At 72.6% G+C, this 112,379-nt stretch carries 99 protein-coding genes (1 of these 99 only partly in view); 40 read left to right on the forward strand and 59 right to left on the reverse strand.

The features are described from left to right. The first annotated feature begins 140 nt into the window (after positions 1-140). Positions 141-971, forward strand: a complete 831-nt coding sequence (locus H7827_RS02050) for an arylamine N-acetyltransferase family protein (RefSeq protein ID WP_432742167.1) — start codon at positions 141-143, stop codon at positions 969-971. Here H7827_RS02050 and H7827_RS02055 read toward each other — a convergent pair. Further along, on the reverse strand, positions 934-2,193 hold the full coding sequence (locus tag H7827_RS02055) for a DUF4032 domain-containing protein (RefSeq protein ID WP_432742169.1): 1,260 nt from the start codon (positions 2,191-2,193) through the stop codon (positions 934-936). The two genes, H7827_RS02050 and H7827_RS02055, sit on opposite strands and share 38 nt — an antisense overlap. A gap of 131 nt (positions 2,194-2,324) precedes the next feature. Here H7827_RS02055 and gndA point away from each other — a divergent pair, with 131 nt between their 5' ends. Beyond that, complete coding sequence (gene gndA / locus H7827_RS02060) at positions 2,325-3,761, forward strand: NADP-dependent phosphogluconate dehydrogenase (RefSeq protein ID WP_432742171.1); 1,437 nt, start codon at positions 2,325-2,327, stop codon at positions 3,759-3,761. 48 nt (positions 3,762-3,809) lie between these two features. Here the strand turns inward: gndA and H7827_RS02065 are convergent, their stop codons facing one another. After that, entirely contained in the window at positions 3,810-4,085 is a 276-nt protein-coding gene (locus tag H7827_RS02065; protein WP_432742172.1) for a DUF2087 domain-containing protein, read from the reverse strand. Between the two features lie 76 nt (positions 4,086-4,161). Here H7827_RS02065 and ligD (H7827_RS02070) point away from each other — a divergent pair, with 76 nt between their 5' ends. Continuing rightward, complete coding sequence (ligD, locus tag H7827_RS02070; protein WP_432742174.1) at positions 4,162-5,157, forward strand: non-homologous end-joining DNA ligase; 996 nt, start codon at positions 4,162-4,164, stop codon at positions 5,155-5,157. On the opposite strand, the gene H7827_RS02075 is transcribed toward ligD (H7827_RS02070), so the two are convergent. The 4 genes from H7827_RS02075 to H7827_RS02090 all read right to left on the reverse strand — a co-directional run bounded on the left by H7827_RS02075 (position 5,147) and on the right by H7827_RS02090 (position 9,528). Next, a complete protein-coding gene (locus H7827_RS02075) occupies positions 5,147-6,091 on the reverse strand; it encodes a carbohydrate ABC transporter permease (protein ID WP_386538700.1) in 945 nt (314 codons plus the stop codon). The two genes, ligD (H7827_RS02070) and H7827_RS02075, sit on opposite strands and share 11 nt — an antisense overlap. Continuing rightward, positions 6,088-7,137 (reverse strand): carbohydrate ABC transporter permease, encoded by a 1,050-nt coding sequence (locus tag H7827_RS02080; protein ID WP_386538698.1) that lies wholly within the window; start codon positions 7,135-7,137, stop codon positions 6,088-6,090. Before H7827_RS02080 ends, H7827_RS02075 begins: the two co-directional genes overlap by 4 nt. Then, positions 7,137-8,384: a sugar ABC transporter substrate-binding protein gene (locus tag H7827_RS02085; protein ID WP_432742176.1), complete on the reverse strand. Its 1,248-nt coding sequence runs from the start codon at positions 8,382-8,384 to the stop codon at positions 7,137-7,139. The genes H7827_RS02080 and H7827_RS02085 overlap by 1 nt, the downstream gene beginning before the upstream one ends. An 88-nt stretch (positions 8,385-8,472) precedes the next feature. Further along, positions 8,473-9,528: a LacI family DNA-binding transcriptional regulator gene (locus H7827_RS02090; RefSeq protein ID WP_432742177.1), complete on the reverse strand. Its 1,056-nt coding sequence runs from the start codon at positions 9,526-9,528 to the stop codon at positions 8,473-8,475. A 121-nt stretch (positions 9,529-9,649) separates the two neighbouring features. On the opposite strand from H7827_RS02090, the gene H7827_RS02095 reads away from it, so the two are divergent. Next, positions 9,650-11,752, forward strand: coding sequence for an amylo-alpha-1,6-glucosidase (locus tag H7827_RS02095; protein WP_432742178.1), 2,103 nt, complete (start codon positions 9,650-9,652; stop codon positions 11,750-11,752). An 82-nt stretch (positions 11,753-11,834) separates the two neighbouring features. Here the strand turns inward: H7827_RS02095 and H7827_RS02100 are convergent, their stop codons facing one another. From H7827_RS02100 to H7827_RS02110, 3 genes are all read right to left on the reverse strand, one after another. Then, a complete protein-coding gene (locus H7827_RS02100) occupies positions 11,835-13,739 on the reverse strand; it encodes a Dyp-type peroxidase (RefSeq protein ID WP_432742180.1) in 1,905 nt (634 codons plus the stop codon). Between the two features lie 130 nt (positions 13,740-13,869). Continuing rightward, positions 13,870-14,628, reverse strand: coding sequence for an SGNH/GDSL hydrolase family protein (locus H7827_RS02105; RefSeq protein WP_432742181.1), 759 nt, complete (start codon positions 14,626-14,628; stop codon positions 13,870-13,872). A 491-nt stretch (positions 14,629-15,119) separates the two neighbouring features. Then, positions 15,120-15,524, reverse strand: a complete 405-nt coding sequence (locus tag H7827_RS02110) for a hypothetical protein (protein WP_432742183.1) — start codon at positions 15,522-15,524, stop codon at positions 15,120-15,122. 191 nt (positions 15,525-15,715) lie between these two features. Between H7827_RS02110 and tatA the strand changes: the two genes are divergently transcribed. The 3 genes from tatA to H7827_RS02125 all read left to right on the forward strand — a co-directional run bounded on the left by tatA (position 15,716) and on the right by H7827_RS02125 (position 17,773). Beyond that, positions 15,716-15,976 (forward strand): Sec-independent protein translocase subunit TatA, encoded by a 261-nt coding sequence (tatA, locus tag H7827_RS02115; protein WP_432742184.1) that lies wholly within the window; start codon positions 15,716-15,718, stop codon positions 15,974-15,976. Between the two features lie 228 nt (positions 15,977-16,204). Then, the gene (locus H7827_RS02120; protein ID WP_386538702.1) at positions 16,205-16,279 is read left to right on the forward strand and encodes a putative leader peptide; all 75 of its coding nucleotides are present in this window, start codon (positions 16,205-16,207) and stop codon (positions 16,277-16,279) included. A gap of 315 nt (positions 16,280-16,594) precedes the next feature. Next, positions 16,595-17,773 (forward strand): LLM class flavin-dependent oxidoreductase, encoded by a 1,179-nt coding sequence (locus H7827_RS02125; protein ID WP_432742186.1) that lies wholly within the window; start codon positions 16,595-16,597, stop codon positions 17,771-17,773. 214 nt (positions 17,774-17,987) lie between these two features. Here the strand turns inward: H7827_RS02125 and ssuE are convergent, their stop codons facing one another. From ssuE to H7827_RS02145, 4 genes are all read right to left on the reverse strand, one after another. Then, a complete protein-coding gene (gene ssuE, locus H7827_RS02130) occupies positions 17,988-18,539 on the reverse strand; it encodes an NADPH-dependent FMN reductase (RefSeq protein ID WP_386538680.1) in 552 nt (183 codons plus the stop codon). A gap of 15 nt (positions 18,540-18,554) precedes the next feature. Next, the gene (locus H7827_RS02135; RefSeq protein WP_432742188.1) at positions 18,555-19,709 is read right to left on the reverse strand and encodes an LLM class flavin-dependent oxidoreductase; all 1,155 of its coding nucleotides are present in this window, start codon (positions 19,707-19,709) and stop codon (positions 18,555-18,557) included. A gap of 67 nt (positions 19,710-19,776) precedes the next feature. Beyond that, positions 19,777-20,010: a hypothetical protein gene (locus tag H7827_RS02140; RefSeq protein ID WP_432742190.1), complete on the reverse strand. Its 234-nt coding sequence runs from the start codon at positions 20,008-20,010 to the stop codon at positions 19,777-19,779. A 306-nt stretch (positions 20,011-20,316) separates the two neighbouring features. Next, positions 20,317-21,102 carry a class I SAM-dependent methyltransferase gene (locus H7827_RS02145; RefSeq protein WP_432742191.1) on the reverse strand — a complete coding sequence of 262 codons (786 nt, stop codon included), beginning with the start codon at positions 21,100-21,102 and terminating at the stop codon, positions 20,317-20,319. 180 nt (positions 21,103-21,282) lie between these two features. Here H7827_RS02145 and H7827_RS02150 point away from each other — a divergent pair, with 180 nt between their 5' ends. From H7827_RS02150 to H7827_RS02160, 3 genes are all read left to right on the forward strand, one after another. Further along, positions 21,283-22,716 carry an MFS transporter gene (locus H7827_RS02150; protein ID WP_432742193.1) on the forward strand — a complete coding sequence of 478 codons (1,434 nt, stop codon included), beginning with the start codon at positions 21,283-21,285 and terminating at the stop codon, positions 22,714-22,716. Between the two features lie 40 nt (positions 22,717-22,756). Next, positions 22,757-23,881, forward strand: a complete 1,125-nt coding sequence (locus H7827_RS02155) for an ATP-grasp domain-containing protein (RefSeq protein WP_432742195.1) — start codon at positions 22,757-22,759, stop codon at positions 23,879-23,881. Between the two features lie 123 nt (positions 23,882-24,004). Then, on the forward strand, positions 24,005-24,574 hold the full coding sequence (locus H7827_RS02160) for a snapalysin family zinc-dependent metalloprotease (RefSeq protein WP_030731711.1): 570 nt from the start codon (positions 24,005-24,007) through the stop codon (positions 24,572-24,574). Here H7827_RS02160 and H7827_RS02165 read toward each other — a convergent pair. The 6 genes from H7827_RS02165 to H7827_RS02190 form a co-directional block, all read right to left on the reverse strand. Continuing rightward, positions 24,556-25,416: a LacI family DNA-binding transcriptional regulator gene (locus H7827_RS02165; RefSeq protein ID WP_386538669.1), complete on the reverse strand. Its 861-nt coding sequence runs from the start codon at positions 25,414-25,416 to the stop codon at positions 24,556-24,558. The genes H7827_RS02160 and H7827_RS02165 overlap by 19 nt on opposite strands. Then, positions 25,417-27,906, reverse strand: coding sequence for a glycoside hydrolase family 2 protein (locus tag H7827_RS02170; protein ID WP_432742197.1), 2,490 nt, complete (start codon positions 27,904-27,906; stop codon positions 25,417-25,419). A 143-nt stretch (positions 27,907-28,049) separates the two neighbouring features. After that, positions 28,050-28,925 (reverse strand): ABC transporter ATP-binding protein, encoded by an 876-nt coding sequence (locus H7827_RS02175; RefSeq protein ID WP_386538665.1) that lies wholly within the window; start codon positions 28,923-28,925, stop codon positions 28,050-28,052. After that, positions 28,922-30,733 carry a dipeptide/oligopeptide/nickel ABC transporter permease/ATP-binding protein gene (locus tag H7827_RS02180; RefSeq protein WP_432742200.1) on the reverse strand — a complete coding sequence of 604 codons (1,812 nt, stop codon included), beginning with the start codon at positions 30,731-30,733 and terminating at the stop codon, positions 28,922-28,924. Before H7827_RS02180 ends, H7827_RS02175 begins: the two co-directional genes overlap by 4 nt. Before the next feature lie 16 nt (positions 30,734-30,749). Next, complete coding sequence (locus H7827_RS02185) at positions 30,750-31,739, reverse strand: ABC transporter permease (protein ID WP_386538661.1); 990 nt, start codon at positions 31,737-31,739, stop codon at positions 30,750-30,752. Between the two features lie 31 nt (positions 31,740-31,770). Continuing rightward, positions 31,771-33,474, reverse strand: a complete 1,704-nt coding sequence (locus tag H7827_RS02190; RefSeq protein WP_432742202.1) for an ABC transporter substrate-binding protein — start codon at positions 33,472-33,474, stop codon at positions 31,771-31,773. Positions 33,475-33,647: 173 nt separating this feature from the next. On the opposite strand from H7827_RS02190, the gene H7827_RS02195 reads away from it, so the two are divergent. The 3 genes from H7827_RS02195 to H7827_RS02205 all read left to right on the forward strand — a co-directional run bounded on the left by H7827_RS02195 (position 33,648) and on the right by H7827_RS02205 (position 37,599). Continuing rightward, a complete protein-coding gene (locus H7827_RS02195) occupies positions 33,648-34,928 on the forward strand; it encodes an ROK family transcriptional regulator (RefSeq protein WP_432742204.1) in 1,281 nt (426 codons plus the stop codon). 252 nt (positions 34,929-35,180) lie between these two features. Beyond that, a complete protein-coding gene (locus H7827_RS02200) occupies positions 35,181-36,386 on the forward strand; it encodes a cytochrome P450 (protein ID WP_432052045.1) in 1,206 nt (401 codons plus the stop codon). Between the two features lie 82 nt (positions 36,387-36,468). Further along, positions 36,469-37,599, forward strand: a complete 1,131-nt coding sequence (locus H7827_RS02205) for a type III polyketide synthase (protein ID WP_030731675.1) — start codon at positions 36,469-36,471, stop codon at positions 37,597-37,599. A gap of 72 nt (positions 37,600-37,671) precedes the next feature. Here H7827_RS02205 and H7827_RS02210 read toward each other — a convergent pair whose 3' ends face one another. The 4 genes from H7827_RS02210 to H7827_RS02225 form a co-directional block, all read right to left on the reverse strand. Continuing rightward, a complete protein-coding gene (locus tag H7827_RS02210) occupies positions 37,672-38,199 on the reverse strand; it encodes an NUDIX domain-containing protein (protein ID WP_200362796.1) in 528 nt (175 codons plus the stop codon). 125 nt (positions 38,200-38,324) lie between these two features. Next, on the reverse strand, positions 38,325-39,539 hold the full coding sequence (locus H7827_RS02215) for a DUF418 domain-containing protein (protein WP_432742208.1): 1,215 nt from the start codon (positions 39,537-39,539) through the stop codon (positions 38,325-38,327). A gap of 151 nt (positions 39,540-39,690) precedes the next feature. After that, positions 39,691-40,848: a S1 family peptidase gene (locus H7827_RS02220; protein WP_432742210.1), complete on the reverse strand. Its 1,158-nt coding sequence runs from the start codon at positions 40,846-40,848 to the stop codon at positions 39,691-39,693. Between the two features lie 126 nt (positions 40,849-40,974). Continuing rightward, entirely contained in the window at positions 40,975-42,045 is a 1,071-nt protein-coding gene (locus H7827_RS02225; protein WP_432742212.1) for an NAD(P)-binding domain-containing protein, read from the reverse strand. Positions 42,046-42,101: 56 nt separating this feature from the next. Between H7827_RS02225 and H7827_RS02230 the strand changes: the two genes are divergently transcribed. Then, a complete protein-coding gene (locus H7827_RS02230) occupies positions 42,102-42,527 on the forward strand; it encodes an HIT family protein (RefSeq protein ID WP_200362804.1) in 426 nt (141 codons plus the stop codon). Here H7827_RS02230 and H7827_RS02235 read toward each other — a convergent pair. Continuing rightward, positions 42,505-43,578 carry an ATP-dependent DNA ligase gene (locus H7827_RS02235; protein WP_432742214.1) on the reverse strand — a complete coding sequence of 358 codons (1,074 nt, stop codon included), beginning with the start codon at positions 43,576-43,578 and terminating at the stop codon, positions 42,505-42,507. The genes H7827_RS02230 and H7827_RS02235 overlap by 23 nt on opposite strands. A 76-nt stretch (positions 43,579-43,654) precedes the next feature. On the opposite strand from H7827_RS02235, the gene ligD (H7827_RS02240) reads away from it, so the two are divergent. Further along, on the forward strand, positions 43,655-44,671 hold the full coding sequence (gene ligD / locus H7827_RS02240) for a non-homologous end-joining DNA ligase (RefSeq protein WP_432742216.1): 1,017 nt from the start codon (positions 43,655-43,657) through the stop codon (positions 44,669-44,671). A gap of 73 nt (positions 44,672-44,744) precedes the next feature. On the opposite strand, the gene H7827_RS02245 is transcribed toward ligD (H7827_RS02240), so the two are convergent. Further along, the gene (locus H7827_RS02245) at positions 44,745-45,962 is read right to left on the reverse strand and encodes an 8-amino-7-oxononanoate synthase (RefSeq protein ID WP_432747919.1); all 1,218 of its coding nucleotides are present in this window, start codon (positions 45,960-45,962) and stop codon (positions 44,745-44,747) included. A gap of 160 nt (positions 45,963-46,122) precedes the next feature. Between H7827_RS02245 and bioB the strand changes: the two genes are divergently transcribed. The 11 genes from bioB to H7827_RS02300 all read left to right on the forward strand — a co-directional run bounded on the left by bioB (position 46,123) and on the right by H7827_RS02300 (position 58,624). Further along, positions 46,123-47,235, forward strand: a complete 1,113-nt coding sequence (gene bioB / locus H7827_RS02250) for a biotin synthase BioB (protein WP_432742218.1) — start codon at positions 46,123-46,125, stop codon at positions 47,233-47,235. Continuing rightward, a complete protein-coding gene (locus tag H7827_RS02255) occupies positions 47,228-48,565 on the forward strand; it encodes an adenosylmethionine--8-amino-7-oxononanoate transaminase (protein WP_432742220.1) in 1,338 nt (445 codons plus the stop codon). The genes bioB and H7827_RS02255 overlap by 8 nt, the downstream gene beginning before the upstream one ends. Positions 48,566-48,598: 33 nt before the next feature. Further along, positions 48,599-49,276 (forward strand): dethiobiotin synthase, encoded by a 678-nt coding sequence (bioD, locus tag H7827_RS02260; RefSeq protein ID WP_432742222.1) that lies wholly within the window; start codon positions 48,599-48,601, stop codon positions 49,274-49,276. A gap of 218 nt (positions 49,277-49,494) precedes the next feature. Continuing rightward, a complete protein-coding gene (locus tag H7827_RS02265) occupies positions 49,495-50,526 on the forward strand; it encodes a LacI family DNA-binding transcriptional regulator (protein WP_432742224.1) in 1,032 nt (343 codons plus the stop codon). Positions 50,527-50,593: 67 nt separating this feature from the next. Continuing rightward, a complete protein-coding gene (locus tag H7827_RS02270; protein ID WP_432742226.1) occupies positions 50,594-51,829 on the forward strand; it encodes a sugar ABC transporter substrate-binding protein in 1,236 nt (411 codons plus the stop codon). Between the two features lie 7 nt (positions 51,830-51,836). Then, positions 51,837-52,799: a carbohydrate ABC transporter permease gene (locus tag H7827_RS02275; protein WP_432742228.1), complete on the forward strand. Its 963-nt coding sequence runs from the start codon at positions 51,837-51,839 to the stop codon at positions 52,797-52,799. Between the two features lie 6 nt (positions 52,800-52,805). Further along, a complete protein-coding gene (locus H7827_RS02280) occupies positions 52,806-53,630 on the forward strand; it encodes a carbohydrate ABC transporter permease (protein ID WP_375878071.1) in 825 nt (274 codons plus the stop codon). 61 nt (positions 53,631-53,691) lie between these two features. Further along, positions 53,692-55,092 carry a GH1 family beta-glucosidase gene (locus H7827_RS02285; protein WP_432742231.1) on the forward strand — a complete coding sequence of 467 codons (1,401 nt, stop codon included), beginning with the start codon at positions 53,692-53,694 and terminating at the stop codon, positions 55,090-55,092. A gap of 57 nt (positions 55,093-55,149) precedes the next feature. Continuing rightward, positions 55,150-57,465: an alpha-xylosidase gene (gene yicI, locus H7827_RS02290; protein ID WP_432742233.1), complete on the forward strand. Its 2,316-nt coding sequence runs from the start codon at positions 55,150-55,152 to the stop codon at positions 57,463-57,465. A gap of 125 nt (positions 57,466-57,590) precedes the next feature. Continuing rightward, a complete protein-coding gene (locus H7827_RS02295; RefSeq protein ID WP_386540076.1) occupies positions 57,591-58,232 on the forward strand; it encodes an endonuclease in 642 nt (213 codons plus the stop codon). Positions 58,233-58,318: 86 nt separating this feature from the next. Then, complete coding sequence (locus H7827_RS02300; protein ID WP_432742235.1) at positions 58,319-58,624, forward strand: DUF3140 domain-containing protein; 306 nt, start codon at positions 58,319-58,321, stop codon at positions 58,622-58,624. A 41-nt stretch (positions 58,625-58,665) separates the two neighbouring features. Here H7827_RS02300 and H7827_RS02305 read toward each other — a convergent pair whose 3' ends face one another. The 4 genes from H7827_RS02305 to H7827_RS02320 all read right to left on the reverse strand — a co-directional run bounded on the left by H7827_RS02305 (position 58,666) and on the right by H7827_RS02320 (position 62,698). Next, entirely contained in the window at positions 58,666-59,517 is an 852-nt protein-coding gene (locus H7827_RS02305) for an amidohydrolase family protein (RefSeq protein ID WP_432742237.1), read from the reverse strand. Then, a complete protein-coding gene (locus H7827_RS02310) occupies positions 59,514-60,527 on the reverse strand; it encodes an aldo/keto reductase (protein WP_432742239.1) in 1,014 nt (337 codons plus the stop codon). The genes H7827_RS02305 and H7827_RS02310 overlap by 4 nt, the downstream gene beginning before the upstream one ends. Continuing rightward, the gene (locus H7827_RS02315) at positions 60,524-61,309 is read right to left on the reverse strand and encodes an SDR family NAD(P)-dependent oxidoreductase (RefSeq protein ID WP_432742241.1); all 786 of its coding nucleotides are present in this window, start codon (positions 61,307-61,309) and stop codon (positions 60,524-60,526) included. The genes H7827_RS02310 and H7827_RS02315 overlap by 4 nt, the downstream gene beginning before the upstream one ends. 177 nt (positions 61,310-61,486) lie before the next feature. Beyond that, entirely contained in the window at positions 61,487-62,698 is a 1,212-nt protein-coding gene (locus tag H7827_RS02320; protein WP_386540069.1) for an MBL fold metallo-hydrolase, read from the reverse strand. Positions 62,699-62,836: 138 nt separating this feature from the next. Between H7827_RS02320 and H7827_RS02325 the strand changes: the two genes are divergently transcribed. Together H7827_RS02325 and H7827_RS02330 are read left to right on the forward strand one after the other, a co-directional pair. Then, positions 62,837-63,604 (forward strand): DUF7134 domain-containing protein, encoded by a 768-nt coding sequence (locus H7827_RS02325; RefSeq protein ID WP_386540068.1) that lies wholly within the window; start codon positions 62,837-62,839, stop codon positions 63,602-63,604. A 104-nt stretch (positions 63,605-63,708) separates the two neighbouring features. Next, complete coding sequence (locus tag H7827_RS02330) at positions 63,709-64,632, forward strand: DUF3626 domain-containing protein (RefSeq protein ID WP_432742244.1); 924 nt, start codon at positions 63,709-63,711, stop codon at positions 64,630-64,632. Positions 64,633-64,645: 13 nt separating this feature from the next. Here the strand turns inward: H7827_RS02330 and H7827_RS02335 are convergent, their stop codons facing one another. The 4 genes from H7827_RS02335 to H7827_RS02350 form a co-directional block, all read right to left on the reverse strand. Then, positions 64,646-64,912 (reverse strand): hypothetical protein, encoded by a 267-nt coding sequence (locus H7827_RS02335; RefSeq protein WP_364241845.1) that lies wholly within the window; start codon positions 64,910-64,912, stop codon positions 64,646-64,648. Positions 64,913-65,162: 250 nt separating this feature from the next. Beyond that, entirely contained in the window at positions 65,163-66,839 is a 1,677-nt protein-coding gene (locus H7827_RS02340) for an acyltransferase (RefSeq protein WP_432742246.1), read from the reverse strand. A 125-nt stretch (positions 66,840-66,964) separates the two neighbouring features. Further along, entirely contained in the window at positions 66,965-67,969 is a 1,005-nt protein-coding gene (locus H7827_RS02345) for a sugar phosphate isomerase/epimerase family protein (RefSeq protein ID WP_200362847.1), read from the reverse strand. Positions 67,970-68,099: 130 nt separating this feature from the next. Then, on the reverse strand, positions 68,100-69,293 hold the full coding sequence (locus H7827_RS02350; RefSeq protein WP_030731594.1) for an ROK family transcriptional regulator: 1,194 nt from the start codon (positions 69,291-69,293) through the stop codon (positions 68,100-68,102). A gap of 300 nt (positions 69,294-69,593) precedes the next feature. Between H7827_RS02350 and H7827_RS02355 the strand changes: the two genes are divergently transcribed. Continuing rightward, positions 69,594-70,508 (forward strand): phosphatase PAP2 family protein, encoded by a 915-nt coding sequence (locus tag H7827_RS02355; protein ID WP_432742248.1) that lies wholly within the window; start codon positions 69,594-69,596, stop codon positions 70,506-70,508. Between the two features lie 40 nt (positions 70,509-70,548). Here H7827_RS02355 and H7827_RS02360 read toward each other — a convergent pair whose 3' ends face one another. Continuing rightward, positions 70,549-71,742: an RtcB family protein gene (locus tag H7827_RS02360; RefSeq protein WP_432742250.1), complete on the reverse strand. Its 1,194-nt coding sequence runs from the start codon at positions 71,740-71,742 to the stop codon at positions 70,549-70,551. Between the two features lie 214 nt (positions 71,743-71,956). On the opposite strand from H7827_RS02360, the gene H7827_RS02365 reads away from it, so the two are divergent. The 3 genes from H7827_RS02365 (at position 71,957) to H7827_RS02375 (ending at position 76,313) form a co-directional block, all read left to right on the forward strand. Then, positions 71,957-73,159 carry a transglycosylase family protein gene (locus H7827_RS02365; protein WP_432742252.1) on the forward strand — a complete coding sequence of 401 codons (1,203 nt, stop codon included), beginning with the start codon at positions 71,957-71,959 and terminating at the stop codon, positions 73,157-73,159. Positions 73,160-73,344: 185 nt separating this feature from the next. Further along, the gene (locus tag H7827_RS02370) at positions 73,345-74,157 is read left to right on the forward strand and encodes an SAM-dependent methyltransferase (protein ID WP_432742254.1); all 813 of its coding nucleotides are present in this window, start codon (positions 73,345-73,347) and stop codon (positions 74,155-74,157) included. After that, positions 74,154-76,313: a putative bifunctional diguanylate cyclase/phosphodiesterase gene (locus H7827_RS02375; protein ID WP_432742256.1), complete on the forward strand. Its 2,160-nt coding sequence runs from the start codon at positions 74,154-74,156 to the stop codon at positions 76,311-76,313. Before H7827_RS02370 ends, H7827_RS02375 begins: the two co-directional genes overlap by 4 nt. A gap of 37 nt (positions 76,314-76,350) precedes the next feature. On the opposite strand, the gene H7827_RS02380 is transcribed toward H7827_RS02375, so the two are convergent. Then, positions 76,351-77,562 (reverse strand): anhydro-N-acetylmuramic acid kinase, encoded by a 1,212-nt coding sequence (locus H7827_RS02380; protein WP_432742258.1) that lies wholly within the window; start codon positions 77,560-77,562, stop codon positions 76,351-76,353. A 119-nt stretch (positions 77,563-77,681) separates the two neighbouring features. Here H7827_RS02380 and metG point away from each other — a divergent pair, with 119 nt between their 5' ends. Then, positions 77,682-79,418, forward strand: a complete 1,737-nt coding sequence (gene metG, locus H7827_RS02385) for a methionine--tRNA ligase (protein WP_432742260.1) — start codon at positions 77,682-77,684, stop codon at positions 79,416-79,418. A 130-nt stretch (positions 79,419-79,548) separates the two neighbouring features. On the opposite strand, the gene H7827_RS02390 is transcribed toward metG, so the two are convergent. The 16 genes from H7827_RS02390 to H7827_RS02465 all read right to left on the reverse strand — a co-directional run bounded on the left by H7827_RS02390 (position 79,549) and on the right by H7827_RS02465 (position 95,088). Then, complete coding sequence (locus H7827_RS02390) at positions 79,549-80,166, reverse strand: GTP-binding protein (protein ID WP_386540054.1); 618 nt, start codon at positions 80,164-80,166, stop codon at positions 79,549-79,551. Beyond that, positions 80,144-80,518, reverse strand: coding sequence for a DUF742 domain-containing protein (locus H7827_RS02395; RefSeq protein ID WP_432742262.1), 375 nt, complete (start codon positions 80,516-80,518; stop codon positions 80,144-80,146). The genes H7827_RS02390 and H7827_RS02395 overlap by 23 nt, the downstream gene beginning before the upstream one ends. Before the next feature lie 4 nt (positions 80,519-80,522). After that, complete coding sequence (locus H7827_RS02400) at positions 80,523-80,942, reverse strand: roadblock/LC7 domain-containing protein (RefSeq protein ID WP_432747921.1); 420 nt, start codon at positions 80,940-80,942, stop codon at positions 80,523-80,525. Between the two features lie 23 nt (positions 80,943-80,965). Next, a complete protein-coding gene (locus H7827_RS02405; RefSeq protein WP_432742264.1) occupies positions 80,966-82,480 on the reverse strand; it encodes a sensor histidine kinase in 1,515 nt (504 codons plus the stop codon). A gap of 325 nt (positions 82,481-82,805) precedes the next feature. After that, positions 82,806-83,456 (reverse strand): alpha-ketoglutarate-dependent dioxygenase AlkB family protein, encoded by a 651-nt coding sequence (locus H7827_RS02410; protein WP_432742266.1) that lies wholly within the window; start codon positions 83,454-83,456, stop codon positions 82,806-82,808. A gap of 14 nt (positions 83,457-83,470) precedes the next feature. Next, complete coding sequence (locus tag H7827_RS02415) at positions 83,471-84,514, reverse strand: polyprenyl synthetase family protein (protein ID WP_432742268.1); 1,044 nt, start codon at positions 84,512-84,514, stop codon at positions 83,471-83,473. A gap of 208 nt (positions 84,515-84,722) precedes the next feature. After that, entirely contained in the window at positions 84,723-86,066 is a 1,344-nt protein-coding gene (gene hpnE, locus H7827_RS02420) for a hydroxysqualene dehydroxylase HpnE (RefSeq protein ID WP_432742270.1), read from the reverse strand. Continuing rightward, positions 86,063-87,001, reverse strand: coding sequence for a presqualene diphosphate synthase HpnD (gene hpnD, locus H7827_RS02425; RefSeq protein WP_432742272.1), 939 nt, complete (start codon positions 86,999-87,001; stop codon positions 86,063-86,065). Before hpnD ends, hpnE begins: the two co-directional genes overlap by 4 nt. A gap of 23 nt (positions 87,002-87,024) precedes the next feature. Then, on the reverse strand, positions 87,025-87,936 hold the full coding sequence (hpnC, locus tag H7827_RS02430) for a squalene synthase HpnC (protein ID WP_432742274.1): 912 nt from the start codon (positions 87,934-87,936) through the stop codon (positions 87,025-87,027). Positions 87,937-88,006: 70 nt separating this feature from the next. After that, positions 88,007-88,801 (reverse strand): ABC transporter ATP-binding protein, encoded by a 795-nt coding sequence (locus H7827_RS02435; protein ID WP_046725176.1) that lies wholly within the window; start codon positions 88,799-88,801, stop codon positions 88,007-88,009. Beyond that, entirely contained in the window at positions 88,794-89,708 is a 915-nt protein-coding gene (locus H7827_RS02440) for an ABC transporter permease (RefSeq protein WP_432742277.1), read from the reverse strand. Before H7827_RS02440 ends, H7827_RS02435 begins: the two co-directional genes overlap by 8 nt. An 84-nt stretch (positions 89,709-89,792) precedes the next feature. Next, entirely contained in the window at positions 89,793-90,638 is an 846-nt protein-coding gene (locus tag H7827_RS02445) for a glycosyltransferase family 2 protein (RefSeq protein WP_432747922.1), read from the reverse strand. A gap of 47 nt (positions 90,639-90,685) precedes the next feature. Continuing rightward, complete coding sequence (locus H7827_RS02450) at positions 90,686-91,471, reverse strand: CDP-alcohol phosphatidyltransferase family protein (RefSeq protein WP_200362877.1); 786 nt, start codon at positions 91,469-91,471, stop codon at positions 90,686-90,688. Beyond that, complete coding sequence (locus H7827_RS02455; RefSeq protein ID WP_200362878.1) at positions 91,449-92,510, reverse strand: iron-containing alcohol dehydrogenase family protein; 1,062 nt, start codon at positions 92,508-92,510, stop codon at positions 91,449-91,451. The genes H7827_RS02450 and H7827_RS02455 overlap by 23 nt, the downstream gene beginning before the upstream one ends. Next, on the reverse strand, positions 92,498-93,250 hold the full coding sequence (locus tag H7827_RS02460; RefSeq protein WP_030731531.1) for a sugar phosphate nucleotidyltransferase: 753 nt from the start codon (positions 93,248-93,250) through the stop codon (positions 92,498-92,500). The genes H7827_RS02455 and H7827_RS02460 overlap by 13 nt, the downstream gene beginning before the upstream one ends. Then, positions 93,247-95,088, reverse strand: a complete 1,842-nt coding sequence (locus tag H7827_RS02465; RefSeq protein WP_432747923.1) for a DUF5941 domain-containing protein — start codon at positions 95,086-95,088, stop codon at positions 93,247-93,249. The genes H7827_RS02460 and H7827_RS02465 overlap by 4 nt, the downstream gene beginning before the upstream one ends. Before the next feature lie 210 nt (positions 95,089-95,298). Here H7827_RS02465 and galE point away from each other — a divergent pair, with 210 nt between their 5' ends. The 3 genes from galE (at position 95,299) to idi (ending at position 97,995) form a co-directional block, all read left to right on the forward strand. Continuing rightward, complete coding sequence (galE, locus tag H7827_RS02470; protein WP_432742280.1) at positions 95,299-96,270, forward strand: UDP-glucose 4-epimerase GalE; 972 nt, start codon at positions 95,299-95,301, stop codon at positions 96,268-96,270. A 146-nt stretch (positions 96,271-96,416) separates the two neighbouring features. Beyond that, complete coding sequence (locus H7827_RS02475; protein WP_375878062.1) at positions 96,417-97,358, forward strand: cation diffusion facilitator family transporter; 942 nt, start codon at positions 96,417-96,419, stop codon at positions 97,356-97,358. Between the two features lie 67 nt (positions 97,359-97,425). Then, the gene (gene idi, locus H7827_RS02480) at positions 97,426-97,995 is read left to right on the forward strand and encodes an isopentenyl-diphosphate Delta-isomerase (protein ID WP_030731519.1); all 570 of its coding nucleotides are present in this window, start codon (positions 97,426-97,428) and stop codon (positions 97,993-97,995) included. A 9-nt stretch (positions 97,996-98,004) separates the two neighbouring features. On the opposite strand, the gene H7827_RS02485 is transcribed toward idi, so the two are convergent. Further along, positions 98,005-98,472 carry an ATP-binding protein gene (locus H7827_RS02485; protein ID WP_030731516.1) on the reverse strand — a complete coding sequence of 156 codons (468 nt, stop codon included), beginning with the start codon at positions 98,470-98,472 and terminating at the stop codon, positions 98,005-98,007. 288 nt (positions 98,473-98,760) lie between these two features. Between H7827_RS02485 and H7827_RS02490 the strand changes: the two genes are divergently transcribed. Further along, positions 98,761-100,527, forward strand: coding sequence for an ABC transporter ATP-binding protein (locus H7827_RS02490; protein ID WP_386541559.1), 1,767 nt, complete (start codon positions 98,761-98,763; stop codon positions 100,525-100,527). A 92-nt stretch (positions 100,528-100,619) separates the two neighbouring features. Here the strand turns inward: H7827_RS02490 and H7827_RS02495 are convergent, their stop codons facing one another. The 5 genes from H7827_RS02495 to H7827_RS02515 all read right to left on the reverse strand — a co-directional run bounded on the left by H7827_RS02495 (position 100,620) and on the right by H7827_RS02515 (position 109,302). Beyond that, on the reverse strand, positions 100,620-102,230 hold the full coding sequence (locus H7827_RS02495) for an ABC-F family ATP-binding cassette domain-containing protein (RefSeq protein WP_432742283.1): 1,611 nt from the start codon (positions 102,228-102,230) through the stop codon (positions 100,620-100,622). Positions 102,231-102,528: 298 nt separating this feature from the next. Next, positions 102,529-103,500 carry an acyl-ACP desaturase gene (locus H7827_RS02500; RefSeq protein ID WP_200362889.1) on the reverse strand — a complete coding sequence of 324 codons (972 nt, stop codon included), beginning with the start codon at positions 103,498-103,500 and terminating at the stop codon, positions 102,529-102,531. A gap of 217 nt (positions 103,501-103,717) precedes the next feature. Then, positions 103,718-106,177, reverse strand: a complete 2,460-nt coding sequence (locus tag H7827_RS02505) for a Tex family protein (protein ID WP_432742285.1) — start codon at positions 106,175-106,177, stop codon at positions 103,718-103,720. Between the two features lie 103 nt (positions 106,178-106,280). Beyond that, the gene (locus H7827_RS02510; protein WP_432742287.1) at positions 106,281-108,542 is read right to left on the reverse strand and encodes an MMPL family transporter; all 2,262 of its coding nucleotides are present in this window, start codon (positions 108,540-108,542) and stop codon (positions 106,281-106,283) included. A gap of 127 nt (positions 108,543-108,669) precedes the next feature. Then, positions 108,670-109,302 (reverse strand): TetR/AcrR family transcriptional regulator, encoded by a 633-nt coding sequence (locus H7827_RS02515; protein WP_432742289.1) that lies wholly within the window; start codon positions 109,300-109,302, stop codon positions 108,670-108,672. 122 nt (positions 109,303-109,424) lie between these two features. On the opposite strand from H7827_RS02515, the gene H7827_RS02520 reads away from it, so the two are divergent. After that, complete coding sequence (locus H7827_RS02520) at positions 109,425-110,048, forward strand: TetR family transcriptional regulator (protein ID WP_432742291.1); 624 nt, start codon at positions 109,425-109,427, stop codon at positions 110,046-110,048. 24 nt (positions 110,049-110,072) lie between these two features. Here H7827_RS02520 and H7827_RS02525 read toward each other — a convergent pair whose 3' ends face one another. Continuing rightward, entirely contained in the window at positions 110,073-110,456 is a 384-nt protein-coding gene (locus H7827_RS02525; protein WP_432742293.1) for a winged helix-turn-helix transcriptional regulator, read from the reverse strand. Positions 110,457-110,564: 108 nt separating this feature from the next. Here H7827_RS02525 and H7827_RS02530 point away from each other — a divergent pair, with 108 nt between their 5' ends. Then, on the forward strand, positions 110,565-111,419 hold the full coding sequence (locus H7827_RS02530; RefSeq protein ID WP_432742295.1) for an SDR family oxidoreductase: 855 nt from the start codon (positions 110,565-110,567) through the stop codon (positions 111,417-111,419). A gap of 229 nt (positions 111,420-111,648) precedes the next feature. Beyond that, a complete protein-coding gene (locus H7827_RS02535) occupies positions 111,649-112,062 on the forward strand; it encodes an ATP-binding protein (RefSeq protein WP_030731496.1) in 414 nt (137 codons plus the stop codon). A gap of 216 nt (positions 112,063-112,278) precedes the next feature. Here H7827_RS02535 and H7827_RS02540 read toward each other — a convergent pair whose 3' ends face one another. After that, positions 112,279-112,379: the final stretch of a DUF1707 SHOCT-like domain-containing protein gene (locus tag H7827_RS02540; RefSeq protein ID WP_386538112.1), read on the reverse strand. It continues 544 nt past the right edge of the window; only the last 101 of its 645 coding nucleotides appear in the window; its start codon lies off the right edge, out of view; the stop codon is at positions 112,279-112,281.

Below are 112,379 nucleotides of genomic sequence, written 5' to 3' on the forward strand. Positions count from 1 at the left end.
TGCGCCACCGCGCGGACGGCGGGGGCGGGTCCCGGTCCCACCGGCCCGGTGACCCGGCCACCGGATGTAGGGCCTCGTCCCCGGGATATGGGGCCCCGGACCGATGACGGGCCGGTGGACCGGATGACATAACGGTGATCATGAACACCGACTTCCTGGACGCGCCCCGCGTCGCCGCCTACCTCGAACGCATCGGTCTGTCCGGTGGCGGCCCGCCCGACGAGGAGCGGCTGAACCTCCTGCACCGCGAGCACCAGCGGACCGTGCCCTTCGAAAATCTGAGCATCCACCTCGGCGAGGACATCCGGCTGGACCCCGAGGCGCTGGTGGCCAAGGTGGTGGACCGGCGCCGGGGCGGCTTCTGCTACGAGTTGAACGGCGCCTTCGCCGCGCTGCTCACCGCACTCGGATACCGGGTGACGCTGCTGGCCGCGCGGATCCACGGAAAGGCGGGGTTCGGGCCGCCACTGGACCATCTCGCCCTGCGCGTGGACACGGACCGGCCGCTGCTGGTGGATGTCGGCGCCGCCCGGTTCGCCGACTTCCCGCTGAGTCTGGAGGACCGCTCCGAACAGCACGACCCGGGCGGCGTCTTCCAGCTCCGGGAGGCCCAGGACGGCGATCTGGACCTCTACCGGGACGGTGAACCCCACTACCGGCTGGAGCCGAGGCCACGGACGCTGACCGATTTCGAGATGGCCTGCTGGTGGCAGCGCACCTCCCCCGACTCCGACTTCACCCGCGCGCCGATGTGCTCCCTGCGCACGGCGGACGGCCGCGTCACCCTCAGCGGCGACCGGCTGACCCTCACCGACCACCTCGGCCGGCGGACGGAGGAACTGCCCGACGAGGCGGCCGTGCTGGCCGCCTACCGCACGTACTTCGGCGTGGAGCTGACCCACGTCCCGCCGCCCGGCCGCCGGGAACCCGAGGTCAGTGCGCCGGCGCCGCTTCCTCCGGTCCGGCGGTGACCTCCGCGGACGGGTCGGGGCGGGTGGGCAGCACCTGGGTGACGTAGTCGGCGGCCGTGGCGTCCATCCCCACGTCACTGTGGGCCCGCTCGGACAGCAGCAGCCGGTGCTCCAGCAGTTCGTGGTAGAGCTGCGCGGTGTCGATGCCGCCGCGCAGCTCCAGGGGAACGGCGCGCACGGCGGGCCGGAAGACATCGCGGACCCAGCGGTGCGCCAGCACCTCGGGCCGGGCACCGAGCGGGTCGCCCGGCGCGTAGTCCTCCTGACCCGCCATCCAGGTCTCCAGGTCGTTCAGCAGACTGCGCGCCTGGTTCTCCTCGGCGTCCAGACCGGTCAGCCGCAGCAACTGCCGCTGGTGGTGCCCGGCGTCCACGACCTTGGGCAGGAACGCCACCTTGTCCCCGTCCGGCGAGCGCTGGATCTGCATCTCGGCGACGTCGAACCCCAGGTCGTTCAGCCGGCGGATGCGCCGGTCGATGTAGTGCCGCTTGTCGCGCGGGTAGACCGAGGTACGGGTCAGCTCGTGCCACAGCTCGCCGTACCGTTCCACGATGGCCAGGCCGAACGCGACCGGGTCGACCGCCGGGTGCAGGCTGCCGCCCGCCTCCAGGTCCATCAGTTCCCCGGCGATGTTCACCTGCGCGACCTCGATGTCGTAACCGCGCTGGCCGTCGGTCAGCCGGGGCTGGATCTGCCCGGTCTCGGCGTCCACCAGATAGGCGGCGTAGGCGCCGGCGTCGCGGCGGAAGAGGGTGTTGGACAGCGAGCAGTCGCCCCAGGCGAAGCCGCTCAGATGCAGCCGCACCAGCAGGACGGCCAGCGCGTCCAGCAGCCGCTTGATGGTGTCGGGGCGCATGGTCGTCTCGAACATGGAGCGGTAGGGCAGGGACCCCTTCAGCTGCCGGGTGATGAGCACCGGCTCCAGCGGTTCCCCCTGGGCACCGGTACGGCCGGTGACCACGGCGAGCGGGTCGACGGCCGGCACGGCGAGCCGGTCCAGGTCACGCAGCAGCGCGTACTCGCGCACCGCAGCCCACTCCCCCACCTCCTTGACCGCGACCACCTCGTCGCCCGCCCGGGCGAAGCGCACCACGTGCCGGGAGATGCCGCGCGGCAGCGCCACCAGGTGCTTGTCGGGCCACCGCTCCAGCGGGACGTCCCACGGCAGGTCGAGCAGCGTGGCCGGGTGCGAGGGGTCGGTGGCGGTGATCTGCAGGTCCATGGCCCCAGTGTGCGGCAGCGGACCGCACTCGCGGCACGGGGGCGTCGGATCGTGGACACACGCGTGCGAAGGTGCGGCGGCCTGGTTGCATGGGTCAGGACCACGACCCCCTACCGGCGGGAGATGACGCGATGACGGGGCAGGCTCAGATCGGTGTGACGGGACTTGCGGTGATGGGGCGCAATCTGGCGCGCAACCTCGCCCGGCACGGCCATGTGGTGGCCGTCCACAACCGGACCGCCGCCAGGACCCGGCAACTGGTGGAGGAGTTCGGCCACGAGGGTGAGTTCGTGCCGGCCGAGTCGGCGGCCGACTTCGTCGCGGCGCTGCGGCGGCCGCGCAAGCTGGTGATCATGGTGAAGGCGGGTGAGGCCACGGACGCGGTGATCGACGAGTTCGCACCGCTGCTGGAGCCGGGCGATGTGATCGTGGACGGCGGCAACGCGCACTTCGCGGACACCCGGCGGCGCGAGGCGGCGCTGCGCGAGCGCGGGCTGCACTTCGTGGGCTGCGGGATCTCCGGCGGCGAGGAGGGCGCGCTGCACGGCCCGTCCATCATGCCGGGCGGCTCCGCCGCCTCCTACGCGTCGCTCGGCCCGCTGCTGGAGTCGATCGCCGCGCAGGTGGACGGCGAGCCGTGCTGCACGCACATCGGCCCGGACGGCGCAGGACACTTCGTCAAGATGGTGCACAACGGCATCGAGTACGCCGACATGCAGCTGATCGCCGAGGCGTACGACCTGCTGCGCCGGGTCGCGGGGTACGAGCCGGGGCAGATCGCCGAGGTGTTCCGCACCTGGAACGAGGGCCGGCTGGACTCGTACCTGATCGAGATCACCGCCGAGGTGCTGGCGCACACCGACGCGGCCACCGGCCGGCCGTTCGTGGACGTGGTGGCCGACCAGGCGGAGCAGAAGGGCACGGGCCGCTGGACCGTGCAGATCGCCCTGGATCTGGGGGTGCCGGTGTCCGGCATCGCGGAGGCGGTGTTCGCCCGCTCGCTGTCCGGGCACGGCGCGCTGCGCGAGGCCGCGCAGCTGCTGCCCGGCCCCAAGCGGCCCGAGCTGCACCCCGACGACGCGGCGCAGTTCGCCGACCATGTGGAGGCGGCGCTGTACGCGTCGAAGATCGTGGCGTACGCGCAGGGCTGGCACCAGATCCAGGCGGGCAGCCAGGAGTACGGCTGGGACATCGACCCCGGCGCGGTGGCGGCGATCTGGCGCGGCGGCTGCATCATCCGGGCGCGGTTCCTGGACGAGATCCGCGCGGCGTACGCGGGCGGCGAGCCGCCGGTGACGCTGCTGGCGGACGGCACCTTCCGGGACGCGCTGGAGCGGGCCCAGAACGCCTGGCGGCACGTGGTCGCCACGGCGGCCCAGCTGGGCGTGCCGGCGCCGGGCTTCTCGGCGGCGCTGGCGTACTACGACGCGCTGCGCGCGCAGCGGCTCCCGGCGGCGCTGGTGCAGGGCCAGCGGGACTATTTCGGGGCCCACACCTACCGGCGCACCGACCGGGAGGGTGCCTTCCACACGCTGTGGGGCGGGGACCGCTCCGAGGTCGGGGCCTGAGCGGCACGCGGCGGGGGCGGGCGGCACCGCCCGCCCGCGCCGCGGGCGTCAGCGGGCGCGGCGGTAGGTCGCGCCGTCGCGGGTACGGGTGAGCAGGCCGGCTTCCACCAGGTAGCGGCGCAGGGCCGGAGCATCGTGGTGGACGGTGTGCAGGGCCTCGTTGATCTCCCGCTCGTGGTAAGCGCGCTCCCGCTCGAAGAGGGTGTCCGCGAGATGGCGGAGCAGTTGCTCGCGGCGGGCGGCGCGGCGCGGGATGGCGATCAGCCGGCCCCGGGCGAACAGGGCCGAAATGTCGTGGGCGGTGCCGGTGGGGTCCTCGGTCATGGCCGGAAGGGTGGCAGCGGGCCGCCGCGTGGGCAACCTGTTTTGTGCCCGCCCGCGCCACCGGTGTACTGGGGGCATGCCCGAGGAGGACGTACCGCTGTGGGTGCCGCCGATGCTGGCGGTGGAGGGTGAGCCGCCCACCGGGGCCTGGGGGTACGAGTACAAGTGGGACGGCTACCGGTGCTGTCTGCGGATCGGCGTCGACGGGTCGGTGCGCGCCACCAGCCGGGCGGGCAACGACTTCACCGGGCGCTACCCGGAGCTGGCGGAGATCGAGGCCGGGCCGGTCGTGCTGGACGGGGAGATCGTGGCGCTGGACGCGGCGGGCCGGCCCGACTTCGGGCTGCTGCAGCGGCGTGCGCAGCCGCCGTACACGCCGGTGATGTTCTTCGCCTTCGACGTGCTGTGGCACGAGGGGCGCGGGCTGCTGGAGGAGCCGTACGAGCGGCGGCGGGCCGTCCTCGCCTCGCTGGCTCCGCCGCCGGAGTCACGGCTGGCGGTGCCGCCGTTCTACGCCGGGCCCGGGGCGCGGCCCGACGAGCTGCTGGAGGTGGCGCGGGCGAACGGCCTGGAAGGGCTGGTCGCCAAGCGGCTCGACTCCCGCTACCGGCCCGGGCGGCGGTCGCCGCTGTGGGTGAAGAAGCCGCTGGTGCGGACCCAGGAGGTGGTGATCGGCGGCTGGCAGCCGGGGGCGGGGCAGCGCGGCGGGTCGATCGGTTCGCTGCTGGTGGGCGCGTACGACGAGGGGGGCGGGCTGCGCTATCTGGGCCGGGTGGGTTCGGGGTTCACCCGGGGGATGCTGGCCGAACTGCTCGCGCTGCTGGAGCCGCTGGCCCGGGCTGATCCGCCGTTCGCCGACCCGGTGCCGCGCGAGCACGGGCGCCGGGCCCACTGGGTGGACCCGGCACTGGTGGGTGAGGCCGCCTACCGGGCCTGGACCCGCGACGGCCGGCTGCGGCAGCCGTCCTGGCGCGGGCTGCGTCCGGACAAGGCCCCCGGGGAGGTGGTCCGGCCCCGGGGGCCGCCTGACGGATCCCGCCCAGCGGCCCCCCGGGGAGCGCTCACTCCTTGACCGAACCGGCGTTGGCGCCCCGGATGAAGTAGCGCTGGAAGCAGAAGAACAGGATGGCCACCGGAATGGTGGACAGCGCCGCCGCCGCCAGCTTCAGCGGGAACTGCCCGCCGCTGCCCAGGCCGCCGGAGACCAGCCGGGCCAGGCCCGTGGTGAGCGTCTCGTACTCGGCCGACTGGGTGGAGACCAGGAAGTGGGTGAACTCGTTCCACGATCCCTGGAAGGACAGGATGGTGAGGGTGATCAGCGCGGGCCTGGCCATGGGCAGCACCACCGACCAGTAGATGCGGAACACCCCCGCACCGTCGATCCGCGCGGCCTCCTCGACCTCCCTGGGCACCGACTCGAAGAACTGCTTCATGATGAAGATCCCGGCCGCGTCCACCAGCAGCGGGATCACCATGCCCGCGTAGGTGTCGAACATCCCGAAGGTCGACAGGACCAGGAACTTGGGGATCAGCAGCACGATGCCGGGCACCGCCATCACGGCGAGCAGGAAGAGGAACAGCAGCCGGCGGCCGGGGAACTTCAGCCGGGCCAGGGCGTAGCCGGCCATCGAGTCGAACAGCACCCGTCCCGCGGTCACCAGGACGGTGACGAAGGCGGAGTTGCCCAGCCAGCGCAGGAAGGGCACGGTCTCGTGGGACTCGCTCAGCCCGAACAGCCGCTGGTAGGCGGCGGTGGTCGGGGTGGCGGGCCACAGCGACAGCGGGTTGGCCGCGGCGTCCGGGTTGGTCTTGAAGCTCGTGGCCAGCTGGATGACGAACGGCATGACGTACAGCGAGGCCAGGCCGATGACGAGGGCGTAGCCCAGCACCCGCCAGATGACGGGCGAGCGGCCGAGCACCGGCTGCTCGGTGGTGCGGACCCGGCGGGCGCGGCGGGGACGCCGCGGGGCCGGGGCGGGCGGTCCCGCCGTGGTGGTCGTGGTCATCGCTGCCTCCCTTGGCGTGGGCCGCGTTCGCGCAGCAGCCAGCGCTGGGCGCCGGTGAGCACGAGGATGATCGCGAAGAGGATGAAGGCGATGGCCGCGCCCTGGCCGTAGTCGGCGTTCTTGAACGCCGACTGGTAGGACATGAACGCCGGGGTGAGGGTGGTGTTGCCCGGGGCGCCCTGCCCCATCACGTACACCATGTCGAAGACCTGCCAGCTGCCGATCAGGGCGAGGGTGAGCACCAGGAACAGCACCGGGCGCAGCGCGGGCAGGGTGACGTGGCGCAGCAGTTGGCGGCGGTTGACGCCGTCCAGGGCGGCCGCTTCCTCCAGTTCGCGGGGGATGTCCTGCAGCGCGGCCAGGAAGATCAGCATGAAGGTGCCCGAGGTGGTCCAGGTGGCGAGCAGGATCATCGTGGACATCGCCACCGAGGGTCCCGAAAGCCACTCGAACCAGGACAGGCCCATGAAGCTGTGGTCGGCGAGCAGCCCGGAGGGGTGCTCGGGGTCGACCAGGCCGAGGTTGCCCAGGGTCACCCACACCACGCCGCGCGGGTCGGCGAACCAGTTGGGGCCCTTGATCCCGATCCAGGAGAGCAGGCTGTTGACGGCGCCGCTGCCCTGGAAGAGGAAGAGGAAGATCGTGGAGACCGCGATGGTGCTGGTCACCGAGGGGAAGTAGAAGGTGGTGCGCAGCAGGGAACGGCCGCGCAGCATCCGCTGGTTGACGATCATGGCCAGGGTGAGGCCCAGGCCCGTCGACAGCGGGACGAACAGCAGGACGTAGTAGGCGTTGTTGCGCAGCGATGTGGCGAACAGCGTGCGGTCCAGGCCGTCCTGGGTGAGCAGATCGCGGTAGTTGTCCAGGCCGACGAAGGTGGCCTGCCCCCCGGTGAAGGGGTTGGACTGGCCGTTCCAGTCCAGCAGGCTGACCCACAGCGCCATCACGATGGGCAGCGCGAGGAACAGGCCGAGGACGAGGACCGCGGGGCTGACGAACAGCCAGCCCCACGGCCCCTGCCGACCGCGCAGTGCGGGCTTGTGCATCAGTTGCCCGCTCCCAGGGCCGCCTCACCGTAGCTCTGCAGATCCGCGAGGATCTTGGCCGGGTCGGCGGTCCGCAGGGATTCCAGGTCGGTGTTGAACTGGGACAGGACGCGGTCGAAGCCGCCCACGGTCACGGGGCCCTGGACGTGGTCCCCGGTGGCGCCCCAGGCGTCGATGCCGGGGTGGGCGTCCAGGTAGTCGGCGGCGGCGGACTCGCGGGAGGGTACGGCGCCGAAGGCGTCACCCATGGCGATCTGCTGCTCGGGCTGGGTGAGGAACTCGACCAGCTCGACGGCGGCGTCCCGGTGGGCGCTCTTCTCGGCGACGCCCCAGCAGTTGGTGAAGGCGAGGGTGCCCGCGCCGGCCGGGCCCTCGGGCAGCGGCAGGACCGTGTACTCGATGTCGGGGAAGTCGTTCTCCATCGCGCCGGCCAGCCAGCTGCCCTCGATGGTCATGGCGGCGTCGCCCTTGCCGAATGCCTCGCCGGCCCAGCCCGCGTCGACGTCCTGGTGGAACTTCCAGGTGCCGTCCTTGAGCATGTCCTGGACGAAGGTGAGGGCCTGGAGGTTCTCGGGGCTGTCGGCGGTCATCCCGCCCTGGGCGGGGTCGGTGATCCAGCCGCCGGCCTGCTTCATGAAGGCGCCGAGCCGCTGGTACTCGTTGCTGGTGACCAGGCCGGTGACGGATCCGGTGGTCAGCTCGCCGGCGACGCGCTCCAGGTCTTCCCAGTTCTGCGGGTAGTCGTCCTCGGTGAGGCCGGCGGCGGCCCACAGCTCGTCGTTGACGATCAGGCCGAGCGAGGAGGTGTCCTTGGGGACGCACACCAGCTGGTCCTCGTAGGTGAAGGACTGGCGCAGGGAGGCGGAGAAGTCCTCGACGTCACTGATCCGGTCGCCGTAGGCGTACAGCGAGCCGCCGGAGGCGTAGTTGGCGAACTGGTGCGTCTCGACGTAGAAGACGTCGGGCGGGTTGTTCCCGGCGAAGGCCTGACCGAGCTGCTGGTTGAGGTCCTGGGCGACCTGGACGTCCACCGTGTTCCCGGAGGCCGCCTCGTAGGCGGTGGCGGCGGCCTTGACGGCGGCCGTCTCGGCGTCGCCCGAGGTGCCGATGAGGACGGTCAGCTCCTGCTTGCCACCGGTCTTCTGCTCGGTCTCGCCGTCCCCGCCGAAGCTGGAGGAGCAGCCCGCGGTGGCGAGCAGGGCTATGCCCGAGGTGAGGGCGAGCCAGGTGGTGCGTCGTGTGGCCATGGGTCTCTCCATTGAGGGTGCGGCTCGATCGCATGAAACGTCAGATGAGTCGGATTTGGTCAGAATGCGGAGGAAAGTATCGGATATGTCACATGGGTGACCGGGGTGGGGCGGTGGACTCGCGGATCACCAGCTCGGGTTCGAGCAGGATGTGCTCGGGCTCCCGGTCGGGGTCGGCGATCCGGGCCAGCAGCAGACGGACGCACTCGGCGCCGACCACGTCCATCGGCTGGGTCAGGGAGGTCAGCCCGGGGGCCACGTGGGCGGCGGCCGGGGAGTCGTCGAAGCCGGTCACCGAGACCTCGTCGCCGGGGGTCAGGCCGCGGTCGCGCAGCGCCCGGTAGCAGCCCAGGGCCAGGGTGTCGGAGACGGCGACGATGGCGCTCACACCCGTGTCCAGCAGCCGCAGGGCGACGGTCCTGGCGGCGTCCACCTCGTCGATGCTCTCGGCGCGCAGCCCGCGCACCGGCAGCCGGTGCCGGCTCATCGCGGTCTTCCAGCCCGCGGCGCGGTCATCGCCGGCGCCCGAGCCGCGCGGCCAGCCCAGGAAGGCGATCTTGCGGTGGCCCAGCTCCGCCAGGTGGTCCACGGCCCGCTCGACGCCGGTGGTGCCGTCGACGTCCACCCAGTCGCCGATCTGCCGGTCCGACCACATCCGCCCGAACGCGGCGAAGGGGATGTCGTGCTTCTCCAGCCAGGCCTGACGGCGGTCGCCCCGGGTGGTGTCACTGAGCACGAAGCCGTCGACGCTGTAGTCGTCCACCAGCTCCTGGTACGGGGTCAGCAGCCGGGAGCCGGCCGGTACCGCGAACAGCAGGATCCGGTGGCCTGCCGCCTCGGCGGTCTGGGTCAGCGCGTGCAGGAAGCGGTCCATGACCGGGGTGGAACGGTCCACCTCCACCGACTGCACGCCGTAACCGATCAGCCGGCTGGAGCGGGTGCGCAGTGTCTGGGCCGCGCGGTGCGGGCGGTAGCCCATGACGTCGATGGCCTGCCGTACCCGCTCCAGTGTCTCGGGCCGCAGCAGTTCGGGGGCGTTGATCGCGTTGGAAACGGTCTGCGGGGAAACCCCGGCCCGGCGGGCGACCATGGCGAGCGTCACACCTCCCGCCTTGCCTGCCGTCCGGCTGGGCGTACGCGCCATCGCTGCCTCCTGATCACCGAGCCTGTGGGATTGGAGCGATCCAGATGGATTGCCGCAGCGGTGAACTGCATCTACATTTCTTGGAACGCTCCAATGACTCAGAAGATTGGTATCCGCGCTGATGAGTGTCAAGTCCTCGGCGATAACGAACGAGCCGCAGGCCGATCCAGCGGCGGCGGCGGGCATGCAGCCCTTCCTGCACGACGCCTGCGTCACGCTGTACGCGCCGAGCTTCGCCGTCTCCCGCCCCGACGGACAACTGCGGCGCGGGGTGGACGGCTTCTACCACAGCGACCGCCGCGCGCTGGCCCGCCTGGAGGTCGCCGTCCAGGGGGTGCCGCTGGCCCCGGTCGGCGGTGGCCCCGAGGGCGCGGACGCCGCGCGGTTCCGGTCGGTGCTGCGCGGCGTGGCCCAGTCCACGGCCGACCCGGCGGTCACCCTGGAACGGCTGCGCTCCCTGGCCCCCGGTGAGCTCACCGAGGCCTTCGAGATCGCCAACCACGGCTCCCGGCCCGCCCTGGTGCGGGTGCTGATCACCACGGGCACCGACCTGGCCCCGATGGACCGGGTCAAGTCCGGCGACGTGACCACCCCCGTACCGCCCCGCGTCGAGGGCCGGTCCCTGGTGTGGGAGGAGGACACGCTGACCGTGACCCTCACCGCCTCGCCCGCGCCGGACGCGATCTCCGCGGAGGGCGTGCTGCGCTACGAGGTGGCGCTGGCCCCCGGCGAACGCTGGGACGCCGAGCTGGTGTGCCGGGCCTCGGACACCACCCCGCAGCCGTTCACGGCACCGGCCCCGGGCACCGCGCCGTGGGCGGCCCCCGAGGTGCGCAGCGCGGACCGGGCACTGGACGCGTGGGTGACGCAGTCGCACGCGGATCTCCAGCGGCTGCTGCTGAGCGATCCGCAGGCACCGCAGGATGTGTTCCTGGCCGCGGGCGCGCCCTGGTTCGCCACCCTCTTCGGGCGGGACTCGCTGCTGTCGGCGCGGATGCTGCTGCCGCTGGGCACCGAGCTGGCCGCCGGTACGCTGCGGACGCTGGCCCGCCGGCAGGGCACCGCCACCGTCGCCTCCTCGCAGGAGCAGCCGGGCAAGATCCTGCACGAGGTGCGGCGCGAGGCGCTCACCATCCCCCACGAGGGCGTGGTGCTGCCGCCGCTCTACTACGGCACGGTGGACGCCACCCCGCTGTGGGTGACGGTGCTGCACGACGCCTGGCGCTGGGGCCTGGCCGAGGAGGAGGTGGCGGCGCTGCTGCCGCACGCCGAGTCGGCGCTGGCCTGGATGAGCGACCACGGAGACGCGGACGGCGACGGCTTCCTGGAGTACATCGACGAGACCGGGCAGGGCCTGGCCAACCAGGGCTGGAAGGACTCCGGGGACTCCATCCGCTTCCGCGACGGGCGGCAGGCGAAGGCGCCGATCGCGCTCAGCGAGGTGCAGGCGTACGCGTACGAGGCGGCCATCGGCGGCGCGGCACTGCTGCGCGCCTTCGGCCGGCCGGGAGCGGACCGCTGGGAGGAGTGGGCGGAGCGGCTGAAGACACGCTTCCGGGAGCGGTTCTGGGTGCAGGACGCGCGGGGCGCCTACCCGGCGATCGCCCTGGACGGGGAGAAGCGCCCGGTGGACTCGGTGACCTCGCAGTTCGGGCATCTGCTGGGCACCGGCCTGCTGGACCGGGAGGAGAGCGCGCTGCTGGCGGCCCGGCTGGGCGGCGCCGATCTGGACTCCGGGTTCGGGCTGCGGACCTACAGCTCGCGGATGGGCGGCTTCAACCCGCTGGGCTACCACGTGGGTTCGGTGTGGCCGCACGACACGGCGATCGCCGTGCACGGGCTGACCCGGGCGGGCTTCCCCGAGCAGGCCGGGGCGCTGGCGGCCGGCCTGGTGCGGGCGGCGGACGCCTTCGACAGTCGGCTGCCGGAGCTGTTCGCGGGCTGGGGCAGCGAGGTGAGCGCGCGTCCGCTCCCCTACCCCGCGTCCTGCCGGCCGCAGGCGTGGGCGGCGGCCTCCTCCGTCCAGGTGCTGTCCTCGGTGCTCGGCCTGACGGCGGACGTACCGGGCGGCACGCTGACGGTGGCGCCGCGGGTCGGTGAGCGGTTCCGGCCGCTGCGGGCGGCCGGGCTGCGGATCGCGGGCGAACCGCTGGAGATCTCGGTGGCCGCCGACGGCACGAGCGAGGTCCGGGCGCCGGACGGCATCCGGGTACGGCGCGGCTGAGCCGGCCGGGTACGGGCCGGGCCCGTGCCGTGGGTGCGCTCACGGCACGGGCCCGGGGTCTCCCGGGCTTGCGGGCTCCGGCTCAGTGCGCGGTGTCGCTGTGCCAGACGGTCTCGCCCTGCGCCGTCCTGATGGAGACGTCGCCGTCCACACCGACGACCAGCGTGGCGCCGGGATGGCCGCCGGTGCCCAGGCTCCACACGACATCGCCCCGGGGACCGTTGAGCACCAGGTCACCGTCCTCGGTGAAGGTGCCGCCGGCCACCGCCGGGTTGGTGTTGTCCGAGGCCCACAGCCGGTTCTCGTTCTCGTCGCGGATGACGTAGTTGTTGCCCTCCAGCCGGAAGCGGGCCTTGTAGGCGCTGATCACCTCCAGGCGGCGCAGTGCGGTGCCCCCGGGCACCACCTGGTCGCTGGGCGGGTCGCCGCCGACCGGGACCCGGCCCTCCGCCAGTTCGCGCAGCGCGGTGAGCGAGGGGGTGAAGGCGTACACGGCGCCCTCGGTACGCACGAACCGCTCGAAGCGCAACGGGCAGGTCGTCGTGGTGTCCGAACTCGCCGGGAAGGAGACGTCGGTGCCCCGGCCGATGAGCGGGTCGCGGCCCACCGGGTCACGGCGCTCGGGGAAGTTGTCGGCGTTCACCCAGGTCGACTGGACGAACTCGAACTGAGCCGCGATGTCCGACTGGTAACAGATGAAGACCAGGCCGCGCGGGGCGTCCGCGCGCTGGCCGGGGGTGCCCTGCGGGTCGTAGGGACGACCGTAGGGGATGCTGCGGCGCATCAGCCGGCGCCCGTCCAGCATGCCGTCCTCCTCCACGACGGTCGGCGAGTCGCGGCGCGGCAGCAGTCCGTCGCGCGGGTTGGTCTTGCGCAGGTGGGAGAAGAGCGGGGTGGTGCGCCCGTCCAGGTCGTCCGCGAAGCTGATGTCGTTGTCGCTGTCCGCGCACGGCGGGGCGGCGACATCCGCGTCGGGGCACTTGGCGACGGGCGCCCCCGAGGGCCAGCGGCCCACCATGCGGGCGGCGACCCACTCCCTGGTGGCCTCCTTCGGGGCCGCGCCCGCTTCCTGGAGGACTTTCAGGTTCTGCTCGATCTGCCCCCACCAGCCGGGCACGTCCTGGGCGAGGCGGCGCACCACCTGGAAGGATCCGTTGCGCATCCAGCGGGGCAGCGCCGCCGGGTAGCGGTGATCCGGGCTCATCCCGACGATGAACTCGCCGGGGGTGATCAGGCGGGTGCCGGGCTTGGCGCGGTGGTAGTCGGGGCGTCCGGGGTCCTCCTCGTCGAAGTCCCGTACGCCGGGCTGGCTGATGCCGTCCTTGAAGCCGAAGTGCTCGTGGCCGCGCAGCCCTTCCTTGAGGGTGTTGCCCTCCTGCTCGAAGACGACGGCCACGTGCTGGGCCGCCATCCAGGCCCGCTCCTCCTCCAGGGCGGCCTCGAGGTCGGCGTGCCGGTCGGCGGCGAGGGTGAGCACGAGGTGGATGGCGTGCTGCTCCTCGCCACCGAACAGCCACTGCGCCGGGTCGCTGTCCTCGATGTCGCCGATGATCTCCTTGCGCCGGGCCGGACCCTGGGCGAACGCCTCCTGGGCGCTGCCCTTCGGGATGTCGGTCAGCGGGGCGCCGTCGAGCAGTTCGGTGAGCCCCTGGTAGGTGAAGGCCACGCCGCGCCACACTGCGGCGAGGTCCACCGGGTCCTCTCCGGCCGCGTACCGCCGGGCCCGGCTGAAGGAGGTGTTGAACGCGGCGACGTCCTTGGTGGTGGCGATGCGCCCGCTGAGTCTGCGCAGCCAGGTCCTGGCGCGTCGCCGGTCCTTGAACTTGGCGAAGATCAGCTGGACATGGTCCTTCTTGAAGCCGGCGATCACATCGCCCTGGATCTCGGTGGACTGCCGCAGCGGTAGCTGGGGCTGCTCGGGGGTGCTCTGTTCGGGGATGTCCGCCGTGCCGGGGCGGCCGGCGGGGCGGGTGGACGAGTGGACCATCGGCTCTCCGGTGGTGGACGGGTGCGACGCGTCGGAGGGGGTTCCGGGGGTGCGCCAGCGAACCTATCCATCGAGCGCCACTTATGAGTGGTTTTGCGCGTTGTGTCCACTCGTCCGTGGGAATGACGCGTCAGACGGCCCCGGTGAGGGCGGCCACCACGGCCGGGTACCAGCGGTCGGTGATCTTGCGGGTGCCGGAGTCGTTGGGGTGAACACCGTCGGTGGTGTCGGTGGCGGTGGAGAAGCCGGTCCACTGGTCGACCACGGTGATGGGGGAGGCTGCGGTGGACAGCCCGGCGGCCCAGCCGGGGATGGCGTCGTTCAGCTCGGTGACCCGGGAGCCGCAGTCCGCGCAGTTGGCCGGGGCCATCGGCAGGATCTGGGCGACCAGGACGCGCATGCCGGGGTTGGACTCGCGCATCTGACGGACCAGCCTGGTGTAGGCGTCGAGGATGACGGGGGTCGGGCGGGCGCTCCACACGTCGTTGGTCCCCAGGTGCATCAGGACGATGTCGGGGGTGGTGGCGGCGAGCCAGCCGGGCAGCAGGTTCTGGTCGGCGATGCCGGTGGCGAGATAGCCGCCGTGCCCCTCGTGTTCGCCGTCGTGCGGGAAGCCGCAGCCCTGCGGGGCCTGCGTGCCGACGAAGTCGATGTCACCGTGACCGCCGTCCACCAGGTCACGCCACAGCAGGGCGCGCCAGCAGCCGGGGGAACCGGTGATGGAGTCGCCCAGCGGCATGATCCGGGTGGCGGCGGCCGTGGGGGCGGCGCCCTGGCCCGTGGCGGCCCGGGCGGTGCCGGTCTGGGCCAGGGTGAGGCCCAGCAGGGCGAGGGCGACGGCGAGGATCAGGGCGTACCGGGGTGCGGTACGTGCGCTCAGGGGGTTCATGGGTGCGGCTCCCGGTGTGTCGGGTCGGCCGGGCAGGCGGCGGTGCCGCCGCGTGGCCCGGTGCAGCCCCCACCGGACGAACTCTCACATGGTGCCCCAGGGCGGCGGGTTGGGGAAGGTGGCGGGCGCGGTCACCGGGCGAGGGTGATGGGTGGCGCCGTCCGGCCGGTGGCGGTGACGGCGCGGGGCCCCGGCCCTCGCGCGGTTACGCCGATCCGCGCCGGACCCCCGCACGGGCGTCCGGGTAGCCGGCGCAGCGCCCCGGCCGAGACGCCACGACGCGGGCACGGCGGGAGTTCTCCGCCGTCCCGGACGGTCGTCCCCGTCGCCGCCGTGACGCCCTGGGAACGCCACGGGTGTCCGGGCGCCCGGTCCGTGCGGCGGGGCGGTGTGGGCGCCGACGAACGCGATGCCGTGCCGCGGCCCCGCCGCCGTCCGGGATCCGGCGGCGCAGGACGACCGGGCGCCCCGGTCCCTGACCGGGCCGGGGGTCAGACGGCCTGCCGGTGGCGTTTGCCGCCGATCCGGAAAGCGTGGATGGCGTAGCCCTGTGCGACGGCGGTGCGGCTGGCCTCGTCCCAGGTGAGCGCGCGCGGCCCGGCGGCGAACAGCGGGCCGGCGGCGCGCCCCCCGATCAGGGCCGTGAGGAGGGCGAGCGCGCGGTCGGACAGCGGAACACCGCCGTCCGGGAGGGCGGCCGCGCGGGAGGCGGCCTCGGGTCTGATGCTGCGCGCGCCGAGGTCGATGTCGGGCACTTCGAGCGACAGCAGATCCATCACCCGCACCTCGCTCTCCCACAGCAGCTGCCACAGCGCGCGGTGCACGATGTCAATGGACTCATCGTCGAGGAGGGCCGTCAGCCGGTCGGGGGTGACGGATTCTGCACTGGTGGTCATGGCCACGCAGTATCCACCCTTTGGCCATGGCCCGTACAGAAGTGCGATCGGTTTGTGACGGGGATGATCCACTTTCTCGGCCCGGGTGTGTCCATTACCCCCGCATTGCCCTGTCTTTACCGGACTCCACTAGGGTGCGATCACCGGGGGTATCGCTACACCCCTCAGGGTGAGAAAGACGAGGTGACCCCATGGGCCAGATCGGACCCACGCATCTGCTGGTCGTCGCTCTGGTGGTACTGGTCGTCTTCGGGTCGAAGCGGCTGCCGGACACGGCACGGGCGCTCGGCAAGTCGCTGCGGATCCTCAAGAGCGAGGCCGCCGCGCTGAAGACGGAGGAGCCTCAGCCCCACCAGCCGCAGCAGCAGTCGCAGCAGGCCCAGCCGGTCCAACAGCTCCAGCATCCGCAGCAGGCTCCGGAGCCCGTGCACCAGCCGCCCGTGAGTTCATGAAGTCTTCGTAACCCCGCGCCCCGCGTGCCGCCCGACGGTTCGCGGGGCGCGGTGCGTGTGCGGACCCTCCCCACGCCGGCCCGGGCTCTCCCCCGCCCGCCGGGACACCGCGCCGAACCGGGAGGCCCGGCGGCGTACATTGCGCCGGATGACGGGCGTGTGAAGCGCGTCCCGGGGCGGCACCGGGGTGTCTTGACCCCTTATCGGCCGCTGGCTACGTTCACCCCCATGCGGATCCCTGTTCGGTTCACCCGGCGGCGTGCCGTGGACCTGATGCGTGTCGCCACCGCGATCTGTCGCTGACGCCCCGGCACCGGCCTCTTCCCCCGTCCGGCTGTCGCCCGATCCGTCCGCGCACCGCGTCCCAGGACATCGCATGCCCGGCGCGCCCCCTGGACGAGCCCCGGGCGGACCACGGACCTCGGCGCCCCCGCGCCCGGGCGCAGGGGGCCGCCGCGCCCCGGACGGTGCACCGGCGGGTTCGGTCCGTTCGCCGGGCAGGTGGCGCCCCTCGCGTGCCGGCGCGGTCCGTTCCGCACCGCGTACCCGGCGGACGCCGGACTGCCGCCCCCGTCCCGTCCCCCTCCCGCCGTCGCCCAGCGACCGAAAGGTGTGCCGATGCCCTCCGCCCCGCTCTCCTCCCCCGTACCGCTGTCCGTGCTCGACCTGGTGCCGGTCTCCTCGGGCTCCACTCCCCGGCAGGCGCTGGAGCGGACCGTCGAGCTGGCACGGCGGGCGGAGGCGGCCGGGTACCACCGGTACTGGCTCGCCGAACACCATCTGGCGCGCGGGGTGGCGAGTTCGGCGCCCGCACTGGTGATCGGCCTGGTGGCGGGCGCCACCGGCCGCATCCGGGTGGGTTCGGCGGCGGTGCAGCTGGGCCATCACACGGCGCTGTCGGTGGTGGAGCAGTTCGGCACCCTGGACGCGCTGTACCCGGGCCGGATCGATCTGGGGCTCGGCCGCTCGGGGCACCGAGGGAGCCCCCGCGCCGGTACGGCGGGGGCAGCGGTGCCGGAACGGGCCGGGGAAGCGCCGTCGGCTGCCCGGGAGGCGCGCTGGGTGGACGGCGTGCTGATCCCGGCCCCGTTCTCCCCGCGCGGGCTGCTGGAGTCACCGTACTTCGCCGTCCAGCAGGCGCTGTTGCAGCTGCCGGGGGCCGTCTCGCCCGCGTACCCGGAGCAGGTGGACGAGATCCGGGCGCTGCTGGCGGGCGACTACCGGTCCGCCGGGGGCGTCGAGGCGCACGCGGTGCCGGGCGAGGGTGCCGATCTCCAGCTGTGGGTGCTGGGGTCGAGCGGCGGGGAGAGCGCGCGGGTGGCGGGTGAGCGGGGGCTGCCGTTCGCGGCCAACTACCACGTGTCCCCCGGCACGATCCTGGAGACGGTCCAGGCCTACCGGGACGCGTTCCGGCCCTCGGCGGAGCTGACGCGGCCCCATGTCGTGGTCTCGGCCGATGTGGTGGTGGGCCCCGACGACGGTACGGCGCGGCGCCTGGCGTCGGGCTACGGGCTGTGGGTGCGCAGCATCCGTACGGGGCGGGGGGCGATCCCCTTCCCGTCACCGCGCGAAGCGGCGGGGCACCGGTGGACGGAAGCGGACCGGGCGCTGGTGGCGGACCGGGTGGACACCCAACTGGTGGGCTCGGCGCGGACGGTGGTGGAGGGGCTGCGGCGGCTGCGTGCGGTGACCGACGCCGACGAACTGCTGATCACCACGATCACCCATGACCACGCCGACCGGGTGCGCTCGTACGAACTGCTCGCGGACGCCTGGCGGCAGGGCGGCGCGGCCTGACAGGAGCGCCCCCGGCCTCGGTGGAACCGCGCGCGGTGCACAGGATGTTCGGGCAGGGTGCGGGTGTGCGCCGGGTGCCGGCCGGCCTGGATCCGCGGATCGCGTTCGGGGAGACGGTGGCACCGCCGGGTGGGGCCGGGCAGCGGGTGAAGGCGCGCCGGTCGTGACGTTGCGCCCGTCCCCGGCGCCCGGGGACGGGCGAGCCGATCGTGGCTCAGGCGCGGGTCAGCGGTGCGGCCCGGGTGAGCGCCAGGGAGAACTGGTCCAGCACCTGGTGCAGCGGCTCCGCGGTGGCCGGCTCGATGGTGACCGTGCCGTCCGCCTCGGGGGTGATGTGCCGGTCGAGCACGAACCAGCCCTGCGTGATGTGCGCGGCCCCCATCGAGGAGAGCACCGGGCGCAGCGCGTAGTCGATGGCCAGGACGTGGGCGGTGGTGCCGCCGGTGGCCAGCGGCAGCACGGTCTTGCCGGTGAGCGCGTACTGCGGGAGCAGGTCCAGCAGGGATTTGAGCAGCCCCGAGTAGGCGGCCTTGTAGACGGGGGTGCCGATGACGACGCCGTCGGCGTCCCGCAGCAGGTCGTTGACCCGCTGGATCGCGGGGTGGGTGGGATCGGCTCCGGTGAGGGCCTGGGGCGGCAGGGCGCGGGCGTCCAGCGCGATGACGTCATGTCCCTGGAGGGCGAGCTTGGTGTCCAGGTGGCGCAGCAGGCGGACGGTGCGGGAGGTGGGTGAGGGGCTGCCGGAGATGGACAGGACGGTGGCCATGGCGGGGTTTCCCTCTCAGGAGGCGGGGGCGAAGGGGGTCTCGGCGCGGGCCGGGTCCGCGCCGGCGGCGGCGTCGGGGTGGCGCCACAGGCCGCGTCGGGCCAGCAGCGGCAGCACGCCCTCGCCGAACCAGTACGCCTCCTCCAGGTGGGGGTAGCCGGAGAGGACGAACTCGTCGATGCCCAGGCGGTGGTACTCCTCGATGCGGTCGGCGACCTCGGTGTGGCTGCCGACCAGCGCGGTGCCGGCGCCCCCGCGCACCAGGCCGATACCGGCCCACAGATTGGGGTGGATCTCCAGGCTGTCGCGGCGCCCGCCGTGCAGGTCCAGCATCCGCCGCTGGCCCTCGGACTCGCTGCGGCCCAGGCCCTCCTGGACGGCGCGCACGGTGTCCGGGTCGAAGCCGTCCAGCAGTCGGGCGGCCTCGGACCAGGCGGCCTCCGCGGTGTCGCGGGTGATGACGTGCAGCCGGATGCCGAAGCGCGGGGTGCGGCCGTGGGCGGCGGCCCGGGTGCGGACGGCGGCGATCTTCTCGGCGACCTGGGCGGGGGGTTCGCCCCAGGTGAGGTAGACGTCCACCTGGCGGGCGGCGATCTCCAGGGCCAGAGGTGAGGAGCCGCCGAAGTACACCTCGGGCACCGGGTCAGGGCCCTGGGTCAGCCGGGCCTGTTGGACCCGCAGCTGGTCGCCGGTGTGGTCGACGGTGTCGCCCTGCCACAGGCGGCGGACGATGGTGAGGAACTCGCCGGTGCGCGCGTAGCGGGCGTCCTTGTCGAGGAAGTCCCCGTAGGCGCGCTGTTCGGCGCTCTCCCCGCCGGTGACGACGTTGAGCAGCAGCCGGCCACCGGTCTGCCGCTGGTAGGTGGCGGCCATCTGGGCGGCCAGGGTGGGCGAGAGGAAGCCGGGCCGGAAGGCGACCAGGAACTTCAGCCGTTCGGTGTGCTGGCTGACCATGGCGGTGGTGAGCCAGGCGTCCTCGCACCAGGCGCCGGTGGGGGTGAGCGCGCCGGCGAAGCCCAGGTGTTCGGCCGCCCGGGCGATCTGGCTGAGGTACGGGACGGAGGGTGCCCGTACGCCGCCCGCCGTGGTCACGGCGGTGCCGTGGCCGCCGCCGACGACGTGGCGGCTGTCGCCGCTGGTGGGCAGGAACCAGTGGAAGGTCAGGGGCACGGGGTTCTCCGATCGTGGCGCGGGTGCGGTGGTCACAGCAGGCCGTGGCCGGGCGGTGGGGTGACGTTCAGCCGGTGGCGCCCCGTTGCTGGATCTTCCGGCGCGCCGGGGCGTGCGGGGTGTGGGTGCGGGTGTCGCGCCAGGAGCGCAGTGGAGGGCGGGAGTTGAGCGCGGAGCGAGTGCCGGGGACCTCGAGCAGCGCGTCGGCGAGGGCGACGGCGCCGGCGTGGGCCTGGGCGGCGGCCGGCGCCTCGTCGTCGTCCTGGATGACATGGGCGTGGGCAGGGGTGGGCCCGGGCATGCGGGGCTCCTCGGGGAACGCGGAGGGAGGCCGCCGGGCGCACGCGGCGAAGCGTGGCGGGGCGACGGAGGAGAGGGAGAGGCTCGGGGGTGGATGCGGTGACGGGGGTGCGCGGACACCGCGCGGCCGTGCGTCAGTCGATCAGTGGTGGATCCGACAGATCGCGCCGGCGACGCGGGCGAAGTCCACGCAGCGGCGGCGGGTCAGGATCTGAACACCAGGCATACCAGGATGCAAGCATGTTCGATGCGACGACGTCAATGGGACAGGCGCCCGGCGGGACGGGCCCCGGCTGGCGGGGTGGCGTCAGCGGGCGGTGGCGGGGGCGTGTCCCGGTTTGCGGGCCTCGATCAGGAATCTGCTGCTGTGGGCGAGGAACGGGCCCTCGGCGAGGATCCGCTCGTGCAGGCGGCGCAGCGCGGGGCGGTGCGCCGCGACGGTGAATCCGGGCACGATCCAGATGACCTTGCGCAGGAACCAGACGACGGCGCCGATGTCGTGGAAGACCATGCGCAGCGAGGCGGTGCGCAGGTCCACCACGCGCAGCCCGGCGGCCTCGGCCGCCGCGCGGGCGGTGGCCGGCTCCCGGCCGTCCGGCCCCGGCTGCGGCCCCAGGAAGTGCTCGGTCAGCTCGGCGGCGCTGCGCGGGCCGACCTCCTGGGCCAGGAACGCGCCGCCGGGGCGCAGCAGCCGGGCGATCAGCGGCCAGTCGGTGCGCACCGGGTGCCGGGCGGTCACCAGGTCGAAGGAGCCGTCGGCGAACGGCAGCCGGCCGTCGGCCCGCGGGGTCACCACCCGTACCCCGCGCGGGCCGAGCCGGGCGGTGGCGAGGGCGACGTTGGGCGGCCAGGACTCGGTGACGGTCATCCGCGGGGGCAGGACGGGCGCCTCGTCGATGACCTCGCCGCCGCCGGTGTCCAGGTCCAGGGCCGTGTCCACGGTGGCGAGCCGGGCGGCCAGGAGCCGGGCGTATCCCCACGGGGGCCGTTCCTCCTGGGCCCGGCCGGCCAGCCAGGAGAAGTCCCAGCCGTCGACGGAGGCGGCCTCCGCCTCCGTCAGGAGGTCCTCGAAGTCCCGCGCGGTGCTCGCCATCCGTCCAGGCTGTCACCGGGTCGCGGCCCGCCGCCACCGGATATCGCCCGGCAGCCGCGGCCCGGTGCGGCGGCGCCGGGTCCGGACGCACCGGCGCACGGTCGGCGCGGGTGGTGGGATATCGGCCGCGGCTGCGCGAGGCTGCGGAGGCGAGCACGGCCGACCGAGGGCAGGAGCGAGATGCCGGGCACCGGAACCGATCAGAGCGTCGAGGCGCTGCCGCGCCGCAGGCGGATGCTGGTGCTGGCGATCTGCTGCATGTCGTTGCTGATCGTCAGTCTGGACATCACGGCGCTGAATGTGGCGCTGCCCTCGCTGGGGCGGGAGCTGAACGCCGATGTGTCGGGGCTGCAGTGGACGGTGGACGCGTACACCCTCGTGCTGGCCTCGTTCCTGATGCTGTCGGGGTCGATGGCGGACCGGCTGGGGCGGCGGCGGGTGTTCACCACGGGGCTGGTGATCTTCACGACGGGCTCGCTGCTGTGCGCGCTGGCGCCGGGGCTCGGCTGGCTGGTCGGTTTCCGGATGCTCCAGGCGCTGGGCGGCTCGATGCTCAACCCGGTGGCCATGTCGATCATCAGGAACACCTTCCACGACCCGAAGGAGTTGGCGCGGGCCATCGGGATGTGGGGCGGGGTGGTGGGGATCTCCATGGCGGCGGGGCCGATCGTCGGCGGCGCGCTGGTGCAGGCGTTCGACTGGCGGGCGGTGTTCTGGATCAACATCCCGGTGGGGATCACCGCACTCGTCCTCACTCGGCGTTTCGTCCCGGAGTCGCGGGCACCCCGGGCACGCCGGATCGATCCGGTGGGCCAGTCGCTGGTGATCCTGCTGCTGGGCTCGCTGACCTTCGGCATCATCGAGGGCGGGCGCGGGGAGTGGACCAGCGCGCCGATCGTCGGCTGCTTCCTGGTCGCCGCGCTCTCGCTGCCGGCGCTGGTGTGGTACGAGTCGCGGCGGTTCGAACCGCTGCTGGATCCGCGGTTCTTCCGCAGCGCACCGTTCAGCGGGGCCAGCGCGATCGCGGTGAGCGCGTTCGCCGCGCTGAGCGGTTTTCTGTTCCTGAACACGCTGTATCTCCAGGACCAGCGCCAGTTGTCGGCGCTGGAGGCGGGGACGTATCTGCTGCCCATGGCGGGGGTGACGCTGGTGCTGGCACCGGTCTCGGGGTGGCTGATCAACCGGGTCGGGGCCCGGCTGCCGCTGCTGCTGGCGGGGAGCGCGCTCACCGCCTCGGGACTGATGTTCGCGGGCTGGCAGGCGGAGAGCGACAACGCGCGGCTGTTCACGGCCTATGTGCTCTTCGGCATCGGTTTCGGTCTGGTGAACGCGCCGATCACCAACACGGCGGTGACCGGGATGCCGCGGGCCCAGGCGGGGGTCGCGGCGGGCATCGCCTCGACCAGCAGGCAGGTGGGTTCGGCGCTGGGGGTGGCGATGGTGGGGACGGCGCTGGCCGCCGGTTCGATGCGGACCGGGTGGTGGATCATCACCGTCTGCGCGGTGTTGGTGCTGGTCATCGGGCTGCTCACCAGCGGGCCGTGGGCGCAGGCTTCCGCCGAGCGGGCGGCCGAACGGCTGGCGGCCTCGGGGCAGCGTCCGGGAAACCACTGAGGCGACCCCTTTTGGGCAACTCCCCCGCCGGCCCGAAACATTGGGGTCATCATTTCAAGCTATTATCCATTTCCATCATGGCCACGCATCCGGCAATGAAGGGAGTACGGAGATAGCGCTTCGCATTTGGCTCAGCAGCGCGGGGACCGCCAGCACTCAGGTGATGCGCATGTTGCGCGAAAACCCCGACGCCGCCGCCGTACGGATCCACGGCACCAATATCAGCCCGACCGCGCCCGCACTCGCCGCCTGTGAGGTGAGCGAGGTCGAGCCCTATCGGGTCAACAATCACGTTTACGCCGAATTCGCCCTGGACTTCTGCCAACGGCACGGCATCGATGTCCTGATACCCCCGCGGCGACTCGACGCGCTGGCGGGACGGGCCGAGGACTTCGCGCGGATCGGTACCCGGCTGATGTGCTCACCGCCGTCCGCGGTGGACATCCTCACCAGCAAGAGCCGCACGTACGAGGCCGCCCGCGCGGCCGGCATCCCGGTGCCCGAGTGGCGGGTGGTACGCGACGCCGACCAGCTGCGGACGGCGGTGGAGGAGCTCGGCCGGGACGGCGAGACCCTGTGCATCAAACCGGCGGGTGAGTTCTCGGCCTTCGGATTCCGGATCTTCGACGACGCGCCCCTGCGGCTGCGCGATCTTCTGGAGGCGCCCCGGCCACTGGTTTCGGTGACCGCGGTGGCCGACGCGCTCAAAAGGGCGGCGGACGAAGAGGAGAAAGTCCCCTCATTCATCGTCATGCCCTATCTGGACGGACCCGAGGTGAGTGTCGACACCCTGTCGGCACCGGGTGGCCGGATGGTGACCGCCATTCCCCGGGCCAAGGACGGGCGTTACCGGATGCTGCTGGACGATCCGGAACCCGCCCGTATCGCCGGAGCGCTGGTGGAGCATTTCCGGCTCTCCTATCTCGCCAATGTGCAACTGCGCCGGCTGCGGGGCAGGCCGGTGCTGCTGGAGGCGAATCCCCGTCCCTCGGCCGGCATCTACCAGACGGCCTTCACCGGGGTGAATCTGCCCTGGGCCGCCGTCCAGCTGCTGCTGCACGGCCATCCGGGCGACCTGCCGGTTCCCCGGCTCGGCGGCCGGATCGCGGTCACCGAGACCGCGGCCGAGGTCGAAAGCCCCGCGGCCGTACCCGCCCGGCACTGATCGCGGCGATCGACCGTCAAGCTCGGCAGCGGGCTTGGCGGCCTTCTCAGGGGAATGACGGGCCGGAAACGGGTAGAGCAGAGATGTCATGCACATGACTCTCCCCCACATGGAGGCACACCGATGTCCTTCCGGTCCTTCCGCACCACGGCACGCGCCCTCGTCACCGGGCTGGTCTCCGCCCTCGTCCTGACCACGGGAGTGGCCACCGCAGCCCCCGCCGCCCCGGCGGAGGAACCCACCGCAGCCGCCCGCGTCCTCACCTATGACGCCAGCGGCTCGGCCGAGTTCGCCAGTGCCGTGACCGCGGGAGTCGCGGTATGGAACGAGAGCGTCGCCAACGTACGCCTCACCCCGGCCGCCGCCGGCCAGAGCGCCAACATCCGCATCATCGCCGACAACGGCTGGCCGCGCGCCCTGCGCACCAGCCTGGGCAACGGCATCGTCTACATGGGCCGCGAGGCCGTCGGCTACAACACCACCCGGATCGCCGCGCACGAACTCGGCCACATCCTGGGCCTGCCCGACATCAAGCCCGGCCCCTGCTCCAGCCTGATGTCCGGCTCCACCGCGGGCACCTCGTGCACCAACCCCTACCCGAACGCGGCGGAGAAGGCCGCCGTCGAGAACTACTTCGCCGGCAGCCTGGCCGCCACCGGGCAGCTGCCGGGACGTCAGCTGTTCACGGACTGATCCCCGGGCACCGGTGCGGTGGTCCCCCGCGGCGTGAAGCGCGCGGCGGGGGACCACCGCTCGCCCACCGGCCCTCCCTCGATCAGCTCCAGCACCGAGTCGGCCACCAGCGTCCCGAAGAGGTGCACGTCCACCGTCATGGTGGTGAACGGTGGCGAGGTGAGCCGGCACATCGCCGAGTCGTCCCAGGCCACCAGCGACAGTTCGGCGGGCACCGCGACGCCCGCCGCCCGGGCCGCGCCGAGCCCGGCGATCGCCATCACGTCGTTGTCGTAAAGGATCGCCGTCGGCCGTCGCGGGCCGCTCAGCAGGGCGGCGGTCAGCCGCTCCCCCGCCTGGGGCGAGTAGTCCCCCTCGACCAGCTGCGGCTCGATACCGGCCGCCGCGCACTCGGCGCGCATGGTGTCGCTGCGCACCCGGGTGTGCAGCAGACCAGCCGGCCCGGTCACCCGGGCGATCCGCCGGTGCCCGAGGGCCAGCAGCCGCTCCAGCGCCTCCCGCATCGCCCCCGCCGCGTCCGTGGACACGGCGGGGATGCCCGGCTCGTCCCGCAGCCCGCCGGCGATCACGGCCGGCATGCCCAGCTCGCGCAGCACGGCGGGGCGGCGGTCGGAGGTGGTGACGTTGACCAGCACGACCGCCGCCACCAAAGAACGCTCGGCCCAGCGCCGGTGGGTGGCGATCTCCTCGTCCTGGTGCTGCACGATGTGCAGCAGGAGGGAGTGGCCGCGCTCGGACAGCGTTTCCTCGATCCCAGCGATGAACTCCATGAAGAAGGGTTCGGTGCCGAGCAGTCGGGCCGGCCGGGCGAGCACCAGGCCGATGGCTTCATTCGTGCGCACTCAGCCCCGCACCGCCGCCCCGTGCAGGGAGTTGACCGAGGAGAGCACCTCGGGGCCGGTGAACAGGTCCGGGTCCACATCCGCCCCGGTGCGCACGGTGAAGGTGTGGCTCTCCCCCGCCAGCAGCGTCACCAGCTGATCGTCCACCTCGGCGTCCGGTGCCACCCGGTCGGCCAGCACGCTGACGTCCCGGGCGAAGGAGGCGGCCGTCACGGTCACCCGGTAGCCGCCGGGCACCGCGCTCGCGTCGGCGCTCAGCGCGGCCGGGTCGTAACCCAGGCCGGGATCGGGCCCGAAGGTGTGCACCGTGCGCACCTCGTCCGCCGTCGCCACCAGCACCTCCCGTTCCGCATCGACGGGCGCCGTCAGGGCGGCGTCCAGTTCCACGGTGGAGGCCGAACGTGCCGCCACCGACAGGGAGATCGTATCCGTGGCCAGGACCTCACCGCTGAACGAGCGCCGCTCCAGGCGCAGCCGCGCCCGCCACGGTTCGCCGGTGTCGTTGACGGCGACCAGCGCGGTGCCCCCGTCGCGGGGCTGCACGGTCAGCAGCCGCGGCGCGAAGGCGTGGCGCAGCGCGTACCACAGGGGCTTGCGGCGTTCCTCGGAGTCGACGGCGGCCCAGGAGACCACCGGCCAGCAGTCGTTGAGCTGCCACACCAGGGTTCCCGCGGTGCGCGGCCACCACGAGCGGAAGTGCTCGATGCCGAAGGCGACGGCGCGGGCCTGGTTGAGCTGGGTGGCCCAGTGCCAGTCGGGGAAGCGTTCGGGGTGCGGCAGATGGGGGGCCAGGCCGCGCTCCAGCTTGCCGTTGCCGTCCTCGGCCTTCTGGTGCAGCAGCAGCGCGGGGGAGATGGGGGTGAGCGGCTGCTCGTCGTGGATCCAGGTGGTGAGGGTGGGCCAGTTGGGCGGGCCCTGGAAGCCGAACTCGGAGCAGAAACGCGGGATGTGGTCACGGTAGGTGGTGTAGTCCTTGCGGTTCCACACCTCCCATTCGTGGCGGGTGCCGTGGTCGGCCTCGTTGGGGTGCACGAGGTCCACGTGGGCGTCTGGGGTGTACGGACTGCCGTCCGCGTACGGGCGGGTGGGATCGAGTTCGGCGAGCAGGGCGGGGAAGAGCTCGGTGTAGTACCGCAGTCCCCAGGTGCGGCCGGCCAGCCGTTCCTGCCAGCCCCAGTCGCGCCAGCCCCACAGGTTCTCGTTGCCGCCGTTCCACAGGACGAGGGAGGGGTGCGGGGCGAGGCGGGTGATGTTCTCCCTGGCCTCGGCCTCGAACTCGCTCCACAGCGGTTCTTCCTCGGGGTAGGCGGCGCAGGCGAGCAGGAAGTCCTGCCACACCAGGACGCCGGTCTCGTCGCAGATCTCGTAGAAGTCGTCGGTCTCGTAGATGCCGCCGCCCCACACCCGCAGCATGTTCATGTGGGCGTCCAGGGCCTGTTGGACGCGGCGCCGGAGGCGGGGGCGGTCGATGCGGGTGAGGAAGTGGTCGTCGGGGATCCAGTTGGCACCCTTGGCGAAGATCCGGGTGCCGTTGACCACGAAGGTGAAGGGGGTGCCGGTGGCGTCGGGGGCGGTGTCGAGGGCCAGGGTGCGGAAGCCGATCCGCTTGGCGTAAGCGTCGAGTGCGCCGCTGTCGGCGCCGGCCGGGGCGAGGGTGACGTCCAGGTCGTACAGCGGCTGGTCGCCGTAGCCGGCCGGCCACCACAGGGCGGGGTCCGGGACCTCCACGGTGACGGTGGCGGTGTCGGTGCCGGCCGGGACGACGGTACGCGCGTGGTGGCCGGCGACGGTGGCGGTGAGGACCAGGTCGCCGGCGGCCTCCAGGCCGGAGCGTTCGATGACGGCGTGCACCTCGGCACGGCCGGTGCCCTCCTCGGTGACGGTGATCAGCGGGCGCACCTGGGCCAGCCGGGCGGTGTGCCAGCGCTCCAGGCGGACCGGCTTCCAGATGCCGGCGGTCTGGAGGTCCGGGCCCCAGTCCCAGCCGAAGCTGCAGGCCATCTTCCGCACCATGTTGTAGGGGTGGAAGTTGGTGTGCGGGCGCGGGTCGAGCCGGCCGGCGATCTCCTGCGCGTACTCCAGGGCGGAGCGGAAGGTGACGGTGAGGGGCTGTGGTTCGCCGGTGGTGAGCAGGTCGCGGACGCCGAAGCGGTGGGTGCGGTGCATGTTGGCGGTCTCACCCAGGCGGTGGGCGCCGAGTTCGACGGTGGCGACGGTGTCCAGGCCCTCGAAGACGAGGTCGACCCGCTCGGTGGGGGCGGCGGGCTCGGCGTGCACGGTGGTGGTGTAGCGCCAGTGGGCGTGGTGGGCCCAGGCCAGTTCCTCCTCGGCGCGGTCGAGGTAGGGGTCGGGGATGAGTCCGGCGGCGAGCAGGTCGAGGTGGGCGCTGCCGGGCACCTGGGCGGGGACGGTGCGTCCGGCGATGGTCTCGGGTACGGGGCCGCCGGCCGCCGTGAGCTGCCAGCCGTCGTGCAGTGGGTGGCGGGACATCGGGTGCACCATGCGAACACTCCCCAGTGAGTGAGGTGGCCTGACCGGGCCCTTGATTGTTTCTCAGCCGAATTAAGTAAGTCAACAGGAGGAGAAGCAGCCCGCGGCGAGCGGGAAGCCGCCGCGGGCCGCCGTACGCCGGCTCAGCCGAAGTGCTGCCACTCGCCGGTGTGATGGTCGTACGCCCGGTGCAGATCCTCCGGATCGACCCGCCCCGGGTCGCCGCTCAGCGACCGGCCGCGCGCCTCCGGATCGGGGGCGGCCCCGGCCAGCAGCCGGGTGTAGGAGTGGCGCGGAGAGAGGATCACCTCGTCGGCCGGGCCGCGTTCGACGATCCTGCCCCGGTGCATGACCAGGATCTCGTCGCTGAAGTGCCGTGCGGTGGCCAGGTCGTGGGTGATGTAGAGCACCGCGAGCCGGTCCTCGCGCTGGAGCCGCGCCAGCAGATTCAGCACCCCGAGCCGGATGGAGACGTCCAGCATGGAGACCGGTTCGTCGGCGATGACCACCTGGGCGCCGGGGGCCAGCGCGCGGGCGATGGCCACCCGCTGGCGCTGACCGCCGGACAACTCGTGCGGCCGGCGCGGCGCGTACGCCGCGGCGGGGCGCAGATTGACCCGCTCCAGCAGGGCGTACGCCGCCTGTCTGGTCTGCGCCCGGCCCCGCGCGCGGCCGTGCAGCTTCAGCGGCCGGGCGAGGTGGTGCTCGATGGTGTGGAAGGGGTTCAGCGAGGCGAAGGGATCCTGGAAGACCATCTGCACGTGGTCGCGGTAGGCCCGCTCGGGCACCCGGACGCCGTCCGGCCCGGTGGCGGTGATCCGGCCGCCGGTGGGCCGCTCCAGACGGGCGATCAGCTTGGCCACGGTGGACTTGCCGGATCCGGAGGCGCCGACCAGGGCCACCGTACGGCCGGGGCGCAGGGTGAAGGAGACATGGTCGACGGCGCGCAGCGTCGAGTGCCGCAGCCCGGCCCTCACCGGATAGTCCTTGACCAGGTCCGCGACCTCGAGGGTGGTCATCGCGGCGCTCCTTCGGGGTCGGTGCCGCCGCCGCGCACGAAGGCGCCGCGCTCGGAGGTGAGGGAGGGGAAGGAATCCAGCAGCTGCCGGGTGTAGGGGTGGGCGGGGGCCTGGTACATCCGCCCGGCCGGGGCGTACTCGATGATCTCCCCGTCCCGCATCACGGCGATGTGGTCGCTCAGCTCCAGCAGCAGCGGCAGGTCGTGGGTGATGAAGACGACGGCGAAGCCGAGTTCGTCGCGCAGCCGGATGATCTCGCGCAGGATGCCGCGCTGGACGACCACGTCCAGCGCGGTGGTCGGCTCGTCCATGATCATCACCTGCGGGTCCAGCAGCATGGCCATGGCGATCATGACCCGCTGGCGCATTCCGCCGGAGAGTTCGTGCGGGAAGGAGTCCAGGCGGGCCGGGTCGACCCCGACCAGGGTGAGGACCTCGGCACAGCGCTCGCGGCGGGCGGCGGCCGTCATGCCGGGGCGGTGGGTGGTGAGGACGTCCTCCAACTGCTCGTGGACGGAGATCACCGGGTTGAGGGAGTTCATGGCGCCCTGGAAGACCATGGAGAGCTTGTCCCAGCGGAAGGCCCGCAGCTCCTCCTTCTCCAGGGCGAGCAGGTCGATGTCGGTGCCGGACCGGTCGTGGAAGACCACCGAGCCGGCCGAGACCTCGGCGGGCGGCCGGTGCAGGCGCCCCACGGCGTAGGCGAGGGTGGTCTTGCCGCAGCCCGACTCCCCCGCCAGGCCGAGGATTTCGCCGCGCCGCAGGGTGAGCGAGACGTTCCGTACGGCGTGCACGGGTTCGGCGGTGCGGTAGACGACGTCCAGGCCCCGGACGGTGAGCACGGCGTCGGGGTCGGCCGCGGAAGCGGCGGGGCCCGCGGCGGCGCGGTCGGCGACGCGGCCGGTGTCCCGGCCCGCGGCCTTGGGCAGGCGCAGCTTGGGGTTGATGATCTCGTCGATGCTGAAGTTGATGAGGGACAGGCCGCAGCCGAAGAGCGCGATGACCAGGCCGGGTGGCACGAACCACCACCAGGCCTCGTACTGGAGCGCGAACCCGTTCTGGGCGAAGTAGAGCATCGAGCCCAGGGTGTGGGTGTTGGGGGCGCCCAGGCCCAGGAAGGCCAGGCCCGCCTCGGCGAGGATCGCGGCGATGACCGCGAAGACGAACTGGGAGGCGATCAGCGGCAGCAGGTTGGGCAGGATCTCGACGGTGACGATCCGCCAGCGCCGCTCGCTGGCCACCCGGGCGGCCAGCACGTAGTCGCGGCCGCGCAGCGAGAGGGTCTGGGCGCGCAGCACCCGGGCGGCGGCGGCCCAGCCGGTGATCACCAGCACCACGGCCAGGGTCCACCAGCCGCGCTGTTCGCGCGGGACGAATCCGGCGATGACGATGACCAGCGGCAGCCCCGGGATGACCAGCATGACGTTGGAGAACAGCGAGAAGCCCTCGTCCACCACACCCCCCAGGTAGGCGCCGATGATGCCGAACAGCGCGGAGAGCACGGTGGCGCCGATGCCCACCGCCAGGCCGATCTGGAGCGAGCCGCGGGTGGCGTGGGCCAGCTGGGACAGGACGTCCTGGCCGGTCTGGGTGGTGCCCAGCCAGTGGTCGGCGCCGGGTGGGGTGCGCCCCATGTTGTCGATGGCGTCGGGATCGCCGAGCAGCAGCGGGCCGATGATGCCGAAGAGCCCGATGGCCCCGACCAGGCCGAGGCCGATGCCCAGCCGCGCGGACCAGCTGGGCAGCAGGGCACGCCAGCCGCTGCGGGCGGGGGTGGCCGCCGGTACCGGGGGGGTGGTGGTCGCCATGTCCGCTCCTTCCTTCTCAGGCGGTCACGCGGGTGCGCGGGTCAATGAAGCCGTACAGCAGGTCCACGACCAGATTGGCGGCGAGCACCGCGACCGTGATGACCAGGAAGATGCCCTGCATCAGGGCGTAGTCGCTGTTCTCGACGGCCTGCAGCAGCTTGGAGCCGATGCCCGGATAGGAGAAGACCTGTTCGGTGATGATCGAGCCGGAGACCACGAAGCCCAGGGAGATGGCGAATCCGGCGAAGGAGGGCAGCACGGCGTTGCGGGCGGCGTACCGGGTCATGATGCGGCGGTCCCGCAGGCCCTTGGCGTGTGCGGTGAGGATGTAGTCCTCGGAGCCGGTGGCCACCATCATGTTGCGCATCCCCAGCAGCCAGCCGCCGACCGAGGAGATGACGATGGTGAGCGCCGGCAGGGTGCCGTGGTAGATGGCCGAGCCGATGAAGTCCGCGTTCCAGCCGGTGGCGAGGTAGGTGTCGTAGCCGCCGAACAGCGGGAACCACTGGAGGGAGGAGGAGAAGATCAGGACGAGGATGAGCGCGAGCCAGAAGTAGGGGACGGCGGCCAGTACGGTGGTGGCCGGGACGAGTGAGTCCAGCCAGCTGCCGCGCCGCCACCCGGCGAGGGTGCCCAGGGTGACGCCCAGCGCGAAGGAGATCAGGGTGGCGATGCCGACCAGCACGATGGTCCAGGGCAGGGACTGGCCGATGACCTCGGTGACCTGGGCCGGGAAGGCGCTGACCGAGACCCCCAGGTCGCCGCGCAGGACGTTGCCGAGGTAGGCCGCGTACTGCCGCCACAGGGGTTCGCCGGTGTCGGTGCCCAGCAGCAGTTCGTAGGATCTGCGGGCCGACGGGTCCACCGTGCCGCCGCGCTGGGCGAGTTTGGCCAGCAGGGTGTCGACGGGGTTGCCGGGCATGAGCCGCGGGATGAAGAAGTTGAGGGTCAGCGCCGCCCACAGGGCGACGAGGTAGAAACCGAGTTTGCGGGCGTAGTACCTCACCGTGTGCCGCCAATCCCCTGGAGTGGTGGGCTCACTCGCCGCCGGCCGGCTTGAGGTTGAGGTAGATCTGCGAGTTGTCGGGGCGCTGCCACACGGCGGGGAAGGCGTACAGATCGTCCTCGGAGGGCCAGCCGGTGAACTTGCGGGCGTTGTACTCGCTGGTGGTGCCGCCGATCAGTACCGGGATGTAGGGCATGTCGGCCTCCAGACGGGTCTGGATGGTGTCGAAGTGCGGCTGCCGGGCGGCGGTGTCCTCGGGGTCGATCTGCTGGAGCGCGTCGAGGGCGGCGTTCACCTCGGGGTTGTCGTAGCGGGCGAAGTTGGGGTTGGCGACCTCGCCGGCCGGGGCGGTGTTGTCGCCGTGGAAGAAGTAGTTGTAGGTGTAGTACGGGTCGGGGGCGGGGCCGGGGTAGAGCGAGTCGAAGACCAGCTCGAAGTCGCCGCGGCCGCGGGCGTCCGACCACTCGTTCCAGGAGGACTGCTGGACGGTCAGCTCGATGCCGGCAGCCTTCAGCTGCTGGGTCATGGTGTCGGCGGCGGTGATGACGTCGGTCCAGCCGGAGACGACCCGCACCGAGAGGGAGAGCTTCTCGCCGTCCTTGGCGTAGATGCCGTCGCCGCCCTTGGCCCAGCCGGCGTCCGTCAACACCTGTTCGGCGCGGGCGGTGTCCGGCTCCATGGGGGCGATGCGGTCGGTCAGCCCGTCGCTGATGACGGCGTCGTCGCGGCCGGGGAGGGCGAAGCCGGGCGAGATCTCGGCGGCGGTGTCCTGGTAGGCGAGGGTGTTGATCTGGGTGCGGTCGATCGCGTGGTAAATGGCGTGGCGTACGGCGGGGTCGGTCTGCGGTCCGCTGCAGCCCAGCGCGGTGTCGGAGCAGGTGAACAGCGCGATCTGGAAGATGTGGGCGGTGATGCCCTCGTACCCGGGGTAGTTCTTCTCGATGTTGTGGATGTCGGGGACCGGGCCGGTCTGGAAGTCGATCTGCCCGGCGGCCAGGGCGTCGGCGCCGGCCTGGTTGCCCGACAGGGAGACGAAGCGGATGTTCTTCACCGCCGGCTCGCCGCCCCAGTAGGTGGGGTTGGCCGACAGGGTGAAGGCCTGGGGCTTGAAGTCGCCCAGGACGAACGGGCCGGTGCCGACGGGTTCCTGGACGGTGTTCTGCGCCGGGTCCTCGAAGGCGCCCCAGATGTGTTCGGGGACGATCCACAGCTTGCCGAGCACGCTCGGTGCCTCCAGGTAGGCGGGCTGCGGGTAGCGCACCACGAGGTGGGTGTCGTCGATGACCTCGCTCTCGCCCTCGAAGCCGATGGCGTTCATGGTCTGGTTCGCGCGGACCATGTCGAAGGTGAAGGCGACGTCGTGGGCGGTGAAGGGCTCGCCGTCGGACCAGGTGACGTTCTCACGGGTGGTGATGGAGAGTTCGGTGCCGCTGTCGTTCCAGGAGAACTCGGTGGCCAGGCGCGGTGTGGGTTCGCCGTCGCGCGCGACGTTGTAGAAGAACAGCGGCTCGAAGATGTTGCCCGGGCCCTCGATCATGGTGGGGGCGTAGGGGTTGAAGTTGCGCTGATAGTCGCCCGCCTGGCCGGTGTAGGCGACCAAAGTGTCCACCGGGCCCGAATTGCCTCCGCCGCCCCCGCCGTTGCCGCCCGATCCGCAGCCGGCGGCGAGCATGGCCACCGCGGCCGCTCCGGCAACCGCTGTACGGGAACGGCGCCACCTCGCGTGCTGGGTCATCTTCGATCCTCTCGGCCTTGCCCCGCCGTTGGGGCGCTGGGGGCCTGGACACGTAGCCCGGGTGGGTAGGATTGTTCAGTCGCCGAATTAAGGAAGTCAACCCTCCGGCACGACGAACATCCGCTGCGGAAGGGCACATACACTCGGCACCGCGCAGCGCAGGGAGGACTTCAGTGAGCGGACCGGCCGGGGCCACCCCGCACGCCAGCAGCAGGGCGGCCGTACTCGATGTGATCCGGGCCGCCGGAACGATCAGCCGGGTCGGCCTGGTGAAGGCCACGGGTTTCACCGGGGCCACGATCTCCACCGTGGTGCGCCGGCTCATCGACGACGGTCTGGTGGTGGAGACCGGGCACGCCGAGTCCACCGGCGGCAAGCGGCGGGTGCTGCTCCAGCTGAACCTCTCCTCGCGGTACGCGGTGGGGGTGCACCTGGACCACGACGGGATCACCTATGTGCTCACCGACCTGGGCGGCTCGGTGGTGGCGCGGATGTCCCGGGCGGGCGTCGGCGTGGAGGATCCGCGGGCGGTGGTGGAGCGGATGGCTGCCGAGAGCGCGGCGCTGATCGAGGGCGCGGGCGTGGAGCGCTCGCGGGTGCTGGGGCTCGGGCTGGTGGCGCCCGGCCCGCTGAACCAGGCGCACGGACTGCGGCTGCTGCGGCCGGCGATCCGGCACTGGGGCGACTTCGCGATGGGCCCGGAGCTGGAGCGGGCCACCGGGCTGCCGGTGGTGCTGGACAACGACGCCACCGCCGCCGCGCTGGGCGAGCACTGGTCGGGGCAGGCGGGCGGCGGGGCGTTCGCCGCGCTGTACATGGGCACCGGGATCGGTGCCGGGCTGATGCTGGGCGGGGTCGCCTACCGGGGGCCGAGCGGCAACGCCGGGGAGATCGGGCACATTCCGCTGGCCGCCGACGGGCCGGAGTGCTGGTGCGGGGCGCGGGGGTGCACGGAGGCGCTGGCCGGCCCGGGCGCGGTGGTCGAGGCGGCGCGCGCGGACGCCGTACTGGCCCGTTCGGCCGGGCTGACCGGCGGCGGGCGCGGGCGGCGCACCGCGGATTTCGCGGCCGTGACCCGGGCGGCGCACCGCGGCGACCCGGGGGCGCGGGCGCTGCTGGAGCGTTCGGCCCGCTATCTGGCGCTGGCGGCGCGGACCCTGGCCAACATCGTGGACCTGGATGAGCTGGTGCTCACGGGCCCCGGCCTCGCGATCGCCGGGTCGATCTATCTTCCCGTGGTGCGGGAGGAGCTGGAGAGGTCGTTCTTCTCCAGGGCGAGCCATCCGGTGACGGTCCGGCTCTCCCGGATGGCGGCCACCGCGCCCGCCATAGGGGCCGCCGCGATGATGCTCCAGTCCGAACTGGTGCCGCTGCGCGAGGGGATGCGGCTGCCGGAGAACCTGGCCGCGGCGGCCGAGCCGGACCCGCCGGCCCGGGCGACCCCGACGCCGTAGGAACGGGCCACCCGACCGCCTCACCGCACTGATCATCCGTCAAGCGATCAGTGATCGGTTGCAATATCAACATTATTTCCGCACGCAAAGCTTGGGATATCGCCCCACGGCACGTGCTCACCTGCGTACTTCCCCTCCACGAACGGGTTAATTCCCGGGCGTTTTTACATGGGTCCTACATCTCGCGGGGACACCCTTCCTCGTCCAGACAATCACCGTCGCAAAGACGGTCCCCATGAAGTGGAGGCCGGGGTGGAGAACTCCGACACGGTCACAACGTGTCCGTTCGACTTCGCCGAGGGCCTGGAGTTCGACCCGTTGCTGCGCCAGCTGATGACCGAGGCGCCCATCTCGCGGATCAAGATGGCGTACGGGCAGGGCGAGGCCTGGCTGGTGACCCGGTACGAGGATGTGCGCACCGTTACCACCGACCGCAGGTTCAGCCGGGCCGCCGTCATCGGCCGGGACTTCCCGCGGATGACCCCCAACCCGATCGTGCAGTCGGAATCCATCAATCTGCTCGACCCGCCGCAGAGCAGCCGGCTGCGCCGGCTGGTCGCCCAGGCGTTCACCAACCCCAAGATCGAGGCCATGCGGCCGGCCACCCAGCGCATCGTCGACTCGCTGCTGGACACCATGGCCGAGCACGGCCCGCCCGCCGACCTGGTGAAGCATCTGTCCAACGAACTGCCGATGACCACCATCTGCGAGGTCCTCGACATCCCCCAGGAGGACCGCGCGGAGCTGCGGCGCTGCGCCATCGCCATGATGGCGATCGGGTCCACCACCAAGGAGGCCGCGATCGCGGCCAAGGCGCACCTGCGCTCCTACTTCCAGGAGCTGACGGTCGCCCGGCGCGCCAACCCGGGTGATGACCTCATCAGCAACCTGGCCACGGCGCGGGACGGGGGCGAGGTCCTCGACGAGAAGGAACTCGGCGTCATGGCCATGGTCCTGATGATGACCGGCCACGACACCAGCACCTACCAGCTGTCCAACATCACCTACACCCTGCTCACCCACCACGAGCAGCGCGCCAAACTCCAGGCCAGGCCCGAGCTGTTGTCCACGGCCATGGAGGAACTGCTGCGCTACATCCCGTTCCGCAAGGGCGTCGGGATCCCGCGCATCGCCACCGAGGACGTCGAGGTCGGCGGCGTGCTGATCAAGGCCAACGAGACCGTCCATGTCTCGTACCTGGCGGCCAACCGGGACACCAAGCGGTTCGACCGGCCCGATGTCCTGGACGTGGAGCGCCCGCCCACCCCCCACATGACCTTCGGGTGGGGCGCCCACCACTGCATCGGCTCCCCGCTGGCAATCATGGAACTCCAGGTCGCCATCGGTACCCTGCTGCGCCGGTTCCCTGAGCTGCGGCTGGCCGTGCCCACCGAGGACGTGCGCTGGAACACCGAGTCCATCTGGCGCTACCCGCACGAACTCCCTGTCACCTGGTGACAGGGCCCACCACCATCACCACGAACCAGCCATCGATGCCGCGGCGATCCGTCGAGAGCGCGCCACGGCATGGGAGGGGATCATGGCAACGCTCTGCAAGCCGTCCATCGCGGTACCCGATCACGTCATCACCATGGAGGACACCCTCGAACTGGCGCGCACGCTGCACGCCGGGCACGAGCAACTCCCCCTGGTGCTGCGCCTGATCGCCAACACCGGAGTTCAGACCCGGCACCTCGTCCAGCCGATCGAGGAGACGCTCAAGCACCCCGGGTTCGAGTCCCGCAACAAGGTCTACGAGGCCGAGGCGAAGGCCCGGGTGCCCGAGGTCGTCCGCGGTGCCCTGGCGAACGCCGAACTCGAGGCGCAGGACATCGACATGATCGTCTATGTCTCCTGCACCGGCTTCATGATGCCGTCCATGACGGCCTACCTCATCAACACGATGGGCTTCCGCGACGACACCCGGCAGCTGCCCATCGCCCAGCTGGGCTGCGCGGCCGGCGGCGCGGCCATCAACCGGGCCCACGACTTCTGCCTGGCCTACCCCGGCTCCAACGTGCTGATCGTGGCCTGCGAGTTCTGCTCGCTGTGCTACCAGCCGGTGGACATCGGGGTCGGTTCGCTGCTGTCCAACGGCCTGTTCGGGGACGCGGTGGCGGCGGCCGTGGTGCGCGGCGACGGCGGCACCGGGATGGGCCTGGAGCGCAACGGCTCGCACCTGGTGCCGCAGACCGAGGACTGGATCTCGTACGCGGTCCGGGGCACCGGATTCCACTTCCAGCTCGACAAGCGGGTCCCGGGCACGATGAGCATGCTGGCCCCGGCCCTGCGCACGCTCTCCGAGCGGCACGAATGGGACGTCACCGGGCTCGACTTCTACATCGTGCACGCCGGCGGTCCCCGGATCCTGAACGACCTGAGTCAGTACCTGGGCCTGGATCAGGAGACGTTCGCGCACAGCAGGACCACCCTGACCGAGCGCGGCAACATCGCCTCCTGTGTCGTCTTCGACGCCCTCAACCGGCTGTTCGAGGAAGGCAAGGTGGCCGAGGGCGCCCGGGGGCTGATCGCCGGGTTCGGCCCCGGGATCACCGCCGAGATGGCGCTGGGCGCCTGGCGTGACCCGGCGCAGGTCCCGGCGCACCGGCTGCACGCGGCGGTGCCGCAGGGCCGGACCGCCCAGGCCCAGGAGCGGGCGGCCGCGGTCTGAGGAAGGACCGCGCGGCGCACCGGCCGGACCCCGGAAACGGGGTCCGGCCGGTGACGGCCGTGCGGGCTCCGCTCAGGCCGGGTTCCCGGTGGCCGCGAAGAAGCGCTCCACCACGATGTCCGTGTGGGTCGGGAAGGCCAGCACGGCGGGCTCCCACAGCACCAGCCACTCGGTGGCCTCGGCGGTGGGCGCGGACGGCGGCAGCGTCGCCAGCGGGCGGTCGGGCAGCATCCCGAAGAGGTTGACCGTCCCCCGGGCGCTGAGCGCCCCGTACAGGGTGATGTCCTCGGCCCGCGCCCGCAGTCCGGTCTCCTCGTACAACTCCCGCACGGCCGCCTGCTGCCACGTCTCCCCGGTCTCCACATAGCCGCCGGGCAGCGCCAGTTCGCCACGGGCCGGCTCGATGTCGCGGCGCACCACGATCAGTCCGCGCCGTCCGTCCGCGCCGGCGACCGGCTGCAGGGTGATGGCGACCGGGAGCGGGTTCGCCCAGCTGGTCTCCCCGCAGCCGGGGCAGTCCCTGGGCCAGCCGGCGTCGGGGGCGAAGCGCGTCCCGCAATAGGGGCAGTGCGTCACCTTCCGGTGCAAGGTGTAGGTCATCGCGCTGCTCCCGCCCCTTCGTCCACGGCCGGTGCGCCCGTTGCCGTACCGGGTCGCACCCACTGACCCTAGCAACGCCACGGCCTTCCGTGATCATCCGCGCACCCCCCGATTCCGGGGGCGGGTCAGCGGTGCAGCACCCGGCGCTGCACGGACTCCAGCGGGCCGTGCCGGAAGTACCGCAGCCACAGCCGGGCGCCGGTGACCAGCAGCGCGCACACCGCCGCCCACAGGCCCATCACCCACCAGGGTCCCTGGTCCGCGAGGCGCGTGGCCAGGCCCAGCCCGACGCCGTAGCAGGCGAGCGCGCACAGCACGTTCTGGGCCACGTAGCAGGACAGTGCGGTGCGTCCGACCGCGCTCAGGCCGGCCACGAGCGCTCCGGGCGTGCGGTCGGCGCGGCGGTCGAGCAGCACGCCGATGAACCCCAGGTAGCCCAGGGCCACCACGGGGGCCGCGACGTAGCGGCCGAGGAAGAACAGGTCCTCGCAGACCGGGCCGGTGAGCAGGGTCAGCGGGATACCGGCGCCCAGGCCCCAGCGCATCAGCCGGCGGCGCAGCAGGCGTCCCGCGGCGTCGGGGGCGAAGGCTCCGGCGCGGTAGAGCCGCACCCCCAGCAGGAAGAGGAACAGCAGCAGGCCGAAGGAGAGCACCGGCTCCAGCCGCAGGGCGAGGGCGTTCTCCAGCCGGAAGGCGATCTGCTCGGGGTAACCGCCGTCCGCGTACAGGGCGACCACCCGCTCGGAGGGGCCGCCGCCCGTGCCGCCGGGCGCGGTGAGCAGGGCGAGGGTCAGCAGTGAGATCAGCGTCAGGTGCGCGATGCCCGCCCAGCGCGCCACCCGGTGTCGGGCCGCCGCCGTGCGGGTGAGCAGCCAGGCCACCAGGAGGGAGACCACCGCGTATCCCATGAGCACGTCCCAGGCGAAGACCAGGACGAAGTGCGCCAGGCCCTCGGCGAACAGGAACAGGGCCCGCTGGGGGTAGCGGCCAGGCCAGGGCTCGCCGCGGCGCCGGGCGGCGTCGAACTGGATGGCGAGCCCGGCGCCGAACAGGAGGGTGAGCAGCGCCAGGAACTTGCCGTCCGCCGCCAGCCGGAAGCCGGCCTCGGCCAGATGGGCGGCGCTCGGGTCGGTGAACACCGGGGGCAGGGCCGCGCCGCCGGTCAGGACGGACCATTCGGCGCCCGGAGCGGCGAAGATCCACACGTTGGTCATCAGGGTGCCGAGGATGGCCACCCCGCGCAGCACGTCCAGCAGCGGCAGCCGCCCCCGCGGTGCCTCGCCGGGTGCGGTGCCGCCCCCGGCGGCCGGCGGCACGGCCGGCCGCGTGGTCTCCGTCATGGTCCGAACTCCCCGCTCACGATGGTCCGTCGTGACCATCGTCGGCGCCGTGACCGGGGTGTTCCGTCGTCCGGGAAGCCGAGATGCGGCTACATCCTTCGGCGGACCCGGCCCCCGCCGCGCGGGCGGGGGCCGGGGCAAGGAGCGCGGGTCAGGCGGTGTGCAGGGTCAGCCCGTAGGCGGACAGGATCGGCCTGATGGGGTAGAAGACGGACGAGCCGCCGGTGGAGCAGTTGCCCGCGGCGCCGGAGGTCACCCCCTGGGCCTGGTCACCGCTGATGAACGAGCCGCCGGAGTCGCCGCCCTCGGCACAGGCGGTGGAGTTGGTCATCCCGTACACCACATTGCCGTTGCCGTAGTTCACGGTCACGTTCTTGGCACCGATGGTGCCGCAGCGCCAGCCGGTGGTGGAGCCGGAGCGGCAGACGGAGGCGCCGGTGGGGGCCTCGTTGGAGCCGCGCACCAGGGCGTCGGAGACGGTGCCCCAGCCGAGGACGACCGGGACGGTCCACCAGCCGTGGCCGGTACGGACCCAGGCGTGGTCGCCGCCGGGCCACGAGCGGCCGGCGAAGTTGCCCATCAGGCTGTTGTCCCAGCCGTAGACGGCGGCCGAGCCCGATCCGCAGTGGCCGGCGGTGATGAAGCCGCCGTGCACCGAGAAGCCGACGGAACAGCGGACGTTGCCGGTGTAGTACGGGTCGCCGCCTACCACGCCGGCGGCAGAGGTGGTGTACGCCTCCTCGACGGTGCGCACGGTCAGCGGTATGGACTGGACGGCTTCGGCCTCGGCGAGGAAATCGGCGACCTGGTCGGTGTTCTCGGAGCCGGCCACCACATCGACACCGATGCCGTTGTCCTGGACGTCGGCGTACCAGCTGGAGATGCCGGCCGGGGCCTCCAGCTCGTCGAGGGCGGCGAGGGCGGCGTCGAGCGCGTCCTGGCTGTGGGTGACGCGTTCGGTGGCGGCGCCGGTGGACTCCACCGCGCTCTCGGCGGCGGCGCTGGTGACGGCGACGACCAGGGTGCCGGTCGCGGCGTCGATCCAGCTGCCGGCGTAGGCGTCGCCGGCCGCTTCCTGGGCCTCCTCGTCGGTGGCCATGGCCTCGGCCTCGGTCGCCAGCCGGTCGACGGCCTGCTCCGGGGTGAGCCCGAGGTCGCGCTGGAGTGCCTCGATGAGGGCGGGTTCGGCGACGGGTTCGCCGCCGGGGGCCGGGGTGGAGGAGTCGGCCGCCACGGCGGCGCCGCCGACACCGGCGGTCAGGACCATCAGGGCCGCCGCGCCCAGGGTGAAGGAACGGGTGCGTCTCATTGCAGGGCTCCTTGGACGTGCTCTACCGAAAGTGGGGCGGTACAGGGCAACGAAGCGATGCAGTGTGAGAGCGCTCTCACTCACGCGCAGGACATTAGACCCACGCCTTGAACATGTCCAGACCAATCACGAAGCGGTGCCGACCGGGGAACCCAGCAGTGCCAGAAGGTCGTTGACCGCTGCCCGGCCGGCCCGGTTGGCGCCGATGGTGGAGGCGGAGGGTCCGTACCCGACCAGATGGAGCCGCGGATCGCGCACCACCCTCGTCCCCTCCAGCCGGATGCCGCCGCCGCTCTCGCGCAGCCGCAGCGGGGCGAGATGGTCCAGCGCGGCCCGGAACCCGGTGGCCCACACGATGACATCGGCGGGCCAGTGCGCCCCGTCCGCCCAGCGCACCCCCTCGGGCGTGAGCCGTTCGAACATCGGGTGGCGGCGCAGCACCCCGGAGGCGCGGGCGGCGCGCATGGCCTCGTTCATCGGCAGGCCGGTCACCGAGACCACGCTGCGCGGCGGCAGGCCCTCCCGTACCCGCTCCTCGACCATGGCGACGGCCTCGCGGCCCTGCACCTCGCCGAAGGTGTCCTCGCGAAAGAGCGGCGGGCGGCGGGTCACCCACCGGGTGTCGGCGGCGACCTCGGCGATCTCCAGCAGGTGCTGGACGGCGGAGGTGCCACCGCCGACCACCACCACGCGCTGTCCGGCGAAGGGCGCGGGGCCGGGGTACTGGGCGGTGTGCAGCTGGCGGCCGGCGAAGTCGGCCATGCCCGGGATCCGGGGCCAGAACGGGCGGTCCCAGGTGCCGGTGGCGTTGATCAGGGCGCGGGTGCGCCAGGTGCCGGAGGGACTGTCCACCCGCAGCGCCCCCGCGCCGTCGTCGTGGACGGCGGTGACGTCCACCGGGCGCAGGACCGGCAGCTCGAAGGCGCGCTCGTACGCGGTGAAGTACTCCCCGATCACCTCGGCCGACGGCCGGTCCGGGTCGGCTCCGGTCAGTTCCATGCCGGGCAGGGCGTGCATGCCGTGCACCCGGCCGTAGGTGAGGGTGGGCCAGCGGAACTGCCAGGCGCCGCCGGGGCGCGGGGAGTGATCGAGAACCACGTAATCGGAGCCGGGGGCGAATCCCCGGCGCCGCAGATGGTAGGCGGCCGCCAGTCCCGCCTGGCCCGCCCCGACGACCACAACCGCCATCTCGTTCATGTTTCATCCAACACCGGGAGGGTGCCGGGGCTTCCCGCAGGGGTTTCACTGGGGGGATGGAGTGCGTGTTCTGCCGCATCGTGCGGGGCGAGGCCGCCGCCCATCTCGTGTACGAGGACCGGGCGGTGGTCGCGTTCCTGGACGCCAGGCCGCTGTTCGAGGGCCATGTGCTGGTGGTGCCGCGCGAGCATCTGCCGACGCTGACGGATCTGCCGCCGCAGCTGCTGGGCCCGTACTACGCGGTGGTGCGACGGCTGGCGGGCGCGGTGCAGACGGCGATGGGCGCCGAGGGCTCCTTCGTGGCGGCGAACAACCGGGTGAGCCAGTCGGTGCCGCACTTTCACACCCATGTGGTGCCGCGGCGCCGCAAGGACGGGTTGCGGGGGTTCTTCTGGCCGCGCGGGCGCTACCCGGACGCGGCGCGCGCCGCCGAGGTGGCGCGGCGGGTGCGGGAGGTGGTCAGTGCGGATGGTGCGGGGTGAGGATGTCGTCGAGCGCGTAGCCCACCGGCTCCTCCAGCTGGGCGTACCCGCAGCCGGCCGGGTCACGGTCGGGCCGCCAGCGCAGGAAGTGCGCGGTGTGCCGGAACCGGTCCCCCTGCATGTGGTCGTACCGCACCTCGCACACCCGCTCGGGCCGCAGCGGCAGCCAGCTGAGGTCCTTGGTGCCGGTCCAGCGGCTGGGGGCACCGGGCATCCGGGCGTGCTCGTGGGCCGCGCCGTCCGCCCAGTCGGCCCACGGATGGCCCTCGGCGGAGTCCATCAGCAGCGGGGTCAGCTCGGTCATCAGCTCGGCGCGGCGCCGGGCGGTGAACGAGGCGCACACCCCGACGTGCTGGAGGCGGCCGGTGGTGTCGTACAGGCCGAGCAGCAGGGAGCCGACGCCCTCGCCGCTCTTGTGGCGGCGCACCCCGGCGACGACGCAGTCGGCGGTGCGCTCGTGCTTGACCTTCACCATGACGCGTTCGCCCGGCCGGTAGGTGAGGTCCAGGGGCTTGGCGACGACGCCGTCCAGGCCGGCGCCCTCGTAGCGTTCGTACCACTGCCGGGCCAGGTCGATGTCGCGGGTGGCGGGAGCGATGAAGACGGGCCGGTGGGTGTGGCGCAGCGCGTCGGTGAGCGCGGTGCGGCGTTCGGCGAGCGGGGTGTCCAGGAGGGAGTCGGAGCCGAGGGCGAGGAGGTCGAAGGCCACGAAGGAGGCGGGGGTGCGTTCGGCCAGCGTCCGGACCCGGGAGTCGGCCGGGTGGATGCGTTCCAGCAGGGCGTCGAAGTCGAGCCGGCCGCCACGGGCGATGACGATCTCGCCGTCGACCACGCAGCGCTCGGGCAGGGCGGCGCGCAGTCCCTCTTCGAGTTCGGGGAAGTAGCGGGTGAGCGGCTTGCCGGTACGGGAGCCGATCTCCAGCTCGGCGCCGTCGCGGAAGACGATGGCGCGGAAGCCGTCCCACTTGGCCTCGTAGTGCATGCCGGCGGGGATCTTCGCGGCGGGCTTGGCGAGCATGGGGCTGACGGGGGGCATCACCGGAAGGTCCATGGTCGGATTGTGCGTCCGGCGGCGGCGCGGCGCCCGTCGGCGGGCGCACGGCGGCGGGCGGGCTTAGCGTGGCGGCATGGGCAAGGCCATGGAGCTCACGGTCGGTGACCGGACGGTGCGGTTGTCCAACCCGGACAAGGTGTACTTCCCCGAGCGCGGATTCACCAAGCTGGACGTCGCCCGGTACTACGTCGCCGTGGGGGAAGGGGCACTGCGGGCGCTGCGGGACCGGCCCACGACGCTGGAACGGTACCCGGACGGGGTGGAGGGCGAGTCCTTCTACCAGAAACGGGCGCCGAAGAACCTGCCCGAGTGGATCCCGACCGGGCGGATCTCCTTCCCCAGCGGGCGGCACGCGGACGAGATCGCCCCCGGCGAGCAGGCGGCGGTGGTGTGGGCGGCGAATCTGGGGGCGCTGACCTTCCATCCCTGGCCGGTGCGGCGCGGGGACACCGAGCATCCGGACGAGCTGCGGATCGACCTCGATCCGCAGCCGGGCACCGACTACGCGGACGCGGTCCGCACCGCGCTCCAGCTGCGGGAGCTGCTGGAGGAATGGGGTCTGGTGGGGTGGCCGAAGACCTCGGGCGGGCGGGGGATGCACGTGTTCGTACCGATCGCGCCCGAGTGGACGTTTCCGCAGGTGCGGCGGGCGGCGATCGCCATCGGCCGGGAGCTGGAGCGGCGGGATCCGCAGCGGGTCACCACGGCCTGGTGGAAGGAGGAACGGGGGGAACGCATCTTCGTGGACTACAACCAGATGGCGCGGGACCGGACCATCGCCAGCGCCTACTCGGTGCGTCCGCGCCCGCACGCCCCGGTCTCGGCGCCGCTGCGCTGGGAGGAGGTGCCGGACGCCCGGCCCCGGGACTTCGACCTGGCGACGATGCCCGCGCGCTTCGCCGAGGTCGGTGATGTGCACGCCGACATGGAGCGGCGGCCGTGCCGGCTGGAGACGGTGCTGGAGATGGCGGCACGTGACGAGCGGGACCACGGTCTGGGCGATCTGCCGTATCCGCCGGAGCATCCCAAGGTGAAGGGCGAGCCCAAGCGGGTGCAGCCCAGCCGGGCCCGCAAGGACGGGGCGCCGTGACCTGAGGCGCGGGGCGGGGGGTGGGGACGCTGCCGCCCTGGGCGTGCGCGGCGATCCGGCTGGATCGGTCCGGTCAGGCGCCGGGGCCGGGTGGTCCGGGCGGGCCGTCGTACGGGGCGGGCGCGGTGGCGACGATGGTCCGTACGGCCTCGGCCAGCTGGGCGGCCGACAGGTCCGCGCGGGCGGAGAGCCGCAGCCGCGAGACGCCGTCGGGGACCGAGGGCGGCCGGAAGCAGGCCACCGCCACAGCGGCACGGCGGCAGTCCGCCGCCCAGCGCACCGCCGCGTCGGGCGAGGGGGCCCGTACCGACACCACCGCCGCGTCGGGGCGGGCGGCGCTCAGGCCGGCCGCCGTCAGCCGCCGGTGCAGGGCGCGGGCCGCGTCCCGGGCACCGGCCGGGCGCCACGGCTCGCGGCGCAGCAGCCGCAGCGCGCCCAGCGCGGCACCGGCGGCGGCCGGGGCCAGGCCCGTGTCGAAGATGAAGGTACGGGCCGTGTTGAGCAGGTGGTCGATCACCGCGGCCGGCCCCAGCACGGCGCCGCCCTGCGAACCCAGCGCCTTGGAGAGGGTGACCGTCACCACCACGTCCGGCGCTCCCGCCAGGCCCGCCGGGGCAGCCGCTCCCCGGCCGCCGTCCCCCAGCACACCGAAGCCGTGCGCGTCATCCAGCACCAGGGCGGCGCCGTGCGCGCGGGCGGCGTCCGCCAGCCCGGACAGCGGGGCGGCGTTACCGTCGACCGAGAAGACTGTGTCGCTGACCGCCAGCGCCCAGCGCAGCGCCGGGTCCCGGTCCGCCAGGGCCTTGGCCACTGCCGGAGGGTCGGCGTGCGCGGCCACCGCGATCCGTGACCGGGAAAGCCGGCAACCGTCGATCAGCGAGGCGTGGTTGGCCGCGTCGGAGACGATCAGCGCCTCCCGGCCGCCCAGCGCGGTGAGCGCCGCCAGATTGGCCGCGTACCCGCTGGAGAACACCAGGGCGCGTTCGAAACCGGTGAACGCGGCGAGCTCCTCCTCCAGTTCGGCGTGCAGCGCGGTGCTGCCGCTGACCAGCCGGGAACCGGTGGCGCCCGCGCCCCAGCGGGTCGCCGCCGCGATGGCCGCCGCGACGACCTCGGGGTGCCGGGCCAGGCCGAGGTAGTCGTTGCCCGCGAGGTCCAGCGGCCCGTCCGCGCCGCCGGCCTCCGACGCCGCGCGCGGCCGCAGTTCCCGCACCAGCCCTGCCCGCCGCAGCCGTTCGCGCTCCGCGCCGATCCAGTCGAACGGGCCCCCGGTCCCTCCGGTCACCGCCACCACCCCCGCACTCGCACTCGTACCCACTCGCGTCCGCCAACCCATCGACGCTATCCGGCGATGACGCTCCGCAGGGGTGTGGTGACCGGACACAGTCGGCTCGGCCGCTGTGTACCTTTCCGCCTTTGCCTCGCCCCCACCCGTGCCCGAGGATCGGTTCATGGATCTGCTGAGCACCCTGGTGGACAAGGGCCTGCGCCTGGAACCACCCACCCGCGCCGAGGCGTTGGCCGTACTGGCGACCTCCGACGACGAACTGCTCGACGTGGTGGCCGCCGCGGGGAAGGTGCGCCGCGCGTGGTTCGGGCGGCGGGTGAAGCTCAACTACCTGGTGAACCTGAAGTCCGGGCTGTGCCCCGAGGACTGCTCCTACTGCTCCCAGCGGCTGGGCTCGCAGGCCGGGATCCTCAAGTACACCTGGCTGAAACCGGATGAGGCCCTCGCCGCGGCGAACGCCGGGGTCGCGGGCGGCGCGCGCCGGGTGTGCCTGGTCGCCAGCGGGCGCGGCCCCACCGACCGGGACGTGGAGCGGGTCTCCGAGACCATCGCGGCGATCCGGGACGAGCACGGCGCCGGGGTTGAGGTGTGCGCCTGCCTCGGGCTGCTCGCACCGGGGCAGGCGGCGCGGCTGCGCACGGCGGGGGCCGACGCGTATAACCACAATCTCAACACCTCCGAGGCCACCTACGAGGACATCTGCACGACGCACGACTACGCCGACCGGGCCGACACGGTGCGGCAGGCGCGGGAGGGCGGCCTGTCGCCGTGTTCCGGTCTGATCGCGGGCATGGGCGAGAGCGACGAGGACCTGGTGGACGTGGCGTTCGCGCTGCGCGAGCTGGACGTGGACTCGGTGCCGGTGAACTTCCTCATCCCGTTCGGGGGCACGCCGCTCGCGGGGCGGTGGGATCTGACGCCGCAACGGGCGCTGCGCATCCTGGCGATGGTCCGGTTCGTCTGCCAGGACACAGAGGTTCGGGTCGCGGGCGGGCGGGAGGTGCATCTGCGGACGCTTCAGCCACTGGCACTGCACATCGCGAACTCGATCTTCCTGGGCGACTACCTCACCAGCGAGGGGCAGTCGGGCCGGGCCGATCTGGAGATGATCGCCGACGCGGGCTTCGAGGTGGAGGGGGCCGTGGCGGAGCGCCCGGCCGGGGACGGCACGGCTGCGGACGGCACGGCCGGGGCGAACACCGGCCGCGAGAGTGCGGAGACGCCGATCGCGGTACGCCGCAGGGGCGCGGGTACCGAACTGCCGCCCAATGCCTGAGACCGGCGGCACGGCGCGGTCCGAGCAGGGGGAAGAGACGGCGCGGCTGCTCGCGCTGGACCGCCGCCATGTGTGGCATCCCTACGGCCCGATGCCCGGCCGCGCCGAGCCCCTGCTGGTGGAATCGGCGCAGGGGGTACGGCTGCGGCTGGCCGGCCCGGTGCCGGCGGGCGGGCACCGGGAGCTGATCGACGGAATGTCCTCGTGGTGGTCGGCCGTCCATGGCTACCGCCACCCGGTCCTGGACGCCGCCGCCCAGGAGCAGTTGGGGCGGATGAGCCATGTGATGTTCGGCGGGCTGACGCACGGGCCCGCCGTCCGGCTCGCGGCGCGGCTGGTGGAGATCTCTCCCGCCCCGCTGGAGCATGTGTTCCTCGCCGACTCGGGGTCCGTGTCGGTCGAGGTCGCGCTGAAGATGTGCCTGCAGTACTGGCGTTCGCTGGGGCGGCCGGAGAAGCGGCGGCTGCTGACCTGGCGGGGCGGCTACCACGGGGACACCTGGCACGCCATGTCCGTGTGCGACCCCGAGGGCGGCATGCACGAGCTGTGGTCGGGGGCGCTGCCGGGACAGGTGTTCGCGCCCCCGCCGCCGGCCGGGTTCACGGCCGGGCCGTGCGAGGAGTACGTGCGCGAGCTGCGGGCGCTGATCGCCCGGCACGCCGGTGAACTGGCGGCGGTGGTGGTCGAGCCGGTGGTGCAGGGGGCGGGCGGGATGCGGTTCCACTCCCCCGCGTATCTGCGGGTGCTGCGGGAAGCCTGCGACACGTACGGCGTGCTGCTGGTCTTCGACGAGATCGCCACCGGATTCGGCCGCACGGGGGAGCTGTTCGCGGCGGATCACGCCGGGGTGGCACCCGATGTGATGTGTGTGGGCAAGGCGCTGACCGGCGGCTACCTGACGCTGGCGGCGACCTTGTGCACGGGGCGGGTGGCCGCGGGCATCTCGCGCGGGACGGTGCCGGTGCTCGCGCACGGTCCGACGTTCATGGGGAACCCGCTGGCCTGCGCGGTCGCTGACGCGTCGATCGGACTGCTGCTCGACCAGGACTGGCGGGGCGAGGTCGGCCGGATCGAGGCCGGGCTGCGCGCGGGTCTCGCGGCCGCGGCCGGGGTGCCCGGGGTGCGGGAAGTACGGGTGCTGGGGGCGATCGGGGTGATCCAGCTGGATCACGAGGTCGACCTCGCGGCGGCGACGGCCGCCGCGGTGCGGGCCGGAGTGTGGCTGCGGCCGTTCCGGGACCTCGTCTACACCATGCCGCCCTACATCACCGGCGACGCGGACCTGGAACGGATCTGCGCGGCGGCGGTGGCCGCGGCCCGGGCCGGATAGGGGTCCACGACGATGCGGAACGGAGCGTGCGGGGTGTCGGGGAAGGTACTGGTCGTCACCGGAACGGGAACCGGTGTGGGCAAAACGGTGGTGACGGCGGCGCTGGCCGCCCGGGCGCTGGCGCGCGGCGAGCGGGTGGCCGTGCTCAAGCCGGCCCAGACCGGCGTGGCGGACGGGGAGCCGGGGGACGCGGCCGAAGTGGCGCGGCTCGCGGGCCCGGTGACGACCTGTGAACTGGCCCGTTATCCGGCCCCGCTGGCACCCGCCACGGCGGCCCGGCTGGCGGGGCTGCCGCCGGTGCGGACGGCGGAGGTCGCCAAGGCCGCGCTGGACCTGGCGGCCGGCCATGATCTGGTCCTGGTGGAAGGCGCGGGCGGACTGCTGGTGCGCTTCGACGACATGGGCGCCACCCTGGCCGACGCGGCGGCACTGCTGGCGGCGCCGGTGGTGGTGGTCACCACGGCGGGTCTGGGCACGCTCAACGACGCCGCGCTGACCACGGAGGCGCTCCGTACCCGGGGCCTGGCCTGCCACGGCCTGATCATCGGCGCTTGGCCCGCCGCCCCGGACCTGGCCTCCCGCTGCAACCTCACCGACCTCCCCGAGGTGTGCGGCGGCGCACCGCTGCTGGCCCGCATCCCCTCGGACGCCGCTTCCCTCCCACCCCAGAAGTTCCGACGGGCGGCACCACGATGGCTCGGCGACGCGTGAGCGTCGTCGCCCACCTTCCTTGCCGTGACGGCGGATCGACCCCGCTCGCCGCCCGGCTCCGGGCGGATACGCACTGTGATAGAACACAGAACATCCGAAGATCTTTCCGGAAACTCTTGTCTGCGCGGGGTCACGCCGCTTAGCATCTCGCCACTGGTCGAATCGATTCGACGAATCGATTCGAACTCAAGGCGAGGGCGGACTCCGTGAGGAGCGGGATGGCAACGATCAAGGATGTCGCGGAGCGGGCGGGGGTGGCCCCCAGCACCGTCTCCTACGTGCTGAGCGGGTCGCGCAAGATCTCCGAGGAGACGCAGAACGCGGTACGCGCCGCCATCCGTGACCTCGGGTACCACCCGCGCGCCAGCGCCCGCGCGCTGCGCAGCGCGCGTAGCGACGTAATCGTGCTGGCGGTCCCCCGCGAAACGGGCAAGTACCGGGCGATGGACGGCCGTTTCGCCATCGAGTTCAGCGACGCCGCCCGTGGCCACGGCTACGACGTCCTGATGATGACCGACCAGGACGGGGTCGGCGGGCTCAGCCGGATCGCCCGCAGCGGGCTGGCCGACGCGGCCGTGCTGATGGCCGTCCAGGTGCAGGACCCGCGCGTCGCCGCGCTGCGCGCGCTGAACTTCCCCACCGCCCTGCTCGGTCACGGCAGTGAGCAGGACGAGACCGACGTCCCGTGGGTGGACCTCGACTGGGAGGCGGCCGTGGCCATGGCGGTACGGGAGACGGCCGCCGCCGGGCACCGGCGGATCGTGTTCCTGTCCTCCGCCGACCACGAGATCGAGGCCCGCCGCGGTTACGCCATGCACGGCCTGGACGGCGCCCGCGCCGCCGCCGCGCAGACCGGGGCCGACGTACGGATCGTGCCCTCCAGCGGTGACCCCGACGTGCTGGCCAAGCGGCTGCGCGAGGTGCTGCTGGCCGATCCGGCGCAGCGGCCCACCGCCCTGGTGGTGCAGCATCTGATCCTGCTGCCCGAACTGCTGCGGGAGCTGGCCGCACTCGGCCTGGACGGGCCGGGCGCGCTGAGCGTCGTGCTGGTCGGCACACTGCCGGACGAACCGGCGCTGGCCGGCTTTCCCCGGATCGAACTGCCGGTCGGGCGGATGTCGGCCGCTGTCGCCGAACTGGCCGTGGCGGCGATCGCCGCCCGTGGCGCGGGCGCCGTGCCGGCCCCGGACGGCGCGCACCAGCTCATCACCCCGGTGATGGCCGAGGGGGCGACGATCCCGCCCCCCTGACCGCGCTGCCGGCCCACCGGCCGGCCCGCCCTCTTTCCTTCTCAACGCCGCGAATGGAAATGACCACATGACCACATGCCGCAGACGGCGGATACCCGTCTCCGCGCTCGCCCTCACCCTGGCGGGCGCGACCGTGGCCGGCGGGCTCACGGCCTGTGCCGCGCAGCCCGACCCCGGTACGGTCACGGTGCTCAACTCCGCCACCGACGCCAAGGAACACACGGCCAACCAGGCCTTCTTCGACACCTGCGCCGAGCCGCTGGGGCTGAAGGTCAAGCAGATCAGCGTGCCGGCCGACCAGGTCGCCACCAAGGCGCTGCGCATGGCCTCCTCCGACTCCCTGCCCGACATCCTCGAACTCGACGGCTCGGAGCTGGCCCAGTTCGCCGAGACGGACGGTCTGCGCCCGCTGGCGGAGACCGGTTTCGACGCCGAGGGCTTCTCGGACAGCGCCGTCTCCCTGGGCTCCTACGACGGAACGCAGTACGGGGTGGCCAGGTCGGTGAACTCCCTCGCACTGATCTACAACACCACGATGCTCGCGGACGCCGGGCTCGAACCGCCCACCACCTGGGAGGAGCTGCGGACGACCGCCGCCGCGCTCACCCAGGGCAACACCTACGGCATGGCGTTCAGCGCCAGCCCCAACGCGGACGGCGTCTACCAGTTCCTGCCGTTCTTCTGGTCGGCCGGCGGTGACGAGGCGCACCTGGCCGGGGGCACCGGGGGCCAGGAGGCGCTCCAGTTGTGGAAGGACCTGGTGGACGACGGGTCGGCCTCCCGTTCCGTCGTCAACTGGAACCAGCAGGACGTGAACGACCAGTTCGTCTCGGGCCGCACCGCGATGATGGTGAACGGGCCCTGGCAGGTGCCGGTGCTCAGCGCGCAGGACTCGGTGGAGTGGGCGGTGGCCTCCATCCCGGTGCCGCAGGCCGGGCAGGACCCGGTGCCGCCGATCGGCGGCACGGTGATGACGGTGCCCAAGAACAGTGACACCGATCGCGAGCGCAACGCCGGGGCGATCCTCAACTGCCTCAACTCCGAGCAGAACCAGCTGGGCTGGGGCGAGCGCGTGAACAATGTGCCCACCCGGGCGGATGCCGCCCAGGCGTACCGGGAGCAGAATCCGGAGCTGGCGCCGTTCGCCGATCTGGTGGCCACCGCCCGTTCGCGCACCGCCGAGGTCGGCACCCGCTGGCCGATGGTGGGCGACGCGCTCGCCGGCGCGTTCCAGTCGGTGCTGACCGGGCGTTCCTCGCCCGCACAGGCCCTTGAGCGCGCCGCGCAGCAGGCCGGGGAGTGAGGACGCGATGACGACGACCGTGACCCCCGAGCGTACGCCGGAGCCCGCGCCGGGCCCCGCCCCCGCCGGGCACCGCTCCTCCACCCGGCGCCGCCGGGTGTACCAGTGGCTGTTCGTGGCCCCGGCGGTGCTCTATCTGCTGGCCTTCTTCGGCTTCCCGCTGGTGCGCAACATCCTGATGAGCTTTCAGGAGTACACGCCCACCACGTACTTCACCGGTGAGGCCCCCTTCAACGGCCTCGACAACTGGCGCGCGGTCTTCTCCAACGAGCTGTTCGGCGACGCGCTGTGGCAGACCGTGCTGTTCACCGTCGGTTCGCTGGTCGGGCAGTTCACGATCGGCCTCGCCCTGGCGGTGTTCTTCACCCGGCGCTTCCCACTGTCGGGGGCGGTGCGCGCGGTGCTGCTGCTGCCGTGGCTGGTGCCGATGGTGGTCTCCGCCGTGGTGTGGCGGCGGATCATGGACGAGGACCACGGGGTCCTCAACAGCTTCCTGGAGACGCTGGGGCTGTCCGGCGGCGGCGTGCCGTGGCTGTCCAGCCCGAGCGTGGCCCTGCTGTCGGCGGTGCTGGTCAACATCTGGATCGGCATCCCGTTCAACATGGTGATCCTGTACGGGGGTCTGCAGGAGATCCCGCGCGAGGTGCACGAGGCGGCGGCGCTGGACGGCGCCGGTCCGTGGCGGACCTTCCGCAGCGTCACCCTGCCGATGCTGCGCCCGGTGGTGACGGTGGTCCTGGTGCTGGGGTTCATGTCGACGGTCAAGGTGCTGGATCTGATCCTGGCCCTGACCGGAGGCGGTCCGGCCGATTCCACCCAGACGCTGGGCACGATGACGTACCAGTTGTCCTTCCTTCAGCTCGACTTCGGTCAGGGCGCCGTGGTGGGCAACGTCCTCATTCTGATCAGCGCCGTGTTCGCGGTGCTGTATCTGCGGGTCAACCGGGCCAACGCCGGCCGGGGGAAGTGATCGACGATGACGACGATGACGAAGTCCACCCGGAGAAGCCGCCTCTCCACGGTCCTGGCGCTGCTGATCCTGGCCGTGATGCTCTTCCCGGTCTACTGGATGATCTCCACGGCGCTGCAGCCGCACTCCAGCATCGCCTCCACCGATCTGGTGCCGACCTCGCCGAGCCTGGAGAACTTCCGGGCGGCCTTCGAGACGCAGGGCGGTTCGCTGCTGACCTCCCTGGTGGTGTCGCTGGGCGCGGTGGTGGTGTGTCTGGCGCTGGCCGCTCCGGCGGCGTACGGCCTGGCGCAGTTCGGGCTGCGCGGCAGCCGCGGCATCGTGTTCGGCACGCTGATCACCCAGATGGTGCCGGGCATCGTGGTGGCGAACGCCCTGTACAGCGCGTACGCCGAGCTGGGCCTGGTCAACTCGTACGCGGGGCTGATCCTGGCGGACGCCTCGCTGGGGCTGCCGTTCGCGATCGTGCTGCTGCGCGCGTTCATGGTGTCGATCCCGTCCGAGGTGATCGAGGCGGCGATGGTGGACGGCGCGAACCGGTTCACGGCGTTCGTGCGCATCGTGCTGCCGATGAGCCGCAACGCGCTGATCACCGCCGGGCTGTTCGCCTTCCTCTTCGCCTGGGCCGATTTCATCTTCGCGCTGACGCTGAACACCACCGACGACGTGAAGCCGGTGACGCTGGGCATCTATCAGTTCATCGGCGCCCATGTCAGTGACTGGGGCGCGGTGATGGCCACCTCCGTGCTCTCGGCGATTCCGGCCGCGATCCTGCTGGTGGTGGCGCAGAAGTACATCGCCGCCGGGATCTCCGGCGGGTCGATCAAGTAAGCCCCCTCCCCCACCCCGTTCCCTCCCCGTCCGCCCACTTCGTCCAAGGGATGCCTGAATCATGACTGCCACCCCTGAATTCCCCGCGTTCCCGCCCGGGTTCTTCTTCGGTGCGGCCACCGCCAGCTACCAGATCGAGGGCGCCCACGACGTGGGCGGCCGCGGCCCGTCCATCTGGGACACCTACGCCCGCACGCCGGGCAAGGTGGCAGGCGGTGACACCGGGGACGTGGCCTGCGACCACTACCACCGCTACAAGGAGGACGTGGCGCTGCTGAAGGAGCTGGGGGTGGACAGCTACCGCTTCTCCGTCGCCTGGCCCCGGATCCAGCCCACCGGCAGCGGCAAGGCCAACAGCGAGGGCCTGGACTTCTACGACCGGCTGGTGGACGAGCTGCTGGCCGCCGGCATCTCCCCCGCCGCCACGCTCTACCACTGGGATCTGCCGCAGGCCCTGGAGGACCGGGGCGGCTGGCGGGTGCGCGAGACGGCGGAGCGGTTCGCCGACTACACGGCGCTGGTGGCCGAGCGGCTCGGGGACCGGGTGCCGCGCTGGATCACCCTCAACGAGCCGTTCTGCAGCGCGTTCGTGGGGTACGCGATCGGCCGGCACGCGCCCGGCGCCCGTGAGGGGCGCGGCGCGCTGGCGGCGGCCCACCATCTGCTGGTGGGGCACGGCCTGGCCGTCCGGGCGCTGCGCGCGGCGGGCGCCACCGAGGTCGGCATCACCCTCAACCCGGACCGGCTGCTGCCGGCCTCGGAGTCGGAGGCGGACGCCGGGGCGGTGCGCCGTGCCGAGACGCTGCACAACGAGGTGTGGTTCGACCCGCTGTTCGCCGGCCGCTACCCGCTGCACGAGGCGGAGACCTGGGGCGAACTGGCCGACGGTGCCGAGGAGTACCGGCGCGAGGGCGACCTGATCACCATCGGCGCTCCGCTGGACTTCACCGGCATCAACTACTACCGGCCGATCACGGTGACCGACGCGCCCCACCAGGACCCGGACCCGGCCACCCGTACCGCCGCCGACATCCGGGTCGCCGAGACCTGGCGCGACGACGTCCGGCACACCACCATGGGCTGGCCGGTGGTCCCGCACACCTTCACCGATCTGCTGGTGGACCTGCAACGGCGCTATCCTGGGCTGCCGCCGCTGATCATCACCGAGAACGGCTCGGCCGAGGCCGATGTGGTCTCCCCCGACGGCCAGGTGCACGACGCCGACCGGGTGTCCTACCTGGCGGGGCATCTGGCGGCCGTGGCCGACGCCGTGTCCGCGGGCGTGGACGTCCGCGGCTACTACGTCTGGTCCCTGCTCGACAACTTCGAGTGGGCCTACGGCTACGACCAGCGATTCGGCATCGTCCGGGTGGACTACGCCACCCTGGAGCGCCTGCCCAAGGACAGCTACCGCTGGTACCGGGGGCTGATCGCCGCACACCGTGCCACCAGCACGCCGTAACCGTCGCACGGCAGCACCGTACGAGCAGCATTCGCATCCCGAGGAGCAGGAGAAGCAGTGAAGTTCACCGATGGCTACTGGCTGACGCGAGAGGGCGTGAAGCTGTCCTACGCCACGGAGGTCGGGGATGCCGTGGTCGCGGACGGCAGGTTCACCCTCTACGCCCCGGTGCGGCACGTGGAGCGCCGCGGCCACACGCTCAACAGCGCGCTGGTGACGGTGGAGTGCTCCTCGCCCGCCGAGGGGGTGATCTCGGTGCGCTCCACCCATCACGCCGGGGCGGTCGAGCGCGGCCCCGAGTTCGCGCTGCTTCCCGACCCGGCGGACGCGCCGGGGAAGGTCAACCGGGACGGCTCGGTCCTCGAACTGTCCAGCGGTTCCCTCGCGTTGCGGGTGGACACCGAGGGGCCCTGGCGCCTGGACTTCGTGGCGGACGGCAAGGTGCTGACCTCCGCCGAGAAGCGCGGGACCGGCTTCGCGGTCACCGACGACGGCCAGCACCACGCGCTGGGGCAGCTGTCGCTGGGCATCGGCGAGCTGGTGTACGGGCTGGGCGAGCGGTTCACGCCGTTCACCAAGAACGGCCAGACCGTGGACATCTGGCAGGCCGACGGCGGCACCGCCAGCGAGCAGGCGTACAAGAACATCCCGTTCTATCTCACCAACCGCGGCTACGGCGTCTTCGTGCGGCACCCGGGCAAGGTGTCCTACGAGATCGCCTCGGAGTCGGTGGGCCAGGTCCAGTTCAGCGTGGCGGACCAGTCCATCGAGTACCTGGTGATCCACGGGCCCACGCCCAAGGAGATCCTGGACCGCTTCACGGCGCTGACGGGCCGTCCGGCGCTGCCGCCGGCCTGGTCGTTCGGCCTATGGCTGTCGACGTCGTTCACCACCGACTACGACGAGGCGACCGTCAACCGCTTCGTGTCCGGCATGGCCGAGCGCGAGATCCCGCTGAGCGTCTTCCACTTCGACTGCTTCTGGATGAAGGAGTACCAGTGGTGCGACTTCACCTGGGACCCGGACGTCTTCCCGGACCCGGAGGGGATGCTGCGCCGGCTCAAGGACGACCGCGGGCTGCGGATCTGCGTGTGGATCAACCCGTACATCGGGCAGAAGTCGCCGCTGTTCGCCGAGGCCAAGGCGCTGGGCCATCTGGTGCGCAAGGCGAACGGCGACGTGTGGCAGTGGGACCTGTGGCAGGCCGGCATGGGCCTGGTGGACTTCACCAGCCCCGCGGCGCGCACCTGGTACCAGGACAAGCTGCGCACACTGCTGGGGCAGGGCGTGGACTGCTTCAAGACGGACTTCGGGGAGCGCATCCCCACCGATGTGGTGTGGCACGACGGTTCCGACCCGCAGCGGATGCACAACTACTACACGCAGCTGTACAACGAGGCGGTCTTCGAGGTGCTGACCGAGGCGCGCGGGGAGGGGGAGGCGGTGCTGTTCGCGCGCTCGGCGACGGCGGGCGGGCAGCAGTTCCCGGTGCACTGGGGCGGCGACTGCGAGTCGACGTTCACGGCGATGGCGGAGTCGCTGCGCGGCGGTCTGTCGCTGGGGCTGTCCGGCTTCGGGTTCTGGAGCCACGACATCGGCGGCTTCGAGGGCACCCCGACGCCCGAGGTCTTCAAGCGCTGGGTGCAGTTCGGACTGCTGTCCTCGCACAGCCGGCTGCACGGCTCCAACTCCTACCGGGTCCCGTGGGACTACGACGAGGAGGCGGTGACGGTCACCCGGGACTTCACCCGGCTCAAGCACCGGCTGATGCCGTACCTGTTCGAGGCGGGGGTGCGGGCCAGGCAGCACGGTACGCCGGTGATGCGGGCGATGGTGCTGGAGTTCCCGCACGATCCGGCCACCCACACCCTTGACCGGCAGTACATGCTCGGCGGGGATCTGCTGGTGGCGCCGGTGCTGTCGGCCGGCGGCGAGGTCGAGTACTACGTACCGGCCGGGACCTGGACGCATCTGCTGAGCGGGGAGCAGATCCAGGGTCCGGGCTGGCGGCGGGACCACTTCGGCTTCGACTCCCTGCCGCTGCTGGCCCGGCCCGGCTCGGTGATCCCGCTCGGTGACGCGGAGCGCGCCGCCGAAGGGGTGGAGTACGACTGGGCGGACGGGGTGACGCTGCGGGTGCACGCCCCGGCGGACGGTGTGGAGACGGTGACGGCGCTGCCGGCGCCCGACGGCTCCACGGCGGTCACCTTCCGCACCCGGCGGGACGGCGACGCGGTGACGGTCACGGCCGAGGCTGCCCGGGGCGCGGCGCTCGGTCCCTGGCAGGTGCAGCTGGCGGGCCCCGACGGCTACGCCGCCCCGGTCGCCGCCGGCGCGGGCAGCTCCTCGCTGACGGTGCGCACGGCCGGCTGACGCGGTCCACGGAGCCCCACGACCTGCCTGCAGGCCGCGGGGCTCCGTGGTGTGTGGGCGGGCCGCGAGCGGGCACCCGGGGGCGGATCGTCCGTCGTGGGAGGGCTGACCCGAGGAGGGATCCGGTGAGTGCGAAGACCGAGGCGCTGGCGCGGGCCGTGGTGGAGGAGTGCGGCCAGACGTACGCGGAACAGGCCGGCATCCGGCTGAAGGACACACCGGCGCCGCTGTACCAGGTGCTGGTGCTGTCGCATCTGCTGTCCGCGCGGATCAGGGCCGATGTGGCGGTGGCCGCAGCCCGGGCGCTGTTCGACGCCGGGATGCGCACCCCGCGCGCCATGGCGGACGCGACCTGGCAGCAGCGGGTCGACGCGCTGGGGGTGGGGCACTACCGCCGCTACGACGAGCGGACCGCCACCCAGCTGGGGGACGGAGCCCGGTTGCTGCTGGAGCGGTACGGCGGGGATCTGCGGCGGCTGCGCGAGGCGCCCGGGGATGTCGGCGAACGGCTCCAGGAGTTTCCCGGCATCGGCCCGCTGGGGGCGACCATCTTCCTGCGGGAGGTACAGGGCGTGTGGCCCCGGTTCGCGCCCTACATCGACGGCAAGGCGCTGGACGGGGCGCAGCGGGTGGGGCTGCCGCGTTCGCCGCGCGCGCTGAACCGGCTGGTGGGGCAGCGGGAGCTGCCGCGGCTGACGGCGGGGCTGGTGCGGGTCGCGCTCAACAAGGGCCTGGCCGAGGATGTACGTTCCCTGGCGCGCAACTGACTGTGCGCGCCGTGCGGTGGGTTTTCACGCTCATCCATCCGGGGACCCACAGCGGGGCATGCATGCCACGGCGCGTGGGAGGACGGATGAGCGGGATCGATGCGGGCGAGCTGGACACGCTGTGGGCGGAGTTCCGTGGCGTGGTGAACATGACCTCGCACGAGCTCTCGGCCTGGCTGCGCACGGCCGGCGGTGATCCGGGGCGGACCCACGGGCGCGGGGTCCTGGCCATTTTGCGCAAGCGCCGGATCGATCTGACGGCGGAGGACGTGCGGCTGATGCGCGAGGTGCTGGCCACCGTGCGGTCGGCCACCGCGACCGGGGGCGCGGGTGCCGGGATGGGCGAGCGACGCTACCGGCTGATGTCGCTGGGGCACGACCCGCTGCGCTGACCGGCCGGCGGGGGCGCACCCGCCGCGCCGCCCGGCGGCCGTCACAGGCCGTAGACGCGGCAGGCGGTACCGGCGAAGACCGCCGCGCGTTCCGGCTCGCTCAGTGCGCCGGTCAGTTCGGCGGCCGTCCCGAGGACCCGTCCGTACCCCGCCGCCAGCGTGCACACCGGCCAGTCGGAGCCGAACATCAGCCGGCCGGGACCGAAGCACTCCAGCGCGATGTCCGTGTACGGGCGCAGGTCCGCCGGGCTCCAGCGCCGCCAGTCCGCCTCGGTGACCAGACCGGAGAGCTTGGCGGTGGTGTTGGGCAGCGCGGCGAACTCCCGCAGCCGCGCCGCCCAGGGCTCCCTCTCCCCTGCGGCGATGGGCGGTTTGGCCAGGTGGTCCAGCACGAAGCTCAGCTGGGGCAGCAGTGCGGCGGCGCGGGTGGCGGCGGGCAGCTGGTGCGGCAGGATCACCAGGTCGTACGCGAGCCCGGCCGCCGCCACGGCCGCCAGACCGCGCAGGACGTCCGGGCGCAGCAGCCAGTGCGGGTCCGGCTCGCCCTGCACCTGGTGGCGGATGCCCGACAGCCGTGCGCCGCCCGGCAGTTCGCGTAACGCCGCGAGGTTCTCGGCGATGGCCGGGTCGCACAGGTCGCTCCAGCCGACCACACCGGCCACCGGGGCGCCGTCCACCTGCCTGGCGGCCAGGGCCAGCAGTTCGGGGGTTTCCTCGGGGACCGTGACGGTCTGCACCAGCACGGTGCCCACCACACCGGCCGCACGGGCCTGCGGCGCCAGGTCGGCCAGGGAGAAGTCGCGGCGGATCGGGGCGAGTTCCGGTTCGGCGAGCCATTCCTGATCGCGGACGGCGAGGTCCCACACATGGTGATGCGCGTCGATGACGTTCACCGCCGCTCCTCTCCCCCGGCCGGAACCGGAGCGTGCGGGGACAGCAGCCTCTCGGCGCGCAGTTCCTCCCACAGTCCGTCCGGGACCGGATGCCCGGACATCGCCACCGCGTCCCGCACCTCGGCGGCCGACCGCGCGCCGACCAGCACACTCACCACGGCCGGGTGCCCCAGCGGGAAGCGCAGGGCGGCGGCGCGCAGCGGTACGCCGTGCCCGGCCGCGATGTCCTTGATCCGCAGGGCACGGCGCAGCAGCGGTGCGGGGGCCGGGCGGTAGTCGTAGGAGGCTCCGGGGCGGGGGTCGGCGAGCAGCCCGCTGTTGAAGACCCCGCCGATGACGACGCCCACGCCGCGGGCCGCGGCGGCCGGCAGCAGTTCGCTCAGCCCGTCCTGGTCGAGGAGGGTGTAGCGGCCCGCCAGCAGCACCACGTCGATGTCGGTGTCCCGTACGAAGCGGGCCGGCATCGCCGACTGGTTCATGCCGACACCGATGGCGCCGACCGTGCCCTCGGCGCGCAGCCGTTCCAGCGCGGGGTAGGCCTCGGTGAGCGCCTGGTGCTCGTGGTCGTCCGGGTCGTGCAGCAGGACCAGGTCGGCGCGGTCCAGGCCGAGACGTTCCAGGCTGGCCTCCAGGGAGCGCCGTACGCCGTCGGCGGTGAAGTCCCACTGCCTGCGGTGGGTGGCCGGGACACCGGGGAACCCGTGCGCGCCGTCGTCGCCCGCCGCGGCCTTCCCCTCGTGAGGCACCAGGAGCCGGCCGACCTTGGTGGAGAGCGTCAGTTCGGCGCGGGGCCGGTGGGCCAGCGCCGCGCCGAGCCGGCGCTCGGACAGGCCGATCCCGTAGTGCGGTGCCGTGTCGAAGCCGCGGATGCCCAGTTCCCAGGCGGTGTCCACGGTCTGCCGGGCCTGTTCCCCGGACACCGGGGAGCCCAGGCCGGCCAGCGGGGCGCCGCCGAGGGAGAGTTCGCTGAAGGTGAGGCCGCCCCGCAGCCGTCGGCGGCGGAGCGTCATGAGGACCGGTCCGGCGCGTCCCCACCGCGCGGGCGCAGTCGCAGCCCGGCCATGCCCCCGTCGACGGCGAGCGCGGTGCCGGTGACGGATCCGGCGGCGGGCGAGGCCAGGTAGGCGATGGCGGCGGCCACCTCCTCGGCGCTCACCAGCCGCCCCATGGGCTGACGTGCGGTCAGCGCGGCGCGTTCGGCCTCGGGGTCCTCGGCCGCCGCGAGCAGCCGGCCGACCCAGGGGGTGTCGGCCGTACCGGGGTTGACACAGTTGACGCGGATGCCCTCGGCGATGTGGTCGGCCGCCATCGCCTGGGTGAGCGAGAGGACGGCGCCCTTGGTGGCCGAGTACAGGGCACGCTGCGGCAGTCCGGCGGTGGCGGCGATGGAGCAGGTGTTGACGACGGCGGCCCGCTCGGAGGCGCGCAGCAGCGGCAGGGCGGCGCGGGTGGTGCGCACGATGCCCAGCACGTTGATGTCCCAGACCCGGTGCCACTCCTCGTCGTCGTTGTCCTCGACGGTGCCGGCCGCGCCGATGCCGGCGTTGTTCACGAGGATGTCGAGGCCGCCGAGCGCGGTGCCGGCGGCGGAGACGGCCGCGCGCACGGAGATGTCGTCGGCCACGTCCGCGCGATAGCCGCGCAGCGGTGCGGTGGCCGGGGCCGGGTCGAGGTCCAGTACGGCGACGTCGGCGCCCCGGGCGGCGAGCAGTCGGGCGGTGGCCAGGCCGATGCCGGAGCCGCCGCCGGTGACCAGGGCGCGCAGCCCGGCGAGTTCACCGGGGGCGCTCATCGGTCCGCCCGACGGTCGCTGCCGGTACGGGGCTGGGGGCGCGGGGCCGTGACGAGGGGCATCGGCTGCCTTCCGGATCGGCGGGTTCGGCGGTGCGGACGGCGGGGCCGCTCACCGCGTGGAAACCCTAGGAGCCGCCCGGGGGCGGCACAAGACATCGGCCGCCCCCACCCCGCGTCAGTCGCCCACCGCTCCCGTCGGCTTGGGCGCCGGGACGCCGCCCGGCCGCCGTACGGGGGCGGGTTGCCGGGCGATGGCACGCCACCACAGGTCGGGGGCGGGCGGGGCGGCCGGTTCGAAGGAGGCGCCGGGCCGGGGCACCACCGCGCGCACACCCTGCCGTTCGCACTCGGCGAGGGTCCGCTCGGCGGGCTCGTCCCACGGATGCAGCGCCAGGTTGAACGTCCCCCAGTGGATGGGCAGCAGCACGCCCGCCTCGCCCGCCGGGCCGCTCAGATCCAGGTGCGCCCGTACCCCTTCCTCCGGGGTCATGTGGATGTCCGGCCAGTACTCCGCGCTGTAGGCGCCGATCTGCATCATCGTGGCGTCGAACGGGCCGAGTTCGGCACCGATCCGGGCGAAGCCGGGGAAGTAGCCGGTGTCACCGCTGTGGAAGATCCGGTGCCTCGGCCCGGTGACCGCCCACGAAGCCCACAGGGTCAGCCCGGTGTTGCGCATCCCGCGCCCGCAGAAGTGCTGCCCCGGGGTGGCGGTCAGGGTCAGCTCGCCGGCCGTGGTGGACTCCCACCAGTCCAGTTCGGTGATCCGCTCGGCGGGCACGCCCCAGTGTTCCAGGTGGGCGCCGACCCCCAGCGGTACGGCGAAGGGGGCGCCGGTGTCGATCAGCGCCTTGACGGTGGGCATGTCCAGATGGTCGTAGTGGTCGTGGGAGATGACCACGGCGTCCAGCGGCCCGAGTTCGGCCAGCGGCAGCGGCACCGGGTGCAGCCGCCGGGGCCCGGCGAAGCCGACGGGTGAGCAGCGCTCGCCCCACACCGGGTCGAACAGCACCCGGTGCCCGTCGATCTCGGCGAGCACGGTGGCGTGGCCGAGCCAGGTCAGGCGCAGCCCCGACGCGGCGACGGGACCCGCCTCGCCGGGTGCGGGAGCGAAGGCGGGACGGGCCAGCGGGGGCGCGGCAGTGGGACGACGGCGTACCCGGTCGGCCCGGCGGGTGAAGTCCCTGGCCATCCGCAGCGGGGAGTTCGGGGTGGCGCCGACGGGCTTCTCGTTGCGGAACGCGCCGTCGCGGAACTGGGGTGAGCGCCGGATCCTGGCCAGCCGTTCGCCGGTCGGGTCGGCGCCGAAGGACTCGGGCCGCACCCTGCTGACGACACCGGCGGGCCGCGCTCCGGGGGTGGAGCGCCGGCCTGAGGATGTTGCGGACACGATGACCTCCTCGCCATACCTCCGGTCACTGTAACCGAACGGGGTGTCGAGTCCGTTGCCGTGTGTGGTCGGGCGGGGGCCGAAAAATCGATCGCCCGGCTGACTCCCCCGGTCGGGAGCGACCGTAGGGTGACGTCCATGGATCGCACCCGGGCCAGCAAGCGCCGTCTTCCGATCAACGCCGATGGCGGGTGGGCCCTCCTGCTGCTGATCCTGTGCGGGTCGCACATCGCGGTGGATCCCGAGCTGCGGGACTCGGCGGCGGTGGTGGCGCTGGTGGTCGGGGCGATCATGTCGGCCGCGGTGGCGGTGCGCCGGCGCAGTCCGGAGAAGGTGCTGCTGCTGGCGCTGGTGGTGTGCGTGGTGCAGATCGTGCTGGGCTTCGGCCCGCTGAGCACGATGTTCGCGGTGTTCGTGGCGATAGCGACGGCCGCCAACCACGGCGCGCCCTGGGCGGCGTGGCTGGCGCTGCTGGGCGGGCTGGCGACCGCGCTGCTGGCGGGGGTGGTGACCGCGGCGAGCCAGCCCGATCCGCTGCGGATGGCGTTCGGGGTGGTGCTGTGGCTGTCGGTGCCGTTCACGCTGAGCTGGGCGCTGGGCCACCGGGCCCGGTTCCGGCGCGGCTACCGCCGGCAGCTCGCCGAACGCGCCGCCTCCCAGGCCAGCCTGGACGCCACCTGCCGGCGGGCGGCGCTGGTCACCACGCGGGTGGAGATCTGCCGCGAGATGTACGACATCACCGGACACCGGCTGGCGGGCATGGTGGTGCAGGCGGACGCCGCCGGGCGGGTGCTGGCGACATCGCCGGACCAGGCCGGGCAGGCGCTGGAGGCGATATCGGAGGCGGGCCACGCCTCGGAGCACGAGCTGCGCCAGGCGCGGGTGCTGCTGCGGCAGGGCGACTGACACCGCCGGAAAGCCCTCCAGGGAGTACCCGGGGAGCATGGGATGCGAGGCGGCGGGGGACAATCCGCGTGCGGCGGTCGAGCGGTGTGGGGAACACTGGGCGGATGAGCCCGGCGACCCCCCGCAGCGCGCAGGAACGGGCCCTGGCCCATGTCGCCGGGCGGGCCTCGGGCCCTCCGCTGGATCCGGGGCTGCGGGTGACCCTCAACTTCCACCCGGACCGGCTGTGCGACGGCCGGCCGATCCTGGACGCCATGGCCGAGGACGGCGTCTACCGCTCACAGTTCGTCACGGGAACCAGCAACGGCGGGCTGACCGCACACCCCGGCGGCGACCGGTGGCACTGGGAGAGCCGGATGTTCGGCGGGGCGTACGACGACGCGCCCGCCCATGAGCGGCCCGTCTACGGGGCGTTGAACTTCCGCCGCAAGCCCGTCGGGGCGGCGCCGCGGTTCGGCTCCGCGCACTTCCGGCTGGCGGCCGGGACGTCGGCGCGGACCACGTTCTGCTATCCGGACAGTTTCCTGGCCCCCTCCCACTTCGGCTCGGCAGCCCGGATGGGGCTCATCGGGCCGGCCCTCGCGGATCGCCGGGACGACCTCGACGACTACATCGAGGCGCAGGTCCACGGGGCGGTGCGACCGGCGTGCCACGCGGAGGCACTCGTCCTGGACCCGTGCTACCGGGGTACGGCCGTCGAGGAGGCGGCCCTGCGCCTGGGCTGCCCCGTGGAGTGGCACCCCGGGTTCCGGCTGGAGGTGCGTGAACTCCTGCGGCATTCCGGCTATCGCGGTCCCGAGTATGTCGACCTGGGCGCACGGATCGCCGTCGGCGGCGTACTCGATCCGCGCGCCGTCGGGGACGCGGCGCGGACCGGTGACCACGACCCGCAGGCGCTCAAGAAGGTGTGGCACTGCCTGGCGCGTTTCGGGGCGCCGGGCACCGCCGCCGGGCGGACGGCGCGCCCGGCACCGGCGCGGGGGGCGGTCCTCGACGGTCCGGGCGGAGCGGCAGGTCCGGCGGGCTGAGGGCCCGCGCCGGTCAGGAGGGGCCGACGGCCTTGTCCGCCATGTCCTGGAGATCCGGCAGGATCTCGTGGACGGCACCGTCGCCCGGCTGGTCGCCGATCCAGTCGATGAGCTGCTGCCGGGTGATGACCACCGTCGAGCGGTTCACGTCCTCCGCCGCCCAGACCTCGATCCTGGGCGCCTCCCCGGTGTCGACGTACAGCACCGGGTCATCGGCCGGGGAGGCGAGCAGGGTCCGGACGTGGAAGGCGGTGATCGCTGGGGCGGGTGCGTGGTCCATGTCAGCCTCCGGGGTCATGGTGCGGACTCGTAGTACTCCTTCTCCGGTACGCGCGACTCACACCTGCCGCCGCCCCGCGCCCACCGGTTCCCGGCTCCGCGCCCCCGGCGGTGCCGTGCTCAGCGGCGCGGCGCCCAGGCCCTGTCTGACACATCCCGCCTGGCCCACGTCGCTCCCCCAGCCTTCGGCCGGGAGGTGCCCCCAGCACCGGACAACGCGGGCCTGACCGGCGCCATGTGTCAGACAGGACCTAGGCGGCCGGGCCGGTCCTGGCGGGGTCCGGGCGGTGCACGCCGCGCGGGCGGTAGCCGAGCAGGTCGGCCTGGCCGGTGAGGTCGGCGAGCAGCCAGACGATGGCCAGCCACATCTCGGTGCCCTGGAGCCCCGGGGCGCGGCCGGGTCCGCCGCCCTCCGGGGTGGGGCCGAAGCCGAATCCCTGGCCGGGGTGCCACAGTTCGAGGGTGCGGTCCAGCTGGGCCCCGGCCCAGCGCCGGATCTCCTCGGCGCGGTGCGTGCTCTGCCGCCCCGCCAGCCACAAGGGGTGGGCGACGTCCAGGACAAAGCAGGCGTTGTCGCGTCCGGGGCCGAACCAGCGCGGGTCGCGGGCGTGGTCGAGCACCGTGTCGATGACCCGTTCGGGGTGCGGCACGGGGACCCCGAACTGGGCGAACGAGCCGCGCGTGAGCCGGTAGTAGCCGTTGACGAGCTGGAGCTGCCCCTGGTCCGGGCTGGTACCGCCCCACATGCCGGTGCGGGGGTCGGCCCGGGTGAGCAGCCAGCCGAACAGCGCCTCCAGCGCGCCGGGGCCCGCCGGTTCGGTGCCCAGCGTCAGGTTCCAGTGCGCGGCGGTGGCCACCGCGTCCACCCAGCTCCCCGCGTGCCAGGCGCGTTCGTCCCAGGGCTGGTCCGCCAGGCGTTCCAGCAGCCGCGCCGCGGAGAGCCCGCCGACGGCCCGGACCGGGTGCTCGAAGGAACTGCCGAGCAGGTCGAGGGCGTAGCCCACGGACAGGATGTGGTACAGCGCGGCGCCGTCGTCGACGAAGCCGTCGGGGCCCGGGGCGGGCAGCGGGCCGCCCTTCTCCGGCACCAGTCCGGTGACCGGGTCCTGGAGCGCGCGTAGCAGGGCGACGTGCCGTTCGGCCGGCAGCTGCGCGGGGGCGGCGTCCAGCAGCAGGTCGGCGATCTCGATCGCGTCGCAGTGCGCGCGGACGGTCGGCTCCGCGCCGGGCCGGTCGCGGTAGGCGGCGCCGTCCCAGGCGCGTTCGAGGATGCCCGGGGCCTGCGCGCGGGCGGTGTCGGCGAAGCGGGTGAGCCGCTCCTCGCGGCCTCCGCCACCGGCCGCGCCCCGCCGCTTGCCGTCCCGGTCGCGGCGGTCGCGGATGAAGCGGGCGGGGTTGCCGCCGACCATGGCCCAGTCGGGGACGTCCCGGGTGACCACGGCGCCGGCTCCGATGACGCAGTGGTCGCCGATGGTGACCCCGTCCAGGATGACCACCTGCGAGCCGATCCACACGTCGTCGCCGATGGTGATCCCCCGGCTGGTGGTGGGCTGTTGGTGGATGCGCCGCTCCGGCGCGGTGGAGTGGTTGAAGCCCAGCAGGGAGGTGTGGGCGCCGATCCGGACCGCCTCGCCGAGGGTGACGGTGCCGCGCACGGTGGTGAAGGGGTTGAAGGTGCAGTCGGCGCCGGTGGTGAGGGTGCCGGTGAGGTAGGCGTGGGCGGCGACGTAGGACCCCTCCCCCAGGCGCAGCCGGTCGGGGTGGACGGCGGCGCGCGCCGAGACGTAGCAGCGCTCGCCGATCTCGGCGGTGCCCGCGGCGGTCAGCAGCCGCTGGCGCTCGCGCTGGGCGGCGCGCTGCTCCTCGGTGGCCTCGGCCTCGAAGAGCCAGGGAAGGAAGTCGAGCCGGTCGTCGTCGTGGTGGTTCATCCGGAGGGCCTCACCTGGGGCTGGGGTGCGCGGGCGTCGAGTATGAATCGGTTCAAACGCTAGACGCGCCCCCGGGTCCCGGGCAAGGAGGTGTCCGGGACCCGGGCGCAGCCGGTGAACGGACCTCAGTCGCCGCTGCCGAACGCCGCGTCGAAGGAGGCGGCCGGCGGCGGGTAGTCGTACGCGCGCAGCCGGGCCAGCGCCTCGGGGGCGCCCGCGAGCCGGTCCATCCCGGCGTCCTCCCACTCCACGGAGATGGGGCCCTCGTAGCCGATGGCGCCCAGCATCCGGAAGACGTCCTCCCAGGCGACGTCACCGTGGCCCGCCGAGACGAAGTCCCAGCCGCGGCGGGGGTCACCCCACGGCAGGTGGGAGCCGAGCCGCCCGGTGCGGCCGTCTAGGCGCTTGCGGGCCTCCTTGCAGTCGACGTGGTAGATGCGGTCCCGGAAGTCGTACAGGAAGCCCGCCGGGTCCAGGTCCTGCCACACGAAGTGGCTGGGGTCGAAGTTGAGGCCGAACGCCGGGCGGTTGCCGATGGCGTCCAGGGTCTGCCGGGTGGTCCAGTAGTCGTAGGCGATCTCGCCGGGGTGCACCTCGTGGGCGAACCGCACGCCCTCGGCGTCGAAGACGTCCAGGATGGGGTTCCAGCGCTCGGCGAAGTCGGCGTAGCCGCGCTCGATCATGGACGGCGGCACCGGCGGGAACATCGCGACCAGGTGCCAGATGGGCGAGCCGGTGAAACCGATGACGGTCTGTACGCCGAAGGCGGCGGCGGCCCGGGCGGTGTCGGCGATCTCGGCGGCGGCGCGCTGCCGTACGCCCTCGGCCTCGCCGTCGCCCCAGATCCGGGCGGGCAGGATGTTCTGGTGGCGTTCGTCGATGATGGCGTCGCTCACCGCCTGGCCGACCAGGTGGTTGGAGATGGCCCAGCACTTGAGGCCGTACTTGGCGAGCAGAGCGTGCCGGCCCTCCAGGTAGCCGGGCTCCTTCAGGGCGCGGTCGACCTCGAAGTGGTCGCCCCAGCAGGCGAGTTCCAGTCCGTCGTAGCCGAAGTCGCGGGCCAGCGAGCAGACCTCCTCCAGGGGGAGGTCGGCCCACTGGCCGGTGAACAGGGTGAAGTCACGGGGCATGGTGTTAACTCCTGTCGACAGGTGCGGGGGCGTACGGCGGGTCCGTCACGCCGGTGTGCGGGCGGCCCTTCCGTTCGGTCGGTCGGGTGGGTGGGTCGGGCCGGTCCGTCGGTGGTCCTTCGGTGGCCGGTCAATGGGGAGCGGGCGGGTAGCTGAAGAGGTGGTCGCTGATGAGCCGGGCGGCTCCGATAACCCCGGCGACGGGGCCGAGTTCGCCCAGCACGATGGGCAGGTTGCCGGTGGCCAGCGGCAGGGACTGCCGGTAGACCTGGGTGCGGATGGCGGCCAGCAGGGTGTGGCCGAGTCCGGTCACCCCGCCGCCGATCACCACCAGCGCGGGGTTGAAGAAGCTGACCAGGGCGGCGATCACATCGCCGGTGCGCAGGCCGCCGAGCCGGATGAGTTCGAGGGCGGCGGTGTCCCCCGCGCTCGCCGCCGCGGCCACGTCGGCCGCGTCCAGCGTGCCGCGCTCCTCCAGCATGGCGGCCAGCGCCGGGGAATGCCCCGCCCTGGCGGCGGCCTCGGCGTCCCCGGCCAGGGCGGCGCCGCCGAAGTACGCCTCCAGGCAGCCCCGGTTGCCGCACGGGCAGGGCCGGCCGTCCTGTTCGACCTGGATGTGGCCGATGTCCCCGGCGCTGCCGGTGGCACCGCGGTGCACCCGGCCGTCCACCACGATGCCGCAGCCGATACCGGTGCCGATCTTGACGCAGATGAAGTCCCGTACGGAGTGGGCGACTCCGGCGTGCCGTTCGCCCAGCGCCATCAGGTTCACGTCGTTGTCGACCATGACCGGGCAGCCCAGTTCCTGCCCCAGGGACTCGCGGACCGGGAACCCGTCCCAGCCGGGCATGATCGGCGGGGCCACCGGCGTCCCCTCGGGATGGCGCACCGGTCCCGGCAGGCCGACCCCGGCGCCGTCGAAGGCCGCGCCGCCGGTGGCGGTGCGCAGTTCGGCGGCCAGCGCCAGCACCTGTTCGAGGACGGCCACCGGCCCGTCCCGGACGTCGACCGGGCGGGTGCGGTGGGCCAGAATCTCCAACTCGGGTCCGGTCACCGCGACATCCACCGAGGTGGCGCCGAGGTCCACACCGAGGAACCGCAAGTGTGGGGTCAGCCGCACATTGTGTGAGGGACGGCCACCACGGGAGGCGGCCAGGCCATCGGCGGCCACCAGACCGGTGGCCAGCAGCCGGTCCAGTTCCACCGCCAGCCGGGACCGGGAGAGTTCGACCCGCTCGCCCAGCTGGGCCCGGGAGGCGGGACCGCTGTCGCGCAGCAGCCGCAGCAGCCGCGCCTGGTGGGCGTTGGCGGGCCGGGCCGTCATACGCTTCACGAACCCTCCCGCCGTGGTCGGCAACCGGTGCCCCGGGCGGCGGCCGGCCGCCGGGCTTCGGTGGGGAACGTAACAGCGCGAAGCCGCGACGGGAAGAAGTTCGGCAAAGTTCGGTCCACCTTTTTCCTGTTTCTGGACAAAGTCTGACGCGACAAGCCGCACGACCCCGGAGCGGGTCGCGCGGAACGCCTAGACTGCCCGATCCAGGAACACCCGGGCGACACACGGCCCAAGGACCCCGCCGTGCCGTCGCGCACCCCCTCCGTTCACTTCTCCCCCCGGGACCGCCCCATGCGAAGCAGTACCCAGGTGCTCAAGCGGGCGGCGACCGCGTGGAAGCGAGAACCAGCCGCGCCCACGCCACGTCCGCCGCTGATCAGGGAGCTGCTGCTCCTGACCGTGCTCTATCTCGGGTACAAGTTCGGCAGACGGGCGGCCAACGGCCAGTTCAGCGAGGCGTACCAGAACGCCGAACGGGTCTGGGACCTCGAACGCGCCCTGCGCATGCCCGACGAGGCGTGGGTGCAGTCGGTGATGATGCACTTCGAGCCGGTGATCCGGTCCATCAACATCTACTACGCCACCGTCCACTTCCCGGCCACCGTCGCGTTCATCATCTGGATGTACTGGCGACGCCCGGGCTTCTACGTGTGGATCCGCTGGGTGCTGGTGTGGCTCACCGGCGCCGGCCTGGTGCTGCATCTGCTGGTGCCGCTGGCACCGCCCCGGCTGTACAAGGTCAGCGGACTGGTGGACACCAGCGCGGTGTTCGGGCCCTCGGTGTACGCCAGCAAGCCGGACCCCAACTCGCTGGCCAACCAGTTCGCCGCCATGCCCTCGCTGCACGTCGGCTGGTCGATCCTCATCGCTGTCGGGCTGATCGTGGCCACCCGCAGCCGCTGGCGCTGGCTGTGGCTGCTGCACCCGCTGATCACCGGCACGGCGGTGGTGGCCACCGGCCACCACTACTGGCTGGACGGCATGGTGGCCGCGTTCTTCCTCGGCGTCATCCTGCTCGTCCTGCGGCCGCCGCGCGCCTCACTCGCCGCGGCGGTGCGGACACCGCTGACCCTGTGGCGGCCCGCGGCGGAGCCGGACCGGCCACCGGGGGCCGCCCCGGTGCGGCCCGCGCCCGAACGCGGGGAATCCGCCGGCGCGGAGCCCTCCGCCGCGCGGCCGGCGGATCTGGCCCACCGGGACGGCTGAGGCGGTACGTGCCGGTCCGGCGCGGGTGGTGTGCGCGGGGTCAGCCCTTGACGCACACCACCTGCTTCAGCTCGGCCACTACCTCCACCAGGTCCCGCTGGGCGTCGATGACCTGCTCGATCGGCTTGTAGGCGCCGGGGATCTCATCCACGACCCCGCTGTCCTTGCGGCACTCCACGCCCTGGGTCTGCTCGGCCAGATCGCGTGCGGTGAACCGCTTCTTCGCCTGGTTGCGGCTCATCCGCCGCCCCGCGCCGTGCGAGGCGGACTGGAAGGAGGCCGGGTTCCCGAGCCCCTTGACGATGTACGAACCGGTGCCCATCGAACCGGGGATGATCCCGAACTCGCCGCTGCCCGCCCGGATCGCTCCCTTGCGGGTGACCAGCAGGTCCACACCGTCGTACCGTTCCTCGGCCACATAGTTGTGATGACACGAGATGGTGTCGCCGAACGTGGGCTTCGCCTTCTTGAACTCCTTGATGATCACGGTGCGCAGCAGCCCCATCATGACCTCACGGTTGCGCCGGGCGTACTCCTGCGCCCAGAACAGGTCGTGCCGGTAGGCGGCCATCTGCGGGGTGTCCGCGACGAACACCGCCAGATCGCGGTCCACGAGTCCCTGGTTGTGCGGCAGCTTCTGGGCCTGTCCGATGTGGAAGTCGGCCAGCTCCTTGCCGATATTGCGGGACCCGGAGTGCAGCATCAGCCATACCACGCCATGGCTATCTACACATACTTCGATAAAATGATTTCCGCCTCCGAGCGATCCCATCTGCTGGCCCGCCCGTTCCCGCCGGAAACGGACCTGCTGGGCGATCCCGTCGAAGCGGGCCCAGAAATCGTCCCAGCCCGCGCCGGGCAGTCCGTAGATCTTCGCCGGATCCACCGGTTCCTTGTGCAGACCGAATCCGACCGGGATCGACTGTTCGATGCGCGAACGGAGCCGGGAGAGATCGCCCGGCAGATCGTTCGCGGTCAGTGAGGTCTTCACCGCCGTCATCCCGCAGCCGATGTCGACACCCACCGCGGCCGGACAGACCGCCCCGCGCATCGCGATGACCGAGCCGACCGTGGCGCCCTTTCCGAAGTGCACGTCGGGCATCACGGCCAGGCCCTCGATCCACGGAAGCGTCGCCACATTCTGGAGCTGACGCATCGCCTGGTCCTCGACGGTCGCCGGATCGGCCCACATCCGGATCGGAACACGGGCGCCCGGCACTTCGGTGTAGCTCATGATTTCCCCATTCCCCCTGGTGATCATCGGATTTCATTGTCGCGGTCTCACCCGGCACAGGGGCAACCGGTTTTACCCGGCCCGGGGCGGGGCAACTGACTCCCCTTGTGATGTCGGAGAGCGGACCTCTATGGTTGAGCCGCCACAACCGCCTTGATCAGAACGTGATCTGAGGACGCGTCACCCGATCAGCAGGCCAAGGAGGGATCCGCCCATGGCCAGTCATGGACGCCATCGCCGCTACAAGCCGAGCACGGTCTCCCGCGCATCGCTGACCGTCACGGCGGGCGGAGCCGGCCTCGCACTGCCGCTGATCAGTGCCGCGACCGCCGAGGCCGCCTCGGTGGAGACCTGGGACCAGGTCGCCGAGTGCGAGAGCAGCGGCCAGTGGGACATCGACACGGGCAACGGGTACTTCGGCGGCCTCCAGTTCCAGCAGAGCACCTGGGAGGCGTTCGGCGGCACCGCCTACGCCGCCCGCGCCGACCAGGCCACCAAGGACCAGCAGATAGCCGTCGCCGAGAAAGTGCTGGAGGGCCAGGGCCCCGGCGCCTGGCCCACCTGCTCCGATCGGGCCGGCCTCACCCGGGGCGGGGACGCCCCGCGGATCTCCCCGGACGGCGGCGCCGGCGAGCAGGTCGCGGAGCGCGCCGAGGAGCGCGCCGAGCCCGCACCCCAGGTGCGGACCCAGGCCGCCGGCCAGGTCCGCACCGACACCGCCGACCCGTACGAGGTGGTCAGCGGCGACACGCTCTCCGCGATCGCCCGCAGCCACGAGGTGACGGGCGGCTGGCAGTCGCTGTACGACCTCAACCGGGAGGTCATCGGCGGCAACCCCGACCTGATCTACCCCGGACAGCGGCTCTCCCTGGCCGGCGGCGGCGCCACCGAGGCCCCCGAGCGGGTCCGCGAGACCCCGCCCGAGCAGGCGGCCGAGCCGGAGCCGGCTCCCGCCCCCACACCGGAACCGGAGCCCGAGCCGGAACCCGCGCCCGCGCCCGCTCCCGAGACGGCCGCGTACTCCTCCCCGGTGGACGCCTCCACCGGCACGGCGTACCGCACCACCGGCAGCCTGTGGTCCCGCGGCTACCACACCGGGGTCGACTTCCCGGTGTCCACCGGCACCTCGGTCAAGTCCGTCACCCAGGGCACGGTGGTCTCCGCGGGCTGGGGGGGCTCCTTCGGCTACGAGGTCATCGTCAAACACACGGACGGCAAATACAGCCAGTACGCGCATCTGTCACAGATCTCGGTGTCCGCGGGACAGCCGGTCAGCGGCGGACAGCAGCTGGGCCGGGCCGGCTCCACCGGCAATTCCACCGGACCGCATCTGCACTTCGAGATCCGCACCGGACAGGGCTTCGGCACGGATATCGACCCCATCGGCTATCTGCGGGGCAACGGCGTCACCCTCTGAGGCATTCCGCAGGGTGCTGGTGTGCGCTCGCACACCAGCACCCTGCGGAAACCGGACAGATACCCCGCTAACCACCCAGAATGAGGAAGTCACCGTTCCGTTTTCTTCCCTCCGCCGCCATCGGGTCAGTACCCTCGTCATCCCGAGGCCAATTCCGGCATATGCGGGAGACATTGGAGACGTCGATGGAACGACCCGCCTGGGCGCCGCAGGGCATCGATCTGTCCGTGCCGAGTGTTTCCCGTATGTATGACTTCTATCTCGGTGGTTCGCACAGCTTCGAGGTGGACCGGATCGCCGCCCGCGCGGCGATCGAGGCGTTTCCTGGACTCCCCAAAATCATGCAGACCAATCGCGCCTTTATGCGGCGCGCCGTGCGGTACGCCCTGTCCGCCGGCGTGACCCAGTTCCTCGACATCGGCTCGGGGATCCCCACCTTCGGCGCCGTCCACGAGGTCGCCCGCGCCGTGGACGATCGGGCCACGGTGGTCTATGTCGACAACGACCCGGTCGCCGTCGCCCACAGCCGCGCCGTGCTGGAGGGCCAGGACGGCACGGGCGTGGTCGCCGGCGACTTCCGCGACCCGGCCGCCATCCTGCGCAGCGAGCCGGTGCGCGCACTGATCGACTTCGACCGCCCGGTGGCCGTGCTGCTGGTGGCGCTGCTGCACTTCGTCGACGACGCCGACGAGCCGGTCGCGGCCGTGGCCCGGCTGCGCCGGGCCCTGGCTCCAGGGAGCCTGCTGGTGCTCAGCCACGCCTCCACCGACACCGGGCCCCGTACCGCCGAGCAGGGCGCCCGGATCGCCGAGGTCTACCGGCGCGGCGGCGCCTCCCTGACGCTGCGCTCGCGCGAGGCGATACTGCCGTTCTTCGACGGCTTCGACCTGCTGGCGCCGGGTCTGGTCGCGCTGCCCGACTGGTGCCCCGAGGAGCCGGTCGACGAGGACGATCCGGTGGTCTACACGGGCCTGGCCGGGGTGGGGCGCGCCGCGTGAGAACTCCGCAGGCCGGTCCGCCCGCCACCCCGCACGAGCCCAAACCACCCGCCGACGGGCTGCGCCGCTTCGCGCGCATCTGGTGCCGCGCCGTCTATCCGGCCACGGCCACCTCCCTCACCCGCCCCGAGTTCGAGGAGCTGCTGCTCGGACTGGCCGGCACCCTGGCCGACGCGCTGCGCGCCCGGCCCTTCGACCCGGCCCGCGGCCGCGAGGTCGGCGAGGCGCTGGTCGCCGCGCACTGCACGGACCCCGACTCGCTGCCCCGGATCCTGGGGGTGCTGGACGCCTATCTGCTGCTGTACTGCGCGGATGTCGCGGACCTGCCGGCGGATGAGGCCCGTATCCGCTGCACCCGGCTCCAGCACGCCATGGCGGCCGGCTTCTCCCGGGCGCTGCAGGCCCGTACCCGGCGCGAGCAGGAGGCGCTGTCGCAGGCCGCGATCACCGCCCAGCGGGAGATCGGGGCGGCGCTGCACGAGAGCGAGACGCGCTTTCGCACGGTGTTCTCCGAGGCGGGCCTGGGCATCGGCATCGCCGACATGGACGGGAACATCCTCAACGTCAACAGCGCCCTGACCCGGATGTTCGGCGGCTCCGAGTACCACGTGCGCAGCCGTAACGTCCTGGAGCTGGGCCACCCCGACGACGCCCCCGAGGTGTGGCGGATGCAGGGTGAGCTGATGCGCGGCGAGCGTGAGCACTTCCAGGCGGAGAAGCCGTACCACCGCTCGGACGGCACCGTGCTGTGGACCAATCTGACGGTCTCCCTGCTGCGCGACTCCGAGGGCCGGCCGCAGTACATGCTGGCGATGCTGGAGGACGTCACCGAGCGCCGGCTGTTCCAGCTGCGGCTGCGGTACCAGGCCACGCACGACGCGCTGACCGATCTGCCCAACCGGGCGCTGTTCTTCGAGCGGCTGGAGCAGGCGCTGTCGCCGGGCGCGACCGCCGCCCGGATCGGCCTGTGCTACCTGGACCTGGACGGTTTCAAGGCGGTCAACGACAGCCTGGGGCACGCGGTGGGTGACCAACTCCTGATCGCGGTGGCCGAACGGCTGCAGAGCCGGATCAGCGGTCCTGGCCGGCTGCTGGCGCGTATCGGTGGCGACGAGTTCGTGGCGCTGGTCATCGATCCGCCCTCGCCGGCCGCCGTCACCGAGGTGGCCGAACGGGCGCTGGCCGCGCTGTCGGCGCCGGTGGAGGTGGCCGGCCGGGAGCTGCTGGTACGGGCCAGCATCGGCGTGGTGGAGGGCGCCACCGGCGAGCTGAGCTCCTCGGAGATGCTGCGCAGCGCGGACATCACGATGTACCGGGCGAAGGCGCAGGGCGGCAACCGGTACGCGCTGGCCGACCCCGACCGGGACGCGCGGGCGATCAGCAGGCACCATCTGACCCACCATCTTCCGGCCGCGCTCAAGGGCAGCGAGTTCTTCATCGAGTACCAGCCGCTGATCACCATGAGTGACGGCTCGTTGGAGGGGGCGGAGGCGCTGGTGCGCTGGAGCCATCCGCGGCACGGGGTGCTCGGTCCTGACCGGTTCATCCCGCTGGCCGAGCACACCGGGCTGATCGTGCCGCTGGGCCGGTGGGTGCTGCGGGAGGCGGTGCGGCAGGCCTGCGAGTGGCAGGTGCGCGGCATCGGCGGGGCGCGCCCGCTGCGGGTGAACGTGAATCTGTCGCCGCGCCAGCTGCACCATCCGGAGTTGGTCGAGGACACGGTGGCGGTGCTGGAGGAGGCGGGGCTGCCGCCCAGCTCGCTGTGTCTGGAGGTGACCGAGTCCGCGATGGTCTCGGCGGACGACCAGGAGCTGAAGCCGCTGCGGCAGCTGGCGGAGCTGGGGGTCGGCATCGCGCTGGACGACTTCGGCACCGGGTACTCCAACCTGGCCAATCTGCGGTACCTGCCGGCCAGCACGCTCAAGCTGGACCGGTCCTTCACGCAGGGGCTCCAGCATCAGCCGGCCGATCCGGTGGATCTGAAGATCGTGGAGTCGATCGTCTCGCTGGCGCACACCCTTCAGCTGTCGGTGACGGTGGAGGGCGTGGAGACCCAGGCGCAGGCGCGGCAGTTGCGGGACCTGGGCTGTGATTCGGCGCAGGGCTGGTACTACGCGCGCCCCGGCCCGCCGGAGCGGCTGCCCGAGGCGGTCTGAGGGGGTCCGCCGGGCAGCCAGGGGCCGTGGCGGGGCCTCAGTCCCCGTGCTCGATGACCAGGCGGTGCGGTGTGCCGCGGTGCGGTGCGGGCAGCCGCAGCGGCTGTGCGCCCGGGGTCCAGGAGCCCAGGACAGCCGGGGCGCTCGCTCCGGTGGCGGAGGGCCGGGTACCGGGCAGGCCGTGGGCGCCGAGGAAGCCGAGCAGGGCGAACAGGTACGCCTCCTTGGCCTGGGCGGGCAGCCCGTGGTCGTCGCTGGTGCTGAGCACGGCCGGGGCGGCCGCGGCGCGGATGCGGTCCATCAGCACCGGGTTGCGGGCGCCGCCGCCGGACACGACCAGTTCGGTGAGGCGGTGGGTGCGGCAGGCCGTGCCCACCAGGCGGGCGGTCAGCTCGGTGAGGGTGGCCACCAGATCGTCGCCCGCCGGGTCGCCGGGTCGCAGCACGGAGGCCGGGTAGCCGGGGTGGAAGAGCTCCTTGCCGGTGGATTTGGGGGGCGGCAGCCGGTAGTAGGGCTCGGCCAGCAGCCGTTCCAGCAGTCCGGGGTGGACCCGGCCGCGGGCGGCCCGTGCTCCGCCGGTGTCCATCCGCTCCGCTCCACCGCTGTCGGCGGTGACCACCGCGTCGATCAGGGCGTTGGCCGGCCCCAGGTCGTACGCGATCACCTGCCGCGGCGCGCCGGCCGGGCCCGGCACGGTGATGTTGGCGATCCCGCCGAGGTTGAGCGCGCCGCGCCGGGCGCCGTCACCGAGCAGCCACAGGTCGTCCAGGAGGGACACCAGCGGGGCACCCTGGCCCCCCAGGGTGAGGTCGGCGGTGCGCAGGTCGGAGAGTACGGGCAGGGAGGTGGCGCGGGCGATCCAGGCGGCGGCGCCCAGTTGCAGGGTGCCCAGGGCCCGGCCCTCGTCCACCCAGTGGTAGACGGTCTGGCCGTGCGAGGTCACCAGGTCCGCGGTGCCGCCGGTCAGCTCCGTGTCGGCGCGGGCGGCCACCGCGCCGAAGAACTGGCCCAGTGCGGTGTCGAGGCGGCACACCTGGGCCAGGTCGGTGCGGGCGGGCGGCAGCACCGCGGCGATCAGGGCGCGCAGCGAGCCGGGGAACGGCTCGCTGTGCAGTCCCAGCGGGCGCAGGGCGATGGTGTGCGGGTCCAGGAAGCGCAGCCGGGCGGCGGCCACGTCCACGGCGTCGTGCGAGGTGCCGCTGAGCATGCCGAGTACGGTCTGCGGAGGGGCGGGTTCCATGGCGGTCATGGTGCCGGAAATCCGGTGCGGAGGGCACTCCGGCCGTCGGTAGGATTGACGGCAGTCGACCCGCTCATTTTCGTCACGTCCCGTGACCGATCCACCTCTCACCATTGGAGCATCCGAGGATGACCCGACACCTCATCACCAGTGCGCTGCCGTACATCAACGGGATCAAGCACCTGGGGAACATGGTCGGCTCGATGCTCCCGGCGGATGTGTACTCGCGCTATCTGCGGCAGCGCGGCCACGAGGTGCTGTACATCTGCGCCACCGACGAGCACGGCACCCCGGCGGAGCTGGCCGCCAAGACGGCGGGGCTGCCGGTGGCCGAGTTCTGTGCCCGCCAGCACGACGCGCAGAAGGCGGTGTACGACGGTTTCGGTCTGTCCTTCGACTACTTCGGCCGTACCTCCTCGGCGCAGAACATCGAGATCACCCAGCATTTCGCGCGGCAGCTGAAGGCCAACGGCTTCATCGAGGAGCGCTCCACCCGCCAGGTGTACTCGCTGGCGGACGAGCGCTTCCTGCCCGACCGCTACATCGTGGGGACCTGCCCGTTCTGCGGTTACGAGGCGGCCCGCGGCGACCAGTGCGAGAACTGCACCCGGGTGCTGGACCCCACCGATCTGCTCGACCCGCGCTCGGCGGTCTCCGGCAGCACCGAGCTGGAGATCCGTGAGACCACGCATCTGTTCCTGCTCCAGTCGAAGCTGGAGGGCGAGGTCGAGGCGTTCGTCGACGAGGCGGGCAAGGAGTGGCCGGTGCTGGCCTCCTCCATCGCCCGCAAGTGGCTGACCGAGGGGCTGCACGACCGGGCGATCACCCGCGACCTGGAGTGGGGGGTGCCGGTGCCGGCCGATGTGTGGCCGGAGCTGGCCGCCGAGGGCAAGGTCTTCTACGTCTGGTTCGACGCGCCGATCGGCTACATCGGTGCCACCAAGGAGTGGGCGGACGCGGCCGGGGACGGCGAGAGCCGCGACTGGCGCTCGTGGTGGTTCGGCACGGGTACGGGGGCGGACGCGGCCGGATCGGTGCGCTACACCGAGTTCATGGCCAAGGACAACGTGCCCTTCCACACGGTGATGTTCCCGGCCACCGAGCTGGGCACCCGGGAGCCGTGGAAGAAGGTCGACTACGTCAAGGCGTTCAACTGGCTGACGTACTACGGCGGCAAGTTCTCCACCTCGCAGAACCGCGGCATCTTCATCGACGACGCGCTGGAGCTGCTGCCCGCCGACTACTGGCGGTACTTCCTGATGGCGAGCGCCCCCGAGTCGGACGACGCCTCGTTCTCCTGGGAGCACTTCTCCGCGATCGTCAACAAGGACCTGGCGGACACCCTGGGCAACTTCGTCAACCGCGTGCTGACGTTCTCGCGCAAGCGGTTCGGCGACGAGGTGCCGGCCGGGCACGCGGCCGGTGAGGCCGAGGCCCGCCTGGGCGCGGAGGTGGCGCGGCTGCTGGCCGAGTACGAGGAGCACCTGGAGGCGCTCCAGTTCCGCAAGGCGACCTTCGCGCTGCGCGCCCTGTGGAGCGCGGGCAACTCCTACCTGGAGGAGAAGGCCCCCTGGCTGGAGATCAAGAGCGACCCGGAGGCGGCGGCGCTGACGCTGCGCACCGCGATGAACCTGATCCAGCTGTACGCGGTGGTCTCCGAGCCGGTCATCCCGGCCTCGGCCGCCGTGCTGCGCTCGGTGTTCGGTGTCGCGGACGCCGGTGGCTGGGTGACGCCCGAGCAGGCCACCGCTCTGGACACGATCACGGCGGGCACCGCGTTCACGGTGCCCCCGGTGCTGTTCGCCAAGATCACCGAGGACGATCTGGCGGGCTACCGGGAGCGCTTCGGCGGCGCCGAGGAGTAAGAGGGAGCCGCAGGCTTCACGCCCGGGCGCCGCCCGCCGGACCTTCCCCGGTCCGGCGGGCGGCGCCGTGCTGTACGGCGAATCTCGATCCGACCGGCCCGTGTGGGGGCCGTGCGGGAGGACCGCCGGGTCAGGGGCGTACGCCGGAGGGCTGGGGCCGTGCGTCGTCGGCCGGCCGGGGGCCGCGCGCGTCGATCAGATGCTGGATGAGGGTGACCAGGACCTGGGTTCCGGAGGCGGACTGCCGGGCGTCGCACAGCACGATGGGCACCTGCGGATTGAGGTCCATGGCGGCGCGGATCTCGGGGACGGCGTACCGGTGCGCGCCGTCGAACTCGTTGACGGCGATGACGAAGCCGACGCCGCGCCGCTCGAAGAAGTCCACCGCGGGGAAGCTCTCCTCCAGACGCCGGGTGTCGGCCAGCACCACGGCGCCCAGCGCGCCGTGGCACAGCTCGTTCCACATGAACCAGAACCGCTCCTGCCCCGGGGTGCCGAACAGGTACAGCACATGGTGGTTGTCCAGGGTGATCCGGCCGAAGTCCATGGCGACGGTGGTGGAGGTCTTGCGCTCGACACCCTCCAGATTGTCGGTGGCGGCGCTCACCTCGGTGAGGATCTCCTCGGTGCTGAGCGGCTCGATCTCGCTGACGGCACCCACGAAGGTGGTCTTGCCGACTCCGAATCCGCCCGCGATGAGGATCTTCACCGCCGTGGGGAAGGGGTCACAGCCGTTTGCGGAGTCCATGCAGGACCGCCTCCAACAGGTCTTTGTCCATGGGTTGATGGAGCGTCAGTTCGGGGGCCCGGGTGGTCACCGCGCCGCGTTCCAGCAGGTCGGACAGCAGCACCTTGGTGAGGGTGACGGGCAGCCGGACGTGTGCGGCGAGTTCGGCGACCGAGACGGGGCGGCGGCACAGCGCCAGCATCTGGTCATGCTCGGGCACCGCCGGGCCGCGCACGTCGGCGCCGGTGGCCCGTACCAGCGTCATCAGATCGAGCTCCGCGGCGGGCCTGGTGCGGCCACCCGTGGCGGTGAAGGGGCGCACCAGGGCGCCCGCGTCGTCGTCGAGCCAGGGCTCCGGTCGGGGTTCTGGCATCGGGTCACTGTCCCGCCGGCTGCCGGGGCGCGGTGCCCAGGGCCGGACGCACGCTCTTGACCAGCATGGCCATCTCGTAGCCGAGGACGGCCGGATCGGCCTCCCGGGCGGCGATGACGGCCAGGCAGGCGCCGGTGCCCGCGCTGGAGACGAACAGCAGCGTGTGTTCGATCTCCACGACGACCTGGCGTACCTCGCCGGGATCGCCGAAGCGGGCGCCGGCGCTGCGGGCGAGCCCGTACAGACCGGCGGCGAGGGCGGCCAGATGGTCGGCGCCGGACGATTCCAGGCCGTGGGCGGCGGTCACCAGCCCGTCGATGGACAGCAGCACGGCGCTGCGCGCGTGCGGCACCCGCTCGACGAGGCCGCTCAGCAGCCAGGACAGATCGGTCTCCGCCGGGCCCAGGGGCACTTCGCTCACCATGGTCGTGTCGTTCTCCTCGCGGGTCACTCGTGCTCGTCGGGGTTCTCGGCGAGGCTGGTGCCGCGCCGGAAGGCGGCCATCAGGCCGGGGTCCGGGTCGGGGTCCTGCTCGGCGTCGTGCCGGCGGCCGTGATCGTGGTCGTGGTCGCGTTCGGCGGCGAGCGAGGCGGCGAGCCCCGGCACGGGCGGGGTGATGTCGCGCAGTTGGGGTACCAGGTGCTGCTGGCGTCTGCGGCGCGGCAGCTGGGGCCGGACGGGGGGCGCGGTGCAGACGTTCGGCGCGGCGCGGGTGGTCACGGTGGTGGTGATCACGGGCTCGGCGGGGGTTCCCCGGTGGCGCGGCGGTCCCGGTACGAACTGGCCCTCGGACTCGTCGCCCAGCAGGTCCTCGGGGAGGACCAGAACGGCCTGGACGCCGCCGTAGATGTTGCTCTGGAGCTGGACGACGATGTCGTGGCGGCGGGCGAGGGTGGACACGACGAACAGACCGACCCGGCCGTCCTCCAGGAGTTCGGCGACGTCGAAGGGCTCGGCGCCGGCCAGCACGGCGTTCATCCGGCTCTGTTCGGCGTCGGTCATGCCCAGGCCGCGGTCCTCGACCTCGATGGCCAGGCCGGCGGTGACCCGCTGGACGCGCAGCAGGACACGGGTCTGCGGGGCGGAGTAGAGGGTGGCGTTCTCGACGAGTTCGGCGAGCAGGTGGATGACGTCGGCGACGGCGTGGCCGCGGACGGTGCCCTCGATCGGTGGCACCAGCTTGACCCGGGTGTACTGCTCGACCTCGGCGATGCACGAACGCAGCACCTCGGTGAGGGCCACCGGGCGGGTCCACTGGCGGCGGGAGACGGCACCGCCCAGAACCGCGAGGTTCTCGGCGTGCCGGCGGATGCGGGTGGCGAGGTGGTCGATGTGGAAGAGGCCCTTGAGCAGGTCGGGGTCCTCGACCTCGTGTTCCAGCTCGTCGAGGTGTTCGAGCTGGCGGTGGACGAAGTTCTGCATCCGGCGGGCGAGATTGACGAAGACCGCGATCTTCTCGTCGGTGCCGGGGGCCGCGCCGGGGGTGAGGGTGAGCGCGTGGGCGATGGCGGCCTCGGCGGCGTGCCGGTGGGCGTCGATCTCGTGGCCGAGGGCGGCCAGGCTGTCGGTACGCGGCCCGGAGCCCGGCCCGGTGCCGGTGGCGGCGGTGTCCCGGCGCCGGGCGGGGCGGGTGGGCAGGGCGGTGAGTTCGGCGCGGTGCCGGGCCAGCCGGCGCCCCAGGGCGGCGTGCCGGGCGGCCTGGATCTTCGCCTCGCCCACCGCGGTCGCGGCGGCCCCGGCGATGACGGCGCCGGCGCACAGGACGGCGGCCACCAGTAACGGGGCCGGGTGGGCGAGGCGCTGGACGGCGAGCACGGCGGCGGCGCCGAAGGCGGCCACCAGCGCGGCGGGCAGCACGGCCAGGCGCAGCAGTCGGCCCCGTGCGGGGTGGGGCCGTGGCGGGGCGGCGGGAGCGGCGAGGCCGCTTCCGGTGAGCGCCCGTTGGCTGCTGGGTTCGGGCATCGGGGTCCTTCGGATTCTCGTGGGCGGAGGATGGCCACCGCGAACGAGTGGCTCTGTGTGCCGGTGCCCACGCTAAGCGTCAACTGACCGCTGCCCGCCCCTGGTTTGAGCAATCGCCACCCCTCGCCAGCTCCCAATGAGTGAATACGCGGGGCGTGGGATTGACCCCCTGGGGGTGAAGGGTCGCTTCCCCCGCGCGCATCACGGTCGGGAAGCCGGTCCCGAGCGGGGGAAACGGGCCGGGTGGAAGGGGGCGCGCGGACCGGCGTGCGCCGGCCGGATGCCGCCCGCCGCCGGCCCCGGGCGACGGCGCGGTCCGTCAATCTCAGTCCGTCAGTCCCGAGACGCGCAGGGTGATGTTGAGACGTCCGGTCAGGCCGAGCGCGGGCGGGGCCGTGCCCGGATGGGTGCGCGGGACACCGTGGTACGCCGGGCGGGACGCGGCGCCGAAGACGAACGCGTCGCCGCTGCGCAGCTCCGTGTCGACCCAGGGCCGGCCCCTGCCGTGCGGGGTGCCGAAGCGGAAGACGCAGCTGTCGCCCAGGCTCAGCGAGACCACGGGGGCGGTCGAGCGTTCGTCGCTGTCGCGGTGCATGCCCATCCGGGCCTGCGCGTCGTAGAAGTTGATGAGGGCGATGTCGTACGGGGCCCCGGCCGCCGGCAGTGCGGCCTCGGCCACCGCCCGCTCCGCCAGCCGGCCCAGCTCGGCCGGGAACGGCTTCACCGGGGCGCCGTCACCGTCGACCACGGTGCGGGCGTAGCCGTAGGGATACCAGTGCCACCCCAGGCTCAGCTGGCGTACCGACATCTCCCCGCCGCGCGGCATGCGTACGGTGCGCAGTCCGGCGGGCGGCCTCGCCCAGCGGCGGCAGTCGGCCAGCAGGGCGCGCTGCTCGCCGGGGGTCAGCCAGCCGGGCAGATGCACGGCTCCGGGCGCGATCTCGGCCGGCGGGCGGCCGAACAGCTCGCCTTCCATCGGCCGCCGGGCCGCTACTTCTCGCGGATGACGATGAAGTCGGCCAGGTCCACGAGCTGTTCGCGTACGGTGTCCGGCATCCCGAGTCCGTCCAGGGCGCGCAGCGCGGTGTCGTGCTGGCGGCGGGCCTCGTCCGCGGTCCACCGCCGGCCGCCGGCCTCCTCGATGAGCGCGGCGCGGGCGGCGAACTCCGCCTCGTCGAAGTCCGCGAACTCCTCCTCGCTCTTCTTGGCGTCGGCGGTCAGCAGCGCGGTCAGCTGCCGGGCCGCGGCACCGTCGGCGGCCACGGCCGCGGCGACCGGCAGCGACTTCTTGCGCTGCCGCAGATCGCTCCAGGTCTGCTTGCCGGTGGCGGCCGGGTCGCCCCAGATGCCCAGCAGGTCGTCCACGGCCTGGAAGGCGAGGCCCAGATGGTGGCCGTAACACTCCAGCGCGTCGGCGGTGGTGTCGTCCGCGCCGCCGAGCACCGCGCCGATGGAGGCGGCGCAGGCGAGCAGGGCGCCGGTCTTGTTCCCCTCCATCTCCAGGCATTCGGCGACCGAGACGAACTCCCGGTGCTCGAAGGAGATGTCCTGGGCCTGCCCGTCGATGAGCTTGCGGGAGGCGACGGCCAGCCGGCGGGCGGCGCGCGCGGCGCCCTCTCCCCCGACCTCCAGCAGCACCTCGTGGGAGATGGCGAACAGCGCGTCGCCGACCAGGATGGCCTGGGCGGGGCCGTGCGCCTTCCAGACGGTGTCGCGGTGCCGGCGCTGCTCGTCGCCGTCCATCAGATCGTCGTGCAGCAGGGAGAAGTTGTGCACCAGCTCGACGGCGACGGCGCCGGGCACGCCGGTCTCCGGGGCGGCCCCGGCGGCCTCCGCGGACAGCAGGGCCAGTGCGGGGCGGACCGCCTTGCCGCCGTCGCTCGCGGACTCCTGACCGTGCGCGTCGATCCAGCCGAAGTGGTACGCGGCCACCGTGTTCATGGGCGGGGCCAGCCGGTCGACGGCGGCGCGCAGCGCGGGGGTGGTGAGGGTGCGCCCGCGTTCCAGCAGGGCGTTGACCGCGGTCTGACTCATGGGGTTCTGTTCTCCAGTACTGCGGATATCGCGGATGTGGCGGTGAGCGGGTGCCAGGCCCTCCTCGTGATGGACCCTCGCGGAGCGTTCCGCAGTGGCTCCGGCCGGCGGCCGGCGGATACCCCCCGGTGCAGCCTCGCTCGCCGGGCATCCGGCTTCGAGCGTACCTGGGGCCGGCCCGGGGCCGGTCCCGCTCGCCACGAGCGGGTCACGCCGCCGCGGCGCGGGCGGCGGCCAGTCCGCTGCGCACCGCGCCCTCCATGGTGGCGGGCCAGCCGGTGGCGGTCCAGGCGCCGGCCAGGAACAGCCCGCGGGCGCCGGTGACGGCGGGCGGGCGCAGCCGGGCGGTGCCGGGGGCCGGGGCGAAGGTGGCGGTGCGTTCGCGGGTGACGAAGAAGTCGCGTACCCCGGCGTGGGCGGCGCGCGGCAGCAGCCGCTCCAGTTCGGGGAGGTACCGCTTGCGCAGCACCTTGGCGGGCAGGTCGATCTCCTCGCCGGCCGCGGACTGGGAGAGCGCGAGGTACTGCCCCGAGGTGAGCCCGGAGGGCGCGGTGCGGTCGAAGACCCACTGCACGGGGCTGTCGAGCGCGGCGAGGAAGGGGACGCCCATGACCTGCCGGTCGTACACCACGTGGACGTTGAGGATCGGGGAGTCGGTGAGGGCGAGCAGCCGGTCGGGGTCGTGCAGCGCTCCGGACGGCAGCAGGCCGTGGGCCTCGCGCTGCGGCACGGCGAGGACCACGACATCGGCGGTCAGGGTGTGCGGGGCGTCGTCGCGGCCGGTCAGTCCGGCGCGCCAGCCGCCGCCCTCTTCGTCGCGGTGCAGGGTGCGGGCCTTGGTGGCGAGCAGCGTGCGTACCCCGGCGCGGTCCAGGGCGGCGGCGGCCAGGGTGTCGTGCAGCCGGCCCAGCGGTACCTCGGGGAGGCCGATGTCGGCGGCACCGGGCGTGGTGAGCAGTCCGGTGCGGAAGACCTTGGCGGCCAGGGCGAGGGAGACGTCGTGGGCGCGGGCGTTGAGGGTGGCGACGCCGACGAGGTCCCACAGCGCCGCGACGGTGGCCGCGTTCTGGCCGTGCCGGTGCAGCCAGTCGCCGAAGCTCTCGCCGTCCAGGGCGGGGTCGGCGGGGTCCAGGCGGCGCAGCGCGAGGGCGGCACGGCCCACCGAGGCGCGTTCGGCGAGGCCGAGGTGCGGGTAGCGGGCGAGGCCGCCGGCCAGGTGCAGGGGTACGGGGGCGGCGGTGCGGCGCAGCCGGCCGAGGCGGCGGGTGCCCGCGTGCAGGACCGGGACCTCCATGCGGCGTTGCACCGGTGCGAGCGCGGCGCCGCCCACACGGCGCAGGAACCCCTGGTAGGCGGTGCAGCAGCGCAGGTAGACGTGCTGGCCGTTGTCGACGGTCAGCGCTCCGGCGGGGCTGTCGCGGGTGAAGGAGAAGGCGAGTCCGCCGAGCCGGGGACGGGCTTCGGTGAGGGTGACGGTCATGCCGCGGTCGGCGAGCGCGAGCGCGGCGGTGGTGCCGGCCAGGCCGCCGCCGATGACCAGGGCGCTGGTCACGGGTGGGCCTGCCGGGCGATGCGGCGGGCGTCCATGCCGGTCAGTCCGCGTACCGCGACCAGGGCCTTCTCCGGTGCGGGCAGGGCAACGCGGCCGCGCAGGACGGCGGCGGGGTCCTCGGCGATGCGGTCCAGCAGGCGGTGGTAGATGCCGGCCATGGCGGCGACGCACGCGCCGGAGCGGCGGTCGAGCATGGGCAGCAGCTTGAATCCCTCGGCGAACAGTTCCCTGGCACGCTCGATCTGGAAGCGGACCAGGTTGGTGAAGTCGGCGCCGTGCGGCGGCGGGTACCGGCGCAGGTCCTCGGCCGTCTCGGGGCAGGCGAACTTGCGCAGGTCCTCGGCGGGCAGGTAGACGCGGCCGTTGCCGGCGTCCTCGCGCACGTCGCGCAGGATGTTGGTGAGCTGGAGCGCCAGGCCCAGGGTGTCCGCGTACTCGGGGGCCCGGGCCGCGCCGCGTACGCCGGGGACGGTGCCGAAGACGCCGAGCGAGAGCCGGCCGATGGCGCCGGCCACGCAGCGGCAGTAGAACCGCAGGTCGTCCCAGTTCTCGTAGGTGTGACCGCGGACGTCCATCAGAACGCCGTCGATGAGTTCGTCGAGGCCGCCGAGCGGGATGGGAAAGGTCCGGGAGGCGTGCGCGAGGGCAAGCGCGACCGGGTCGGTGGCGTCGTCGGGGACGCTGCCGGAGCGGACCCGCTCCAGCAGGTCGCGGCACTCCAGCAGCCGGGTCCGCTTGGTCTCCGGGTCCAGGGTGCCGTCGCCGATGTCGTCGACGCGGCGGGCGAACGCGTACAGGGCCGACAGGGCGCGGCGCTGCGCGGTGGGCAGCAGCCGGATGCCGTAGGCGAAGTTTCTCGCCTGCTGCCCGGTGATGGTCTCGCAGTAGTGGTAGGAGGCCAGTACGGCGGAGGGCAGGGGCGGGCGGTGTCTCACGCGGTCTTCACGGGTTACTACCCTCACGTCCCTCGTCGCAGTGTCGTTCCCGCCGCGTACAGCAGGCCGCTCTTGGTGGGTTTCGGCGCGGATGCCAGGACGTCGTAGCCGGCGTCGGCGATGGCCTGGGCCGCCGCCCTGCCGCCGCCGACGAATCCGGCGAGCAGCAGCCGCAGCCGCCCGTGGACGCTGCCCACCAGGGGGGCGCCCTCATCGAGCAGCCTACGTGCCCGTTCGGTCGCACAGGCGACCAGGGTGCGTACCGAGGCGCCGGCGGTGGGGGCGGCGAGGTCGGCCTCGGTGACGTGGAAGCGCCGCATGTCCTCCTGCGGGAGGTAGATGCGGTCGCGGGCGAGGTCCTCGGCGACGTCCTGGAGGTGCTCGATGAGCTGGAGTGCGGTGCAGATGGCGTCGGAGCGGCGGATGCGTTCGGGGGTGGCGGTGCCGGTGATGCCCAGGACCAGCCGCCCCACGGGGTTCGCGGAGTAGGTGCAGTAGTCGAGCAGCTGCGCGTGATCGGCGTAGCGGCTGACGCGCTGGTCGATCCGGTTGGCCTCGATGAGGTCGAGGAAGGGCCGCTCGGTGAGACCGGTGCGGCGCACGGTGGGGATGAGGGTGCGCAGCAGGGGGTGGCGGGGCGGTGGCCCGCCGTGGGCGGTGGCGAAGACGCGGTGCAGATCGGCTTCGAGGGCGTCCAGCATGGGCAGCGGCTCGTCGGCCTGCCCGGGGTCCACGCCGAGGGCGCGGGCGTCGGCGCCGCCGGGGGCGAGGTCGCGGTCGCCGATGTCGTCGACGAGGCGGGCGTAGCCGTAGACCGCCATCAGGTCCTCGCGCCAGGCCCGGGGGACGAAGGCGGGGGCCACGGGGAAGTTCTCGTGCGCGGCTTTGGAGAGGACCGCGTGGGTGGCCGCGTCGGTGGCCTTGGCCGTCGTCATATCCGTCTTTCTACCGTGGGGCGCGCACGGGCGCGGCCCCGGACACGCGGTCCGGGGCCGTGCCGGGACGCTACTTTCCGGTCTCTTCCTCGTAGGCCTTCATGACCTGGTCGGTGGGACCGTCCATGACGAGTTCGCCCTTCTCCAGCCACAGCACCCGGTCGCAGGTGGACCGGATGGACTTGTTGTTGTGGCTGACCAGGAAGACGGTGCCGGCCTGCTGGCGCAGTTCGCGGATGCGGGCCTCGGAACGGCGCTGGAACTTCTTGTCGCCGGTGGCGAGCGCCTCGTCGATCATCAGGACGTCGTGGTCCTTGGCGGCGGCGATGGAGAACCGCAGCCGCGCCGCCATGCCCGAGGAGTAGGTCCGCATGGGCAGGCTGATGAAGTCGCCCTTGTCGTTGATCCCCGAGAAGTCGACGATGCCCTGGTAGCGCTCCTTGATCTGCTCGCGCGTCATGCCCATGGCGAGCCCGCCGAGCACCACGTTGCGCTCGCCGGTCAGGTCGTTCATCAGGGCGGCGTTGACGCCGAGCAGGGAGGGCTGGCCGTCGGTGTAGACGTGGCCGGTCTCGGTGGGCAGCAGCCCGGCGATGGCGCGCAGCAGGGTGGACTTGCCGGAGCCGTTGGAGCCGATGAGGCCGATGGCCTCACCCCGGTAGGCGGTGAAGGTCACCCCGCGTACGGCGTGCACCTCGCGGACCCGCGAAGAGGGCTCGCGGCGGATGATGCGGCGCAGCGCGGCGGTGGCGTTGCCCTTGTTCCCGCCGCCGTAGACGCGGTAGACGATGTGCACGTCGTCGGCGATGACGGTGGGAACGCGCTCCAGCTCGTCCGCCGGGAGGGGGGTTGGGTTCTCAGCCACGGCCGTACCGCTCCTCCGCCTTCCAGAAGTACACGAAGCCGCCGATGCCGAACAGCAGCGCCCAGCCGAGGGCGTACGCCCAGGTGAGGCCGGGGATGCCACTGTACTGGGGGCTGTCGATCAGGGCGTAGCGGATGAGGTCCATGTAGACCGCCGCGGGGTTGACCTCCATGATGTCGGCCGCCCACATCGGGATCGAGTCGTTGCGCTCGATCATGGCGCGCAGCGGGAACATGACGCCCGAGGCGTACATCCAGGTGCGCAGCACGAACGGCATCAGCTGGGCCATGTCCGGGGTGTGGCTGCCGAGCCGGGCGAAGATCATGGCCAGACCGGCGTTGAAGAAGAACTGGAGGAACAGGGCCGGGAAGATCAGCAGCCAGTACCAGTTCGGGTAGTGCCCGAAGCCGATGGTGATGACGGCGAGCACGATCATCGAGTACAGCAGTTGCTGGAGCTGCTGGAGGGAGAAGGCGATCGGAAGGGAGGCCCGGGGGAAGTGGAGCGCTCGGACCATGCCAAGATTGCCCGAGATGGACTTCACTCCCGACATGACCGAATTCTGCGTGAAGGCGAAGACAAAGACACCTGCCACCAGAAACGGAATGTAGTCCTTGGTGCCCATACCGCCACGGGCTTCCAGGATGATGCCGAAGATCAGGAAGTACACCAGGGCGTTCAGCAGCGGCGTCGCCACCTGCCACAGCTGCCCGAGCTTCGCCTGGCTGTACTGGGCCGCGAGCTTGGCCCGGGAGAAGGCGGTGATGAAATGCCGCCGGGCCCACAGTTGCCGCACATAGGCGGGCAGGGAGGGCCTGGCGCCGCTGACGGCCAGACCGTGTCTGGCCGCCACTTCTGCCAGCGGAACGGCGCGTGGGGGCGCGCTGGCGCGCGTGGTCTCACTCAACGTTGAAACTTTCGTCCTCGCAGGGCACAGACGTATGGGATCCGGGGGTGAGCCGACCCCTGGATGGTCTCAGACCCGAGCTTGTCAGATGACGGGAGGTCGGCCCAGCCGGGTCAGGCGCCATACCGTACGCCACCGCATCGGCCGCCGGGACCCGGCGGGGGTACGCCAGCCCTCGGCGAATCCGCCGAACCACGCCTTGAGCGCGCCCCAGGAGGGCCGGCGCAGCAGGGTGAGCAGCATCCACACGCCCAGGTAGACCGGGATCAGGAGCAGCGGCAGATTCCGCCGGGCCAGCCAGACCCGGTTCCTGGCCACCATGCGGTGGTAGTGGGCGTGCCGGGACGGGGCGGTGGTGGGGTGGTGCAGCACCAGGTCGGCGCGGTAGTCGATCTGCCAGCCCGCGTCCAGGGCGCGCCAGGCCAGGTCGGTCTCCTCGTGCGCGTAGAAGAACTCGTCCGGCAGGCCGCCGACCTGGGCGAACACCTGGGTGCGCACGGCGTTGGCGCCGCCGAGGAAGGTGGTGACCCGCGAGGAGCGCAGCGGGTCGGAGGCGCGCAGCCGCGGTACGTGGCGGCGCTGGGTGACGCCGGTGTCCGGGTCGGCGATGCGGAAACTCACGATGCCCAGCCGCGGGTCGGCGGCGAAGGCCTCCCGTACCGCTTCGGCGGTGCCGGCGTCCGGAAGGTGCCCGTCGTCGTCCAGGAACAGCAGGATGTCCACGTCGCCGCCGCCGGGGCCGAAGGCCTCGATGCCGACGTTGCGCCCGCCGGGGATGCCCAGGTTCTCCGGGAGCTCCACGCTGCGCACGCCCTCGGGCAGCCCGGTGACGGGGGCGCCGTTGCCGACCACCACGGTCTGGACGGGGGCGCCGTCCTGGGCGGCGACCGAGTCCAGCAGCGCCCGCAGTTCCTCGGGCCGGGTGCCCATGGTGATGATCACGGCCCCGACGGTGAGCTGCGCGGTGCCCACGGCGCTCACCGCAGCCTGCTGGAGGCCAGGATGGACACCAGGTGCAGCAGCGTCTGGACGACCGCGATCGCGGCCAGCACGGCCACGCCGAGGCGGGTGAAGAACAGGTCGCCGCGGATCAGGTCGGCGACGGCGACGGCGAGGATCAGCAGCGACGCCTCGACGCCGCCCACCAGCCGGTGGAACTTCAGCGCGGCGGCGGCCTTGCGGGCCAGCGCCAGGCCGGAGGAGCGGGGGGTGGCGGCCTCGTCCTTGACGGCGGGCAGTCCGCTGCGGGCGCGGGCGACGTCCACCAGGTCCGTCTCGGCCTTGATGAGGATGGCGCCCAGCGCGGCGACGGTGCCGATGAAGGCCCACAGCCAGTTGGCGCTCTGGCCCTCGACGCCGAAGACGTCGGCGGCCCGTACCCCGAAGCCGACCAGCAGCGCGGCCTCGGCCAGGTAGTGGCCGACCCGGTCCAGGTAGACGCCGGTGATGGAGGTCTTGGCGCGCCAGCGGGCGACCTCGCCGTCCACGCAGTCCAGCAGCAGGTACAGCTGGATGAGCAGGGCGGCCAGCAGCGCGCCCGCGATGCCCGGCACCAGCAGGACGGCGCCGGCGGCGACACCGGCGACGACCATGAGGTACGTCAGCTGGTTGGGGGTTATCCGGGTGTTGACCAGGTGCCGGGTCCAGCGCAGCGAGATCTCCCGCATGTACAGGCGCCCGGCCCAGTGCTCTCCGCTGCGCCGGTCCTTGACCCCTTCGGGGTGCACGACCGGGCGGAGTTCAGCTACTGATGGTTTTGACATAGTCGGCGTAACGGTCCCGGATCTCGTCGGTGGTCAGGTCGAGGTGTTCGAGGATGGTGTAACGGCCCGGCCGGGTCTGCGGAGCGAACTCCACGGCCCGGACGAATTCTTCGGTGCTGAAGCCGATCTCGTCGGGGAGGACCGGCAGCCCGTGCCGCCGCAGCACCTCGGCGATCAGGGCTCCCTCCTCGACGGCGCCGCGCAGGTGCATGGCGAAGGCGGCCCCGAGGCCCACCTGCTCGCCGTGCGGCGCGGAGCGGTGCGGGTGGAGCAGGTCCAGGGCGTGCGAGATCTCGTGGCAGGCGCCGGAGGAGGGGCGGCTGTGCCCGGCGATCGACATAGCGATGCCGGAGAGCACCAGGCCCTCGGAGAGCACGGTGAGGAAGCCGTCGTCGCCGCAGCCGGCCGGGTGGCGCAGGACGGCCTGCCCGGCCTGCCGCGCCATGGCGGCGGCCAGCCCGTCGATCTGCTCGCCGGTCTCGCGGTGGGCCAGTTCCCAGTCGGCGATGGCGGAGATGTTGGACAGGGCGTCGCCGATGCCCGAGCGCACGAAGCGCGCCGGGGCGTCCCGGATGACGTCGAGGTCCACCACGATGGCGATCGGGGTGGGTACCCCGTAGGAGCCGCGCCCGGCGTCGTTGTCGAGGGTGGAGATCGGGGAGCACAGGCCGTCGTGGGCGAGGTTGGTGGCCACGGCGACCATGGGCAGCCCGACGCGCGCGGCGGCGTACTTGGCGGCGTCGATGATCTTGCCGCCGCCGAGGCCGACCACGGCGTCGTAGTGTCCGGCCTTCATGGCGTCGCCCAGCGCCACGGCGGCGTCCAGGGTGCCCCCGGCCACCTCGTACCAGTCGGCGCCCGGCAGATCGGCCTCCAGGCGCGCGCGCAGGGCGGCGCCGGAGCCGGAGCTGATGGCGACGGCGAGCCGGCCGGACGGGGAGATCCGCTGGTCGGCGAGGAGACCGGCGAGGTTGTCCAGGGCGCCGGCCCGGATGTCGACGGAGACGGGTGAGGGGATGAGGCGGGTCAGTAGTGGCATGCGATCTCCCGTCCGCGGGCGAGATCGTCGTGGTTGTCGATCTCGACCCAGCTGACCTCGCCGATCGGCGCGGTGGACAGGGTGATGCCGCGGTCGGCCAGCTCCTGGTAGCCGTCCTCGTAGTACAGCTGCGGGTCGCGCTCGTAGGTGACCCGCAGGGCGTCGGCGAGGTCGGCGGCGGCCTCCGGTTCGATGAGCGTGACGCCGATGTACTCGCCGGTGGCGTCCTGCGGCGGCATGAGCTTGGTGATGCGCCGCACCGCGCCCGCGGCGTCGGTGATGACCTTCATCTCCTCGTCGGCGAGCTTCTTGACCGTGTCCAGCGCCAGGATGATGTGGCGGCCGGGGGCACGGGAGGCGAGCAGGGTCTTCTCGACGGAGGCCGGGTGCACGGTGTCGCCGTTGGCGAGGATCACGCCCTCGCTGATGATGTCGCGGGCGCACCACAGGGAGTAGGCGTTGTTCCACTCCTCGGCCTTGTCGTTCTCGACCAGGGTGAGCTTGACGCCGTAGCGCCGCTCCAGGTCGGCCCTGCGCTCGTACACGGCTTCCTTGCGGTAGCCGACGACGATGGCGGCGTCGGTGAGGCCGACCTCCGCGAAGTTGGCGAGGGTGAGGTCGAGGACGGTTCTGGAGTCCGCCGTGTCGGGTGCGACCACCGGCACCAGGGCCTTGGGCAGGGTGTCGGTGTAGGGGCGCAGACGCCTTCCGGCGCCGGCGGCCAGCACGAGGCCGATCATGCGGGTTCTCCTGTCTCATCGTGTACGGCGGGTGCGGCGGAGGAGATCCAGAAACGGATGCTCTCCGCCAGCACCAGCAGCGCGAGGGCCCCCGCGAGGACCGTCAGCGCGAGGGTGAAGGTGTCGGTGCCGGTGAACGCGGCGGCTGCCGCGACCACCAGCAGGGTGCGGCCCTCGTGGCCGCCGGCCGCGCGCACCAGGGCGCGCGGGGGTGCCCCGGCGCCGCCGCGCAGCCGGTAGACGGTGTCGTAGTGGTGGTAGGCGACCGCGGCCAGCAGGCCGAAGGCGGCGGGCAGGGCGCCGGGGCTGTCGCTGCGGGCGGCGAGGATCAGCACCGCGCCGTACTCCCCCGCGCGGAACAGCGGGGGCAGCAGCCAGTCCAGCGGGCGGGTCAGCGGGGCGGCGGTGGCGCGGCCCGCGCACAGCGCGTAGAAGGCTGCCGCGCCGAGTGCGGCCCAGCCGCCGGCGACGCCGGGCAGCAGGAGTATGCCGATCAGCGCGACGGTGCCGAGCCCGGCCCACAGCGGGGCACTCAGCGCGCCGCCGGCCCCGGGCAGGGGCAGGCGGGCGGCGGCCTCGGCGAGCGGGCCGTTGTCGGTGAGCCCGGCCAGGGCGCGGGCCGCGTCCTGGCCGCCGGTGGCCTTGCGGCGGGAGCGCAGCAGGCGGCCGGCGGTGGTGTAACAGGCGGCGAAGCTACCGGCGGCCATCAGGACGATCAGGGTGATGCGGGGGGTGGTGAGCGCCGTGAGCACGGCGATCAGGGCCCAGCGTTCGCCGATGGGCAGCACGATCATGCGGCGGGCCCACACGGTCCAGCCGATGGAGTCCAGCCGGCCGGAGAGCGCGGCGGCGGGGCTGGAGGCGTTTGCGGAACCGGTGCCGGTGGTGGCGGCGTTGGCCTCGTTGAAGGAGAAGTCGACGATGTGGCGGCAGGTCTGGAGGATCATGGCGCCCAGCGCCAGCGCCCACACGTCCTCGCCGCCGCGGGCCGCCCCGAGGGCGAGGCCGGCGTAGTAGGCGTACTCCTTGGCGCGGTCGAAGGTGGCGTCCAGCCAGGCGCCGAGGGTGGAGTACTTGAGCGCGTAGCGGGCGAGCTGGCCGTCGGTGCAGTCCAGCACGAAGGAGAGCAGCAGCAGCGCGCCGGCCGCGACGAAGCCGGCGCGGGTGCCGGTGGCGGCGCAGCCGGCCGCGATGAGCGCGGTGAACAGGGAGGCGGTGGTGACCTGGTTGGGGGTGAGGCCGCGCCGGGCGCACCAGCGGGCCAGGTAGCGGGAGTAGGGGCTGACCAGGTGGGTGGTGAAGAAGCCGTCGCGGGACTTGACGGCGGAACGCAGCCGGACCGCTTCCTCGTCGGTGGCGGCGATGGCGGCGGCGGCCGTGGCGCGTTCGTCGTCGGTGCGGGGCACGGCGGCGGTGAGCGGGCCCAGTTCGGGGCGGTGCACGGCGCAGCCGGCCTCGGCCAGCCGCTCGGTGAGGGTGTCGACGAGGATGTCCCGGTCCTCGTCGGCGGTACCGGCGCCGGTACCGGCGGGCACCTGGGCGCTTGTACGCTCGACGGCGGCGGCGAGGGCGCCGCGGGCCGCCGCGGTGACGGTGAGCGCGCCGGGCACGGCGGCGGCGGTGAAGCGCGGGTCGGTGAGTGCCAGGCGCAGGCTGTGCCGGTGTCCGGCGAAGCGCGGGTCGATCAGGGCGACGCGTTCACCGGGTGCGATGTCCGCGAGGACGGCGCCGAGCGCGGTGGTGCCGCCGGCCACCGTGACGGTGAATCCCAGCGCGGTCAGGTCGGCTCCGAGCACAGACCCGGGAACGGGCGGACCGGTGAGAATCGCGGTCGACAGCTGAACTCACTCCTTGAGGGGGCAGAACCCGCTTGCGTACGGGCTGCACGAGGGCAGAGATTATCCGATCGCCATCGTGCGGCAAGCATGGCGTCGTGGTCAGGAAACCCCGAGTTCATCCAAGAGGCAAAACCGGCGCCGGTGATGACACTACGCGACAGTGCGGCTACGGTACGCACGGCGTGTGGCGGGCCGGATAGGCTGGCGATCATGACCTGGCTGATCACCGGCGGAGCCGGTTACATCGGGGCACATGTGGTGCACGCCATGACCGCGGCGGGTGAGCGGGTGGTCGTGCTGGACAACTTCTCCACGGGAATGGACGACCGGCTGCCCAAGGGAGTTCCGGTGGGCCGGGGTTCGGTGCTCGACCGGCCGCTGCTGGACCGGGTGCTGGCCGATTACGAGGTCACCGGGGTGGTGCACCTGGCGGCGCGCAAGCAGCCGGGGGAATCGGTGGAGCAGCCGCTGGGCTACTACCGCGACAACGTGCACGGGCTGACGGTGCTGCTGGAGGCGGTGGTGGCGGCCGGGGTGGGGCGGTTCGTCTTCTCCTCCTCCGCGGCGGTGTACGGCACCCCGGACGTGGAGCTGGTGACGGAGGACACTCCGTGCGTGCCGGTGAACCCGTACGGGGAGACGAAGCTGGCCGGCGAGTGGCTGGTGCGGGCGGCGGGGCGGGCGCACGGCATCGCCACGGCCAATCTGCGGTATTTCAACGTGGCCGGGGCGCGCGAGCCGGCGCTGGCGGACACCGGGGAGTTCAACATCATCCCGATGTTCTTCGGACGGCTGACCCGGGGCGAGGCGCCGCTGATCTTCGGCGACGACTATCCGACGCCGGACGGCACGGGGGTGCGGGACTACGTCCATGTCGCAGATCTGGCGGACGCGCACCTGGCGGCGGCCCGGGCGCTGACCGATCCGGGGCGGGACCTGACGGTGAACATCGGCACCGGCACGGGCGCCTCGGTGCGGGAGATCGCCGATCTGGTCGCGGACGTCACGGGGCTGAGGAAGCCGGCGCCCAGGGTGGTCGACCGGCGCCCCGGGGATCCGGCGAAGGTGGTGGCGTCCGTGGCACGGGCCGAGGAAGTGCTGGGCTTCTCCGCCTCGTACTCGCTGACCGAGATGGTGTCCTCCGCGTGGCAGGGCTGGCGGTTCCACCACCCCAAGGCGTAGGAGAAATCCGCAGGTCAGAGCACATGACAACGGTGTTCACCGTCGCGTTGCACATACCCCCCTCCCGTAGTTCACTTGGCGCGTGAAACGCCGGCGGAGAGGCGGCCCACCGGGCTGCCCCGGTCACGTTACGGAGGGTCGTTTCCATGGGAGCGGGACACAGTCACGGGGGGGCGTCCGGTCACGGGCACGGCCGGGGCACGGCCGGCACCGCGTACCGGGGACGGCTGCTGATCGCGCTGCTGATCGCGGTGGTGCTGCTGGTCGCCCAGCTGGTCGGCGCCTGGCTGACCGGGTCGCTGGCGCTGCTGGCGGACGCCGGGCACGTGGCGACGGACGGGGTGGGCATCGCGCTGGCGCTGCTGGCGATCCATGTGGCGAACCGGCCCACCAGTGAGCACCGTACGTTCGGCCTGGCCCGGGTGGAGATCCTCGCGGCGCTGGTGAACTGTGTGCTGCTGCTGGGAGTGGGCGGCTACATCCTGTACGAGGCGGTGCACCGGCTGCGGGAGCCGACCGAGGTGCCCGGCGGGCTGACGATCGTCTTCGGTGTGACGGGTCTGCTGCTGAACCTGGTGTCGCTCTCGCTGCTGATGCGCGGGCAGCGGGAGTCGCTGAACGTGCGCGGCGCGTTCCTGGAGGTGCTGGCGGACACCCTGGGGTCGGTGGCGGTGGTGATCGCGGCACTGGTGATCTGGACCACCGGCTGGCAGCGGGCGGACACCATCGCCTCGCTGTTCATCGCGCTGCTGATCGTGCCCAGGACGGTGAAGCTGGCCCGGGAGGCGCTGGAGGTGCTGCTGGAGGCGGCACCCAAGGACGTGGACATCGCGGCGGTGCGGCGGCACATCATGGATCTGCCGGGGGTGACGGATCTGCACGACCTTCATGTGTGGACGATCACATCGGGCATGCCGGTGCTGTCGGCGCACGTGGTGGTGACCCGGGAGACGCTGGACGCGGTGGGGCACGAGCGGTTGCTGCACGAGCTCCAGGGGTGCCTGGGTGAGCACTTCGACGTGGAGCACTGCACGTTCCAGCTGGAACCGCACGGGCATGCGGCTCATGAGCCCCGTCTGTGCCACTGAGTCAAGGGGCTCCGGCCGCCCGGGATAACCTCGCGGGAAGCACGCGATACAGCCCGAGAAGGTGACCATGCCCGACAGCAAGGACGTAAGTGTGGATCCGATCATGCTGGAGCTGGTCGACGAGGCGGGCCGGACCATCGGCACGGCGGAGAAGCTCGCCGCCCATCAGGCGCCGGGGCAGTTGCACCGGGCGTTCTCGGTGTTCCTGTTCGATCCGGCGGGGCGGCTGCTGCTCCAGCGCCGGGCGCTGGGGAAGTACCACTCCCCCGGAGTGTGGTCCAACACGTGCTGCGGGCATCCGCTGCCCGGGGAGCCGCCGTTCGTCGCGGCGGCGCGGCGCACGGCGGAGGAGCTGGGGGTCTCGCCGGTGCTGCTGCGGGAGGCGGGCACGGTGCGCTACAACCACCCGGACCCCCAGTCGGGTCTGGTGGAGCAGGAGTTCAACCATCTGTTCGCCGGGGTCCTGGAGCAGGAGGTGCGGCCTGATCCCTCGGAGGTCGGTGACACCGCTTTCGTCACGCCGCAGGAGCTGGCGCGCCGGCACGAGCGGGCGCCGTTCTCGGCCTGGTTCATGACGGTGCTGGACGCGGCGCGTCCGGGGATCCGGGCGGTGACGGGGCCGGCCGCCGGCTGGTGAAACCCCTGGTCAGTAGCGGTCCCAGGGCAGTTCGGCCCAGATGATCTTTCCGCCGGCGGCGGTGGCGTCCACGCCGCAGGTGCCGCCGGCCTCGTGTGTGACGATCTTCACCAGCAGCAGTCCGCGTCCGCTGGTGTGTTCGGCCCTGGCCTCCAGGGCCTTGGGCCGGTACGGGTGGCCGTCCTCGACGGCGATCCGGACCCGGCCGGGGGTGAGCGCGACCTCGATGCCGATCTGCGGGGTGAGCAGGGCGGCGTGCCGTACGGCGTTGGTGACCAGCTCGGAGACGATCAGCAGCAGTGAGCCCATCCGGTCGGCGCTCAGCGGGATGTGCCGGCGGTGCAGGAGGTCGCGCACCGCGTGCCGGATCAGCGGTACGGAGGCGTCGACGGGGGCGGCGGTGAGGCGCCAGACGCCCGGATCACCGGACGCGGCGGGGGCGGTGGGGTGCGGCGCGGCACCTGATCGGCTGTCCATCTTTCCGAGTCTTGGCATGTGCCAGCGCGGCATGACCGAATGAGCGCAATTCATAGGATCCTCAGCGGATTCTGACCGCTTCTCTTCATCTCAGCTTGCTTTACGACAAAACCCGGCCGTCACCCGACCGGCCGGGCGCATCGTTGCGCAAAGACCCCAATGAAATACCCCAAAACATCATCAAAGTGACCAAGAGCGCTTGCCATCACAATTTCGGCGACTGTTCGACGGCCAAGGGGGGCAAGGTCCCCGCGACCCATTCCCCCTGGCTTTTGGAGGGCTGCATTCATGGCTCTGCCGCAAGGCCCCCTGGAGCACCGCTATCGGGGTGAACACCCCGTACGGACCCTCGCCTACCTCTTCCGAGAGGACCGGGCCCGGCTGCTGGTCGCCGTGCTCGCGTTCGGCGTCAAGCACTCCCCGGTCTGGCTGCTGCCGCTGGTCACCGCGAACATCATCGACATCGTGGTGGAGCAGCGCCCGATCTCGGACCTGGCCACCAACATCGCGGTCCTGACGGTGGTCCTGTCCCTCAACTATCCGATGCACCTGCTGTACATCCGCTGTCTGTACGGCAGCGTCCGCCGCACCGGCACCGGGCTGCGCTCCGCCCTGTGCCGGCGGATGCAGGAGCTGTCCATCGGCTACCACTCCCGGGTCAGCGCCAGCGCGCTGCAGACCAAGGTCATCCGCGACGTGGAGAACATCGAGACCTCCGTCCAGCAGAGTTCGGACAACGGCCTGAACGCCGTCATGACGCTGGCCGGCGGGCTCGCGGTGATCGGCCTGCGGGTCCCCGCAGCGCTGCCCGCGTTCCTGATCGTGGTGCCGGCCGCCGCCCTGCTGGTCCAGCGACTGCGGGCCAGACTGCGCTCGCACAACGCGCAGTTCCGCCGCGAGGTCGAGCAACTCTCCTCCCGCGTCGGCGAGATGACCTCGCTCATCCCCGTCACCCGGGCCCACGGCCTGGAACGCACCGCGGTCGCCCGGGTGGACGGCTCACTGCGCAACGTGCTCACCGCCGGCCTGCGCCTGGACATGCTCAACGGCCACTTCGGCGCGCTGGCCTGGATCCTGCTGCAGGCCCTGGGCATCGGCTGTCTGGCGCTGGCGGCGCTGGTCGCCTACTACGCCTGGCTGCCGATGACCCCCGGGGACGTGGTGATGCTCTCCACCTTCTTCACCACCCTCACCGCCTCCATGACCGTGCTGATGGGCCTGACCCCGATCATCACCAAGGGGCTCGAATCGGTGCGCTCGCTCGGCGAGGTGCTGGAGGACCCCGACCTGGAGGTCAACGACGGCAAGCAGCGCATCGAGAAGGTCGGCGGCCGCATCGACTTCGAGCGGGTGGGCTTCCGTTACGACACCGAGGGACAGGCGGCCGTCACCGGCTTCAGCCTGTCGGTGGCACCGGGCGAAACGATCGCCCTGGTGGGAGCCTCGGGAGCCGGCAAGTCCACCATCCTCAACCTGCTGATCGGCTTCATCCGGCCCGTCTCCGGGCGGATCACGCTGGACGGCCGGGACATGGCCACCCTGGACCTGCGCAGTTACCGGCGGTTCCTGTCGGTGGTGCCGCAGGAGTCGGTGCTCTTCGAGGGCACCATCCGGGAGAACGTCGGCTACGGCCTGGAGACGGTGGACGAGGAACAGGTGCGCCGGGCCCTGCGGGACGCCAACGCCCTGGAGTTCGTCGACCGGCTGCCCAGCGGTCTGGACACCGTGGTCGGCGAGCGCGGCGCCCGGCTCTCCGGCGGCCAGCGACAGCGTCTGGCCATCGCCCGGGCCCTCATCCGCGACCCGCGCATCCTGGTGCTGGACGAGGCCACCTCGGCACTGGACACCCGCTCCGAGGCGCTGGTGCAGGAGGCGATGAGCCGTCTGATGCGCGGCCGCACCGTGTTCGTGGTCGCCCACCGGCTGTCCACCATCCGCGGCGCCGACCGCATCGTGGTGATGGACCAGGGCAAGGTGCTGGAGATCGGCAGTCACGAGGAACTCATGCGCGGCGGCGGGGCGTACGCGCGGCTCCAGAAGAACCAGCTCGGCTAGGTCCTGTCCGACGCTGCCCGGCAGGCTCCAGGCGGCCGTGGCCGGGGCGGTGGATGGCCCACCGCCCCGGCCGCCGTACGTCCGGGCGCCCCCTACAGCGGGTCGCCCTCCACCAGTTCCTCCCCCTCGGCCCGCAGCCGGCGCGTGATGCCGATCTCCCGCAGGAACGGCAGATCGTGGCTGGCGACCAGCAGCGCGCCCCGGTACGCGTCGAGCGCCGCCGTCAGCCGGCGGACGCTGGCCAGGTCCAGGTTGTTGGTCGGCTCGTCCAGCAACAGCAGTTGCGGGGCGGGCTCGGCCAGCAGCAGCGCGGCCAGCGAGGCACGGAAGCGCTCGCCCCCGGACAGACTGCCCGCGATCTGATCGGCCCGCCCGGCCCGGAACAGGAACCGCGCCAGCTGGGCACGGATGCGCTGCCCCGGCGCGCGCGGCGCCAGGCGCCGCACGTTCTCGTACACGCTGAGCGTGTCGTCCAGCACATCCAGCCGCTGCGGCAGGTAGCGCAGCGGCACATGCACCCGCGCCTCGCCCGAGAGCGGGTCCAGTTCCCCGGTGATGGTGCGCAGCAAGGTGGTCTTACCCGATCCGTTGCCGCCGGTCAGGGCGATCCGTTCGGGGCCGAGCACCTGGAGATCGACGCGGGCGCCGTGCCGCGGCACCAGGTCGGCCAGGGTCAGCACCCGCCGCCGCGCCGGTACCTCGGTGGCCGGCAGTTCCACGCGGATCTCGTCGTCGTCCCGGACGGCGGACTCGGCCTCCTCCAGGCGCTCCCGGGCGCCGGCGAGCCGGTCCTCGTGCAGGGTCCGGGTGCGGCCCGCGGTCTGCTGGGCCTGGCGTTTGCGGCCACCCACCAGGATCTTCGGCAGGCTCCCGCTCCGCGCCGTCCGGCGCCCGGCCGCCGCCCGGCGGGCCAGCTTCTCGTGCGCCTCGACGAGTTCGCGCCGCTGCCGGCGTACATCGGCCTCGGCGGCCCGCACCATCCGCTCGGCGGCCTCCTGTTCGACGGCGACCGCCGCCTCGTACGCCGAGAGGGTGCCGCCGAAGCGGACCACCTCGCCGTCCCGCAGATCCGCGATCTCATCGACGCGTTCCAGGAGTTCCCGGTCGTGGCTGACCACGACCAGGACCCCGTGCCAGGCGTCGACGGCCGCGTACAGCCGTTCCCTGGCCCGCAGGTCGAGGTTGTTGGTGGGCTCGTCCAGCAGCAGGACGGCGGGGCGGCGCAGCAGCAGGGCGGCCAGCCGCAGCAGCACGCTCTGGCCGCCGGAGATCTCGCCGACCGTACGGTCCAGGCCCACGTCGTGCAGGCCGAGTTCGTCCAGGACGGCCCGGGTGCGTTCCTCGATGTCCCAGTCGTCGCCGACCACCGCGAAGTGCTCGGGGGCGGCGTCGCCGGACTCGATGGCGTGCAGGGCGGCACGCGTTCCCTCGATGCCCAGCACCTCGTCGACCGGGCGCGAGGTGTCCAGGGTGAGGTCCTGCGGCAGGTATCCGATGTCGCCCGCGGCGCGTACGGTGCCGGCCGCCGGGCTGAGTTCGCCCGCGATCAGCCGGAGCAGCGTGGACTTGCCGGAGCCGTTCACGCCGATCAGCCCGGTGCGGCCGGGGCCCAGCGCCAGGTCGAGGCCGTCGAAGAGGGGGGTGCCGTCGGGCCAGCCGAAGGTCAGCCCGTGGCAGGTGATGTGTGCGGTGGTGGGGGCCATGCCGGTCTCCCGGTGTTCGTCGATGAGAGGGGTCGCAGCTCATCGGGACACCGGGGCCGGTCAGGGCCGTCGATGGGTGATCGGATGCGTGGGAGGCGTGTGGTACGGGCCGCTCACTTCCGAGGTCGCACACGTGACGCGGCGCGCCGTACGGGCAGTGCTGCCGTACGGGCCGACGGGCTCACGGTGTCCCAGACCTCAGATGCGCAACGGCCTCTCCCCTCGCCGACGACAAGGCCGTCATCGAGCGTACGGGGGCCGGCGGGGACCGGGCAACCGTATTCCCGCCGTGCGCGCGTCAGCCGTTCTTGCGGGCCGCCTGGCGGGCGAGACGGGCGGCGAGCCGCTCGTCGAACTTGCGGGCCTCGGCGTCCAGGCCGTTCATGTACATGCCCACCTCTTCCTGGGCGCGCTGCCCCTCGGGGCCCAGGCCGTCCACCTCCATGACCTTCAAGAAGCGCAGCACCGGCTGGAGCACGTCGTCGTGGTGGATGCGCATGTTGTAGATGCCGCCGAGCGCCATGCGGGCCGCGGCGCGCTCGAAACCGGGGATGCCGTGGCCGGGCATCCGGAAGTTGACGACCACGTCACGCACGGCGCACATGGTGCGGTCGGGCGCCAGCTCGAAGGCGGCCCGCAGCAGGTTCCGGTAGAAGACCATGTGCAGGTTCTCGTCGGTGGCGATCCGCGACAGCATGCGGTCGCAGACCGGGTCGCCGGAGTGGTGTCCGGTGTTGCGGTGCGAGATCCGGGTGGCCAGCTCCTGGAAGGCCACGTAGGACACCGAGTGCAGCATCGACTCGGGGTGGTCGAACTCGAAGCCCTCGGACATGTGCTGCATCCGGAAGTTCTCCAGCTCCACCGGGTCCACGGCGCGGGTGGTGAGCAGGTAGTCCCGCATCACGATGCCGTGCCGGCCCTCCTCCGCGGTCCAGCGGTGCACCCAGGTGCCCCAGGCGCCGTCCCGGCCGAAGAGTGTGGCTATCTCGTGGTGGTAGCTGGGGAGGTTGTCCTCGGTGAGGAGATTGACCACCAGCGCGGTGCGCCCCACGTCCGTGACCTTCGACTGCTCGGGCGCCCACGGCTCGCCGCCGAACGGCCCGTCGAAGTTCCGTCCCTCGCTCCAGGGCACGTACTCGTGCGGCATCCAGTCCTTGGCGACGGCGAGATGGCGGTTGAGCTCCTTCTCGACGACTTCCTCCAGGGCGAAGAGCAGGCGGGCGTCGGTCCACGTGTCCTTGAGGGAGATGTGGTCGGAACTCAGTGTCACAAGGGCTCCAAGAGCGGCGGGGTCGGGGATGTACCTACGAGACCGTAGGTTACGGTACCGTAAGTTATTTCCCTCCCCGTGACAAGCTCGGTTACCATCCGTGCATATCTCATGACTTCTTGGCGCAAAAAGGGGCGAGGACCCGGGATTCGACCTCCCGGGCCCTCGCCCTGTGCGCTGTGCCGCCGCTCCCGGTACGGGGGCCGTGCGGCGCGGGTCAGCGGCCCCGGCCGCCCCGCCCGCCGTTTCCGCCCCCGCTGCCGTTCCCGCCGCCGAGCAGCCCGGCGCGGCGCAGGGCGTCGGCCATGGCACCGTTGGCGGGCTGTGCCGCCGGCGCGGCGCCACCGCGGCCCTGACGCGCCCCGGCACCGCCCTGCCGGCCACCCCGGCCACCCCGCTGCTCCCCCTGACCACCGCGCCGGTCGCGCTGGCGCGGGGCGCCGGCACCGTCCCGCTCGGCGCGCCCGCCGCCGGCCGGCCGCTCCTCGTCCAGGCGCAGGGTCAGCGAGATCCGCTGCCGCTTCACATCCACGTCCAGGACCTTGACCCGGACGATGTCGCCCGGCTTGACCACCTCGCGGGGGTCGGAGACGAACTTGGCGGACATCGCCGAGACATGCACCAGACCGTCCTGGTGGACGCCGACATCGACGAAGGCGCCGAAGGCGGCGACGTTGGAGACCACGCCCTCCAGCACCATGCCGGGCTCCAGGTCGCCGATCTTCTCCACGCCCTCCCTGAAGCGGGCCGCGCGGAATTCGGGGCGCGGGTCGCGCCCCGGCTTCTCCAGCTCGCCCAGGATGTCGGTGACGGTGGGCAGGCCGAAGGTGTCGTCCACGTAGTCCGCGGGCCGCAGCCCGCGCAGCGCGGCGCTGTCACCGATCAGCGCGCCGACCTCCTTGCCGGTCTCGCGCACGATGCGGCGCACCACCGGATAGGCCTCGGGGTGCACCGCCGAGGCGTCCAGCGGGTCCTCGCCGTCCCGGATGCGCAGGAATCCCGCGCACTGCTCGAACGCCTTGGGGCCGAGCCGGGAGACGTCCTTGAGGGCCCGGCGGCTGTGGAAGGGGCCGTTGGTGTCGCGGTGGGCCACGATCAGTTTGGCGAGGGTCCCGGAGACGCCCGAGACCCGGGACAGCAGCGGCACGGAGGCGGTGTTGACGTCGACGCCGACGCCGTTCACGCAGTCCTCGACCACCGCGTCCAGGGAGCGGGAGAGCTTCACCTCGGACAGGTCGTGCTGGTACTGGCCGACGCCGATGGAGCGCGGGTCGATCTTCACCAGCTCGGCGAGCGGGTCCTGGAGCCGGCGGGCGATGGACACGGCGCCGCGCAGCGAGACATCGAGGTCGGGCAGCTCCTCCCCCGCGTAGGCGGAGGCCGAGTAGACGGAGGCGCCCGCCTCGGAGACCACCATCTTGGTCACCTTGGCCGGGGCGAGGGCGGAGATCAGCTCGCCGGCCAGCTTGTCGGTCTCGCGCGAGGCGGTGCCGTTGCCGATCGCGATGAGTTCCACGCCGTGCTCGGTGACCAGGGTGCCCAGCCGGGCCAGCGCCTCGGTCCAGTTGCGGCGCGGGGCGTGCGGGTAGACCGTGTCGGTGGCCGCGACCTTGCCGGTGGCGTCGACCACGGCGACCTTCACGCCGGTGCGCAGGCCCGGGTCCAGGCCCATGGTGGGGCGGGTACCCGCGGGGGCGGCGAGCAGCAGGTCACGCAGGTTGGCGGCGAAGACGTCGACGGCCTCGTCCTCGGCGGCGGTGCGCAGCCGGGTGCGCAGGTCGATGCCGAGGTGCACCAGGATGCGGGTGCGCCAGGACCAGCGAACGGTCTCGGCCAGCCAGGCGTCGCCGGGGCGGCCCCGGTCACTGATGCCGAACCGGTGGGCGATGGCCCGTTCGTAGGCGCTGGGGCCGTCCTGCGCCGGTGCGGCGTCGGCGGGCTCGGGGTCGAGGGTGAGATCGAGGATCTCCTCCTTCTCGCCGCGCAGCATGGCCAGGACCCGGTGCGAGGGCAGCTTGGTGAAGGGCTCGGCGAAGTCGAAGTAGTCGGCGAACTTGGCGCCGGCCTCCTCCTTGCCCTCGCGGACCTTGGCCACCACCCGGCCGGTGGTCCACATCTTTTCGCGCAGCTCACCCAGCAGGTCGGCGTCCTCGCCGAAGCGTTCGGTGAGGATGGCGCGGGCGCCGGTGAGGGCGGCTGCGGCGTCGGGGACGCCCTTGGCCTCGTCGGTGAACGCGGCGGCGGCCGCCTGCGGATCGACGGTGGGGTCGGCCAGCAGCGCGTCGGCCAGCGGTTCGAGGCCGGCCTCGCGGGCGATCTGCGCCTTGGTGCGGCGCTTGGGCTTGTAGGGCAGGTAGATGTCCTCGAGCCTGGCCTTGGTCTCGGCGGCGTTGATCCGCTGCTCCAGGGCGTCGTCCAGCTTGCCCTGGCCGCGGATGGACTCCAGGATCGCCGCGCGGCGTTCCTCCAGCTCGCGCAGATAACGCAGCCGTTCCTCCAGGGCGCGCAGCTGGGCGTCGTCCAGCATGCCGGTGGCCTCTTTGCGGTAGCGGGCGATGAACGGCACCGTGGAGCCGCCGTCCAGCAACCCCACCGCGGACGTCACCTGCCCCTCCCGTACGCCCAGTTCCTCGGCGATCCTGCTCTCGATGGACCTGCCCGCCACGGACTGTGTCACGTCTCACGCTCCGCTTTCCCGGCGCGCTCTGCGCCGCGCTGTGCATTGTGGCAGGCGGCGCCGACACTCGGGCCGCCTGCCACGCGCGGAGCGCTGAACCGTTTTACGGCACGGCCGCCTCGTGGGTCTTCGTCCCGTCCCGGGGTGCGCCGAGGCGCTGTTGCAGCTTCTCGCCCTCCACGTCCACGTCGGGCAGGGCCCGTTCCAGCCAGGAGGGCAGCCACCAGGCGGACCGGCCGAGCAGGCCCAGGACGGCGGGCACCAGCGTCATCCGCACGACGAAGGCGTCGAAGAAGACGGCGATGGCCAGCCCGAGGCCGATCATCTTGACCATGGGTTCGGTGGAGCCGACGAACCCGGCGAAGACGCTGATCATGATGATGGCGGCGGCGGTGACGACCCGGGCGCCGTGCCGGAATCCGGTGACGACGGCCTCGCCGGGGCTCTGGCCGTGGACGTACGCCTCGCGCATCCGGGTGACCAGGAACACCTCGTAGTCCATGGCGAGTCCGAAGACCACTCCGACCAGGAAGATCGGCATCAGGCTCATCACCGGGCCGGTCTCCTCGACGCCGAACAGACCGCCCAGCCAGCCCCACTGGAAGACGGCGACGACGGCACCGAGGGCGGCCAGCACGGACAGCAGGAAGCCGAGAGCGGCCTTGAGCGGCACCAGCAGGGAGCGGAAGACGAGGATCAGCAGCAGGAAGGCGAGGCCGACGACGAGGGCCAGGTAGGGCAGCAGGGCGTCGTTGAGCTTGTCGGAGACATCGATGCCCATGGCGGTCTGGCCGGTGACCAGCAAGGTGGCGCCGGTGTCGGCGCGCAGTTGCCCCGCGCCGTCCCGGATGGCCGTCACCAGGTCCTCGGTCTCGGTGCTCAGCGGCTTGGAGGACGGGATCACGGTGAGGATGGCGGTGGAGCCGTCCTCGCTGAGCACCGGCTCGGTGACGAGGGCGACATCGTCCAGGCCCTCGATGGTGGCCCTGGCGCGCTCGGCGGCGGCGCTGACGTCCCCGTCGGCGTCCTGGCCGTCGACGGCCACCATCAGAGGGCCGTTGAAGCCGGCGCCGAAGGATTCGGCGAGCAGGTCGTAGGCGCGGCGCTGGGTGGTGTCGGTGGGCTGGGTCCCGTCGTCGGGCAGGCCCAGTTCCATCCTGGTGGCGGGCAGCGCGAGGGTGCCCAGGCCGACGACGGCGACCAGGAGGACGGCGAGCGGGCGGCGCAGCACGAAGCGGGCCCAGCGGGTGCCCATGTTGGGACGCGTGGCCGCCGGGCCGGGGTCCGTTGCGCCCGTGTCGCCCGTGGTGCCGGTGCCGGTGGTGTCCGGAGCCGCCGGCCGGTCGCGGGTGCGCCGGGGCAGGATGCGGTCCCCGGCGAAGCCGAGCAGCGCGGGAATCATGGTGATGGCGATGAGGACGGCGATCAGTACCGAACCGGCGGCGGCCAGACCCATCTTGGTGAGGATGGGGATGTTGACCACGGCGAGCCCGGCCAGCGCGATGATGACGGTGAGCCCGGCGAACACCACGGCGGAGCCCGCGGTGCCCAGCGCCCGTCCGGTGGCCTCCGGGTGGGAGTGGCCCTCGGCGAGTTCGGCCCGGTAGCGGGAGACGATGAACAGCGCGTAGTCGATGCCCACGGCGAGGCCGAGCATCATCGCCAGGATGGGGGTGGTGCCGTCGAGGCCGAGCGGGCCGGTGAGCGCGGTGATGGTGGCCACGGCGACGCCGACCCCGATCAGCGCGGTGAGCAGTGGCAGTCCCGCGGAGATGAGGGAGCCGAGGGTGATGACGAGGACGACGGCGGCCACGGCGACCCCGATGACCTCGGTGATGCCGGTGGCGGGGATCTGGAGGAGGGCGTCGCCGCCGATCTCCACGGTCAGCCCGCCGGCCCGTCCCGCCTCGGCGGCGCCCTCCAGCGCGTCGCGGTCCGCGTCCTCCAGTTCCAGGCCCTTGACCAGGTAGGAGACCTGGGCGTACGCGGTGGTCCCGTCCTCGCTGATGGCCTGGGACTCGTACGGGTCGGCGACGTTGGCCACCAGGTCGGATCCCGAGCGCAGGTCGGCGACCAGGTCCTGGACGGCGCTGCGGTGGGCGGGGTCGGTGATCAGTTCGCCTTCGGGGGCGCGGATCACGACGCGAGCGGTGGCTCCGTCGGCGCCGGAACCCGGGTAGCGCTCGTTCAGCAGGTCGAACGCCTGCTGTGCCTCGGTACCGGGGATGGTGAACTCGGTCGAGCCGGGTTCGGAGTTGGTGGCGGCGCCGGCGCCCGCGAGGCCGAGCAGCACCACCCACAGCAGCACGATCCAGCGCCGCCGTACGAAGGAGAAGCGGCCCATTCTGTAGAGGAAAGTCGCCATGATGCGGGGGTCTCCTGATCAAGCGTGTGGCGTGATAGGGGTTCGGTGGCGAGCGGTGCCGTCCCGGCGGCCGTCGGGGCGGCCGGGTCAGGTGGGTGGGGCGGGGAGACGGGACGTCGGGATCGGGTCAGGGGCGGGGGCGGGGGTTCTCCGGCCGCAGCAGCAGGGCGGGCAGCACGACCGAGTCCAGGAAGTGCTCCAGGTAGGGGCCGTCCGCGTAGTCGTCCTCGATCAGCGGGCGGGCGAGGAGCGCGCCGAGCAGGGCGTGCACGACGTAGCCGAGGGCGGGGTTGCCGGGGTCCACCTCGCCGCGTTCCGCGCCGCGCGCCAGCGCCCGTTCCAGGACCTCGTTCTCCGGGCGGATCAGCATCTCCCGCATGGCCAGTCGCAGATCCTCGTCCTGGCGGGCGGCGTGGGTGATGGCCTGGAGCAGTTCGGTGTCCTCGCCGGCGGCCTTGCCGGTGCGGCGGGTCATCTCCCGCAGGTCGCCGGCCAGGGTGCCGGTGTCGATGTCCTCGATGTCGAACGGCTTGCCGTGGCGCAGTGCCGCGATGACCAGTTGGCCCTTGGTCCCCCACTGGCGGTAGAGGGTGGCCTTGCTGGACCTGGTGCGTGCGGCGATGGCGTCCATGGTCAGCGCTTCGTAGCCGCGCTCCCGCAGCAGTTCGAGCACGGCCTCGTACAGTTCGGCCTCGCGCTCGGGGGTGATCTTGCTGCGCGCGGTCCTGCGGGTGGACGCCTCGCCGGCCCGGCCCGTCATGCGGCCCCCAGTGGATCGAAACGGTGTCGTACACGTCAGAGCGTAGGACGCACCCCATCGAAACGCAAGCGGATCGATACGCGACCGTTTCCATGTACATTTCAGCGACGTAACATGCCCGCATGGGACCCCACACCACCGCACCGGGAGCGCGCGCGAGCCACAAGCTGCGAACCCGGCAGGAGTTGCTGCGCCGCGGACTCGACCTGTTTCTCGACCGCGGGTACGCCCGTACGACGATCGGGGACGTCGCCCGCGAGGCGGGGGTCTCGGAGCGGACGTTCTTCCGCTACTTCGCCAGCAAGGAGGAACTCGTCCTCCATCCGGTCCAGGAGATCACCGACCGCTTCCTCGCCGAGGCCGAACGGCGGCCGGAGCACGAACCACCGCTCACGGTGCTGCGGGAGGCGGGCGCCCGGGTCATGGAGATCACGGCCGGCGAGTCGCTGGAGACCGTCCTGCCGGCGCTGCGGCTGGTGTGCGTCGAGCCGGAACTGCGGGCCGCCCAGATGGTGCACTCCGCCGCGGCGCACCAGCGGATGGCCGCCGTGCTCGCCCGCCGCGAGCACACCGCCCCCGGGGATCTGCGCCCCTCCCTGCTCGTCGGCGCCTACGTGGTGGCCTCGGCGCTGGCGGCCCAGGACTGGACGCGGCGCGGCGACGGGTCGCTCGTGGCGCTCCAGCGCGCCACCCATGACCATCTGCGGCAGATGCCCGCCGCGCTGGCCGAGCGCTGGAGCGGCTGACCGGGGCCGGCCGGCCCCGGCGGATCAGCGGGTGGCGGCGCGTGCCAGGTCGTACCGCTGCTGCCCCTCCTGCACCTGCGGCAGCCGCTCCTCCACCCAGCGCGCCAGACCCCACACGTGCGCGGCCGCCTCCCAGCCCAGCCCGGTGAGCGAGTAGTCCACCCGGGGCGGGATCACCGGCTGCGCCGCCCGGTGCACGAACCCGTCGCGCTCCAGGGTCTGGAGGGTCTGGGCGAGCATCTTCTCGCTGATGCCGGAGATGGCCCGCCGCAGTTCGCTGAAGCGCAACGACCCCTCGTCCCGCAGCAGCGCCAGCACCAGGACCCCCCAGCGGCTGGTGACGTGCTCCAGCACCGCGCGGGAGGGACAGTCGGCGGCGTTCACGTTGTACTTCCTGCTCACATCCATGCCAGTAGCTTACTTCAAAGTGGGTACTTTCCCTGAGTTAGTTACCCGCCTACCGTGGGAGACGCACGCGACGTACGAGAAGAAACCATCCCCGAGGGAGTAGCGAGCATGCTGGTAGTCACGGGAGCCACCGGTCAGCTGGGACGACTGGTCATCGACGCCCTGCTGGCGTCGGTGCCGGCCGATCACGTTACGGCGGTGGTGCGGGACGCGGCGAAGGCGGCCGACCTGGCGGAGCGCGGGGTCCGGCTGCGGATCGCCGACTACGACGACCCGGCCACCCTGCGCGGCGCCTTCGCCGCCGGCGACCGGGTGCTGCTGATCTCCGGCAACGAGGTCGGCCGGCGGATCCCGCAGCACACCGCGGTCATCGACGCCGCCAGGGAGGCGGGGGTGGCGCTGCTGGCCTACACCGGCGTGCTCGGCGGCCCGGCGGCCGACTTCACCCTGGCCGATGACCACAAGGGCACCGAGGAGGCGATCCTCGCCTCCGGGCTGCCGTACACCTTCCTGCGCAACGGCTGGTACCACGAGAACTACACGGCCCAGCTGGGCCCCGTGCTGGAGCACGGCCAGGTGGTGTCCGCCGCGGGCGAGGGCAGGGTCGCCTCCGCCTCCCGCGCCGACTACGCCGCCGCCGCGGCCGCGGTCCTGACCGGTGAGGGCCACGCGAACACGGTGTACGAGCTGAGCGGCGACACCGCCTGGAGCTTCGCCGAGTACGCCGCCGAGGTCTCCCGGCTCTCCGGCAAGGACATCACCTACAGCGCCGTCACCGCCGAGCGGCAGACCGCGAACCTGGTGGCCGCCGGGCTCCCCGAGCCGTTCGCCGCCGTCCTGGTCGGCGTGGACCTGGCCATCGGGCGCGGACTGCTCGCCGCCACCCCCGGTGACCTGGCACGACTGATCGGCCGGCCCACCACGCCGATCGCCGACGCGATCGCCGAAGCGCTCCGCGACTGAGATCCGCGCGGCGGGCGATTCCGGTCAACTGACCGGCAGGCAGTGGCGTAAAGCCGTCCCGCGGCATTCGCCACTGCCTTCGCCACTCATCCGAGTGATATGAACTCCACATGTGCGGCTGAATTCCTTGCGGACTGCCGGGAGTCAGGGTCTGTGCGACCAGGGCAGGGTGCGAGACGGTACGCACCGCACGCGCTCACCGACACGCCCCTGAGCACATGGAGGGATCATGACGCTCGCCAGCCACAGCACCGACGCGGCCCAGCCGCTTTCCTACAGCTGGCTGCTGACGGCCAGACGATCGGACCTCGCGCACTTCCGGCGACTCGCGAAGCTGGCGATGCGCGAATGGCAGCAGGACGACGCCGTCACCGAAGTAGTGCTGCACGGAGTCACCGAACTGCTGTCCAATGTGGCCCGCCATGTACCCGATCCACGGTGCAGGCTGGAGCTGTTCCTGGAGGACGGCGCGGTACGCGTCACCGTCCTGGACAGCTCCCCCACCCTGCCGCGCATCACCCTCCCCGACTGGACCGCCGAAGAGGGCCGCGGACTGTGGCTGCTGCGCGAGATGGCGGACAGCATCGGGTTCGAACCCACCCCCGAGGGCAAACGGGTGTGGGTCAGGATCAGCGGCCGCTGACCGCCGCGGGCCACCGCTCGGGGAGCGGCAACCGCTCCCCGTACGCCTGAGGCGACTCCCGTGCCCGTCGACGAAGCCCCGGCGGCCACCCGGGTACGCCTCGGCGAACAGCAGCACCCCGGCGACGCGCTGCGGCAGCCGCGATCCGGGCGATGCCGGAGCCCCGGTCGCCGCGCGGGCCGACCACACGCCTTCGTGGTCAGGGCTCCCCGGGCGTCAGTCGCCCTTGCCCAGCTCGGGCCGCTCATCGTCCCCGGCCTTGGTCTTCTTGCGCTCGACGCCGACGCCGCCCCAGAAGGCGAAGCCGGTGATCACCA

It is taken from the genome of Streptomyces sp. JH002 (genome assembly GCF_050916115.1).
In the GTDB taxonomy this organism is placed as follows: Bacteria; Actinomycetota; Actinomycetes; order Streptomycetales; family Streptomycetaceae; genus Streptomyces; species Streptomyces xiamenensis.

What these genes read in the sequence shown, in the direction of transcription:
- H7827_RS02335 (WP_364241845.1), bottom strand. Translation starts at nt 64,912, where the DNA reads ATGGACCACGCACCCGCCCCAGCGATCACCGCCTTCCACGTCCGGACC.
- H7827_RS02410 (WP_432742266.1), bottom strand. Translation starts at nt 83,456, where the DNA reads ATGGAAGGCGAGCTGTTCGGCCGCCCGCCGGCCGAGATCGCGCCCGGA.
- H7827_RS02090 (WP_432742177.1), bottom strand. Translation starts at nt 9,528, where the DNA reads ATGGCGCGTACGCCCAGCCGGACGGCAGGCAAGGCGGGAGGTGTGACG.
- H7827_RS02140 (WP_432742190.1), bottom strand. Translation starts at nt 20,010, where the DNA reads ATGCCCGGGCCCACCCCTGCCCACGCCCATGTCATCCAGGACGACGAC.
- H7827_RS02210 (WP_200362796.1), bottom strand. Translation starts at nt 38,199, where the DNA reads ATGACCTACACCTTGCACCGGAAGGTGACGCACTGCCCCTATTGCGGG.
- H7827_RS02265 (WP_432742224.1), top strand. Translation starts at nt 49,495, where the DNA reads ATGGCAACGATCAAGGATGTCGCGGAGCGGGCGGGGGTGGCCCCCAGC.
- H7827_RS02495 (WP_432742283.1), bottom strand. Translation starts at nt 102,230, where the DNA reads ATGGCCCCCACCACCGCACACATCACCTGCCACGGGCTGACCTTCGGC.
- H7827_RS02355 (WP_432742248.1), top strand. Translation starts at nt 69,594, where the DNA reads ATGCGAAGCAGTACCCAGGTGCTCAAGCGGGCGGCGACCGCGTGGAAG.
- H7827_RS02330 (WP_432742244.1), top strand. Translation starts at nt 63,709, where the DNA reads ATGAGCCCGGCGACCCCCCGCAGCGCGCAGGAACGGGCCCTGGCCCAT.
- H7827_RS02525 (WP_432742293.1), bottom strand. Translation starts at nt 110,456, where the DNA reads ATGGATGTGAGCAGGAAGTACAACGTGAACGCCGCCGACTGTCCCTCC.
- H7827_RS02205 (WP_030731675.1), top strand. Translation starts at nt 36,469, where the DNA reads ATGGCAACGCTCTGCAAGCCGTCCATCGCGGTACCCGATCACGTCATC.
- H7827_RS02095 (WP_432742178.1), top strand. Translation starts at nt 9,650, where the DNA reads ATGAGTGTCAAGTCCTCGGCGATAACGAACGAGCCGCAGGCCGATCCA.
- H7827_RS02530 (WP_432742295.1), top strand. Translation starts at nt 110,565, where the DNA reads ATGCTGGTAGTCACGGGAGCCACCGGTCAGCTGGGACGACTGGTCATC.
- H7827_RS02145 (WP_432742191.1), bottom strand. Translation starts at nt 21,102, where the DNA reads ATGGCGAGCACCGCGCGGGACTTCGAGGACCTCCTGACGGAGGCGGAG.
- metG (WP_432742260.1), top strand. Translation starts at nt 77,682, where the DNA reads ATGACCCGACACCTCATCACCAGTGCGCTGCCGTACATCAACGGGATC.
- H7827_RS02285 (WP_432742231.1), top strand. Translation starts at nt 53,692, where the DNA reads ATGACTGCCACCCCTGAATTCCCCGCGTTCCCGCCCGGGTTCTTCTTC.
- H7827_RS02280 (WP_375878071.1), top strand. Translation starts at nt 52,806, where the DNA reads ATGACGACGATGACGAAGTCCACCCGGAGAAGCCGCCTCTCCACGGTC.
- H7827_RS02080 (WP_386538698.1), bottom strand. Translation starts at nt 7,137, where the DNA reads ATGCACAAGCCCGCACTGCGCGGTCGGCAGGGGCCGTGGGGCTGGCTG.
- H7827_RS02520 (WP_432742291.1), top strand. Translation starts at nt 109,425, where the DNA reads ATGGGACCCCACACCACCGCACCGGGAGCGCGCGCGAGCCACAAGCTG.
- H7827_RS02405 (WP_432742264.1), bottom strand. Translation starts at nt 82,480, where the DNA reads ATGCCCGAACCCAGCAGCCAACGGGCGCTCACCGGAAGCGGCCTCGCC.
- H7827_RS02460 (WP_030731531.1), bottom strand. Translation starts at nt 93,250, where the DNA reads ATGATCGGCCTCGTGCTGGCCGCCGGCGCCGGAAGGCGTCTGCGCCCC.
- H7827_RS02125 (WP_432742186.1), top strand. Translation starts at nt 16,595, where the DNA reads ATGCCCTCCGCCCCGCTCTCCTCCCCCGTACCGCTGTCCGTGCTCGAC.
- H7827_RS02215 (WP_432742208.1), bottom strand. Translation starts at nt 39,539, where the DNA reads ATGACGGAGACCACGCGGCCGGCCGTGCCGCCGGCCGCCGGGGGCGGC.
- H7827_RS02075 (WP_386538700.1), bottom strand. Translation starts at nt 6,091, where the DNA reads ATGACCACGACCACCACGGCGGGACCGCCCGCCCCGGCCCCGCGGCGT.
- H7827_RS02535 (WP_030731496.1), top strand. Translation starts at nt 111,649, where the DNA reads ATGACGCTCGCCAGCCACAGCACCGACGCGGCCCAGCCGCTTTCCTAC.
- H7827_RS02510 (WP_432742287.1), bottom strand. Translation starts at nt 108,542, where the DNA reads ATGGCGACTTTCCTCTACAGAATGGGCCGCTTCTCCTTCGTACGGCGG.
- H7827_RS02315 (WP_432742241.1), bottom strand. Translation starts at nt 61,309, where the DNA reads ATGAGCGCCCCCGGTGAACTCGCCGGGCTGCGCGCCCTGGTCACCGGC.
- H7827_RS02350 (WP_030731594.1), bottom strand. Translation starts at nt 69,293, where the DNA reads ATGACGGCCCGGCCCGCCAACGCCCACCAGGCGCGGCTGCTGCGGCTG.
- H7827_RS02220 (WP_432742210.1), bottom strand. Translation starts at nt 40,848, where the DNA reads ATGAGACGCACCCGTTCCTTCACCCTGGGCGCGGCGGCCCTGATGGTC.
- bioB (WP_432742218.1), top strand. Translation starts at nt 46,123, where the DNA reads ATGGATCTGCTGAGCACCCTGGTGGACAAGGGCCTGCGCCTGGAACCA.
- H7827_RS02065 (WP_432742172.1), bottom strand. Translation starts at nt 4,085, where the DNA reads ATGACCGAGGACCCCACCGGCACCGCCCACGACATTTCGGCCCTGTTC.
- H7827_RS02365 (WP_432742252.1), top strand. Translation starts at nt 71,957, where the DNA reads ATGGCCAGTCATGGACGCCATCGCCGCTACAAGCCGAGCACGGTCTCC.
- H7827_RS02415 (WP_432742268.1), bottom strand. Translation starts at nt 84,514, where the DNA reads ATGAGTCAGACCGCGGTCAACGCCCTGCTGGAACGCGGGCGCACCCTC.
- H7827_RS02370 (WP_432742254.1), top strand. Translation starts at nt 73,345, where the DNA reads ATGGAACGACCCGCCTGGGCGCCGCAGGGCATCGATCTGTCCGTGCCG.
- H7827_RS02230 (WP_200362804.1), top strand. Translation starts at nt 42,102, where the DNA reads ATGGAGTGCGTGTTCTGCCGCATCGTGCGGGGCGAGGCCGCCGCCCAT.
- H7827_RS02340 (WP_432742246.1), bottom strand. Translation starts at nt 66,839, where the DNA reads ATGAACCACCACGACGACGACCGGCTCGACTTCCTTCCCTGGCTCTTC.
- H7827_RS02390 (WP_386540054.1), bottom strand. Translation starts at nt 80,166, where the DNA reads ATGGACTCCGCAAACGGCTGTGACCCCTTCCCCACGGCGGTGAAGATC.
- hpnC (WP_432742274.1), bottom strand. Translation starts at nt 87,936, where the DNA reads ATGACGACGGCCAAGGCCACCGACGCGGCCACCCACGCGGTCCTCTCC.
- H7827_RS02475 (WP_375878062.1), top strand. Translation starts at nt 96,417, where the DNA reads ATGGGAGCGGGACACAGTCACGGGGGGGCGTCCGGTCACGGGCACGGC.
- H7827_RS02400 (WP_432747921.1), bottom strand. Translation starts at nt 80,942, where the DNA reads ATGGTGAGCGAAGTGCCCCTGGGCCCGGCGGAGACCGATCTGTCCTGG.
- H7827_RS02485 (WP_030731516.1), bottom strand. Translation starts at nt 98,472, where the DNA reads ATGGACAGCCGATCAGGTGCCGCGCCGCACCCCACCGCCCCCGCCGCG.
- ssuE (WP_386538680.1), bottom strand. Translation starts at nt 18,539, where the DNA reads ATGGCCACCGTCCTGTCCATCTCCGGCAGCCCCTCACCCACCTCCCGC.
- H7827_RS02345 (WP_200362847.1), bottom strand. Translation starts at nt 67,969, where the DNA reads ATGCCCCGTGACTTCACCCTGTTCACCGGCCAGTGGGCCGACCTCCCC.
- H7827_RS02310 (WP_432742239.1), bottom strand. Translation starts at nt 60,527, where the DNA reads ATGACGCTCCGCCGCCGACGGCTGCGGGGCGGCCTCACCTTCAGCGAA.
- H7827_RS02235 (WP_432742214.1), bottom strand. Translation starts at nt 43,578, where the DNA reads ATGGACCTTCCGGTGATGCCCCCCGTCAGCCCCATGCTCGCCAAGCCC.
- H7827_RS02380 (WP_432742258.1), bottom strand. Translation starts at nt 77,562, where the DNA reads ATGACCGCCATGGAACCCGCCCCTCCGCAGACCGTACTCGGCATGCTC.
- H7827_RS02325 (WP_386540068.1), top strand. Translation starts at nt 62,837, where the DNA reads ATGGATCGCACCCGGGCCAGCAAGCGCCGTCTTCCGATCAACGCCGAT.
- H7827_RS02275 (WP_432742228.1), top strand. Translation starts at nt 51,837, where the DNA reads ATGACGACGACCGTGACCCCCGAGCGTACGCCGGAGCCCGCGCCGGGC.
- H7827_RS02160 (WP_030731711.1), top strand. Translation starts at nt 24,005, where the DNA reads ATGTCCTTCCGGTCCTTCCGCACCACGGCACGCGCCCTCGTCACCGGG.
- H7827_RS02395 (WP_432742262.1), bottom strand. Translation starts at nt 80,518, where the DNA reads ATGCCAGAACCCCGACCGGAGCCCTGGCTCGACGACGACGCGGGCGCC.
- H7827_RS02225 (WP_432742212.1), bottom strand. Translation starts at nt 42,045, where the DNA reads ATGAACGAGATGGCGGTTGTGGTCGTCGGGGCGGGCCAGGCGGGACTG.
- ligD (WP_432742216.1), top strand. Translation starts at nt 43,655, where the DNA reads ATGGGCAAGGCCATGGAGCTCACGGTCGGTGACCGGACGGTGCGGTTG.
- H7827_RS02490 (WP_386541559.1), top strand. Translation starts at nt 98,761, where the DNA reads ATGGCTCTGCCGCAAGGCCCCCTGGAGCACCGCTATCGGGGTGAACAC.
- ligD (WP_432742174.1), top strand. Translation starts at nt 4,162, where the DNA reads ATGCCCGAGGAGGACGTACCGCTGTGGGTGCCGCCGATGCTGGCGGTG.
- H7827_RS02445 (WP_432747922.1), bottom strand. Translation starts at nt 90,638, where the DNA reads ATGGGCACCCGGCCCGAGGAACTGCGGGCGCTGCTGGACTCGGTCGCC.
- H7827_RS02450 (WP_200362877.1), bottom strand. Translation starts at nt 91,471, where the DNA reads ATGTCAAAACCATCAGTAGCTGAACTCCGCCCGGTCGTGCACCCCGAA.
- H7827_RS02515 (WP_432742289.1), bottom strand. Translation starts at nt 109,302, where the DNA reads ATGACGGGCCGGGCCGGCGAGGCGTCCACCCGCAGGACCGCGCGCAGC.
- galE (WP_432742280.1), top strand. Translation starts at nt 95,299, where the DNA reads ATGACCTGGCTGATCACCGGCGGAGCCGGTTACATCGGGGCACATGTG.
- tatA (WP_432742184.1), top strand. Translation starts at nt 15,716, where the DNA reads ATGGGCCAGATCGGACCCACGCATCTGCTGGTCGTCGCTCTGGTGGTA.
- idi (WP_030731519.1), top strand. Translation starts at nt 97,426, where the DNA reads ATGCCCGACAGCAAGGACGTAAGTGTGGATCCGATCATGCTGGAGCTG.
- H7827_RS02180 (WP_432742200.1), bottom strand. Translation starts at nt 30,733, where the DNA reads ATGGCGACCACCACCCCCCCGGTACCGGCGGCCACCCCCGCCCGCAGC.
- H7827_RS02360 (WP_432742250.1), bottom strand. Translation starts at nt 71,742, where the DNA reads ATGAGCTACACCGAAGTGCCGGGCGCCCGTGTTCCGATCCGGATGTGG.
- H7827_RS02150 (WP_432742193.1), top strand. Translation starts at nt 21,283, where the DNA reads ATGCCGGGCACCGGAACCGATCAGAGCGTCGAGGCGCTGCCGCGCCGC.
- H7827_RS02170 (WP_432742197.1), bottom strand. Translation starts at nt 27,906, where the DNA reads ATGTCCCGCCACCCACTGCACGACGGCTGGCAGCTCACGGCGGCCGGC.
- H7827_RS02110 (WP_432742183.1), bottom strand. Translation starts at nt 15,524, where the DNA reads ATGACCACCAGTGCAGAATCCGTCACCCCCGACCGGCTGACGGCCCTC.
- H7827_RS02175 (WP_386538665.1), bottom strand. Translation starts at nt 28,925, where the DNA reads ATGACCACCCTCGAGGTCGCGGACCTGGTCAAGGACTATCCGGTGAGG.
- H7827_RS02085 (WP_432742176.1), bottom strand. Translation starts at nt 8,384, where the DNA reads ATGGCCACACGACGCACCACCTGGCTCGCCCTCACCTCGGGCATAGCC.
- H7827_RS02105 (WP_432742181.1), bottom strand. Translation starts at nt 14,628, where the DNA reads ATGAACCCCCTGAGCGCACGTACCGCACCCCGGTACGCCCTGATCCTC.
- H7827_RS02190 (WP_432742202.1), bottom strand. Translation starts at nt 33,474, where the DNA reads ATGACCCAGCACGCGAGGTGGCGCCGTTCCCGTACAGCGGTTGCCGGA.
- H7827_RS02455 (WP_200362878.1), bottom strand. Translation starts at nt 92,510, where the DNA reads ATGCCACTACTGACCCGCCTCATCCCCTCACCCGTCTCCGTCGACATC.
- H7827_RS02300 (WP_432742235.1), top strand. Translation starts at nt 58,319, where the DNA reads ATGAGCGGGATCGATGCGGGCGAGCTGGACACGCTGTGGGCGGAGTTC.
- H7827_RS02270 (WP_432742226.1), top strand. Translation starts at nt 50,594, where the DNA reads ATGACCACATGCCGCAGACGGCGGATACCCGTCTCCGCGCTCGCCCTC.
- H7827_RS02050 (WP_432742167.1), top strand. Translation starts at nt 141, where the DNA reads ATGAACACCGACTTCCTGGACGCGCCCCGCGTCGCCGCCTACCTCGAA.
- H7827_RS02255 (WP_432742220.1), top strand. Translation starts at nt 47,228, where the DNA reads ATGCCTGAGACCGGCGGCACGGCGCGGTCCGAGCAGGGGGAAGAGACG.
- gndA (WP_432742171.1), top strand. Translation starts at nt 2,325, where the DNA reads ATGACGGGGCAGGCTCAGATCGGTGTGACGGGACTTGCGGTGATGGGG.
- H7827_RS02100 (WP_432742180.1), bottom strand. Translation starts at nt 13,739, where the DNA reads ATGGTCCACTCGTCCACCCGCCCCGCCGGCCGCCCCGGCACGGCGGAC.
- H7827_RS02055 (WP_432742169.1), bottom strand. Translation starts at nt 2,193, where the DNA reads ATGGACCTGCAGATCACCGCCACCGACCCCTCGCACCCGGCCACGCTG.